Annotated in this window: 89 protein-coding genes, 2 tRNA genes and 1 pseudogene (2 of these 92 running past the window's edge); 45 read left to right on the top strand and 47 right to left on the bottom strand. The window is 56.5% G+C overall.

The genetic code is table 11. The features are described from left to right. From FEM03_RS01240 to FEM03_RS01265, 6 genes are all read right to left on the bottom strand, one after another. Nucleotides 1-238, bottom strand: the beginning of a protein-coding gene (locus FEM03_RS01240; RefSeq protein WP_138084351.1) for a ferritin-like domain-containing protein. Its footprint begins 476 nt before the window's first position; only the first 238 of its 714 coding nucleotides appear in the window; the start codon lies at nucleotides 236-238; its stop codon lies beyond the left edge, outside the window. Continuing rightward, nucleotides 235-489 carry a phosphopantetheine-binding protein gene (locus tag FEM03_RS01245; protein ID WP_138084352.1) on the bottom strand — a complete coding sequence of 85 codons (255 nt, stop codon included), beginning with the start codon at nucleotides 487-489 and terminating at the stop codon, nucleotides 235-237. Before FEM03_RS01245 ends, FEM03_RS01240 begins: the two co-directional genes overlap by 4 nt. After that, nucleotides 473-1,141, bottom strand: coding sequence for a class-II aminoacyl-tRNA synthetase family protein (locus FEM03_RS01250; protein ID WP_166442531.1), 669 nt, complete (start codon nucleotides 1,139-1,141; stop codon nucleotides 473-475). Before FEM03_RS01250 ends, FEM03_RS01245 begins: the two co-directional genes overlap by 17 nt. 70 nt (nucleotides 1,142-1,211) lie before the next feature. After that, entirely contained in the window at nucleotides 1,212-1,511 is a 300-nt protein-coding gene (locus tag FEM03_RS01255) for a phosphopantetheine-binding protein (RefSeq protein ID WP_138084354.1), read from the bottom strand. Next, on the bottom strand, nucleotides 1,483-2,502 hold the full coding sequence (locus FEM03_RS01260) for an SDR family oxidoreductase (RefSeq protein ID WP_138084355.1): 1,020 nt from the start codon (nucleotides 2,500-2,502) through the stop codon (nucleotides 1,483-1,485). Before FEM03_RS01260 ends, FEM03_RS01255 begins: the two co-directional genes overlap by 29 nt. Next, nucleotides 2,499-3,461 carry a 3-oxoacyl-ACP synthase III family protein gene (locus FEM03_RS01265; protein ID WP_138084356.1) on the bottom strand — a complete coding sequence of 321 codons (963 nt, stop codon included), beginning with the start codon at nucleotides 3,459-3,461 and terminating at the stop codon, nucleotides 2,499-2,501. The genes FEM03_RS01260 and FEM03_RS01265 overlap by 4 nt, the downstream gene beginning before the upstream one ends. 86 nt (nucleotides 3,462-3,547) lie before the next feature. Here FEM03_RS01265 and FEM03_RS01270 point away from each other — a divergent pair, with 86 nt between their 5' ends. The 4 genes from FEM03_RS01270 (at nucleotide 3,548) to FEM03_RS01285 (ending at nucleotide 9,636) form a co-directional block, all read left to right on the top strand. Next, entirely contained in the window at nucleotides 3,548-4,435 is an 888-nt protein-coding gene (locus tag FEM03_RS01270) for a LysR family transcriptional regulator (RefSeq protein ID WP_138084357.1), read from the top strand. A gap of 3 nt (nucleotides 4,436-4,438) precedes the next feature. Continuing rightward, nucleotides 4,439-5,125: an SDR family oxidoreductase gene (locus FEM03_RS01275; RefSeq protein WP_138084358.1), complete on the top strand. Its 687-nt coding sequence runs from the start codon at nucleotides 4,439-4,441 to the stop codon at nucleotides 5,123-5,125. A 103-nt stretch (nucleotides 5,126-5,228) separates the two neighbouring features. Beyond that, the gene (locus FEM03_RS01280; protein ID WP_138084359.1) at nucleotides 5,229-8,282 is read left to right on the top strand and encodes a tetratricopeptide repeat protein; all 3,054 of its coding nucleotides are present in this window, start codon (nucleotides 5,229-5,231) and stop codon (nucleotides 8,280-8,282) included. A gap of 112 nt (nucleotides 8,283-8,394) precedes the next feature. Next, nucleotides 8,395-9,636, top strand: a complete 1,242-nt coding sequence (locus FEM03_RS01285) for a hypothetical protein (RefSeq protein WP_343162099.1) — start codon at nucleotides 8,395-8,397, stop codon at nucleotides 9,634-9,636. 99 nt (nucleotides 9,637-9,735) lie between these two features. On the opposite strand, the gene FEM03_RS01290 is transcribed toward FEM03_RS01285, so the two are convergent. The 3 genes from FEM03_RS01290 to FEM03_RS01300 are packed head-to-tail and all read right to left on the bottom strand — an operon-like array spanning nucleotide 9,736 to nucleotide 11,609. Beyond that, nucleotides 9,736-10,338, bottom strand: a complete 603-nt coding sequence (locus tag FEM03_RS01290) for a hypothetical protein (RefSeq protein WP_138084360.1) — start codon at nucleotides 10,336-10,338, stop codon at nucleotides 9,736-9,738. Between the two features lie 40 nt (nucleotides 10,339-10,378). Then, nucleotides 10,379-11,014 (bottom strand): anti-sigma factor family protein, encoded by a 636-nt coding sequence (locus FEM03_RS01295; protein ID WP_138084361.1) that lies wholly within the window; start codon nucleotides 11,012-11,014, stop codon nucleotides 10,379-10,381. Further along, nucleotides 11,001-11,609, bottom strand: a complete 609-nt coding sequence (locus FEM03_RS01300; protein WP_138084362.1) for a sigma-70 family RNA polymerase sigma factor — start codon at nucleotides 11,607-11,609, stop codon at nucleotides 11,001-11,003. Before FEM03_RS01300 ends, FEM03_RS01295 begins: the two co-directional genes overlap by 14 nt. Before the next feature lie 368 nt (nucleotides 11,610-11,977). On the opposite strand from FEM03_RS01300, the gene tig reads away from it, so the two are divergent. Continuing rightward, nucleotides 11,978-13,318, top strand: coding sequence for a trigger factor (gene tig / locus FEM03_RS01305; RefSeq protein ID WP_138084363.1), 1,341 nt, complete (start codon nucleotides 11,978-11,980; stop codon nucleotides 13,316-13,318). Nucleotides 13,319-13,541: 223 nt separating this feature from the next. On the opposite strand, the gene FEM03_RS01310 is transcribed toward tig, so the two are convergent. The 3 genes from FEM03_RS01310 to FEM03_RS01320 all read right to left on the bottom strand — a co-directional run bounded on the left by FEM03_RS01310 (nucleotide 13,542) and on the right by FEM03_RS01320 (nucleotide 14,845). Continuing rightward, the gene (locus tag FEM03_RS01310) at nucleotides 13,542-13,721 is read right to left on the bottom strand and encodes a hypothetical protein (protein ID WP_138084364.1); all 180 of its coding nucleotides are present in this window, start codon (nucleotides 13,719-13,721) and stop codon (nucleotides 13,542-13,544) included. Nucleotides 13,722-13,823: 102 nt separating this feature from the next. Next, nucleotides 13,824-14,354, bottom strand: a complete 531-nt coding sequence (locus tag FEM03_RS01315; protein ID WP_166442532.1) for a L,D-transpeptidase — start codon at nucleotides 14,352-14,354, stop codon at nucleotides 13,824-13,826. Nucleotides 14,355-14,443: 89 nt separating this feature from the next. Beyond that, nucleotides 14,444-14,845, bottom strand: a complete 402-nt coding sequence (locus FEM03_RS01320) for a VOC family protein (protein WP_166442533.1) — start codon at nucleotides 14,843-14,845, stop codon at nucleotides 14,444-14,446. A 125-nt stretch (nucleotides 14,846-14,970) separates the two neighbouring features. Between FEM03_RS01320 and FEM03_RS01325 the strand changes: the two genes are divergently transcribed. The 4 genes from FEM03_RS01325 to FEM03_RS01340 all read left to right on the top strand — a co-directional run bounded on the left by FEM03_RS01325 (nucleotide 14,971) and on the right by FEM03_RS01340 (nucleotide 21,096). Then, nucleotides 14,971-17,154, top strand: coding sequence for an FAD-dependent oxidoreductase (locus FEM03_RS01325; RefSeq protein WP_240772633.1), 2,184 nt, complete (start codon nucleotides 14,971-14,973; stop codon nucleotides 17,152-17,154). A gap of 364 nt (nucleotides 17,155-17,518) precedes the next feature. After that, a complete protein-coding gene (gene metK / locus FEM03_RS01330) occupies nucleotides 17,519-18,736 on the top strand; it encodes a methionine adenosyltransferase (protein ID WP_138084368.1) in 1,218 nt (405 codons plus the stop codon). 46 nt (nucleotides 18,737-18,782) lie between these two features. After that, nucleotides 18,783-20,198 (top strand): adenosylhomocysteinase, encoded by a 1,416-nt coding sequence (gene ahcY, locus FEM03_RS01335; RefSeq protein ID WP_138084369.1) that lies wholly within the window; start codon nucleotides 18,783-18,785, stop codon nucleotides 20,196-20,198. 160 nt (nucleotides 20,199-20,358) lie between these two features. Then, nucleotides 20,359-21,096: a PEP-CTERM sorting domain-containing protein gene (locus FEM03_RS01340; protein ID WP_138084370.1), complete on the top strand. Its 738-nt coding sequence runs from the start codon at nucleotides 20,359-20,361 to the stop codon at nucleotides 21,094-21,096. Nucleotides 21,097-21,113: 17 nt separating this feature from the next. Here FEM03_RS01340 and FEM03_RS01345 read toward each other — a convergent pair whose 3' ends face one another. The 6 genes from FEM03_RS01345 to FEM03_RS01370 form a co-directional block, all read right to left on the bottom strand. Then, complete coding sequence (locus FEM03_RS01345) at nucleotides 21,114-21,578, bottom strand: NanQ anomerase/TabA/YiaL family protein (protein ID WP_138084371.1); 465 nt, start codon at nucleotides 21,576-21,578, stop codon at nucleotides 21,114-21,116. A gap of 21 nt (nucleotides 21,579-21,599) precedes the next feature. Continuing rightward, a complete protein-coding gene (locus FEM03_RS01350) occupies nucleotides 21,600-21,965 on the bottom strand; it encodes a DUF5329 family protein (protein WP_138084372.1) in 366 nt (121 codons plus the stop codon). A 404-nt stretch (nucleotides 21,966-22,369) separates the two neighbouring features. Beyond that, nucleotides 22,370-23,233, bottom strand: coding sequence for a hypothetical protein (locus tag FEM03_RS01355; protein ID WP_138084373.1), 864 nt, complete (start codon nucleotides 23,231-23,233; stop codon nucleotides 22,370-22,372). Between the two features lie 148 nt (nucleotides 23,234-23,381). Continuing rightward, nucleotides 23,382-23,651, bottom strand: coding sequence for a hypothetical protein (locus FEM03_RS01360; RefSeq protein ID WP_138084374.1), 270 nt, complete (start codon nucleotides 23,649-23,651; stop codon nucleotides 23,382-23,384). Between the two features lie 37 nt (nucleotides 23,652-23,688). Then, on the bottom strand, nucleotides 23,689-30,690 hold the full coding sequence (locus FEM03_RS01365; RefSeq protein WP_166442534.1) for an autotransporter-associated beta strand repeat-containing protein: 7,002 nt from the start codon (nucleotides 30,688-30,690) through the stop codon (nucleotides 23,689-23,691). Between the two features lie 59 nt (nucleotides 30,691-30,749). Further along, on the bottom strand, nucleotides 30,750-40,667 hold the full coding sequence (locus FEM03_RS01370) for an autotransporter-associated beta strand repeat-containing protein (protein WP_138084376.1): 9,918 nt from the start codon (nucleotides 40,665-40,667) through the stop codon (nucleotides 30,750-30,752). Between the two features lie 488 nt (nucleotides 40,668-41,155). On the opposite strand from FEM03_RS01370, the gene FEM03_RS01375 reads away from it, so the two are divergent. The 4 genes from FEM03_RS01375 to vccA are packed head-to-tail and all read left to right on the top strand — an operon-like array spanning nucleotide 41,156 to nucleotide 47,773. Then, a complete protein-coding gene (locus FEM03_RS01375; protein ID WP_138084377.1) occupies nucleotides 41,156-41,686 on the top strand; it encodes a hypothetical protein in 531 nt (176 codons plus the stop codon). Between the two features lie 37 nt (nucleotides 41,687-41,723). After that, a complete protein-coding gene (gene vccC, locus FEM03_RS01380; protein WP_166442535.1) occupies nucleotides 41,724-42,755 on the top strand; it encodes a Verru_Chthon cassette protein C in 1,032 nt (343 codons plus the stop codon). An 18-nt stretch (nucleotides 42,756-42,773) separates the two neighbouring features. Then, on the top strand, nucleotides 42,774-43,433 hold the full coding sequence (gene vccD, locus FEM03_RS01385) for a Verru_Chthon cassette protein D (RefSeq protein WP_138084379.1): 660 nt from the start codon (nucleotides 42,774-42,776) through the stop codon (nucleotides 43,431-43,433). 5 nt (nucleotides 43,434-43,438) lie between these two features. Next, the gene (gene vccA / locus FEM03_RS01390; RefSeq protein WP_138084380.1) at nucleotides 43,439-47,773 is read left to right on the top strand and encodes a Verru_Chthon cassette protein A; all 4,335 of its coding nucleotides are present in this window, start codon (nucleotides 43,439-43,441) and stop codon (nucleotides 47,771-47,773) included. 7 nt (nucleotides 47,774-47,780) lie between these two features. On the opposite strand, the gene FEM03_RS01395 is transcribed toward vccA, so the two are convergent. From FEM03_RS01395 to FEM03_RS01405, 4 genes and pseudogenes are all read right to left on the bottom strand, one after another. Beyond that, on the bottom strand, nucleotides 47,781-48,254 hold the full coding sequence (locus tag FEM03_RS01395; protein ID WP_138084381.1) for a hypothetical protein: 474 nt from the start codon (nucleotides 48,252-48,254) through the stop codon (nucleotides 47,781-47,783). Nucleotides 48,255-48,270: 16 nt separating this feature from the next. Then, nucleotides 48,271-48,660, bottom strand: a complete 390-nt coding sequence (locus tag FEM03_RS25795; RefSeq protein ID WP_343162100.1) for an acyl-CoA thioesterase — start codon at nucleotides 48,658-48,660, stop codon at nucleotides 48,271-48,273. Next, a pseudogene (rpiB, locus tag FEM03_RS25800) lies at nucleotides 48,661-49,086 on the bottom strand (ribose 5-phosphate isomerase B); the annotation flags it as partial. Between the two features lie 72 nt (nucleotides 49,087-49,158). Beyond that, on the bottom strand, nucleotides 49,159-49,407 hold the full coding sequence (locus tag FEM03_RS01405; protein WP_138084383.1) for a hypothetical protein: 249 nt from the start codon (nucleotides 49,405-49,407) through the stop codon (nucleotides 49,159-49,161). Between the two features lie 143 nt (nucleotides 49,408-49,550). On the opposite strand from FEM03_RS01405, the gene FEM03_RS01410 reads away from it, so the two are divergent. Beyond that, complete coding sequence (locus FEM03_RS01410; protein ID WP_138084384.1) at nucleotides 49,551-50,006, top strand: SufE family protein; 456 nt, start codon at nucleotides 49,551-49,553, stop codon at nucleotides 50,004-50,006. Between the two features lie 3 nt (nucleotides 50,007-50,009). Here FEM03_RS01410 and FEM03_RS01415 read toward each other — a convergent pair whose 3' ends face one another. From FEM03_RS01415 to mutM, 5 genes are all read right to left on the bottom strand, one after another. Beyond that, a complete protein-coding gene (locus tag FEM03_RS01415) occupies nucleotides 50,010-50,963 on the bottom strand; it encodes an EamA family transporter (protein WP_138084385.1) in 954 nt (317 codons plus the stop codon). Nucleotides 50,964-51,098: 135 nt separating this feature from the next. Then, on the bottom strand, nucleotides 51,099-54,077 hold the full coding sequence (locus FEM03_RS01420) for a c-type cytochrome (protein WP_240772634.1): 2,979 nt from the start codon (nucleotides 54,075-54,077) through the stop codon (nucleotides 51,099-51,101). Nucleotides 54,078-54,185: 108 nt separating this feature from the next. Further along, entirely contained in the window at nucleotides 54,186-54,860 is a 675-nt protein-coding gene (locus FEM03_RS01425; RefSeq protein WP_138084386.1) for a YoaK family protein, read from the bottom strand. Between the two features lie 53 nt (nucleotides 54,861-54,913). Beyond that, nucleotides 54,914-55,828: an ornithine carbamoyltransferase gene (gene argF / locus FEM03_RS01430; protein WP_138084387.1), complete on the bottom strand. Its 915-nt coding sequence runs from the start codon at nucleotides 55,826-55,828 to the stop codon at nucleotides 54,914-54,916. 334 nt (nucleotides 55,829-56,162) lie between these two features. Next, on the bottom strand, nucleotides 56,163-56,975 hold the full coding sequence (gene mutM, locus FEM03_RS01435) for a bifunctional DNA-formamidopyrimidine glycosylase/DNA-(apurinic or apyrimidinic site) lyase (protein ID WP_138084388.1): 813 nt from the start codon (nucleotides 56,973-56,975) through the stop codon (nucleotides 56,163-56,165). A 146-nt stretch (nucleotides 56,976-57,121) separates the two neighbouring features. On the opposite strand from mutM, the gene folP reads away from it, so the two are divergent. Continuing rightward, nucleotides 57,122-57,994 carry a dihydropteroate synthase gene (gene folP / locus FEM03_RS01440; RefSeq protein ID WP_240772635.1) on the top strand — a complete coding sequence of 291 codons (873 nt, stop codon included), beginning with the start codon at nucleotides 57,122-57,124 and terminating at the stop codon, nucleotides 57,992-57,994. A 58-nt stretch (nucleotides 57,995-58,052) separates the two neighbouring features. Here the strand turns inward: folP and FEM03_RS01445 are convergent, their stop codons facing one another. After that, the gene (locus tag FEM03_RS01445; RefSeq protein WP_138084389.1) at nucleotides 58,053-59,219 is read right to left on the bottom strand and encodes a M20 family metallopeptidase; all 1,167 of its coding nucleotides are present in this window, start codon (nucleotides 59,217-59,219) and stop codon (nucleotides 58,053-58,055) included. A gap of 121 nt (nucleotides 59,220-59,340) precedes the next feature. On the opposite strand from FEM03_RS01445, the gene FEM03_RS01450 reads away from it, so the two are divergent. Continuing rightward, on the top strand, nucleotides 59,341-59,829 hold the full coding sequence (locus tag FEM03_RS01450) for a Uma2 family endonuclease (RefSeq protein ID WP_138084390.1): 489 nt from the start codon (nucleotides 59,341-59,343) through the stop codon (nucleotides 59,827-59,829). Between the two features lie 48 nt (nucleotides 59,830-59,877). On the opposite strand, the gene FEM03_RS01455 is transcribed toward FEM03_RS01450, so the two are convergent. Further along, nucleotides 59,878-60,855, bottom strand: a complete 978-nt coding sequence (locus FEM03_RS01455) for an SDR family NAD(P)-dependent oxidoreductase (RefSeq protein ID WP_138084391.1) — start codon at nucleotides 60,853-60,855, stop codon at nucleotides 59,878-59,880. A gap of 216 nt (nucleotides 60,856-61,071) precedes the next feature. Between FEM03_RS01455 and FEM03_RS24650 the strand changes: the two genes are divergently transcribed. The 7 genes from FEM03_RS24650 to FEM03_RS01490 all read left to right on the top strand — a co-directional run bounded on the left by FEM03_RS24650 (nucleotide 61,072) and on the right by FEM03_RS01490 (nucleotide 67,289). Then, nucleotides 61,072-62,229 (top strand): hypothetical protein, encoded by a 1,158-nt coding sequence (locus tag FEM03_RS24650; protein WP_138084392.1) that lies wholly within the window; start codon nucleotides 61,072-61,074, stop codon nucleotides 62,227-62,229. Nucleotides 62,230-62,577: 348 nt separating this feature from the next. Then, the gene (locus tag FEM03_RS01465; protein ID WP_138084393.1) at nucleotides 62,578-63,864 is read left to right on the top strand and encodes a PQQ-binding-like beta-propeller repeat protein; all 1,287 of its coding nucleotides are present in this window, start codon (nucleotides 62,578-62,580) and stop codon (nucleotides 63,862-63,864) included. 86 nt (nucleotides 63,865-63,950) lie between these two features. Continuing rightward, nucleotides 63,951-64,706 (top strand): hypothetical protein, encoded by a 756-nt coding sequence (locus FEM03_RS01470; protein WP_138084394.1) that lies wholly within the window; start codon nucleotides 63,951-63,953, stop codon nucleotides 64,704-64,706. A gap of 73 nt (nucleotides 64,707-64,779) precedes the next feature. Then, a tRNA-Cys gene (locus FEM03_RS01475) sits at nucleotides 64,780-64,854 on the top strand. 433 nt (nucleotides 64,855-65,287) lie between these two features. Then, nucleotides 65,288-65,866, top strand: a complete 579-nt coding sequence (locus FEM03_RS01480; protein WP_206170790.1) for a hypothetical protein — start codon at nucleotides 65,288-65,290, stop codon at nucleotides 65,864-65,866. A gap of 45 nt (nucleotides 65,867-65,911) precedes the next feature. Beyond that, nucleotides 65,912-66,358, top strand: coding sequence for a hypothetical protein (locus FEM03_RS01485; RefSeq protein ID WP_138084396.1), 447 nt, complete (start codon nucleotides 65,912-65,914; stop codon nucleotides 66,356-66,358). A 193-nt stretch (nucleotides 66,359-66,551) separates the two neighbouring features. After that, nucleotides 66,552-67,289 (top strand): thioredoxin-like domain-containing protein, encoded by a 738-nt coding sequence (locus FEM03_RS01490; RefSeq protein WP_138084397.1) that lies wholly within the window; start codon nucleotides 66,552-66,554, stop codon nucleotides 67,287-67,289. A 145-nt stretch (nucleotides 67,290-67,434) separates the two neighbouring features. Here the strand turns inward: FEM03_RS01490 and FEM03_RS01495 are convergent, their stop codons facing one another. The 3 genes from FEM03_RS01495 to FEM03_RS01505 form a co-directional block, all read right to left on the bottom strand. Continuing rightward, complete coding sequence (locus FEM03_RS01495; protein ID WP_343162101.1) at nucleotides 67,435-67,746, bottom strand: DUF1330 domain-containing protein; 312 nt, start codon at nucleotides 67,744-67,746, stop codon at nucleotides 67,435-67,437. A gap of 179 nt (nucleotides 67,747-67,925) precedes the next feature. Further along, the gene (locus FEM03_RS01500) at nucleotides 67,926-68,312 is read right to left on the bottom strand and encodes a VOC family protein (protein ID WP_138084398.1); all 387 of its coding nucleotides are present in this window, start codon (nucleotides 68,310-68,312) and stop codon (nucleotides 67,926-67,928) included. 45 nt (nucleotides 68,313-68,357) lie between these two features. Further along, on the bottom strand, nucleotides 68,358-69,140 hold the full coding sequence (locus FEM03_RS01505) for an SDR family oxidoreductase (protein WP_138084495.1): 783 nt from the start codon (nucleotides 69,138-69,140) through the stop codon (nucleotides 68,358-68,360). On the opposite strand from FEM03_RS01505, the gene FEM03_RS01510 reads away from it, so the two are divergent. Further along, complete coding sequence (locus tag FEM03_RS01510) at nucleotides 69,123-70,244, top strand: AraC family transcriptional regulator (protein ID WP_240772637.1); 1,122 nt, start codon at nucleotides 69,123-69,125, stop codon at nucleotides 70,242-70,244. The two genes, FEM03_RS01505 and FEM03_RS01510, sit on opposite strands and share 18 nt — an antisense overlap. A gap of 91 nt (nucleotides 70,245-70,335) precedes the next feature. On the opposite strand, the gene FEM03_RS01515 is transcribed toward FEM03_RS01510, so the two are convergent. Further along, entirely contained in the window at nucleotides 70,336-71,229 is an 894-nt protein-coding gene (locus FEM03_RS01515; protein WP_138084399.1) for a LysR family transcriptional regulator, read from the bottom strand. A gap of 176 nt (nucleotides 71,230-71,405) precedes the next feature. On the opposite strand from FEM03_RS01515, the gene FEM03_RS01520 reads away from it, so the two are divergent. The 4 genes from FEM03_RS01520 (at nucleotide 71,406) to FEM03_RS01535 (ending at nucleotide 78,369) form a co-directional block, all read left to right on the top strand. After that, a complete protein-coding gene (locus tag FEM03_RS01520) occupies nucleotides 71,406-72,059 on the top strand; it encodes a hydrolase (protein ID WP_138084400.1) in 654 nt (217 codons plus the stop codon). A 641-nt stretch (nucleotides 72,060-72,700) separates the two neighbouring features. Beyond that, nucleotides 72,701-75,049 carry a penicillin-binding transpeptidase domain-containing protein gene (locus FEM03_RS01525; RefSeq protein WP_240772643.1) on the top strand — a complete coding sequence of 783 codons (2,349 nt, stop codon included), beginning with the start codon at nucleotides 72,701-72,703 and terminating at the stop codon, nucleotides 75,047-75,049. A gap of 48 nt (nucleotides 75,050-75,097) precedes the next feature. After that, nucleotides 75,098-77,182 (top strand): transglycosylase domain-containing protein, encoded by a 2,085-nt coding sequence (locus FEM03_RS01530; RefSeq protein WP_138084402.1) that lies wholly within the window; start codon nucleotides 75,098-75,100, stop codon nucleotides 77,180-77,182. A gap of 80 nt (nucleotides 77,183-77,262) precedes the next feature. Then, nucleotides 77,263-78,369 carry a YihY/virulence factor BrkB family protein gene (locus tag FEM03_RS01535; protein ID WP_138084403.1) on the top strand — a complete coding sequence of 369 codons (1,107 nt, stop codon included), beginning with the start codon at nucleotides 77,263-77,265 and terminating at the stop codon, nucleotides 78,367-78,369. A 122-nt stretch (nucleotides 78,370-78,491) separates the two neighbouring features. Here FEM03_RS01535 and FEM03_RS01540 read toward each other — a convergent pair whose 3' ends face one another. After that, nucleotides 78,492-79,544 (bottom strand): D-alanyl-D-alanine carboxypeptidase family protein, encoded by a 1,053-nt coding sequence (locus FEM03_RS01540; protein ID WP_138084404.1) that lies wholly within the window; start codon nucleotides 79,542-79,544, stop codon nucleotides 78,492-78,494. A 66-nt stretch (nucleotides 79,545-79,610) separates the two neighbouring features. Further along, nucleotides 79,611-80,315 (bottom strand): type I 3-dehydroquinate dehydratase, encoded by a 705-nt coding sequence (locus tag FEM03_RS01545; RefSeq protein WP_138084405.1) that lies wholly within the window; start codon nucleotides 80,313-80,315, stop codon nucleotides 79,611-79,613. Between the two features lie 126 nt (nucleotides 80,316-80,441). Between FEM03_RS01545 and FEM03_RS01550 the strand changes: the two genes are divergently transcribed. Then, nucleotides 80,442-81,872 (top strand): sugar transferase, encoded by a 1,431-nt coding sequence (locus tag FEM03_RS01550; RefSeq protein WP_240772638.1) that lies wholly within the window; start codon nucleotides 80,442-80,444, stop codon nucleotides 81,870-81,872. Nucleotides 81,873-82,047: 175 nt separating this feature from the next. Here the strand turns inward: FEM03_RS01550 and FEM03_RS01555 are convergent, their stop codons facing one another. Further along, nucleotides 82,048-82,470, bottom strand: coding sequence for an acyl-CoA thioesterase (locus FEM03_RS01555; RefSeq protein ID WP_138084407.1), 423 nt, complete (start codon nucleotides 82,468-82,470; stop codon nucleotides 82,048-82,050). 101 nt (nucleotides 82,471-82,571) lie between these two features. Between FEM03_RS01555 and FEM03_RS01560 the strand changes: the two genes are divergently transcribed. From FEM03_RS01560 to FEM03_RS01570, 3 genes are all read left to right on the top strand, one after another. Then, nucleotides 82,572-82,859, top strand: coding sequence for a DUF4404 family protein (locus tag FEM03_RS01560; protein WP_138084408.1), 288 nt, complete (start codon nucleotides 82,572-82,574; stop codon nucleotides 82,857-82,859). Nucleotides 82,860-83,064: 205 nt separating this feature from the next. Next, a complete protein-coding gene (locus tag FEM03_RS01565) occupies nucleotides 83,065-86,859 on the top strand; it encodes a translocation/assembly module TamB domain-containing protein (RefSeq protein WP_138084409.1) in 3,795 nt (1,264 codons plus the stop codon). Beyond that, nucleotides 86,856-88,907: a BamA/OMP85 family outer membrane protein gene (locus FEM03_RS01570; RefSeq protein WP_138084410.1), complete on the top strand. Its 2,052-nt coding sequence runs from the start codon at nucleotides 86,856-86,858 to the stop codon at nucleotides 88,905-88,907. Before FEM03_RS01565 ends, FEM03_RS01570 begins: the two co-directional genes overlap by 4 nt. Here FEM03_RS01570 and FEM03_RS01575 read toward each other — a convergent pair. Further along, nucleotides 88,904-89,497, bottom strand: a complete 594-nt coding sequence (locus tag FEM03_RS01575) for a DNA-3-methyladenine glycosylase I (protein WP_138084411.1) — start codon at nucleotides 89,495-89,497, stop codon at nucleotides 88,904-88,906. The two genes, FEM03_RS01570 and FEM03_RS01575, sit on opposite strands and share 4 nt — an antisense overlap. 610 nt (nucleotides 89,498-90,107) lie before the next feature. Here FEM03_RS01575 and FEM03_RS01580 point away from each other — a divergent pair. From FEM03_RS01580 to FEM03_RS01595, 4 genes are all read left to right on the top strand, one after another. Beyond that, nucleotides 90,108-90,515: a GntR family transcriptional regulator gene (locus FEM03_RS01580; RefSeq protein WP_138084412.1), complete on the top strand. Its 408-nt coding sequence runs from the start codon at nucleotides 90,108-90,110 to the stop codon at nucleotides 90,513-90,515. 10 nt (nucleotides 90,516-90,525) lie between these two features. Next, nucleotides 90,526-91,440 (top strand): ABC transporter ATP-binding protein, encoded by a 915-nt coding sequence (locus FEM03_RS01585; RefSeq protein WP_138084413.1) that lies wholly within the window; start codon nucleotides 90,526-90,528, stop codon nucleotides 91,438-91,440. 92 nt (nucleotides 91,441-91,532) lie between these two features. After that, nucleotides 91,533-94,127, top strand: a complete 2,595-nt coding sequence (locus FEM03_RS01590; RefSeq protein ID WP_138084414.1) for a hypothetical protein — start codon at nucleotides 91,533-91,535, stop codon at nucleotides 94,125-94,127. Then, a complete protein-coding gene (locus tag FEM03_RS01595) occupies nucleotides 94,124-95,848 on the top strand; it encodes an ABC-2 transporter permease (RefSeq protein ID WP_138084415.1) in 1,725 nt (574 codons plus the stop codon). Before FEM03_RS01590 ends, FEM03_RS01595 begins: the two co-directional genes overlap by 4 nt. On the opposite strand, the gene FEM03_RS01600 is transcribed toward FEM03_RS01595, so the two are convergent. Both FEM03_RS01600 and FEM03_RS01605 read right to left on the bottom strand, forming a co-directional pair. Continuing rightward, nucleotides 95,802-96,077 (bottom strand): hypothetical protein, encoded by a 276-nt coding sequence (locus FEM03_RS01600; RefSeq protein ID WP_138084416.1) that lies wholly within the window; start codon nucleotides 96,075-96,077, stop codon nucleotides 95,802-95,804. The genes FEM03_RS01595 and FEM03_RS01600 overlap by 47 nt on opposite strands. Continuing rightward, nucleotides 96,074-96,691, bottom strand: coding sequence for a hypothetical protein (locus FEM03_RS01605; RefSeq protein WP_138084417.1), 618 nt, complete (start codon nucleotides 96,689-96,691; stop codon nucleotides 96,074-96,076). The genes FEM03_RS01600 and FEM03_RS01605 overlap by 4 nt, the downstream gene beginning before the upstream one ends. A 119-nt stretch (nucleotides 96,692-96,810) precedes the next feature. Between FEM03_RS01605 and FEM03_RS01610 the strand changes: the two genes are divergently transcribed. After that, entirely contained in the window at nucleotides 96,811-97,599 is a 789-nt protein-coding gene (locus FEM03_RS01610; protein ID WP_166442538.1) for a PEP-CTERM sorting domain-containing protein, read from the top strand. Between the two features lie 132 nt (nucleotides 97,600-97,731). Here the strand turns inward: FEM03_RS01610 and FEM03_RS01615 are convergent, their stop codons facing one another. Beyond that, nucleotides 97,732-99,993 (bottom strand): TonB-dependent receptor family protein, encoded by a 2,262-nt coding sequence (locus tag FEM03_RS01615; protein ID WP_206170792.1) that lies wholly within the window; start codon nucleotides 99,991-99,993, stop codon nucleotides 97,732-97,734. 750 nt (nucleotides 99,994-100,743) lie between these two features. On the opposite strand from FEM03_RS01615, the gene FEM03_RS01620 reads away from it, so the two are divergent. Continuing rightward, nucleotides 100,744-101,730, top strand: coding sequence for a 2-hydroxyacid dehydrogenase (locus FEM03_RS01620; protein WP_138084420.1), 987 nt, complete (start codon nucleotides 100,744-100,746; stop codon nucleotides 101,728-101,730). Between the two features lie 159 nt (nucleotides 101,731-101,889). Here FEM03_RS01620 and FEM03_RS01625 read toward each other — a convergent pair whose 3' ends face one another. From FEM03_RS01625 to FEM03_RS01645, 5 genes are all read right to left on the bottom strand, one after another. Next, nucleotides 101,890-102,582, bottom strand: a complete 693-nt coding sequence (locus FEM03_RS01625) for a hypothetical protein (protein WP_138084421.1) — start codon at nucleotides 102,580-102,582, stop codon at nucleotides 101,890-101,892. An 83-nt stretch (nucleotides 102,583-102,665) separates the two neighbouring features. Further along, nucleotides 102,666-103,343, bottom strand: a complete 678-nt coding sequence (locus FEM03_RS01630; RefSeq protein WP_138084422.1) for an acyltransferase — start codon at nucleotides 103,341-103,343, stop codon at nucleotides 102,666-102,668. Between the two features lie 21 nt (nucleotides 103,344-103,364). Next, nucleotides 103,365-103,931 (bottom strand): ribosome recycling factor, encoded by a 567-nt coding sequence (frr, locus tag FEM03_RS01635; protein ID WP_138084423.1) that lies wholly within the window; start codon nucleotides 103,929-103,931, stop codon nucleotides 103,365-103,367. 48 nt (nucleotides 103,932-103,979) lie between these two features. Next, nucleotides 103,980-104,717, bottom strand: a complete 738-nt coding sequence (gene pyrH / locus FEM03_RS01640; RefSeq protein WP_138084424.1) for a UMP kinase — start codon at nucleotides 104,715-104,717, stop codon at nucleotides 103,980-103,982. A gap of 60 nt (nucleotides 104,718-104,777) precedes the next feature. Then, nucleotides 104,778-105,446: a YwaF family protein gene (locus FEM03_RS01645; RefSeq protein WP_166442539.1), complete on the bottom strand. Its 669-nt coding sequence runs from the start codon at nucleotides 105,444-105,446 to the stop codon at nucleotides 104,778-104,780. 133 nt (nucleotides 105,447-105,579) lie between these two features. Here FEM03_RS01645 and FEM03_RS01650 point away from each other — a divergent pair, with 133 nt between their 5' ends. After that, nucleotides 105,580-106,707 carry an aldo/keto reductase gene (locus FEM03_RS01650; protein WP_138084426.1) on the top strand — a complete coding sequence of 376 codons (1,128 nt, stop codon included), beginning with the start codon at nucleotides 105,580-105,582 and terminating at the stop codon, nucleotides 106,705-106,707. A gap of 10 nt (nucleotides 106,708-106,717) precedes the next feature. Here the strand turns inward: FEM03_RS01650 and FEM03_RS01655 are convergent, their stop codons facing one another. After that, nucleotides 106,718-107,563: a transglutaminase-like domain-containing protein gene (locus FEM03_RS01655; RefSeq protein ID WP_138084427.1), complete on the bottom strand. Its 846-nt coding sequence runs from the start codon at nucleotides 107,561-107,563 to the stop codon at nucleotides 106,718-106,720. A 349-nt stretch (nucleotides 107,564-107,912) separates the two neighbouring features. Between FEM03_RS01655 and FEM03_RS01660 the strand changes: the two genes are divergently transcribed. The 6 genes from FEM03_RS01660 to FEM03_RS01685 all read left to right on the top strand — a co-directional run bounded on the left by FEM03_RS01660 (nucleotide 107,913) and on the right by FEM03_RS01685 (nucleotide 114,018). Next, nucleotides 107,913-107,986, top strand: a tRNA-Gly gene (locus FEM03_RS01660). Between the two features lie 71 nt (nucleotides 107,987-108,057). Next, nucleotides 108,058-108,702, top strand: a complete 645-nt coding sequence (locus FEM03_RS01665) for a hypothetical protein (RefSeq protein WP_138084428.1) — start codon at nucleotides 108,058-108,060, stop codon at nucleotides 108,700-108,702. Between the two features lie 40 nt (nucleotides 108,703-108,742). Continuing rightward, a complete protein-coding gene (locus tag FEM03_RS01670; protein ID WP_138084429.1) occupies nucleotides 108,743-109,966 on the top strand; it encodes a DUF5777 family beta-barrel protein in 1,224 nt (407 codons plus the stop codon). Nucleotides 109,967-110,041: 75 nt separating this feature from the next. Beyond that, nucleotides 110,042-112,234 carry a GumC family protein gene (locus FEM03_RS01675; RefSeq protein ID WP_138084430.1) on the top strand — a complete coding sequence of 731 codons (2,193 nt, stop codon included), beginning with the start codon at nucleotides 110,042-110,044 and terminating at the stop codon, nucleotides 112,232-112,234. Between the two features lie 24 nt (nucleotides 112,235-112,258). Then, the gene (locus tag FEM03_RS01680) at nucleotides 112,259-112,855 is read left to right on the top strand and encodes a polysaccharide biosynthesis/export family protein (protein ID WP_138084431.1); all 597 of its coding nucleotides are present in this window, start codon (nucleotides 112,259-112,261) and stop codon (nucleotides 112,853-112,855) included. Nucleotides 112,856-112,977: 122 nt separating this feature from the next. After that, nucleotides 112,978-114,018, top strand: a complete 1,041-nt coding sequence (locus FEM03_RS01685; RefSeq protein WP_166442540.1) for a heparan-alpha-glucosaminide N-acetyltransferase domain-containing protein — start codon at nucleotides 112,978-112,980, stop codon at nucleotides 114,016-114,018. A 10-nt stretch (nucleotides 114,019-114,028) separates the two neighbouring features. On the opposite strand, the gene FEM03_RS01690 is transcribed toward FEM03_RS01685, so the two are convergent. Continuing rightward, a protein-coding gene (locus FEM03_RS01690) for a solute symporter family protein (protein WP_343162102.1) crosses the window boundary here: on the bottom strand, nucleotides 114,029-115,343 show its 3' portion. 266 nt of this gene lie beyond the right edge of the window; only the last 1,315 of its 1,581 coding nucleotides appear in the window; the start codon falls outside the window, past its right edge — the gene reads right to left on this strand; the stop codon is at nucleotides 114,029-114,031.

Consider the following 115,343-nt stretch of genomic DNA (forward strand, 5'->3'; position numbering starts at 1 on the left):
AACTCTCGTATAACTGAACGCTGTAAACGGCGGTGGCAGTCACATCGTCCCACATCAAATCCAGCACCCGGGGAGTGAAGATGGGAAAGAACGATTCAATCAATGCAGAGTCGCGCACCCGATCCAGCAGATCGGTTTGCGCCAGTGCAAGGTTCACATCAATGGCATCCCATGCGATGTCGGTATCGAGCACCCATCGCGTCATTTCTGAAGTGGTTAGATAGTCGCCGTAGTTCATATAAGTTGTGGTTGTAGCTGTAGCTGGGTTTGAATGTGGCGCGCGAGATCGCACAGCCGGGTTTGAGGCAAAAAATTCTCTTCGCGAATCGGCACGCCGAATTCCTCATGGATCACACAAAGCAGTTCGACGGTATCCATGCTGTCCAAGGCGAGTTGATAGATGGCCTTGTCTGGCTCCATCTGATGGGCAAGCCGCGGAAGGCATAACTTCAGTCGCTCGATGACTTCCTGTTCAGTGATGATGGTCATGGTGTTTCATGCTGATGGTTGACTGTGACGCCCAACGCTCCAGACCGAATGCGATGCAGGCCGAATGAGCGGGATTGCCGTCTGGCAGGCGGATGCTGAATCGCTTGCCGAAAAAGTCGCCGTGCCGGTTGATGCTGGCGATGGCGAGACCGTCGCGCAGGCAATACTCCCATTTGGTTTCCAGGAGCTTTTGCGCGCAGGCTTTGCCCTTTGCTTTGGGCAAGAAGAACGGATCACTGGCGGGCTGCCAGGTTCCGGATAGTCCGTAATCAATGGCGAGTTGATGAATCTCTTCGCGCACACCCGTTAGTTCGTGTTCAATCCAGTCTTTGGCACCAACAAGGATCAATTCGCGCATGGTGAATTCCACCTGCCGCCGACCAGCTTGTAACTCGGTGGGTTCTTCATGGCGAAAACAGCTGCCACTGGCACTTAGTTTAACGCCCTTAGCGAGGGTTTGTCCTTCCAAGCCTGCGTAGGCATGATAACAAACGGCCGGTGATAGACACCATCCCGAAGCGGCTACAATTTCTGGTGCATTCTCGGGATCGGGACAAAACGAAGCCGTCATCAACAACTGCGGGAACGAATCGAAATATCCCGCGCGTCGCAGAGTCTCCGACCGCATCAGCACCGGCCAGCGTTGCTCCAAGCCACCGCGATTGCGCGACCACAAGGACAGGCGTGAATCAATTTGCGGCAAAAACAACTGCCAAGAAATGTTAGGCGTTTGAATGGGTAGGTTCATGACCAAAGGTTTGGGTGATGGTTTCAATGCTCTGAAAGTATTTCATCGACACCAGCCAGTCGGGAACTGGTTGTCCGGTATGGTCTTCGATGGCACCGATGAGATGAAGGATGGAAAGGCTGTCCAGCCGTCCGGTTTCAAACAACTGCGTGTCGGAACTGACCGGCGGCCAGTCCTGCGGGGTGCGTCCATGAAGGCGGGGTAACTCCTCATTGACCAGAGTCAGCAAAGTCCGGCGCAACGTTTCAGGATCTCGATTTGGATTGGATGACATGATGGGTGACCAGTTCGGTTAAAGGTTTCCAGTCGGCTCTTGGTTGGAGGCAGCAACGGTCCGCGTTGTCCGTGGCATGCTGGCGTGGGTGCAACAGCCCGGGCAGGAAGGATTCGGCATCTTCCAGCACTCGACGAAACAGGACATCGCCGCTCTGCATGACCGATGTTTTGAACATGGCGAAGGTCTCGGCATCAACGATGGCAGGAGCGACGATGCTTCCTGACCGCCAGCCGTTCGAGGTGGGTTCAAAGACGCTCGCAAGATGCTGCAACAACTCGGACAATCGGGGAGCCGCATCTCCCGCACAGCCATGCATCACCCTACCTGATTCCAAAGGTGAATCCACACAGGCTGCCACCACGGCTGCGGCGTATTCGGTGGAGATCAGGTCGACTCTGGTTTGGTCCGAGCCGGGCATCATGGGAATCAGCCCTTTCCACAGCCAGAACAACAAATGATGCATGGCACCGAGTCGCAGAACCGATCCATCCGTTTCACTCCCGGCGACAATGGACAGCCGCACCACTTCCACCGGCAAATCGGAATCAAACACCAGCTCTTCCGCCTCCCATTTGCTTTGCTCATAAGCATTTACAAATCCGATCGGACGCACCAAACGGGCTTCTTCGACCAATCCGACATTCGTTCCACAGACACACGCGGTGCTGACCTGAACGAACTTTTTCAAGAGTGGACAGCGCCTGGCAAACTCGAGCATGCGGGCCGTCCCTTCCACATTCACTTCCCGCAGCGTCGCTAATGGGGCGCGAAATGCGGTGCTCGCTGCGGCGTGAATGATGACTTCAATGTCGGCCGCGAGCTTGTTGGGCAATTCATCGAAATCACCAGGATGAATCTGGACATGAGGCTGATGGAGAGCGTTCACCTTTTCAACATCGCGAACCAGCGCATGCACCTCATGCCCGGCGAGCTGATGCGCCATTTCCTTTCCGAGATTGCCGGTGTATCCGGTGAGCAGGATGTTCATGACTCAATCAGGTGGGTGGTTTCCAAAAGCAACGCTGACCAGCTTGAACCAAATCCGTAAGCGAACAGCAACAGCTTCATGCCCGGCCTCAAACGACCCTGTTGTTTCGCCTGTTCCAGCATCAGAAAACTGTCCGCAGCAACGGTGTGACCGAAACGTTTGACGGGTTCAAACAGGCGCGATTCCGGGATGCCGCACAGTCGCATGAGGATCGGCCAGCTGCTGCGGTTGACCCCGGTGGGGATGACCAGATCAATGTCGGTTGGCTGCAATCCCTGTTGCGCGAGCACTTTGCGGATGGCCAGAACGGCGGTGGGAAAATAGGCGGCGATGATCTCGCTTTGTTTCGCCGGAACATCCCAGTAGTAGCCCTTGCTGATCTGATAAAAACCCAGCCAGCGGTATTGTATATCTTCGCGCGAAAGCACGCAGGCGCAGGCAGCATCGCTGATGAGGTTGTATAAAACCTCCCGCTCCGCTTCTGGAGGAAACACATCCGAACCCACGCACAACACGTTCGAAATGTCGGGCTCTGCCAGAAGCAAGGCCCTCGCCTGTCGCAGCGCACTGAACATGCCTGCGCAACCCTGCTGGGCGATGCCGCAGACCGTGGCGCGATCCATGTTCAACTGCTCCTGCAACCAGCTTCCGCGATAGCAAAATTCATGGAGCACCGTGCTGCCTTCATCGGCGTTTGAAGATGGGCACTGGTGATTTCCCGACAAGGCACTGATCCAAAACAGCACATCCACCTCTTGCGCTTCGAGTGCCGCATTCAACAGCGCCCGCTCCGCAGCGATCCGACCCAACCAACCGGCGTCATCTCCGATCCAGGTGCCATCGAAACCAAACTCACGCAACGTTTTGAAATTCGACGTGGTGGACAGCGCTTCCAATGGCTGGAACTGCTCCGGCAAAGCCGTGGCGAAATGTCGAATGCCGATATCAGGTGCGTTCATCACGACGCCATCATGCGGCAGCGTCAAGCCCGTCCGTTAATCGAAAATCTTTGACCGACCATTGATCCAGGCGATAACCTGCGACCGTGAACGTGCACCACCTTGAGCTGTTTTATTACGTGGCCAAACACCACGGCATCAGTGCCGCTGCGCGTCACATTCCCTACGGCATTCAGCAACCCGCCATCAGCGCCCAGGTCATTAATCTTGAAGACAGCCTTGGGGTCACCTTGTTTCACCGACGTCCGTTTTCCCTCACCCAGGCCGGTCGGGAATTGTTTGCGTTTATCGAACCGTTCTTTGGAAAACTCAGCGACATCGATGCGCGCCTGCGCGGGGGTCGCGTGGTGCGCCTGCGCATTGGCGCACCCGAACCGATCCAGCACAATTACCTGCCTGCGATGTTGCAGACTTTGAAAAAGCGCGTGCCCGAATTGAGTTTCAGCCTCACCTCCGGATTGCAGGATGTGTTTGAGCAACAGCTGCTCGCGCAGGAAATCGACATCGCTTTCACCGGCATCCACGGCAAGCCCGCGCCCGGCATCCAGTGTCAGGAAATGATCCGCATCCCGCTCGCGTTGGTGGTGCGTGAACGCAGCGGATTCAAAAAAGCCCAGCAGCTTTGGGAGATGGATCGCATTGACGAACCCCTTCTCTGCGTGCCCGTTCCAGAGCCCGTCACCACCATCTTTCTGACCGAGTTGCAACGCCGTAAAATCGAATGGTATCCCAGTCTTGAACTGGCTTCGCTGGATCTTGTGGGCCGCTATGTGGCGGAGGGATTTGGCATCGGCCTCACCATCATGCAGCCCGATGTTCCAGCGCCTGCGGGAACGCGATTGATTCCCCTTACCGACTTCCCCGAAGTGCCGTATGCGGCGTTGTGGCTTGGCAAGATCAATCCCTTGCTCGAGACCGTCTTGCGCGAAGCTCGTTCCATCGCCGGCAAAGTATCCTCATTGTCACCCGCTTAAATCATGACTGCGAAAAAAACCGTATTGATCACAGGAGTCAGTCGTGGCTTGGGCCGCGCGATGGTTGATGAATTTATCGATCAAGGATGGACGGTGGCCGGTTGTTGTCGAAGTGCCGCTGCGGTGAAGGAACTGACCCAACAATATCCAGCGCCACATCTATTTGTGCAGGTCGATGTGGCTGATGACTCCGCAGTTGGAAGCTTCTGCGCGAACGTCGTGGAGCGACTTGGCGCACCTGATCTGGTGTTGAACAACGCCGCCGTGATCAACGGCAATGCCCCTCTCTGGGAAGTGCCGGTGCGCGAGTTTGGCGACGTGATCGATATCAACATCAAAGGCACTTATTCGGTGATCCGTCATGTAACTCCTGCGATGCTGAATCGTGGCACTGGAGTCATCGTCAATTTCTCTTCAGGCTGGGGTCGGAGCACCTCACCGGAGGTCGCGCCGTATTGTGCGAGCAAGTATGCCATTGAAGGTTTGTCGAAGGCCATGTCACAGGAAACCGGCGGTCGCGTTGCGGTGGTTGCTTTAAACCCCGGAATTATCGATACTGAAATGCTACGCCGTTGTTTTGGCGACGGGGCAGGAAGTTATGACGATGCCAAAGCCTGGGCGAAACGAGCGGTTCCGTATCTGATGAAGTTGGGTGTGCGCGACAATGGCAAGTCGCTGACGGCACCCTAAGTAATGGTTCACTTGCACAGGTCCACTTGGATTATTACTTATTCTTTGCTTGTATCAGTATCGCGAAAAAGGCTAGAAAGGATGGCAACCACCACGCTATCCCATGAAAAAAACACCTTGGATCATTTATGTTGGAGCAGCACTGACGCTGGCACCCTTGCATGCCCAGTCATATCAAGGAGCAGAAGCTCTCTTAAAACAACTCGAATCTCAGCAGGATGCCGGTGGGACAAAAGAGGGCAAACCGGATGCCGTGGCGGCATTGCTCGCCGAGATCAACAAGTTTCAGGCGGACGCGGCTCAACTTGCGCCCGAGGAAGCTGCGATCAAGTGGTTGGCACTATTCGATGTCTATGCGGCGATTCCCCAGGAGGCACTATATCGTCAAGGCAATCGGGCGGACCGGCTTTCCCTGCAACGATTGATTGAATCCCTCCCACCCAGCAGTGCATGGCCGGCGCTGGCCACGGAAGTAAACAAACGTGTCAAAGATGGCAAGAGTCTCCTTCCGAGCGGTTTGTCTTTACTAACCGCCGTGCTGAATGGAGAGGCAGCCTCGCGCCAAAAAGCCGTGGATGAATTGCTGGCCGCTGTGAAAAAGAAAGCAGGGATGGAGCAATACGTCCGCGATCATCTTGAAGACACCATCACGCAGGTTTCGGCTGCGCTGGTAGACCATAGCGGAACCCCCGAGGAAAAGCTCGCCCAGTTTGAAGACGCGCTGGATGCTTTTGAAAAGAATGACGAACGTCGCACCAATCGTCTTGGCGGGCTTCATGTCCCCAATCTTCTCAAAATCGTGGGCAAAGAGAAGGCGCAGGCCTATCTGTTGCGAAGTTTCAAGTCGAAAGCTGAGCTTGAGATCGATGACAAGGACATGATCAAGCTGGCGGCGGAAACTGCTTTGGCCAACATTGAGGCACTGCCCAAGCCAATCTGGAATTTGGTGCGGGGAGAAGATGACATCGCTTTGTTTGAGGCCTTCCAAAAGAAATTTCCCGAAGCTGAAAAAGACTGGCACCGTGACCACGCCGAAGCCGTCTACCTGCTGGCACTCATCATCAAAGATCGCAGCGATGACGCCGCCAAGTTCATGATGGAATTGCTGGCCAAATCAGAAGACGGAACCATCTCATTGAGCAGCGGAAATTTTGAGGAGTTGCAACGCAAAGGTTACGGCAAACAGGTGCTGACCTTTTTGAAGGACATGCTCGCACGCGATCCTTCGCTGCCATTGTGGTCGGATTTCATCAACCTTTCTGCACAGGAAAGTTCTGCGGCAGATGCTCTCGCTTTCATCAAGACAACGATGACAAAGCCGGACCTCAGTGAAGCCGCGCGAGAAGCTGTCCAACCTTATTATTATGCGGCGCTGCTCTCAGCGGATGAAGTGGACGAAGGCATAAAAATCCTGCGCGCATTGGTGGCGGTAGATCCGTTGATGAAGCCTGACGAAACTGGCGAGGAACTCAAAAAGCGGTTTGAGCGCCTGGGTCTGCCGATGCCTGAAGGAGGTGCCCCTGGCGGCAACACGTTGCGTGCGACCATCGATAAACATCAGCGCCTTTGCGTCCAACTTGCCCGTCTCGGTGTGCTGCTGAAGAAGCCTGAACTTATCAGCGAGGGATTCGATCAGGGGTCGGCCGTATTTGCCAAATTAAGCCCGGCTCAGCTAAGCCAGACCAGCATTCCCAACTTATTGCTGCAGTTGATGGTCGAGAATGGAAAGGGAGTTGAAGCGGAAAAGTTGGTGCTTGAATTTTTAACGGGACAAATCAAGTCCCAAAAGGAACATGGCGATCCCTATCTTAGCAATGGTCCCTATGCACTGAACGCGCTTGCGTATGTCTATCATCAAGCTGGCAGACATGAGGACGTATTGACACTCCTTGATGAAGCCCCTTGGTGGGGTGCACCGGATCTGGCTTACACATCCAGTTCTTCGATGGGTAAAACCTCCCTCCACGCCATGGCAGCGGAGGCGTTGTTGAAGGCGGGCAAAAAAGATCAAGCAAACAAGATCGTTTCCCACATGCTTAGGACATCACCCGGAGATGATGATGCCTACCAGTTGCTCATCGACATTGGTGGAGACGGCGTGATGCAGCAGCTTGATGAAGTCATGAAAGTGGATGCCTTTCAAGAACGTCCGTTAATCTGGAAAGCCAAACTTCAGCTCGAGGCCGGTCAGGTTGATGAAGCAGAAAAATCGGTGCGCGCGGCCATTGCTATTGATCCCAGCGATGGCGAACAGGGCAAGGGCGACCGCATGCGTGCCTACGCAGTGCTTGGTGACATCCTCGAGAAGAAGGGCGATGCCGAGCAGGCGGGGATCATGCGTGGTGCGGTGGCTGCGATCCGGCTTTCCGAAGATGCGGATGACTGGTGGAATGCCGGATTGCTCACTCGTGCGGTAAAAATGTATGAGTCTGCCCTGCACCTCTTTGCCGATGCCTATTGCATCCAGTCGCGGCTCGCTTTGCGATACAGCGAGCTGGGTGAATTCGACAAAGCGGAGCTTCATTATCGTCGTGCGTATGAGCTGATGCCGGACAGCTTTGGACGCATTGAAAGCCACTGCTTTGGTTGTGAAGGCGCGTTCCGCGGAGAACGTGCCCAGAACGTTGCCGACAAGGTATTCACCAAACTGGCCGCCGAGAAACCTGACAAGGCCCAGGTGTTCTATCTACTGGGGTATCTTCGCCAGGCCCAGGGTCGACACGAGGAAGCCGCCGATCAGTATCGCAAGGCCGTGGAGCTTGATCCAGACTATTTCAACGCCTACAAAAAACTGGCGGAGTTGACGGAAGAGATTCATCTGCCGGATGTTGAGCGTGACACGGTGGCGCTGGCGATGTTCCGTCTCGATCCCTACGGCAAGCACGGCGCGGCCGCCCTCTCCAAAATGTCGGATCTCAAGCGTCTTTGGGATACCATTCTGGCTTCGCGAGACAAGTTCCCTACAACCGCTACCAAGTCGGTTTATCGTCTCGAAGCCTCGCGTGAGGCATTGCAACAACGGCAACAAGGGATGGATGTGGATGAGCAATACGCGAGCCGTGGAAATCCAAGGGCGGCATTGTTGCAGCAGTTCTCGTCGCATCCGTTGATTTCCTATGTGGCCTCGCTGCTGGAAGGTTTGCAGCGTCAGAATTGATTGCAACACTTCGAATTTGCTGTTGCAGCATGCCTCCGGCTTGATTTGACTCTTGATGTTTTTGTTTATGATGAACCCCGTCGCCCTCCTCTGCACTGTTGGATTTGGACTTATGAATGTTTCGTTTGCACCGGTTGCCGAAGATCGTGATCACGCTGCGCGGGTCGCTTTCGTGATGAACACGCCGGGTTGTGTGGCGTTTTGGGACTTCGTAAAACGTGAACCGGATGGCAAACAACGCTTCACCGCCCATGTGCCCGCAGGTGCTTCCAACGACTACGCTCTTGATGCGGCGAACTACATCAAGGATTACTGGGGGGAAGGGCGTGAGGCTTCTTATGCGGATTTCCCTCTTCTTGGGCGCGGTCCTTTTGGCGAGGCGATCCAGATTCGCAAGGAAGACGATCCAACTTTCCGCCCTTTTCTCTATGTGCCCCGGGAACGTTTGCATGACTCCCCCATCGACATCAAGGGAGCCAATCAATCGGTGACCGTGGTGGTCTGGGCGATTCGGGAAAGCGGGAATCATGCGCTTGCGGGCATCTGGCATGAAGGCACCGATTTGAAACAGAACGAAACATCTTCGATTCAAAAGGTGGAGCGTGGCCAGCGTCAATACGCGCTTTTTGCCGGACTCAACAAGGCGGGTTCTGCTTGTGGTCATGTTTCAGAGAATGGCGCGAGTTCGTTTCTCAATCGGTATGCTTTGCACAAGTCCAACTCGGCGGACATTTCACCGGCGGTTCCTTCCGACTCCCCGGCTGAGGTGCTTGATGCTTCATGGCAGTGTTTTGCGATGACCTTTGATTATGAACGCGATGAGCTCACCAGTTGGCTGAATGGTCGCTCGGGTGATCGCTGGCTGGACAATCCTCAGAAAGATGGTCTGATCTCCTCCGCCTACAACGCCTGGAAGCAGGGACATCTCAATCGCGAGCCCGGCATGCAACCGGGAGAAGACGCGAACTTTCCAAAAGATCAGTTCTACAATCCGCCGGAAGAGAAAACGGTGTCCGTGAAAGTTCTGCAGGAAAGCGAGGCTGAACGGGTGGAGCTACGTGAGTATCCCTACACGCGTGTGAAGGTCACCCTGAAAAAATCAGCGGCGGGCGACTGGACGCTTGTAGATCGCGATCTGGTGGGGCTGCGGCTCAATCCTTGGTGGTATCCGCACGATCTCTATACTCCGGCCAGTGATGGCAGTGGCGGACCATTCACCATTGGACGGGTCATCCACAGCTCGCGCAGCGTTGGGTTCACTGGCTGGATCGGTGGCGTGGCGGTGTTCAACCGAGCCTTGAGCGGGGACGAATTGAAGGCGCTTCCTGCCGTGGCTTCAAAACCTAAACAGTGATTTGGAGTGCGGTGCTCGGCACCGTTTTGGTTGGGGAGGCCATGTTGCTTGTAGCGTCCGGCGAGCCAAAGCGCCGAGAATCGGCGCACTCCTCAACGACTACTTGCCCTTCTTGGCGTCGTCTTTCTGAAGTTCGAGCACAAAAATCAACTGCCCGACGCCCCATTTGGGTCCGCTGATAAAGAGGGGACTGTCGGGACGGAGGACAGTGTCGGTCTTGACCAGCACCTGCTGTCCGCGCCAGAACTGAATGTGGAGATTCAACCCATTGTTTTCAGTTGCTCCCTTGGAGTCCAGTTTCAGGAAGACTTCACGAGAAGGAACCACCCAAGACTCGTATTCGCGGAACACTACCTGGGTATGCTGACCAATCACTTCGAACCTTTCAAAAGGAAACGCCTTGGCCAGCCGTTTGCTCAAACCCGGAAATTCCGGGGGATCGACTGGTGCCGGTTTGTCCGGGTTGGCGGCACTGGCGTAGACCAATGCGCCCCAGACGCTTCCGTCTTTAGCCGCTTCCACACCAGGGGTGGGCGCAGGACTGGGTGACGGGTTGGATGCCGGGGCGGGGGTGGAGGCTGAGGCTGAGGAAGCAGGTGGATCTACCGTCTGTGCGTTCACGCGCACATCGACGCTCATGGTCGCGCCAGCAACGAGGACACTGATCGTTAATGACGCAAAAAATAACTGGGGATGTGGCATGAACATGAAGTGGAGGATCAATCGGCAAACAGGTCACGCATCAACGGCTGGCGAAGATGGGTTGATCGCGTCCGTTTTTGGACATGACCAGCAGCACCGAACCTTTTTCGTCGAACAACGTCGTGGCCGTGCGGTCAACGCCCATCTCACTGTGATGGACGTTGATTCCGGCGATGTCGTAGTCCGCAGGGATGCTTTCCAAACCTTCCAGCATCAACACGGTGGCATCGGCGGCATCGCTGCGATAGGCGCTGGCCTGGATGCTCGGGTTGGGGGCGTAGAAGCTAAGGATCTGCGTGGTCGGGCGGTCCTGACGCGCAACAAACAAGGCGATGGTGATGGCGGAAGCCAGTCCGGCAAGCGCCCAGGGCGAGCGCAACCAGCTGAACCAACCGGCGGCAGTGACACTGGTCGCGGCCGGAACGTGAGCGCGTTCTTCAGCACGCTGCAAGTCGGCGATGCGTTCCTGGATTTGCGTATTGAAGAAGTCGGCGTGCGGAACTTCGCGTTCCATGCTGACGTGATCTCGCAGGGCGGCGCTGATCTTGCGCATGGTGTCAGCCTCCTCGCGCAGGGCGGGGTCGGCAGCCATCATGGCCTCAAAGCGGGTGGTTTCCTGCTCACTGAGCTCACCGTCGAGCCAGCGGGCTAGCAATTGATCATCAGGCGTTTTCATAGGTGTCCTTTAACAGTTCTTGGAGTTTTTTTCGGGCGTAAAAGAGGCGGCTCATCACCGTGCCCACGGTGGATTGCATGATTTCGGCGATTTCTTCGTAGCTGTTGCCTTCCACCTCGCGGAGGAGGATGGCGGTGCGGTGGTCGGGAGAAAGTTGGGCGATGGCTTGGTGGATACGTTTGCCAATCTCCTGATTTTTCATGGCTTCATCAGGTGCCGGATCAGACTTTGGCACCGCCTCGGCCCCCACCGCGATGGCCGCGTTGATTTCGTCATTGAACTCGCCATCGCCCTGGATTTTGCGTTTGCGCATCCAGTCGTAGGCGACGTTGTGCGTGATGCGGTAAATCCAGGTGTAAAAGGCCGAGTCGCCCTTGAAGGAGCCAAGCGCCCGCCACGCCTTGATGAAGGCGTTCTGGGCGAGATCCCAGGCGTCTTGTTCGTTGTGGACGAGATGGTAGCACATACCGTAAACCTTTCCGCGATAGCGGGTGACCAGCAGATCAAACGCTTTCGCATTGCCCTGCTGGGCCTGCCGGACCAGGTCAGCATCCGACAGCTCAACATCGGGTGGGCTGCTTGCAGAAGATGACATGATGGTAGGCGAAGAGTAGGACGAGGGTTGGGCCATGGTTATTCAAACAGAAATTTACAAAGTAACAAGTCCGACGGTGGATGTTGGGAAGTTCACTGCCGTGACGGTGAAAGTGGCCCGGAGGACATCCGCGCATGGACTCGAGTCTGTCTGGATGAGCACCGCTCAATTCGAGCGACAGTGTAATTTCGAACAACGTGCATGCGAACCATTCTGAAACACGGGTCCACATTCTTAATTTGCCATCGGCAGCATTCTGTTTAACGTATTTACCCCCTGCGCCTATTGCCTTGCCTGAAAGCGCGGCGGATTCCCGTTCCGTTCCCCTGTCATTCGCATTCTGTTTTTTCTCCATTCCGACCGTTTCTATGAACATCACGCTCGAAACCCAGCCCAATTGCCGCGCCGTCATCCACGTTGAGATTCCCTCCAGCGATGTGCAACGCGAACGCGATTCCGTCACCACCAACTACGTGCGCTACGCCAAGCTGCCAGGCTTCCGCCCAGGCAAGGCTCCGAAAGCCGTGGTCGCGAAGAAATATCAGCCACAGATCCGCGAAGAGTTGGAGCAGGCTCTTGTCCGTCTCGGCTATCAGGAAGCGGCCAAGCGCAATGATGTGGATATCTTGAACGTGTTGAACGTCAAAGACCAGTCGCTGCATCAGGATGAGTCGTTCACCTTCTCCCTTGAAGTCAGCACGGTTCCAAAATTCGAACTGCCGGAATACAAAGGCATCGCGGTGAAACTTCCTCGCGTGGAAGTCGGCGATGACGATGTGGAGCACGAATTGCTTCACCTTCGCGAGCGTTACCAGACTTTTAAAGATGTCGAGCGCCCAGCCGCCATCGGTGACTTCGCGGTGGTCACCGCCGAAGGCACCGTCGACGGACAACTGGTTGCCGACGCGTTCCCTGAGGCACCAGCATTCCTCAAGAAGATGGACGGCAACTGGCTGGAACTCACCGAAGAGGAGAGCTTCCTCCCTGGCTTTTTCGCCGCGTTGGTCGGCATCAGCAAGGACGAGGAGCGCAGCGTGACCATCGAGGTGCCTGAAGATTTCCCGTTCGAAGCCGCCCGTGGCAAGAGCCTGGTTTTCAATGTCAAATGCAGCGGCGTGAAGGAGAAGGAACTGCCTCCCTTGGACGAAGATTTTGCCAAGAAGGTGAACCCGGAGTGGGACCTTGAGCGGCTGCGCACCGAAGTAAAAGCCGCCGTGACGCAACGGCGTGAGCGCTCCCGCGAAGAAGCCAAAACCAATCAGGTCTTGGAGTTTTTGACCGAACGTCTTGAGTTTGAACTTCCTCAGGAAGCCGTGAACCGCGAGGCCCAACGCCGCACCAACGAAATCGCCAGCAACGCGCTTCGTCAGGGCATGGACCAGCAGGCGATCATGGAAGCCCAGGAGCAGATCGTCAGCGCAGCGACCCAGCAGGCTCGCCAAAACGTCAAGGTGGACTTCATCCTTAGCGAGATCGCCAAACGCGAAAACATCTCGGTCACCGAAGAGCAACTCCGCCGCGCATTGGCCCAGATCGCCATGCAGGAACGCATTGCTCCGAAAAAGCTTCTCAACGACGCCCGCAAAAATGGGCTTATCGAACGCCTTCGTGCGGATTTGTTGATCCAGAACTCGATCCAATTCTTGAAAGAGCAAGCCGCCATCGAAGAAGTTGAACCGGAAAAAGAAGACTGCGGGCACAAGCATTAATCACCAGGCGTGAATCGCCAGGCGATAGAAATTAATTGAATGAAAATGGCGGCCACTAGACTGGCCGCCATTTTTTGTCGCGCTGGGGCATCCTGCAAGACATCGACAACCGTTTTCACCAATCAGGTTGAAAACCCATTCGTGGCGTCTCCGACTTTTCTTACTGCAAATGCCGTCTGAGACACCAACCCCGGACTCAGAATTCGGGTTCGGTCGCGAAGGATCAATGCGTGCGCTTGCGCAGCATCGGAACCACCAGCGTGCCGACGGTGATAGCGCCCCGCGCGAGCTTGCCAAGCGGTCCGGGGATGCGGGTGGAAAGCCGGGTGAGGAGAGTAAAAGCACCAGCGCTCAAAGCGAATTTGGCACCTTGGCGGAGAAGATCACGGGTGGCGGGTTTCATGGCAGAGAAAAGAATTTGGAAGGCGCTTCAATGCACCGTCCATCTCTCATTAAAACGTGCCGATCCTAAAATTAGGATGTCGCCATTTTCACTCGCTTTGATTCAAGGTGGCAACAGGTGCGGCGGAGGCAGCGGACCAGGAAGGATGTCCACCCGCGCGCCAGTGCCGACCTGATCATACAACCAGGCGATCTGCCGTGACCCCATGCGCACGCAGCCATAACTCGCTGCCGAGCCAAGCCGGGATTCTTCGGCCGTTCCATGGATGTAAATGTAGCGGTCGTAGGCCCGGGCATTCTGTGGCTCCAACCCTTTCAGCCAGAGAATACGCGTGACAATCGGATCACGCCCGGGGGCATTGACCGGAACAATTTCGCCCGTCGGTTTGCGATCTTTCAAGCGCATGCCCAGCGGAAGTCCGTCGCCCACTTTCTTGGCAATCTTCATGCGTCCCAGCGGGGTGTAATTGCTGCCGGGATAGTCTCCGAGACCAAATTTGGAAGTGCTTATCGGAAACGTGGCAATCGGCCGGCCTTCTTCAAGCAGGGCCATGCGTTGTTCCGCCACGCTGACCACCAGCCGATGTTTGGTGTCCGCGCAACTTGAGAGCAGCATCAGGATGAGTGAACTCATCAGCAAAGGACGAACAAGACAAAACAGCGGCGACATGGCGCTGATCATGCCACAAAACAGACGGAGTTCAAAAGAAGAAGGTCATCGGGTCATTCCATCCCGGGCGGCTTGCGGGTCTCCTGTCCGACAAAAATCAGGCAGTCATTTGGATCGTTGATGTGGAACTCGGTCATGCCATAGTCGCGCTCTGACAGTTCGGTGATCTTATACTGGCCCCGGTAAGCTTGAACGTGCTGCCAGAGAGGCCCGATGTCGTCGACTTCGATGTAGATCTCCGTGTGGCCACGCACGGCTTTCATCACGGATTCGTCATCCGCCTTCATGAAGTGAACGGTGGCGCCATCTTTTTCGATGATGGAATATTGGGCGGATCGCATGCAAACCGTGAAGCCCAATACCGAGGCGTAAAAGTCCAGCGTTTCATCCATGTCCGCCACCGCCAGCATGGGGCTGATGACCTTTACTTTGGAGTTCTTTCCGGAGTTGCTCATGGAGTGGTCGTTCGAATTCTTCGAGAACATGTTTCGCGATAGATTGCCTTGAATGCACGCTTTATGTTCCGATGAGGACAACGATTTTCTCTTTCCTGCTTATTCCGTTCCTGGCTTCAGCAGAAATGATCGAAGCCGACCTGTTGATCGTTGGAGGTGATGAATCGGGATGTGCTGCAGCCGTGCAGGCGGCCCGTCTTGGGGTGAAGAACATCGTGGTCGTCAATGACATCGACTGGCTCGGCGGACAGTTCTGCACGCAGGGCATCGGACCGATCGACGAATGGACCATGGTCGAAGGCAAACGCACCGAATTTCCGGCCAGTGGACCATTCCTCGAAATCCTCGAACGCATCCACGCGCACAACCGCAAGACCTATGGACTTGCCCGACCCGGCAACAGTTGGTGCGGCAGCAACACCATCGAACCCCGGGCCGCCGCGCAGATTTTTGAAGACTGGTTGGCTCCTTATGCATCGCAAATCCGGGTGATCAAAGGCTGGGAGCCTGTGAAGGTTCGTGTGGAGAACGGAACAGTGCAGGGTGTAAATTTTCGCCGGGTGGATGGAGGCTCTGATGACAGTCTCACCATTACCGCGAAACTTACCGTGGATTCCAGCGACTGGGGCGATGTCATCCGACTCAGCGGAGCGGGTTACATGGCGGGACCCGACCTCAAATCGCGCTTCAACGAGCCCAGCGCTCCCGATGTCCTTGAACCCGGTGGTCATCAGGAAATGAATCCCATTTCCTGGTGTCCGCTGCTGCGTGAGGCAGGCAAGGACAGCACCATTCCAAAACCGCTGCGTTATGATGAACGATCTTTCGCCGATTGGAAAAAAGCACCGCCATGGGTGGATTGGGACGGCAGCGGCGGGATTTATAACTCCAGTGGTTGGTGCATCTACACGCATCGTCGCATGGTCGATCGTTATCATCACGAGCTCGCACCTGGCACCGAAGCCGTCATCCTCAACTGGCCAGCCCATGATTATCCGCTCAGCACGCTTCCAAAACAGGTGGTGGATGCGTTGGAACAAAACGAAACCGGTGCTTCGGAGAAGAACATTGTCGACATGACGCCCGCCCAACGCCGGATCGTCTTCGCCGATGCAAAACAACGCGCATTGGAGTTTGTTTATTGGCTGCAAACGGCGGTTCATGATCGCGTTGGCGACTACCCCCAATCTTTTCGCTACATGAAACTCGCGGACGACTACGGCACCAGCGATCAGCTTCCCCCCAAACCTTACATTCGCGAAGGTCTGCGTCTCGAAGCGTTATACGTTATGCGCGAACAGGACGTGCGCACCGAATCCAAAGAACCTCGCTGGGCCAAAACCATGGTGCCCGATGGAGTTTTTGGATGGCAGTTCAACCTCGATTTCCATCCCACGCGTCGGAACTTTGTGGACAACGATCCGACTCAACCCTGGCAGGCAAAACACTATGGCACCCGCAACTGGTCGACGGACACCGATCGCGCCATGTTCCCTCTGCGGAGCCTGGTGCCCGTAAAGTTGGATGGTCTGCTCGGTTGTTCCAAAAACATCGGCGTCACCAGCATGGTTCAGTCCGCCGTGCGGCTTCACGGTCAAATGATGCATGTCGGCACCGCTGTTGGAACCGTCGCCGCATTGTCCCTTCGTGATGGAATCTCACCGCGTGAAATCGCGGCTTCACCCCAACGCATTCGCGAGGTTCAAACCCGGCTGGTGCGCGGAGCAGACGGTCATGGCACTCTGCTGTGGCCATGGCAGGATGTCCGGCCTGACGAACCCCATTTTGAAGCTGCCAATCTGCTGACCGTCGCTGGAATCTGGCGCGCCGACCCGGAGGATGTCCATTTCCGGCCACATCAAATCGTCACCCGCCGCGAACTCGCCTCCGCGCTCGCCCGCCTTTGCCGCGCTTTGCCCGATGCCAAAGATTGGCCGGAGCTGAAACCCACTTCGCCCTACACCGATGTTGCCGATACCGACAAGGACCGCCCATTGATTGAAGCCATGATCTCGTGGGGCAACTTCGGTCCGCAGCAGCCCACCTTCCATCCCGACGAACCCACCACCTGGGCGACCCTGCATCGCTGGCTGGCAGCATTGGACCTGCCGGTGTTTGCCTCCCTGGTTCACCGCAACAATGGTGCCCAACCGCTGAATCGGGCCGAATGTGTGGACTATCTCCACCGCGTCCTGCAAAAACGCGGCGAGTTTTTCCCACCGGACTTCAACGTCGGAGATCCCAACGATGCATTGCCATGGGATCGCGACAACAACAGCGTTCCTGATCGCCTGCAACCGCCATCGTGAGATTTGCGATCCCGTATCCTCCCTTCGTCCCAACGGGACGACTCATAAGAGCCCGGCACAAGGTGCCGGGTTCGCTTGCGCAGGGGTAGCGTCCTGTTGGGACGCCTCATGCACAACGGGGGTCGCCTTCTCACCTCGCATGAAGCGTCCCTGCAGGACGCCACCCATCTCTCGGCCAAAAACCTGGCACTGCGTGCCAGGCTTTTATGAGCCGTCCCCACGGGACAGAAAACTCACACAAACGATCGACCGCCCATCCCGCCACCCCCATCCCGCCACCCATTTCTCCATTGACCATCTTGTGAATCCGTGCAAAACATATCAACGTATCAGTATTCGTCTATATTAAATCTGCGAACCATCCATGTCCCGTTCCTACATCTTCTCCTCTGAATCCGTCGGCGAAGGCCACCCTGACAAAGTTGCCGATACCATCTCCGATGCCATCCTCGATGCCTGCCTGGCCATCGATCCGAAAAGCCGCGTTGCCTGCGAAACCTTCGTGAAAAGCAATGTCGTCGTTGTTGGTGGTGAAATCACCATCCCCAAACTTCAGAACAAGAAAAAAGGCACCACCAAGCCCATCGACGACGTCATCAACGTCGGCGCGGTCATCCGTGAAGCCGTCCGCGGCATCGGTTACACCAACAGCGACGACGTGTTCCACGCCGACCAGATTTTCATCAACAACTACCTCACCATCCAGAGCCCCGACATCGCCCAAGGCGTTGACGCCGCTGAAGCCGATGGCAAAAAACACGCCGAACAAGGTGCTGGCGACCAAGGCATCATGTTCGGTTACGCCTGCGATGAAACGCCTGAGCTCATGCCTGCGCCGATCATGTTCGCCCACCGTCTTGGCCGCGAACTGACCCGCATCCGCAAGGCCGGCAAACTCGCCAAATGGCTGCGTCCCGACGCCAAGTCCCAGGTCTCCGTGGAATACGTCGACGGCAAACCCACCCGCATCGTCAACGTCGTCATCTCCACCCAGCACGCCGCTGACGTGAGCCACGCAGAGATCGAAAAATTCTGCATCGAGCAGGTGATCAAAAAGGTCCTTCCGAAGGACATGCTCACCAAAGACACCGAATACCTCATCAACCCGACTGGCAAGTTCGTCATCGGCGGACCTCAAGGCGACAGCGGCCTCACCGGACGCAAAATCATCGTCGACACCTACGGCGGCATGGGCCGTCACGGCGGCGGTGCCTTCTCCGGCAAAGACCCCTCCAAAGTTGACCGCTCCGCCGCCTACATGGGCCGCTGGGTTGCCAAAAACATCGTCGCAGCCGGCCTCGCCACCAAGTGCGAAATCCAGTTCGCCTACGCCATCGGCCACCCACAACCTGTCAGCGTCCACGTCGACACCTTCGGCACCGGCACCGTCTCCGACGACGCCATCCTTGCCGCCGTGCTTGAAGTGTTCTCCTTCAAACCCGCCGATATTGTCAAACAACTCAACCTGCTGCGCCCCATCTACAGCAAATCCACCAACTACGGTCACTTCGGTAAAGACGACGCCGACCTGACCTGGGAAAGCACCAGCAAAGCTGACGCTCTCAAAAAAGCCGTCAAATAAGCAACCCTCAGAAATCCGACAACGGAATCCTAACCTACTAATCATCATGTCTGACCGCAAAATTGACTATCACGTAAAAGATATCGCCCTCGCCGAATTCGGCCGCAAGGAACTCGACATCGCCGAGCACGAAATGCCCGGCCTTATCGCCACCCGCGAAAAATACGGCCCGAAAAAGCCGCTCCAAGGCGTGCGCATCACCGGCTCCCTTCACATGACCATTCAAACCGGCGTGCTGATCGAGACCCTCACCGAACTCGGCGCCGACGTGCGCTGGGCTTCCTGCAACATCTTCTCCACCCAGGACCAAGCCGCCGCCGCCATCGCAGCCTCCGGTGTTCCTGTCTTCGCCTGGAAAGGTGAAACCCTTGAAGAATACTGGGATTGCACCTGGAAAGCCATCGTGTTCCCCGGCGACAAAGGCCCTCAGCTCATCGTCGATGACGGCGGCGACGTCACCCTCCTCATCCACAAAGGTTATGAGATGGAAAACGGCGACACCTGGATCGACACCCCTTCCGACAACCACGAAGTGAAGGTCATCAAGGACCTCCTCAAGAAGATCAAGGTCGAACAGCCCGGCATCTTCCACGAGATCGTCAAAGAACTCAAAGGCGTGTCCGAAGAGACCACCACCGGTGTGCATCGCCTCTATGAAATGGCCAATGCAGGCAAACTCCTGTTCCCCGCCATCAACGTCAATGACTCCGTCACCAAATCCAAGTTCGACAACCTCTATGGCTGCCGCGAATCCCTCCTCGATGGCATCAAGCGTGCCACCGACGTGATGATCGCCGGCAAAGTCGGCGTTGTCTGCGGATACGGCGATGTCGGTAAAGGCTGCGCTGCTGCTCTTCGCGGCATGGGCGCCCAAGTTATCGTCACCGAAATCGACCCTGTCTGCGCTCTTCAGGCCGCCATGGAAGGTTACCGCGTGATGCCGATTGAAGACACCCTTGGCACCGGCGACATCTATGTCACCACCACCGGCAACAAAGACATCATCACCGCCGATCACATGGTGAAGATGAAAGACCAGGCCATCGTTTGTAACATTGGTCACTTCGACAACGAGATCCAGGTCGACAAACTTGAGAAACTCGACGGCATCAAGAAGCTCAACATCAAACCTCAGGTCGACAAATACACCTTCCCTGCCGGCAACAGCATTTATATGTTGGCTGAAGGCCGTTTGGTAAACCTTGGTTGCGCCACCGGCCACCCAAGCTTCGTCATGAGCAACAGCTTCACCAACCAGACCCTCGCCCAAATCGAGCTCTGGGAAACCAAGGACAGCCGCCCGATTGGCGTCACCGTCCTTCCGAAGAAACTCGACGAAGAAGTCGCCCGTCTCCACCTTGAGAAGATCGGTGTCAAACTCACCGTGTTGAGCAAAGACCAGGCCGACTACATCGGCGTCCCCGTCGACGGCCCTTACAAGCCTGAGCACTACCGCTATTAAGCCTCACGGCTTCTCAGTTCGTTGTAGCATCAATTCCCAAAACGGATGGTCGAAAGGCCATCCGTTTTTTTGCGCTTGCTGGAAGAATCGTCCGAAGCGTCCAGTATGATATTCTTCTTCCATAATTAACTGCCGTCTGTCAATCTGTCCGCTGGCCGCCATGATCCGTCGATTCTCTATCATCATCCTGCTGCTGACGTTTCAGCTGCTTCTTTTGGGCGTGGTGAAGTCTGATGCCGCCACCACCTACCTGATCGACTTCGGAACGGTTGGCAACCAAACCACCACTGTCGATGCCAACGGCAACCGCTGGAACAACCTCACCGGGGCCAATGCGGATGCGACCACCAATCCACGCAGTGGGTCGATCACGCTTCAGGACATTGGCGGGACGGCAGGGATTGGAATGAATTATTCTTTCCCCACTACGGGAGGCGATCCCAACTTCTCCAACAAAAACTCCACCCTTCATGCCTCGCTTGGTTCGCTTTCAAATCTGGGTTTGATGAACATCGACAGCGCCACACGCGACGTCATCTGGTCCAGCGGTCCCATGGTGTTCACCTTCACCGGTCTCGATCCCCTGTTGGACTACTCCTTCAATCTGTTTGCCTACCGTCTTTTTGCTGGCAGGACCAGCAGTTATCAGCTGCAGGGACTCACCAGCTCCTCGCCAACCATCTTGAATGTGGACAGCACCAATACCGGCGACGGAACGATCCTGGAATTCCTCAATTATAAACCCAACGCCTCTGGCGAAATTGTCCTTCAAGTCAATTCTGGCACGGGTGGATATGCCTACCTCAGTTCGGTGCAGATTTTGGTGAGCCCCGAACCGCAGCGCGCCCTGCTGCTGCTTATTGGTTTGGGCACCATCGTGTTGCGCCGTCGGGCTTAAAACGTATCCGTGTAACTTCAATCCAACGCGACCTTCACGACCACTTTCAAAACCTCGCACGTCTCTCCCCAAACCACGCCGGGCGCATGGGCATCCTCGGGGAAAAGCACGGCAAATCGACCCGGCTCCATGGGGAGTTCGGCAAATTCACCCGGCGGCTGCCATTTGGCGACGTCTTTTACGGTATCAAACTCCCGGACAATGACTTCCATCATCGAAAGGGGTGCCCACAGAATCCTCTCCCGGCCACTCAACAAAAACTGCACATCGGCATACTTGCGATGCGCTTCGAAAAGGGCGTCTTCTAGCGGTTTGGTGGTATAGCTATCAACCCCTGCAAACACTCGGTCGCCATCGATTTCATAACGACCCGGAGCAGGAAGAGGTCCTTGATAAAGCGATTGCAGAAACTCGAAGGCCTTTGCCAACCCGGCATGCAAAGGGGCATATCTGCCCGCCTGATCAATCGTATCAAAAATCATTCCTCGTTCTTTTGCTTGTGGTTAGGATGGCGATACCTGCTTGAGCACCGTTTTCAAATATTCCCCATGCGGCATTTCTTTGCCATCCTTAAAACGGATCACATACGGTTTGCCCGTGGTGCCGGAATAGCTGGCCGCTTTTTCAATGAAATCGGTGGCGGTGCTGATCTCATCCGATTTCGATTTGCGTTTGGCCCGCAAAAACTTGGCAGCGTTCTTGGCAGTGTATTCCCTGCCATTTCGGATGAAAGTCGCCTCATCCAGCTTTTCCACATGCGTGATCAGGGCATCAATGGCGCGGGTCTGATCGGGGGTCTCGGCTGCGAGCAGCACTCCACTCAAAACAAACAATGGCAACAACAGGGCGATCAACAAGGAAGATTTCATGAGGAATGAGGGAAAGAATGAATCAAAGCTAAATTCGTATCGCTTGATACAAGGGGATCCCTTTTGCGCCAACTTTTTTAATGGGGCAATGAATGGGTTCGCTCTTCTCGTCAACGCAGACGTTACGCCACGGACGATTTGAATCATGGGCCCGAAGCTCATCCCAATCATCCATGTCCAGCACCCCAATACAAAGTGCTGCGCCGCCATCCCTGCGGAGCTCTGTGGTTAAGTTGTGTTTCCCCAAAAATCTCTTGAAAACTGAGCGATTTTTGAGGATTCCGAAACTCACGTCGCGAGCCAAGACCACTCCCTAGATCCCAACTTATAGAAATCCTATACCGCGACGAGTATCGAAAAGCCGCTTAGCTTAGCGCCATTCAGGACCGACTCCAGACGAACATTCATTTTTCATCTAAAATCCAGTATCCCGTGGCTCGCTGTAAAAAACGAACGAGATCAGTTCCCTCGACAGTGACCGGCCTGTCGCGTTCCAGTAGGGCGACGAGTTGTTGGTGCTGTTGACTTTCCAGCCAGCCCTTCCCATGTTTGAGGCACAACTCCTGATTCAGCGCGAGCCTAACTTCTGGCAACATTGCAGGTGCCAGCAACCAGTCTTTAAAGTGCTTCGCTGCTTCTGCGGGAAAGAACCTAGCCATCAGGTGAACGGCATGGATTCCCAGAATTGGGTTATTGCTACGCACGTAGTTCTCCAGCATTTTGAGCCGTAGATCCTCCGGAGTTTGATCATAGCGTCGCAGGGATTCCGCCCAGTCAAGATGTAAATTATAGAGTCCAGGGTGAACATCATTCTCGAAAATCACCGGCTTGAATAGGACATGGAAAATGGAAGCTTTGGGACAAAGGGTGAATTTTTCAATGGGATATTGGTCGTAAATGGGATGCTCTTTTGATGGGGGTTCCGGCCCAAATTCTTTAGCAGTTACGACAAAGCAGATCAGTTTTTTTCCTACTTGTGCTAGATCTTTTTGATAGAATCTATCTTCGAATCCCAGCGTCGTGATATTTGCGACATCGGCTCGTGGCTCCATGCCATGTGGCACTAGAGAAAATTCCCGGTTCTTGAAATTAATATCAGGCTTCGAATAAAACATGTCTGTTATCGTGGCCATTGGATTCTGAATCATATCAGCTCCACTTCCCCGAGTGATATTTGGATATTTGTTTTTATCAAACGGCTCAGCTCTGGTGATTTCACAGTATGCCAAGGTTGCGTTTAGGAGGGGCTTTTCGTCAGCGATCAGCATGTGCAACGGCATTATGCTGGATAAAAAGCTAAGAGATCCGATTAAATGTGTGTGCATGTTTTGTTTTCCTCCCCTTGAGGTGGTGTCGTTTTATGGAGCCCCCCAATCTTCGTGCGGCGCTGTGCCACTACTCAAATGGGGATATTCTTTAACAATCAAGGGGGTCCTCATCAATGTCAGCGAGGGGTCTCAATTTTCCATTGATTTGTCTCCTCGAAACAAACGCAGCACCTGCATAAGCCCCTTGGTTCTGACCGTTGCCATCGTGGAGGTATTTTCCGTCTGGTTGAATATTCCCGTAGGCCGACAATCTCCATTGAGACTGCTGCTCTGCAAGAATATAATAACGTTCGTCTGCCTCCTCAACCCCACAGCTGGTTGTTACAATGGCTTCGATGTCGAATTCGATTCCATTCATTTCTTTCCAAGATATAACTTGCCATCGCCAAGGATGATTAGCACTCAATCCTTCGCCGGCGGCGCATCAGCATCGCAACGGTGCCAAACAGCCACAGGATGGCGCGGGTTGGTTCGGGAATGACGGCAAGAGTAATGGTTCCGCCGACATACAAATCGGACAGGTCCCATGAGAGGCCCTCGCTCGCCACATTCGCACCGTCGATAAACAAAAAGTCATTTCCACGTCCGTCAGCCTGCCCGAGGTTTTCCCAGTTGATCAACTGCCAGGTATCCCCAATCTCCCAGCCACCGATGTCACTGGACGAAACAGAAAGTTGCACCATCTCTCCAACCGTCAGCGTGCCGGTAATATCCAGCTGGTCCGAATAACTGTCTTCAATGATGTCGCCCTGTCCTCCCGGACCGAACAGGTCGAACATCAGGAAGCTGTTGTTTTCAAAAACCAGCGCCCCGGCACCTGAAGTGTTGATGTCAAGATGCGCGGCTTCCAGAGCATTGTCTCCAATCGACAAAGCACCCCCTGTGGCGATGACGACCGAGTTGCCTGCCAAAGGAGAGATCGTTCCGCTTCCACCCAATACCGCGCCAGATTCCACCCGAAAATTTCCACCAAGGCTGTTGTTGCCGATGACCAGCAAAGTTCCTTCGTTGACCTGGGTGGCACCGCTGTAAGAATTGCTTCCCTCCAACCTGAGGATGCCTGCGCTGGTTTTGGTCAGCGTCATCTGGTTTGCGACGGACACTCCCGAACCATTGTAAATACCTCCAACGTTCGCCAACGCTCCGGATCTGGCAATCAACTGATCCACATTGATGTTGCCCAATCCCATATTGAGTGTGCCACCGTCGACCTCAACAATAGAAGTGGATCGCTCGTTGTTGGTGGTGGTGATATCACCAGCACCCGCCACAGTAAATGTCCCGCCGGCGATTTCCAGCCTTCCCTCGACGGTGCCTGAAGCTCCACCGAGTTGCCCTAGAAGAACATTGCCGGCAACGCTAACATTGCCGCCCTCCATACTCATCAAACCTTTGGTGTCGGTGGTCGCCGCTCCGTCCAGACGGCCAATCGTCACCGTAATGGCGGACACATTATTTCCCGCACTCGTTCCCAAATAGAGCGAGCCATTGGCGCTGCCTGTTCCACCGTTGATCTTGTATCCCACGGAAAGCTCTTCCAGCTCCGCGACCAAAGTCCCTCCCCGCATGTCCATGATGGCCGTCGGGTTCGATGCCGTGCCGGAGTTGTTGTAGCCCACCCGCAGATCGGTGAACCCCGTCGGGTTCGTGGCACCGCTTTCAAGAATCAAGGTGCCTCCCGCCTCAATGGTGGCGTTCGCACTGAGTTTGCGCCCACCAATCACCAACAGCGGAGTCGTCACGTTGTTGATGCCAGAGCCGAAAGCCAGGGAGGAGGTGCCTCCGTTTCCTGAATTCATGGAGTCGCCGACGATCACTTCGGTGGCCGCCGTGATGTTGTTGTTTTGCGCCAGCCTGACGACACCCGTGCTGGGACCCGCTGCCTCACCGTCGTTTTCCACACCAATCAAGAAGCGACCGACATTCGCGGTGAAATTCGAGCTGGCCGACAAGTCGACCTCGCCCACGCCGCCCGTGCCAGCAAGTTCCACATTCAGTCCACCACGACCCACTTCAAACAGACTTTCCGCCCCATTGCCCACACGTAGTTCAGCACCGGCGTCTACGACCAGCTTCGCCGGAGCAGCCGGTGTGCTGCCACTGACTACCCCCACTCTCAAATTACCAGCGGTGCTGCTCGCCACCCCGATGCTTCCCCCACTTGCCAGTCGAAGCTCTCCGCCGATCACCTCGGTGGTGCCCGAATAGCTCAACGCCTGGTTGAATGTTTGCGTGCCGCTGCCGACCTTGATCAACGAAAACAAACCGCCAACGCCTTCAGTAATCGTTCCATTAAAGACTGCCGTCGCATTGCCTGCACCCACGGTCAGCTCCGCGTCCCCGGTTCCGCTGCTGGTCACCACACCAGATCCGGTCAGTCCGGCGATGGTTTCCAACTGACCGTTCAAATCGAGAACACCCCCGCTGTTGATCAATACATCCGACGTGTCGGCAATCTGCTCACCATCAATCAGCCTTGCCGTCGCAGCCGAACCGCCCGCCGTGCCAATTTCTAGATCGCCACTCACCGAGTTGGCACCATAACCACGATTGAACAACGAGGTGCCCGCCTCCAGTTTCACCAAACCGGTATGGCTTGAGGAACCACCTTGAAGGAAACGCAACGTGCCATCTCCAGTCTTGGTAAATCCGTTGCTTCCACCTACGGCACCTATGCCCAGCTCTTCGCCCGCCGCCACGTTGATCACCCCCGCCGCATTGGCAAAAATCAAGTTGGTGTTCAGTGAGACCAATCCCGAACCCGTCTGCACCGTGATGGCACTGCTGCCGTTCAAAGTAAGCGTGTTTACGTAGTCCTCGACATTGACCGTGTTTGGCGTGCGGAAAGTCAGCGTTCCAATGTTCATGCTGGCACCAAGAACCATGGGGGCATCCTCAAAGTCGGAATTGGATGCCGAGAAAATGACGTTGGCATCCGCTCCAGGCACCAGGGCCGTGTTGACCAGTCCTTGCTCATCGGTGGTCCAGTTACTCATTCCACCCACTGTCATGCCGTTGCTTACCGCCCACTCATTCGGCGCGCCCGTGAATCCGCCCTTCCAGTAAAAATCATCGGGGATCACCGCCGCTTCGGTCACCGTCAAAAACACCCTGCCAGCCTCTTTGCCCACGGCACTGTTGAGGGTGAAGTTGGTAAAGTTATAGAAATTCCCCAAAGAATAATTGGCATTATCAAGGCTGCTGCCAGCGCCACCAGTGATCACGTTATATTCCGTGCCCGTGGTGTAGGACATGCCGGACACGCCATACACATCCAGAACAATGTTGCCTCCGACAATGGTGGAAGCGACGCCCGTCGAAGCAATCGCATTGCCCATCTCCACTCCGAGACGATGATTTCCCGCCAAGGACAGCGAAGCAACGGTTAGATCCTGATCCATTCCGCTCTGATAAATGAAATTTGCACCGGTGCTGACGTCCACGGCACTGGAGTTCTGCAACGCCAGCCCATTGGTCAGTCTCAACGTGCCTTCCTGCACCTGGGTGAGCCCCGTAAAAGTATTGGCAGCCGCCAAAGTCCATGTGCCGGTTCCCTTTTTGCGGAACGCATACGTAGCATTCGTTCCCGGACCATTGGCAATCACTCCGCTGACAATCCCATCACCCGCACCGAAGAACTGCAACTGACGTCCATTGGTCGTCTCGGAGCGTCCGGTCAGATTGCCGGTGATGTTGAACAACCCGGCCTGCGACTCAAAGTTGTAGCTGGAACCCCCGGTGGTGAACTCGATGTTGCCCGCCCAGGTGTTGTTGCCGCTCAAATTGCTCAAGGCAGCGGCATCGACTGAGCCGGTTCCCTGCCTCGCACCGATGAGCAATCGCTCACTGATGGTAATTCCCCCAGTCAGCTCCACACGGCCCGCATTGGAGCCTCCGTTGATCGTAGTGGTGCCGGTCAACGTTCCCAAAGCCGTGTCGCTTTCCAGTCTAAGGATGCCGCCACTGTGCGAAACACCGCCCCTGAAGCGGTTGTCGCCAGAGAGGACCACCGTGCCATCCGTGGTCTTGCTGATCCCACCATTGCCGGCGAGGGACACACTGACCGACCCGTCCCTAAACTGTCTGGTCGACCCGCTGATCATCACCGATCCATCCCCGATGATCTGGCCACCGTTGTCCAACGTCGTGGTCCCAACCGTGTCCCTAAATCCATTCAAATCGAAAATGCCGCCGTCCACCGTCACCCCGCCACCAGCGATGGCATTGTTGACCCCATATCTCAAGGTGCCGTCGAGAACGGTGGTTAATCCACCATAGGTGTTCACACTGTTCAGGGTAAAGGTTCCCGTTCCCGCCTTCGTCAGCGCCAGCAGAATGGGCGATGCCCCCCCATTCTCAATGATGCCATCAAAAGCACTGCTGCCATTTCCCGCACCCACCGTCAAAGTCGCCGTTCCCGTCACCCCATTCCTCACCCTTCCCGTGCCGCTCAATTCATCAATCGACTCATTGAAACCATTGAGCACCAGCAATGCGCCCGACTCGACAAACACGTCCGCCGTGTCGGCAATCTGTTCATTGGCCAGCAATCGAACTTGCGTTGGATTGTTCACATCCCCTCCCGCATTGATGTTGAGATCTCCGGTGATCGCATTCTGACCATCTGTCTTGCCCAACGCCAGAACGCCTTCATTCACATTCACCGGTCCAGAATAAGTGTTGGCAAGAGTCCCCGACAAGGTCAGCAACCCGGTGCCAATTTTCGTAAACCCATTGCCATCCACCACCGCGCGGATCTCCAGGTGATCCGTCGTTTCTGTCGTCAGGATCACCGAGTCGGGATCGGAAAATATTACCTGGTTGATGTCCAGCAAAACCTTGCCAGTGCTGTTGGCTTGCAGACTGTAGTTAAATGCTTCGATATCATCCTGATAAGTGGATTTGCCCAGGGTGAGACTAAAATTCTTGTCCACCAGACTGATCTCGGCTGGCGGCAATCCATCATTGATCTCATTGCCCCTGAACCAGACACTGTTCATTGCCATGTCGGCCCCAAGGCTCATTTCTAGATTCCCTAGCTCATCGGTAAAAAAGCGTGTCACCAACACATCGGAATCCATCCCAGGAACCAGTGGTGTCGAACCTGGCTCCGTGTCTTCCCCAAGATAAATTCCCCAGTTGCTGGTTTCTCCATCTGAAACCGCCCATACCTGCTCGTAACCATCCACTTTTTCTCCCTGCCAGACCATCAAGGGCGCCGTTGCCTCTTCAGTAATCGTCACCGTCACCGCCGTATCCGTTCTGTTGAAATCATCGACAGAGTAATTGGTGACGTTGAACAATAGCAATTCGTAATTGGTGGCCGAATTGAGCCCACTACCTGCTGCCAGCAGCGTTTTCGTGCCGCCGGCAAACGTCTGCCCGGCCAGTTGTTGCAGTTGCAGTTGAATGTTACCGCTCGCCGCCACGGCTGCCGAGGTGGAAACATGACCATCAAGCGTCATCCCCACGGCACTGCCATCTGCCAGCGTGATGCCCTGCGTCAACCCCAACGCACCGCTGCCGAGATAACGAAACGAGGCGCCGGACTCGACTTCAACCCCACTCGTGCCGCCCAAGGCCGCCGCATCCTCAACCGCCAAAATCCCGCTGCTGACGATTGTGCTCCCCGTATAAGTGTTGTTGCCATTCAGGATCGTCCGACCTCCACCAGATTGGGTAATGCCCCCGAGTCCGCTGATGTTTTGGGTCACGATGGAAGCCCCGTCTTGTTCAAAAACCAGGCGACTGGTCGCGAGCTGCAACTGCACATCGCCACTTCCCAAATTGCCAACCTCCCCAGCCCTACCCACCTGCAAAATGCCATTCTGAACGACGGTATTGCCGCTGTAAGTGTTGTTGCCCTCAAGGATCAGCGTGCCTGTCCCGCCTTTGGTTAAATTGGCAACCACCATCTCTCCATCGTAAATTTCCGCCACATTCTTCAGAGTGCCGCTGTTCGCGTTGAACGTGTCAACATTGATGTAGCCGCCTGTCATGTCGAGGGTCGCTGTCCCACCGAGAGTCAAGCTGCTCAGGTTGTTGCCGCCGACCCCTTCGGTGATGTTGCCGCCCACCGTCATCACGCCTCCGGTCACGGTCATTTTGGCATCGGAAAAACCTGCGCTCGGATTGATGGCGGAATGGGAGCCCATCACGATATCGCCAGCCACGGTCGCCGTTCCTGCCGTCATGTTAAATTCTGCCTTGCTGTTGGCATTCACCCCGACTGCCTGATCCTCGTTTTGAGCCAATGAGATGTTGTTGGCAAGCAAGGTCCCGCCGTTCATGTTGAACTGGGCGTGCAATGCATTGGCCTGACCGCCAGGACTGTTGAGAGGGCTTGTGTCGATGTTTAATACCCGGCCCAACACCACGTTCACCGCGTCGATTGTCCCCTGATCAAAAGTAAATGTGCCCTTGCCGTAGCCGATGCCGTTGTTTGGATCAGAAATGCCAGACAACCCCAGGACAAAATCCTGCAGCAGGAAATCAACACTGCCAGCAGAGAAATCCACCACTCCGTGAGGCGAGGATGAACCATCCTGAACCGCTGCATATTGAGAGGTGGGGGTGTTCGCGCCCAACACCAGATTGGCGCGCGTCACTCCACCCGCCAGTCCGCGAATGGTCACCGTCGGTGTGCCGGTCAATCCGCTCTGAAAAGCCGCATTGATGGATGTCCTCCCTGTGCCCAACATGATATGGGTGGCATTCAGATTCGTGGTCTGTCCAAAGTTCACCTGACTTCCCGTCAACGTGCCTGTGCCGGTCGATCCACCAAAACGCATGTTGGTCGCGGTGATGTTGGTCGTTTTTGCCAGGTTGAGGTGATAAACTGGCGCGCCGCTGCCCGTCCCGACGTTAAAATTGACCACATTGGCCGTAAAGTTGGCCAGTCCCGACATGTCCAGAATGGAAGCCGTCGCGTTTGAGCCTCCCGCGTTGGTGAGGGTGAAATTGTTCTTTGTCGCGACACCTGAATCCACCACCCAAGATCCGTCTCCCGTAATCGCCAGCCTCGCCACCCCGGCACTTGCTGTGGTCATCACCATTGCGCCGGTCGTCGTTAAAGTGGTCGATGGATCGATCTGCAGCGTGTGCCAGTTGGTTGGGCTGTTGTAATTAAAGGTCAGATTCGTCACCGAGAAATTTTGATCCACAATGGAGGTAACGGTCCCACTCGGGGCCAGGCCTGTCGCATCAAAGGTCACCGCTGTTCCCGCTGGACTCTCATCGGTGCTCCAGTTGAGAAAATTGCTCCAAAGGTGGTCGCCAGAGGAATCAACCCAAGTGGATTGCGCTACCGCAGGGTTGATGGCCAGCACGGCAGACATTGAAATCCCAGCCACCAGGCTGAGTTTGCGCCAGGGAAGGGAACGATCGGGTGTTTTCATTGGAGAAGAAAAATGGAGATTGGGTAATACAGGCATGGAGGCTGCGTGGATTTGGCTGCCTAACAGCATTGAGGATCGACAGACGCTTGAGTTGATGTTCGACGGCGTCTGCCCACCAACATGGCCGCAGCAGACAACAGCAGCAGCATGCGTGAAGGCTCGGGCACCACTGCCAGGCTCACCGTTCCGCCCACATACAAATCACTCAGATCCCAGATGAGGTTATTGGCCAAAAGCTCGTCCTCGAGTTCAAAATCAAAAACAAACGGCTGCCCCATGTAGTTCAATCCATTCCAGTCAATCAACCTCCAGGTGTCACCTGCCAGCCAGTTGTCGATGATGCTGTCCGTATCCACCGACACCCTGAGCGCCACATTGGATCCCACCTCCAGGGCACCCTGCAGATCAAGATAATCCGCGTGGTCGTCTGACACCGTGCTCCCGTGTCCGCCGCCTCCATAAATGTCCAAATCGAGAAAGCTGTTGTCCTCAAACGCCAATGCACCAATCCCGCTGGTGACCACCTCAAAGGATGAGCCAACCGTGTCGCTCACATTGCCCACCGACAACACCCCGGTAACACTCACGCTCTCCCCGGCGGCAAGCGACACCGATCCACTGCCCCCGAGCGCGGCTCCCGATGCCACGGAGTAGGCCCCACCTCCACCGTGCGATCCGTTCACCAACAACGTGCCGGCACTCACCGTCGTTGTTCCCGCGTAAGTGTTGTTTGCGGTCAGGTAAAGACGTTCATCTCCAGCTTTGTTGATCCCGCCATTGCGAATCACCGTCTCAATGGTCGCGTCCGTATCTTCCGCCGTCACCGGGGAATTCACCGTGATGGTCCGCTCCTCTCCGCCGAGATCCAGCACTCCGGTGCCTGGTGCTGCGGTGCCGGTGGTGCCCGTCCCAGTGATCAACAAAAATCTGGGGGTGTTGCCATCTGCGCCACGGTTCATGTCAAACTGGATGTCGCCGTTCAACGTCAACACTCCATCCGCCCCCGTTCTCACGGTGGCCCCCCCAAAGGTGGTGGTGCTCAAAGTCAGACCGCCGACCGACTGGGCCTGCCCGTTTAGATCAAAGAGGGCATTGTTGCCCCCATTGGCCTCCATGCGCACCACCACGTTGTCGCGCAACTGGTTGTCCGCCGCCAGTCGCAGAACCGAGGTTCCGGCACCCAGCGTCTGGATAAAGATCTCTGAAGATCCAAGCGCATCCGTGCCATCAGTTTTTGCGAGCTCCAACACTCCTTGGAGGACACTGGTGAGGCCGGTGTTGGTATTGGCTTCACTGCCGCTCAAAGTCAGCGTGCCACTGCCGGATTTCGTCAGCGCAATGGCCCCGGCGTCATCGTCTTCTGCGATGATCCCGGAAAAGACGCCCCCACCCTGCACTTCGATTTTCGAAGCTCCGACGCTGCCGTTGATCACCTGACCTGGACCATTCAAGGCACCAATCGTCTCGGTGTGTCCATTGAGATCAAACACCCCGTCGGCGGCAATGGCAACGGCACCGCTGTTGGCTATCTGTTCAGAACCCATCAGCACCACCGCCGCCGGACCGCTCCCATCGCCGATGTCCAGATCGCCGCTGATGGCATCGGTTCCCGCTGCCTTTGCCAGTTCCAAAACCCCTGCACTCACCACCACTTTGCCGGTGTAAGTATTGGCACCCGCCCCGCCCAATCGCAGAACTCCAGCACCCGTCTTGGTGAAGGCATTGCCACTGAGCGGGCCGGCAATGGCCAGCCGTTCATCCAGCGCCACCAGCAGTTGCGGAAGGGCGTTCGTCAAATTAACCCCCACATTCAACGTCACTTCTCCGGCCCCTTCATTGACGGTGACGGCATTTTCGCCATTGAGCGTCAGCACACGTCCATCCGCATCCAACACCACCTCAGTGGTATCGTTAAATGTCAGCGATCCCACCGACATGTTGGTGCTCATCGTCATCGCCCCCTGGTTGCTGGCTCCAGTCGCCGAGAAGATCACATTGGTGTTTTCCCCCGGCACCAGACCGGTGTTGTTGCCAGCTGGAGCGATGTCAGTCACCCAGTTGCTGTTACCGCTCAGGCCACCGCCATCAGACACCGACCAGTCCGCTGGAGACCCTGCAAAACCGCCAAACCAATATGCCTCCGCCAAACCGGCCACCGCCGTCGTTCCGATCAAAATTTGTGTATCCGTCACCGTCAAGTCCGTAGGATCGACCGAAAAATTGGTCGCGTTGTAAACATTGCCCAGACTGTAGGTCGCCCCGCCGCTGGTGAGAATTCCGCCTGCCTCTGCATTCACCAGCACATGCGTGCCCCCCGCTGCCACACCCGAGACGCCATACACATTGACCGAAATCGCACCGGTTGCACTCACCGCCGTTGCATCGTTCACGCGAATGGAACCCACTGTCGGACTGCCCACCTCCGCGCCGATGCTCGAACCGCCCGCCAGTGACAGTGAATCAAGATTCAGCGTTCCTCCGCCCGCCGCAAAATCAAACGTCGCGCCCGCTGCCACCGTCACCGCCGCATCGCCGTTCATCGCATTCACACTGGTCACCAGCAACGTGCCGCCGTTGACATTCGTGGCACCGCTGTAGGTGTTGGTGCCCGACAGCTTGAGCAGTCCTCCCGTTGTTTTGGTCAATCCCGCGCCGAGATTGATTTCGAAAACATTGCGCAGTTCGCCAGACTCCAGCTCCAGCGTATCGATCAGGCTCTCGGTCGTGGCTCCTCCGATGGACATGCCATCCATGTCCAGAACCGCCCCGTTCAGCGTCAGACGACTGTTGGTGATGCCATCTCCCGCGCCATCAATGATGTCCGCATGGGTGATGAAGGTGCCGCCCGTGAGATTCAGCACGGCATTCACCGTTTCTCCATTCGCGCTACCGAGACGGATCAGGTCGTTCACTTCAAAAATGCCGCCGCCAACATTCAATGTCCCCGTGACCGTTGCACCATTGCTGCGTGTGCCGATGAAAAGCCGATTGGCCACAAAAGTGCCCTGGTCGAAGTTCAAAGTGCCAACCGCCCCACCCGTGCCGGACGCATCTCGTTGTCCGATCACCACATCATTGGCGATCACCGCCACGTCGTGTCCCGTCAGATCAAGAATGCCCGTCACCGTTGAACTGGTGCCCACCTCGCTGTTGCGGCCAATGTTGATGTTCACCCCACTCCCCGGCGTTTTGCCGGTTAGAACCAGCGTCCCAGTGTCCGTGCCAAAATCCATCCGCGCCGGTGCTGATTGCTGCTTGCCGCGTCCCACATCCAGTTGCGTGGTGGCAATCACGTTTTCTCCGGCCCCAAGCCAAAGTTCTGCACGATTGCCGGAGTTGTTGGTGCGGCTGTTGCCCACCGAGACCACGTTCGCCGTGATGTGGTTGCTCGTATTCGACAGCCACAATGTCGCCGCATTGCGGGAATTGTCAGCCACCCGCAGCTGGTTCACATCCGCAGTGAAATTCCCCAGTTCACGCAAATCCAGCACGGCGTTGTTGGTGGCCAATCCCTGGTCCAGATTGGACCTGCCCACCTCAATGATCCCGGAACTGTTGATCACCTCCAGCCTGCCCCCTCCATCAAACAACGCATTGGTCGTCCTGCCCACCTCACCAGGCAAACCGACCTTCAAACTGTCGACCCCGGTGATGCTCAATGTCTGTCCTGCGCCGATATGCACCTCGTTGTAGGCCGATGTGGAAATGCTGGCGAAAGTCAGACTGCTCACCGTCTGGCTGGCATTGGTCAGATCCAGTTCCCCCACCGTCCCGCCGCTGCCAATCGTCACCGCTCCGCTCTGCGGCAGCGTCTGATTCACTCCAATCACCAACGTGCCCTGGTCAACCGCCGTTACCCCGGTGTAAACATTGCCTGTCGAAAGCATCGTGACGGTGCCCGATCCTGATTTCCGCACCCCGACATTGCCGCCCAGATTCGCGCCCACCGTGCCGTCGCGAAGATTGAAATCCGCTGTGCTGCTCAACAATCCGGTCGTGCCGGTGATGGTGCCGCCGCCGTCCAAAGTCACCAATCCCACCTCGTCATCATACTGCCCGATGTCGAGCACCGCCGTGCCGCCACTCACCGTGACATCCCCGGCCAGCACATCATCCGATCCATACGCCAGCGCGCCTTCAGACACCCTCGTCAATCCAGTAAATGTCTGCGACCCCGAAAGCGTCTGCACCCCGGAACCAACCTTCTCGACCGACCCCCCGCCCGCACCATCTTCGATCAAGCCGCTAAAACTGCCACTCCCACCACCCTGACCCATCTGCAACAACCCCGCACCGGCTGCAAGATTGCTCACCCGACCATTGCCGTTCAAGGCATCGATCATCGCCGTCAATCCGTTCAAATCAAACAAGCCGCTTCCATTCACCTCGAGATCTGCGCTTTCAGCAAACTGACCGGAATTTTCCAACCTTGCCGTTCCTCCATTTTCCACCACCAGCCCGCCCGATATCGCATCATTTCCCGCCTCCTTGGCCAATACCAAAAGCCCTTCCTCGACCACGATCTCGCCCGTGTTGGTGTTGTCCACCGCACCGCTCAAGGTCAAGGTGCCATTCCCGGTTTTGGTGAAGCCATTGTCCCCGCCGACAATCCAGCCAAATTCCAAATCACCCGAACCCGCCTGCACTTCCACCTGTGCATCGGCATTGGCAAAATTGAGGGTGGTGTTCAACTCCACCAAACCCGCCGTGTTAAGCACGGTGATGGCATCAGCCCCATGCAGCGTCAGTTGATAAGCAACGTCCTGCAACCTTGCCGGATCAGCATCCGCAAAGGTCAAGGTCCCCATGTTCATGTTCGCCCCCAGACTCATCGCCGCCTGTTGGGCAGGGTCGGCATTCGATGCAGAGAAAATGACATCGGTCAAAAACCCGGGAACCTGCGGTGTGTCGTTCAAACCAGCCGCGTCCTCCGTCCAGTTGCTGCTGGTGGAGCCATTGCTGACCGACCACACCCCTTCACTTTCCGCAAATCCGCCCTTCCAAAAAGCCTGTGCCAGTTGCGCCTGACCGGTGATGTTCACAAAAATCGAATCCGTATTGCCGCCAACCGAGTTCACCACAAAGTTGGTCTGGTTGTAATAGTTGCCCAGCGCATACCCGGTGTTTCCAAGGCTGCCTGCGGTTGCCTTGATGATGTCCACCACATAAACCTGCCCGTCGTTGTAATTCACCCCGGCGGAACCAAACACATTCACCGTCACCGTCCCGGCCACCGTGGTCGCATTTCCCACCACAATCGACCCATCAACCACCTCTGCGCCGATGGTCGAACCATTCGCCAGATCCAGCGTCGCAAGCGACAGGCTTTGTCCGCCTCCTGGCGAGTAGTCAAAGGTCGCACCAGAAGCCACGCTCACTCCGCTGGTGCCGTTCATTCCATCTTCGCTGGTGACCCAGAGACGGCCCTCATTCACTTGGGTCAGGCCGGTGTAAGTATTCACCCCATCAAGGATCAATTCACCAGATCCGGTCTTCACCAGACCCGCGCCGCCGTTGATCTGTGCGACGTTTCGCAGCGTTCCGCTTTGCAGCAATAAGGTGTCAATCACATTGGCGGCAGAACCAATCTCGCCACCTTTCATATCCAGAATCGCGCCATTCAGATTCAAGAGCGATGTGCCGCCGCCATCGTTGATGTTGCCATCCACGCTCACCAACCCACCGTTAAGAATCAAGTCGCCCCGTGCCGTTCCCAAGGTGCCTCCCAATACTCCGAGGTTGATTTCACCTGCACTGAGAGCGCCGCCATTCCAGGTGAAAGATCCGAGCCCCCGAGCCCCCGCACTGCCTCCGGCAATCAGCTGGCCCACACGAATTTCTTCCGCTCGCACGAGGTTGTCCGCGCTCGCTCCAGAAATAAAATCACCCTCGGCTCCGCCATTGCCAGCCGCCGTCTTTTCACCCACCGAAAACAAACCAAGGTCCGCCACGAAAGCACCCCCCGTTAGATCCAGTTCACCCGTAGCCACCGTCCCCGAATTGACGTCATTCCGCCCGACATAGAGGGTGGTTTGACCACCACTTCCATTGCTCAGATTCCACGTGCCGCCGGCGGCGATGTCCACCTCCGCATCACTTTTCCGACCACCAATCGTCATCAGCGGGGTTTCAAACACACTTAATCCAGAACCGAGGGTCAACCTCGATACTGGCCCGTTGTTTCCGTAACTGTTGCTGAATCCCATCAACACCTGGTTCGATGCCACGATGTAATTGTTTTCGGCCAGAATCACCACGCCCTCATCCGAGCCTGAGTTCGAGGAACCCACGTTAACCCCCAAGTAAAATTGTCCCACATTCGCCGTAAAATCCGTCAGCGCAGAGAGATCCATCAACCCCCTCGAAGCTCCCACGATCGCGGAGGATGAATGCACGCCCACGTGCAAGAAGGAGCTGGCTCCGGCACCCACCTGCAGCGCCGAGCCTGCTTCTGCAATCAAGCTGGCCGTTGCTCCGTTGGCAATGCGCAGACTTCCCGCTGAGGCCCCCTCCACACCGATGCTGCCCCCCGCTTGAAGATTCACCGTGCCCTGTTCAATCGCCGTCAGGCCGGTGTATTGATTCGCTCCGGACAATGTGACCACCCCCGCTGTCGTTTTGACCAACTGACCATCCCCACCGAGAATCGCGCTCACCGTTCCATCCCGGAGATCAAAGTTCAAACCACTGGTCAAGACGCCGGTCGTGCCGGCAATCGTGCCACCATTTTCAAGAGTAATCTGTCCTACCTGGTCTGAGAAAGCCGCCACATCAAACACCGCGGTCGGCCCGCTGACCAACACCGCCCCGCCATTCGCCATCGTATCATTGGCACCCAACTGCAGCGTTCCCTCCAACACTTGCGTGCCTCCCGTATACGTGTTCGCCCCGGAGAACACCTGCATTCCCGCGCCAGTCTTCACCACCGATACCAAACCGCTGCCGTTTTCAATCACCCCGGCAAACGTCCCCCCCCCCCCCCCCCCCCGCCGGGTCAGCAACGATGCACCCACATTGGAATTGGTCACCGTTCCAGCACCGGACAAGGCATCCACCGATTCAGAAAACCCATTGAGATCCAACACTCCGCCAGCGTTGACGGTCACTTCAGAAGTATCCGCGATCTGCTCGGATGATCCAATCAGCCGCACCGTGTCCGTGCCCGCACCATCGCCGATGACGAGATCGCCCGTGATCGCCACTCCCGAGCTCTTTGCCAATTCCAGCAAGCCTTCATTCACCGTAACCGTGCCGGTGTATTGATTGGAATTCACCCCGGCCAAAGTCATCGTGCCCGAGCCGGTTTTGGTGAATCCGCTGTCTCCGACCAAGCGTCTCGTGAAACTCAGCCCTCCTGCATTGTTCACTTCAATCACCGGTGCAACGCCCGAAAAGTTAACCACCACGTCCATGGTCACTGCCCCTGCACCCGACTCGACGGAAATCGTGCGGTTGCTGATGGAGTTCAGTCCCGTCAAGGTGAGCGCGTAAAGCTCATCGGTCAGCGTCACCGGTGTGGCATCGGTGATGGTCAAACTTTTGATGCTCATGTCCGAGCCCAATGTCATGTTCGACTGAAGCGTTGCTCCTGTGGCAGAAACAAACACATCGGTATTTTGTCCGGGAACCAGCGCAGTGGCGGCACCGGTAATATCCGTGGCCCAGTTGCTGGTGCTGCTTGAGGAAATCGCCCACTCATTCAGATGCCCCGCCACCTTGTTTCCGAACCAGTAGGCCGCCGCCAGTTCATCCTCACTATTTACTGTTACGGACAGCAGGTTGTTGCTCTGATTAAAGTTCTGCACCGAGAAATTGGTCGCGTTGTAGACCAGCAGTTCATAGCTGGCTCCGTTCAATCCACCCGCCGTGCCCGTGGTGAGAATGTTGAAAATCTCCCCGTCCGTCACCTCCATGCCGGAGTTGCCAAAAAGTTTCACCGTAACATCTCCATCAGTGAACGCCGTGTTGTTCTGAGTGGATATGGAACTGCCCAGTTGCACTCCAATCGTGCTGCCATCTTCGAGATAGAGATTCGTGAAGTCATCGTCGAACAACTCCAACACCTTCAACGCCCCTGTCGTGGCCCCCAGAACGACGTGAAGCGAACCTCCGCCAAAGACTTCCACAAACTCGCTGCCGCTGAGCGCATCCTCATGCTGGGCACTGAGAACCCCGGCACTTACGGTCGTGCCTCCGCCGTAAGTATTCGCCTGCGAAAGCACCGTGCGTCCCGTCCCCACCTGCTGAACCCGCGCCAGAAAGCCTCCCGAGATGGATTGATCGATCACCATCAAATTGCTGCGATTAAATACCAGCACGCCGGCACCGTTGAAAACCACGCCACCACTGCCCAAATTTCCTGTCTCGCCACCCGCTCCCACCTGGAGAATCCCATTGATCGTTGTTCCTCCCGTGTAGGTGTTCACTCCTTCGAGAATCGCCGGATTCGCAAAGCTTCCCCCTGGCGTCACCGTCAATCCGGTCAGGCCATTGTTGATCTCGCTGACATTCATCAGTGTCCCGGAACTGAAGGAAAACGTGTCGACATTAATGACTCCGCCTGTCATATCCAGCGTTGCGCCACTCAACGTCAGCGTGCTGCGGTTCAGGGCACTGTCTCCAGCACCTTCGGTAATGTTTCCCCCCACCGTGACCATGCCACCGGAGAGATTGACGAAGCCCTCGGCAACCCCCGTGCTGTTGCCCAGATGCGAGCCCACGACGATGTCGTTGGCGACCGTTGTCACGCCGCCGGAAATGTTAAGCCGCCCCCGGGAAAAAGAATTGATGTCAGCCACGTCAGCCACGTCATTGTCGCGGTTCTCACCAATCGAAATATTGGCGGCGTTGAAAATCCCTCCCTGCACATTCAGCGTGCCATGAGTCTCCGATCCATTGTCGGGGTCAGTCCCGAGGTTGTTCAGGTTGAGTGCCAGTCCCAAGATCACGTTGGTGGCATCCACCGTGCCCCCATCGAAACTCAAGGTCCCAATGCCATGACCGACGGTGTTGCTGGCAACCGATCCGCCGATGCCAAGCACCAGATCATTCAGCAAGAAATCCACCTCCGCACCCACACCCGACAGGTTCACCACCGCTGTTGAGTTCGTTGATCCCCCGGCACTGGCAGAGTATTGCGTGGAATTGTTCCCCAACGACAGATTCGCCCTGCTGGAACCGCCGGTGGCGCCACGGATCTTCAGGGTTGGATCTACGAGGCCGGCATGGAAATCCATCGTCGCACTGCTGCGTCCCGCCCCCACGACGATATTGGTCGCATTGAACTCATTGCTCTCACCCAACTTCAGAACGTTGGCACCGCCGCCGTTGCCGCTGGCATTGGCGAAGCGAATGACGTTGGCGGTGATTCTGTTCGACCCGGTGGAGAGCAACAGATTCGCACGGCTGCGTCCCGTTCCCACCCCCATGTTGAATTGATTCACGGTCGCCTCAAAGTTAGACAGTCCACTTAAATCCAAAACCATCGGCGGTGTCGCTGCGTCCTGGGTGTTCTGCATCAAGAAATTCTGACCGGGGGAATTGATCACCAGCGAACCTCCACCACTAAAAGTCGTGTAACCCAACTCCGCCGTCGAAGCTCCCTGGATGGTAAACACATTGCCCGACGTCGCCGCCGATCCGACGGTCAACGTCTCGCCGGACCCAATCTGCAAATGATGGAAGGTGGATGCACCAGCATGGGTAAAGGCGAGACTGTTGATCGAAAAATTCGCATCCACGATGCTCGTGACCGTTCCGACATTGGCCGAGGTTCCTGCCGCACCAAAAATCACCGCCTTCGCCGCTGGGGACAAGTTATCTGACCAATTGAGCGGCTCCGACCAGTTCAGATTGGGACTGGCTTCCGCATCCCATGTGGTCTGACCATGGATGGCTGGAGCCGTCAGGCCGCTCAAACATGCCGAGACGAGACACGCGGAGATTGTGTTGTGAGTGGAGAAAAAAGACGGGACCATGGTAGACAAGGGGTTGAGTTACCGACCTGCGAAAAGAGCCCTTGAGCTCGCTTTTTATCGTCCTGCGCTGCAGAACGAAAACAACCATTACAAGTTACCCGGAGGGGGGTTGCCAAGCCTGTTTTCGACTCAGCGGAATAAGTTCCGAAACGAAAATAAAACTACCTAGGTAAATTAAAGGTCTCGCGCAAAATATTTTTTTAAAATCGGAGTTTTTCGATGTCGAAGCAGTAATTCAGAGCGATGGAAAATATCAGTTGATGGCGTGAGTTGCTTTTTGCGCGGCTCGAGACCCAACCATTCAGCCAAGCACTCATTTCTGGCGACCTCCCTAGGTAAGATCAGCAAAGTCAGCAATTATTATCGAAGCCAAAGTTTATCTTTGATTATTATTCTTAAAAAGTATTTACAGCCTATAGACACAAATGTCTTCACTTTGTAGTTGCGGTTTGGGTATTTTTTTATGTCAAGAATTCCAAAACACCGCCATGAAGCTGCCACTACACACTCTAAAATCCCGCTCATCAGGGGCTACTTTGGTAGAGGTCGTCATCACCGTTGGGATGCTCGTTACCATGCTTCTTCCCTTGATTGGAATGCTGTCGATTGCCGTGAAAAAAAGCGGTGAAGCCATCAACACCTCCATCAGTTCGCGCATCTCCTCCCAACTGGTCAGCGAGGTGCAGCAGGCCAACTGGGCCACCTTGGACCGATGGAATGACAGGGAGGTCCATTTCAGCGACCAGGGCATTCAGTTGAAAAACCAGGACGTCGCCCAACAGTCCAGTTACATCGCCCGTGTGCTCCTCGACACTACCGGCGTCAGCGACTCCACCACGCCGGGAGTTCCTGTCAGTTCCCACGAAATTCGCATCATTGTTCTGATCACCTCCCTGGGTGGCAGCATCGGCGAAAAACGACTCGATGACGCTGCGCTCGCCATCCAAAACAACACCGCCCTTCCCAATCAGGTGCAGGTCAGCCGGGCTCTCCTGGTCAACATGGAAAAAGAAATCTAGACCCTTCTTCGCCCACCAACCCTTCAAAAATCAACGGATGAAAGCACGCGCCTTCACACTCATCGAACTCCTGCTCAGCATCACCATCATGTCCATCGTCTTGGCGACGGCCACCTCCATGCTCAGCACTTCCCTCAACCAGCTGCGGGCGTCGGAAGGCACGTTCGGCCAGTTCCAGGAGACCCTGGCGGCCTTCGAAAGCATGACCAACCGCATCGCCACCTGCCAGATCAAACCGTTTTACGACTACGAATATCCCGGTGGCAACACCGCCGGAGTTCCCACCAAATACGAGCTCCAGTCGGATCTGCATTTTGTCAGCGGTCTCGCCTCAGGAGGCACCACTTCACTACTTGCCGGGGCCAATTATCCCTCCCACGCCGTGTTTTTCCAGGGCACCTACGGCATCACCCAAAACACCGAATGGCAGGGTCTCGGCAACCTCCTCAACAGCTGGGGCTACTTCATCGAATTTGGCAGCGATGCCACCAATCGCGCCACCTTCCTTACCACCTCCGGCATCGCCCCCCGCTTCCGCTATCGACTCAAAGAACTTCAGGTTCCCGCCGAAGACCTCAAAATTTATGCCAACAACCTCTCCGGCATCAACACCAGCAGCGCCAGCAACCTCTACAGCTGGTTTCGCGTGCCTTCCGCCGATCCCGCGAAAGCGCGCACGCTCGCTGAAAACATCATCGCCATGATTATCACCCCCCTTACCACCAACAGCAGTGGGGCGCTGAGCAACGAACTTGCCCCCTCCTACCACTACGACTCCCGCTCCTACCAATACGCCAGTTCGAATCTGGCCAACCGCACCCGCCATCGCCTTCCTCCGATGTTGCGGATCACGCTCGTCGCCCTCGACGAAAATTCCGCCGCAAAACTCGAGGAGGAAAACGGCTCCAGCGTGCCCGAGCTCGGCATCGAAAGCCTGTTCACCACCGCCAGCAAGTATCAGGAAGACATCGCCGCAATGGAGGCAAGCCTCAATGCCCAACAGCTCCGCTACCGAATCTTCACCTCCACCATCCGCCTTCGCAACGCCCGCTGGACCAACACCTATTGAACGAACCCATTGACCCCCATGCCAATGAACCGCACGCGACTCTCCAAAGCCTTCACGCTCATCGAGCTGCTGATCGTGATCAGCATCATGGCCATTCTGCTCACCCTGGCAGCCCTGGCCGCAGGTGACATGATCAACTCCATCCGCATGCGTGATGCCATTGAAACCGTGCGGTCCCAATTTGAAAGCGCCCGCCAGACCGCCAGCACCCAAAACACCGCCGTCCTTATCCGCATCTACCGCGAGCCGGATGAATTCGGCAATCTTCAATGGAGCGCCATCGAATTTGGCACGGCGGATCTCGATCTCGACCCCGACAGTCCCGATTTCCAAAATCCCGAAGCGCCCAACTTTGAAATTCCCATCAAAAGCCTCGGCCCCATCCAACGCCTCCCCGAGAGCCACGTTTTCCATCCGTCGACCACCTATTCCACCCTGCTGAGCGGCACCGCCCCGCTCCAGTCCGGCACCTTCCGTGGCGTGGACAATGTTGACCGCCCTTACATCAGCTTCGTTTTCCTCCCCGACGGTCGCACCAATCTCCCGACCACCACCAACTGGACCCTCACCATCGTCAAAGCCCAGGATCTCCTCGTCTCGCCAACCGCCCTGCCCTCGAATTACACCACTCTGGAACTCGCCCCCACCACGTCCCGCCTCCGAACCTATCGTCCCTAGACATCATGAGACTCCACACCACCTCCCAACCCCACCTCTCAAATAGTGGCACCGCCCTCATCCCATCGTTGTTGATCATCGGCATGGTGGCCGCCGTCGTCGTGCTGTTCTTCAATCTCGTCACCACCCAAACTCAAAACGCCGCCAGCCAGGTCGCGGCCAACGACCTCACCACCCTGCGTGACACCGCCATCAACTCCGCCATTGGGCAGCTTCGCCAGGGGTCCACTGAAGATGGCGCACTATGGATTTCCCAACCCGGTGCTCTGCGCACCTTCGACGCCGACTCCGGGACCCCCAATTTTGTTTATAAACTCTACAGCGCCAAGGATATGACCGTCAGCGCAGCGATGCTTGGCAGCAATCTACAAAAAAACCTTGAAAATGATGTGCCCGGTGACTGGAACGACCAACCCGCCATTTACGGGGACCTCAACGAACCCACTTTCGACGTTGCCACCAAAAAGCTCGCCTTTCCCATCATTGACCCGCGGGTTCAGGACAGCTCCGCACCCACCTATCCCACCTCCACCACACCCGAAGGTTTTCGTTATTCCGCCACCACTGCGGCTGGCGGCGTTTCGGTCGCCGGCGTTGTCCTTCCTCCGAGTAGCGGCGGCAGTCCCAACCAACGTCTCCCTATGCCCGTGCGCTGGGTTTACCTTCTTCAAGATGGAAGCATGGGGGTGATGGATGGCGACGGAACTCCAACCTTCGTCCCCTTTGTTGGCAACACCGATGCCTCCGCGACCAATCCCATCGTCGGACGAATGGCCTGGTGGACCGACGACGAAACCAGCAAGATCAACGTCAACACGGCCTCGGAAGCCCTGTTCTGGGACACGCCGCGTTGCGTCACGGAGCAGGAAGTTGCCTTCGCCCAGGCACCTCCGGTTCGCAACGAAGTCCAACGCTTCGGCGGCCACCCCGCCACCACCTGTCTCAGCACTGTCTTCTTCCCTGGCCAGAGACTTATCCCCGGCGTCGCCGACAACGCCACCAAACTGATCCAAATCTACGATCTTGTCCCACGCGTTCACTACCGCGCCACCACCAGCAAAACCATCGGTGCCCCCGCCGGTCTGCTCGGCAACAACCAGACTGCCGTGGCTTTCGACACCGACCGGCTCTACGCTTCCATCGACGAACTCCTTCTTGACTCACCCGCAGGAGGTGGCGCTTCCTCCCAACGCCAGACCCAAGACATCTTCGACGGTGACATCGACCGGCTCAAGCGCCTGCGCTTTTTCCTCACTGCCGAAAGCCGCGCCCCGGAACCCACCGCCTCAGGCACCCCGCGAGTCTCCCTTTGGCCCGTCCACTACGACTTCTCCATCGCCGGTCGTCGCACTTCTTTTGACAACGTTTCTGCGTTCTGCAGCACCCTCGGCACTATCGTCGATGGCGAAACCATCCAGCCCTTTCACTTCCGTCGCAGCAGCTCGCTCACCAATGAAGGGGAGTTTAGCAACGAAAGCGTCGACTTCTCCGTCCAGACCTCCGAGGACCCGTGGAAAATTGGCTCCAAATCCAACGGCAACCTCGCCACCTACGTCCTCCAGCAAGCCATGGCAAAACGCAGCGGTTATTCGAAGTCCATCTCAGAAAAATATGACGACATCTACCCTGGCAAGCTTCACAACAGCGGCACCACCATCCAAGGGATCATGGAATACATCCGTCAGACCAACCTGATGGACACCACCATCGCCACCAACGGGAAACCCGTTGCGCGATATGCCACCAACAGCGCCTTCATTGGTTCCGACATTCAAGGTCAGGTCACCGCCATCCAGGTCGTGCGACTCCCCGAAACTTTTGACAGCCCCGACGTGTTGCGTCGCCCCGAAGTCACCACCACCGGCACCGCCCGTGAATTCACCCTGTCAGAATTCGGCCTGGTGTTCAGCGTGGCCGCCTCCTTCGAAAATGGAAACGTGCGACCCGATGGCACCATTGAAAATTTCGTGGGTCACAATAAAGAACTTTGTGAGGCCCTCAAGCTGCCACGCCGGTTCAAAGCCATTCAAATCACCCCGGTCTTCGAAGCCTTCTGCCCCGGACAGGGCTTTTCCATGATTGCCCCCAGCTCTGCCACTCAATGCACCAACTTGGAACGCCTTCGCCTCGATTCCTATCAGTCCATCGCCATCACGCCGGTGGCTCCCACCCTTGGTGCCGCCCTCAAACCTGGCGGGGAAATCATCGATGAAATCACCTATCAACAGGATCGCACCGAAGCTCGATTTAGACAATATGGAAGCATTGGCGTCAGTGTCGCCCACCTCGCCTATCTTGCCGGTGGCAACCCACCTTCCACCACCGCCGCCAAACAATCCAAAGGCACCTGGTGGACCGGTTGGGGCGGTTCCGGCGGACGCTGGATGTGGAACGACAACAACAGCACCAATGACGGCTCAATCCCCTCCATGCCTGACTTTGAAGGCAACAAAAACCGCTTTTCCAAAGACCTCCCGAATCAATACAGTCGCGGTTATTTCCTTGTCTCCACCCGGGATGTCGAAATGCGCCTGACCTACGACAACAGCGCCGACTCAAATACCGCTGATGATCCTTACACTGTGGGTGCCCGGCCCAGCAATGTCGAGAACACCCTGGAGATCCGCATCGGCAACCAACGCAATGGCGACTTTTCCGGGAGACGCTTTTACGTCAAAATCCCCGATGGAGGCATCCGCGTTCCCGTTCCCGGAGCCCCCGCCCGACTAGCAATGACCATGGGCAAGAGGCTCAAGGCAGCGGAGAACACCGCGAGCTCCGGCAATCGCTACCTGAATCCCACCACCACCGGAGGCTTCGGCGGGGGCACCGTCGTCAACCCCAACTCGGTCGAAACCATTGATGCCAATGATGTCGTGCGCACCTGGGTAACCCGTCATGGGGATTACCGCCTCAACTACATTCGACTCTCCGAGAACCCCACACTTCCTGAAAACGAGCGGCTTTTTGTTCCTCATCCCAGGTGGGATCCTGCGGAAAATGACTACACCGCCCTGGCCGATTCCGGCAACCCTCGATACCTCCGCAAAATTCATTCCTTCACCAAGCCAGGTGGCGAATGGGAGGCCGGCTCGACAGAGCCAGAGCGTCCTCTCGTCACCGACGAAGACTACACCGACAAGAACCGACCGGACTTTGTCATCTCACCGGCCTCCTCCACCTTCTCGGCCAACCTCAGAAGCGACTATCCCTATCCCGTCGACCCCAACCTTACCCGCGACTGGGACAACGGTGCTGGCATCATCCCCGACGGTGCCTATTGGAACAAACCCGATGACATCGCCAAACAATACGACGGCAGCACCCCTCCCTATTTCCAGAGCAAAAATTGGGACGGCATGCCCGACAACGCGGTCAACGAAACCACCGCTCCCAACCAGCTCATTCCATCCCCCGTCATGTTCGGATCCATTCCGTCAGCCGCCTCCACCGGACTGCAATGGACCACGCTGCTGTTCCGTCCGGATATCACCGACGGCGGTCATCTCGGCAGCAAAGGCAACAGCATTTCCGGCTCCATGGCCGGTGCCCCGCCTGACCATACCCTGCTCGACTGGTTCTGGATGCCCGTCGTTCAGCCTTATGCCATCAGCGAACCCTTTTCCACCGCCGGTAAAATCAACATGAACTACCGCATCGCCCCCTTCTCCTACATCCAACGCGCCACCGCCCTTCACGCCGTTCTCAAATCAGAACAAATCCTCGCCATCCCCAACGGTGTGTCCGACGTTTACAAAACCTACAGCCCCGCCAACGCCGGCAACAACGGTTCGACAACCACTGGCAACAAAAAAGGGTGGCGCCATTTCATTGACGCCGAAACCACGCTCCTTCAGTGGGAGGATCGATTCGACAACGGCCAATTTTTCATGAGTGCCGGTGAAGTCTGTGAACAATTTCTTGTCCCTCAAGGTGCCACCTCCCAATCGACCGGCAGCGCCGTGCGCGCCGACATGCGCAACTTCTGGAACAACCACAGACTTACTGGTGACAACACCCTCGAACGCCCCTACGCCAACATCTATCCCAGACTCACCACCCGCTCCAACACCTACCGAGTCCACTTCAAGGTCCAAACCGTCACCAAGGCACGCTCCACCGCCCCCAACACCTTCGATCCCGCACTGGACAACATCACCGGCGAAACCCAGGGCGATGCCGTCGTCGAACGTTCAGTGGATCCCAACGACCCGGCCTTCGACGAAAACCCCCAGTTCAACTACATCAAGCAGGCCATTGACGACAATTTCGAAACCGTCCAGTCCCTCGACAAACTCTACTCCTGGCGGATCCGCCACATACGGCGCTTCACCCGTTGAACCATCCCTACACGTGGTCTCGAAACTTGAAGGCCCTCTGCACCGCGATGGCCTCCTGTTCCAATGGTCCATTGGGATAACCAAATTCCAGGCATTCGCGCAAATACGACTCTAGAAACCCACGAATGCCTCCCAGCCGTTCGTATTGTCCGACATGGGCCAGTTCGTGCACCAGCACCTCGCGCGAGGTTCCCCAATAGGGATGCAAATGGATGCCGTAACCGATGGCCATGCCAGCCACATCATCGGGAACCCATCCCCATCGCCCCATCCTGGATCGAAAAATCGTCGGCACTGGTAGAGGCACCGGATTGACCACACGAACCCGCACTTTTTCCGGAAAGCGCACTCCGGCATCCGTCGCGTCCTGAAGCTGCTCGTCCGTCAGCGGCTCCCCCAATTGCTGAATCACTGCCAGCTGACGATTGGCCCACACGACGGCCACCGGCATGGCCAGTCGGAGAGTCAATGAAGTGAGCATGTTGATTGGTGAATCTTTATTGCGGCACCGGAGCCTTCTGGCCGTCAGGATCAAGATGAACCATGATGGCCGTGGTGCTGAAAACCAGCGTGTCCGTTCGGGCATTGACGCACACCACCTCCACCGCTGTGGACGTGTTGCCAAGCTTCGCCACCCTCGCCCGCAGCTTCACAATGTCGCCGTTCTGAACCGGGGAACTGAAATCAAAAGCCTCCACGCGACGGGTCACGAAGTTCGCTTTAGGGAATGTCAGCGAAGCGGCGGTAAAAGCCAGATCATCGGCCCATTGCATCATGTAACCGCCAAACAAGGTCCCCCGCTGATTGAGATGCTCGGGTCGGATCAACAGCGTTTTTTCATGCGCCGGATAAGCACCGAGCGACCCGGCCGCGACCCGTTGCTCCACCTCGGCAATGCCCTGCAATCGCGACTCATGCCGACCTCCTTCAAATGTCTCCCCCAGCCATGTTCGCACGATCTCCAGGGCAAGTTCCACCGGCACCGTGCGCTGACCGATCGAGATCACATTCGCATCATTGTGAAGTCGTGCCAGCCTGGCCGTTTCCAAAGTCCAGCAAACCGCACAGCGAATGCCCCGAATCTTGTTCGCCACAATTGCCTCGCCGTTGCCAGATCCGCCCAGCACAATGCCGCGTTCGCAAACTCCACGAGCAACCGCCTCGGCCGTGGGCGCGATGTAAGTCGGATAATCCACCGATTCCGCCGAATGCGTTCCGAAGTCGCTCACTTCATGCCCCGCCGCAGTGAGCATCTCGATGATCTTTCCTTTGTAATCGAATCCAGCGTGGTCTGAGCCAATGGCGATTTTCATGGGCGTTAGGTGGCCCAAGTTCGCCCTGATGCCGCCGCTTGCAACCGATCAGATCATCAGGCCCGGGACCACTTACTGAAGGGAAACGCTCGCCAGCATCAAACGGCGATCTCCCATGGACATGGCCAGCTGGGATGCTGGAAGTTCTCCGTCACTTTCAATCGGCAATGAGCGCAAACCCAATTCTCCGCGCCATTCGACCGACCGTTTCTCCGGCATCTGGCGTCCTTCTTTCTTCGCCTGTTCGCGATCCGAACTGATCACCAAAAAGGCAACCAGAATGGTGACAAGCAGTAAAAGTTTGGCCGGAATGTTTTTCATTTTAATACCTCCTGTTTGTCGCTGAGCGATGATTCTGTGACAACGCTGCCGGAATAGACGACACAGGGACGCAGAAAATTCGCAGGTTGTTTTTGCCAGCGCCACTAAACCGGGGAACCCTTCCCTTCATCGATCCACGCCGCATGTATCCCGAACCACTTTCCGACATCATTGACCTCTTTGAGCACCTGCCTGAGCAGGAGCGTCGTGAGAACCTCATCGTGATGGCCGACAACGCCGCCAAACAGGAACCTAAAGAGGGCGCTCATTACGACCTCGAAGACGTGCGCAAAGACGAAGAATGCACCGACACCGTCGGCATTTATCTGCGCGTTGAGGAAGGGGATCGTGCCTATTTCGCCGTCACCCTCGGACCCCTCGTCCAAACCCTGACCAAAGCCATGACCAGCATCCTTTGTCGCGGCCTCAACGGCAGCACCCTACAACAAGTGCTCGACATCCCGGCTGATTTTGTCCCGCGCATCGTTGGTGCAGACCTGGTCCGACTTCGCAGCCAGACGGTCTACTACGTGCTCGGTCGCATGAAAGGTGCCGCAAAAGCCTACATGACCCGGCGCGCCCTGGCGGCTGAAGATTGATCATCACTGGGAATCACCCCGTGGCAGCGGCGGTTTCACTGGATTGCGCGTGATCAGAATCACCGCCACCAAGATCAACCCACCCGCCAGCGCCAGCGAATGAGGCAATGCCTCTTTCAGCACCACATGCCCCAACACCACGGCGATCACCGGGTTCACATAAGCATAAGTGGAAACTTTCGCGGTTGAGCTCACGGTGAGCAACCACACATAAGCCGTGTAAGCCACCAGCGAGCCGACAAAGGTCAGATACACAAACGACCACGCCGACACCGCCGTAATTTGACCAGGATGAAAGTCCCGTCCCTCACCCAGAACGAGTCCGACCAACACATCCAGCACGCCGCCCGCGATCATTTGCATACCCACCCCCAGCAACGGCGATGGCGCTTTGATCTTGGTCTGCCGTGAATAGATGGAGCCCAACGCCCAGCACATGTTCCCCACCAGCAACACGCCCGCGCCGAGCGGATCCACCAGACGCGCGCCCTGATCGTCCTTGCTCATCACGATCATGCCCACTCCGACAAATCCAGCGATCAATCCCAGCACGGTCGTAAGCGCCGGCCGCAATCCGTTTGGCCTCCACCAGTCGGCCAGCATGATCCACAACGGAACTGAAGCGACAATCAAAGCCGCAATGCTGGTCGGCACCGTTTGCTGTGCCCAACACACCCCGCCATTTCCCGCCGTCACCAGCAACGCGCCGATGATCACCGCGTTGATCCATTGCCGACGATTCGGTGCCGCATCGCCGCGGAAACGCATCACCGTGTAAAGCAAGATTCCCGCGATGATGAACCGACCCCCTGCCATGAGAAACGGCGGGATCGAATCAATCGCCAGTCGCATGCCCAGGAAGGTTGATCCCCAAATCAGGTAGATCGCCAGATACGCTGCCAGCACCAAGGCCAGTGGGGCAGGGGACGTGATCGATTGGGAAGCTGGGCGATTCATGAAACGGAAGCGGCCCGCAACCTAAACAGAAATCCGCATGGATGCCAAAGAAAGTAGAAGGCTCGTCCCCGAGCCCTGCTCTACTTCCCCGAAAAAGGCCCGGGACGGACCTTCCACTTTCTCCTCTCTCCTCCGCTACTTGAACATCGGATCTTCCTTGTCGCCGCGGCTCAACAAATAAGCCAGCAAGTCAAGAATGTCCGTGTCCGAACAGGTGCCCAGCAATCCCGGAGGCATCATGCTGGTCTTGCTCTCCTCCATGCTCTTGATCATCTTCCGATCAATCGACTGGGTGGCGTTCGGGTCCATCATGTTGATGTTCAAGGTGATTTTGTCACCCGCGAGATTCATGATGCGGCCATACACCTTGTTGTCATCCAGCAAAGTCACCTCAAGCTGCCCATACTGGTCACTGATTTCCTTGCTTGGCTCAAGGATGTGCACCAGCAGATCGCGCGGACTGTATTTGCCGGCGACACTGCTCAGATCGGGACCGATCGCTCCACCTTCGTTGTTGAACCGATGGCAGGCGAAACAAGTCGTGACCCCGAACAGATTTCGACCGTTCGCATAGTCGCGATCGCCTTCCAGACCCACCGCCAGCAAGGGCTCCATGTCCGCCACCTTCCAGTCTTTGACAAAATTTCGGGCGGTGAATGAAAACTGCGGTGCCTGCACATCCGGCTTCGCTTCGAGGATCGGCTTCAGCGCCACCTTCTCCTCCTCCGTCAAAGTCGCCATGGCATCGCGTTTAATGTCCTCCATGAACAACTGAAAGCTCGCCCCACCCTTGTAAGTCGGCGCACGCAGGCACACCCACTTGAAGAAACGCTCACGCAAAGCCGGGGTCCAACCCGCCTTGGCCAGACGCAGACTTTTCGCATGTGCAATCTGCTCTTCCTGGGTCGGGGCCGTTTCCAAAATGGCGATCGCCTTGGCCAGACACTCGGCATCACCCAGATAGATCAGCACTTCCGCCAGATCCACATCAAGCCAGGGTTCTTTGGTCGGGAACGATGGTGAAAGCCGTGCGATCACCTGTTTGCCCATCGCCTCATCGGGCACTCCGAGACGACTGAGCGCCAGCTGATAGTTGCGCACCAGCGTTTCCGCATCCACTCCTTTGAGGCTTTTCAGATCCAGCTTGCCCAGTGCCGTCAAAATCGGATTCAACAAGGTGCGGTCATCTCCGGCGGAACGAATCAAGGCCATCAACGCGGTCAGCGATGCGCGTGGATTCGTTTCATTAAGCGCCTTGTCCTTCCATTCGGCCAGCGGTTGATGTTCCACCGCAATGCGTGCTGCGAAACGGATGTAACGATCTTCATGCCCGAGATGCGGCCAGGCCGTTTCCACTGCTTTTGCATCCTGTTTGCCATGAAAGGCTTCTAGCTTCGCACGAAGCTCGTGAAGTGGCGTTGCAGCGGGTTCGGTGGCAATCGGTGCCGTGTCTTCCTTGCCGGTGTAAGTGATCCGATACAATCCGCTCTGCACACGCCGACCACCAATCATGAAATACAACGCGCCATCTTTTGGGCTCACCTCAAGGTCCGTCAGCGGCAGGGGATTGGCACTGGCGAACTCTTCGAACTCCGCCTTGTAACCGCCACCGTCCGGCGTCATGTGAACCGCATACATCTTGCCATAACTCCAGTCGCAGATGAAAAACGCGTCCTGATATTTGGCCGGAAACTTCGCGCCGTAACCAAACACCACACCCGTGGGTGAACCCGGACCAATATCGGCCACCGGAGGCAGATTGTCCTCCCAGCGCACCGGCCATTTTTTCGACAACGATCTCCAACCAAACTCCCCGCCGCTAGCGACGTCATTCACGCGTGTCGGACGATACCAGGGCACCGAAAAATCCCATTCCATGTCCGCGTCATAAGTGAACAAATGACCGCGCAGGTTGAACGCCGCATCGTATTGGTTGCGGAATCCGGAAGCGATCAGCTCCCAGCTTTTGCCATCCTTGTCCGTCTTCGCAATCCATCCACCCGGAGCCATCACTTCGCGCATGAAACCGCGACCAATCAACGGCGGCTCAAGCAGGTTGTCCTCGGCCCAATGCTGGGGCACACGGCTGGTGTTCAATTCCGTCACCGCCGTCTGATTGCCCACCACGACATACAGCGACTCGCCATCCGGCCCCAAAAGCACTGCATGCGGACCATGTTCGCCACCCGTGTTGGGGAACAAACGCAGCGTCTCCACCTTGTCGAGCGTGTCATCGTTGTTCGTGTCCGTGACCCGATACAATCCGCGCGGATACTTGCTGGAGTTGGTCACCACATAAAGCGCATCGAACGCCCAGCAAAGCCCCTGCGCCTCGCCAAGTTCCACCGGAATCTCATCAATTTTGGTCTCCTCGGCCTTGCCATCCAACGCCGGCGGCGTGACACGGTAAAGCTTGCCATATTGATCGCTCACAATCATGCGGCCCTTGTCATCAAAACAGCACACCACCCACGAGCCTTTTTCCTGCATGTTCACACTGTGCAGCAACTCCACCTTAAAACCCTCTTTCAACTTGATGTCCGCCACCGCCGTCGCTTCGGGCGCTTTCAAATTCCCCAGCACTTCCAGCATTTTTGCATTCACCTTGTTCGCCCATGGACCGCCTCCCAGCGGAGCAATGGCCACCGGCTTGGCCCAATCCTTGTCATCAAAGGCCGCTGAAGTGTTCCAATCCTTGCCGCCCTTGGCTGAAACCTTCCAGCTCTCATCCGTCACCACATCCGCCTTGCCCTCTTCTGCAAAATCCACCTTCACCAGCAGACCCGCCGCACCGCTGTCCTCGTTCTCTGCTCGCACGGCGATCAGGTTTTCTCCTGGTATGAGGAAAGGTTTCAAATCCACCATGGCCGGACTTTCCCATGCCTTGCTCTCCGCCGCCTTTTTGCCATTCACAAACACCGCAACCTGATTGTCCGCTGTCGCGTAAAGTTTGGCGTCGCCCACCTTGTCCAAAGTGAACGTCTTGCGGAACAGGGCGACCTCCTTCTCTTTGCCAACCTTCTGTGGCCAGATCCATTGGGGGGTTGCATCAGCAGCCATGCCGGAAGACACGGACAGAAAGCCAACGAGGGCGGGTAAGATGAGACGGCGCATAAGGGTGAGAAAAAGTGAGCAAGCTAAACGTTCCTGCGACTCCATCCATTTCATCGGATGCAGGCAGAAACCCAACTCATCTACCCAAAGGCGGGTTCGATGTCACGCCTAATCCCCCGGCCGGGTCCCACGCCAATGCTGATAAACCGTGTAGACCAGCCCCGTCACCCCGGTCAAAACTGCGGGCAACAACAACGTCGCGTAAGAAAATCGCGCAAACAACACCGCCCCCAGCACCCCGCCTAGAAAGAACCCACCAAACAGCGTCAATCCCAACCACGCACGCTTGTGATCCTGCGGAAGTCCCCGCAACCAATGCCCGATCCAGATCCCCAAATCCGTGATGATCCCCGACATGTGCGTCGTGCGGATCACCGCCCCGCTGTAGGAAGTGGCCATCGCATTCTGCACCCCGCAGGCACAAGTCGCCAAATACTCGCCCCATCGCAAATCCTTCATCAACAACGGCGTCGCCAGCAGCAGCAACAGTGACTCAATCAGCAACGTCACCCCATAGCGGCGGCCGAGCCTCAGCGTGCTTTGTTGAATGATGAACCCGCTCAGCACACTGCCGGAAAAATAGGCCGTCAAAATCGCCCCCATGTGTCCCAGCAATCGCCAGTCGCCAGTCACCAGCGCAATCGCTCCCGAGGTCGTCGTCCCGGTCAGATGCGTCAACGCCTCATGCGTCAGCCCCAGAAAACCCACCGCATTCACCATGCCGCCGATGGTCGCGAGCAACGCCGCGCCCATCCATACCCAGCCCGGCAGTTTGGTGATCATCTCCGACCGAATGGTCGATCAAGACCCCACGAAAGCAAGCCCCAAGCCATGCCTCATCCGAGCAACGAGGTATGCCCGAGCATCCACAAGATGACCGCCTTTTGCGCGTGCAGCCGATTCTCCGCCTCCGAGAAAATCACCTCGGCATGCTCTTCCAGCACCTCTGCCGTGATCTCCTTGCCGCGATAAGCCGGCAAACAATGCATCACGATCGCGCCCGGCGCCGCGTGCTGCATCAGTCCCGGATTGATCTGATACGGCTGCATCGTTTGAATGCGTCCCGCGCTCTCCTCCTCCTTGCCCATGCTCACCCATACATCCGTGTAAACCACATCCGCCCCATCCACTGCCTGCGACGGATCATCAAACAACTTCACGTTGTCCACCCCCAGCTTGTCCATGAAAGTTTGCGGCGGCTGAAACTCTTTCGGTGCCCCAATCGTCAGTTCAAAACCCAACCGTGCCGCCGCCCACATCCAGGACTTTGCCACGTTGCAGTCGCCATCGCCGAGAAAACACACCTTTTTGCCCTTCCAACCACCCAGCCGCTCCTTCATCAACTGCAAATCCGCCAAAATCTGACAAGGATGCTCCTCATCCGTCAGCGCGTTGATCGTTGGAAGTTTGCTGAATTCCGCAAACTCCTCCACATCGCTCTGCGCATAAGTCCGGATCACCGCGCCATGCACCATCCGACCCAACACCCGCGCCGTGTCCTTCACCGGCTCACCCCGACCGATCTGTGAATCCGCCCCGCTCAGAAAAATCACATCGCCGCCCAACTCGCGAATCCCCACTTCAAAACTCACCCGAGTCCGCGTCGACGATTTATTAAAAATCAAAGCCCACACCTGACCATCCAGCACCTTGGGTGTCTGGTTGCGATGTTTCTTCAACTCCACACCGAGGTTCACCATGTCGGTAATGTCCTGCGCACTGAGCGCTTCAATGGAGAGGAGATGTTTCATGAACGGCGGCTTGGGGAAAAATGGGGAATTCGCAACTTGCCCGCAATCCCCCACAAAGCAACTCAGTTGACGAATTTGTCAGCCAACTGATCCAAAATCAGATCAACCACGAATGGACACGAATTTACACGAATAGGAGTTCCTCCGGAAACCACCCATCAAGGTTCATGATTTCATCATTTGAGCCCATCTGTGGAAATCTGTGTCCATCTGTGGTTTGAATTTCATCATCGGTATTCCATTCGTGTAAATTCGTGTCCATTCGTGGTTCAATTTTTCTTCAACCACAGGTGGACACAAATAGGCACAGATAAATCCCAATCCTCCGCTCCCCTCACCGCTGGCAAAACCGGCAATAAAACGTCGACCGCTGTCCCTGCACGATCCGCAGCACCGGCTTCGCACAAGCCAAACAAGGCTCCCCCTCGCGACCATACACCCGCAAGCTCTGTTTGAAATATCCCGGCTGACCATCCTCACGCACGAAATCCCGCAGCGTCGTGCCGCCCATCTCAATCGACTTCAACAACACCTCGCGCACCGACACCACCAGCCTTTCATAATCCGCCTTCTTCACCTTCCCCGCTGCTTTGGCCGGATTGATCCCCGCCATGAACAACGCCTCACACGCATAGATATTCCCGATCCCCACCGCCGTCTTGCCGTCCATGATGAACAGTTTCACCGCCACGTTTTTTCCTCGCGAAAGCTGCATCAATCGCCCCGCCGAAAAAGCCGCATCAAACGGTTCCGGCCCCAGATGCCTCAACAAATCATGTTCCTCCGGCACGCCCGTCAGCCACAACATCGCCCCAAACCGACGCGGGTCATGGTAACGCAGCTCCATCCCCGAATCCAAATGCAGCGACACGTGATCATGCTTTCGCAATACCACCCCCGGCTCCGTCAATCGTAAGCTCCCCGACATCCCCAGATGCACCAACAACGTCCCTGACTCCGCAGCAAACAGCAGATATTTCGCCCTTCGCTTGCCACCCGTGATCCGTTGACCGGCCAGCAACTGCACCTCCTCCGGCACCGGCCAGCGCAAACGTGGTTCCCGCACCTCCACCTTCGTCACCACGCGCCCCAACAAGTGCGGCAGCACCCCGCGCAACGTCGTTTCAACTTCAGGAAGCTCTGGCATAAAAAGGCAGCGTCATGGGGACCGCGAAGTTTCACTTCGCATCATCCATTGGCCATCACTCCAACACGATTCCATCAAAGTGCAACATCGCGTTCCCTTGCGTTCACCCCAACTCCAGCGCAAATGGTGATGCTTCGCGATCACCCATGCTCCTGCAAGCCCGTCATCACCAGCTTACCTTCCCCCGCCAGCCGTTGGTGATGGGCATCATCAACATCAACGACGACTCCTTTTGTAACGACGGCTCGCTTGATCCCACCACCGCCCTCGCCCAAGCGCGTCAGCAACTCATCGACGGTGCCGACATCATCGACATCGGTGCCGAAAGCGCCCGCACCAACCGCGGCCCCATTTCCATTGAAGAAGAGGTCCGCCGCCTGCGCAGTTTCATCGATCAATGGCCCGATCTCATCGCTGACTTACCGGCTTCGCCACCCCTGCTTTCCATCAACACCTGGCGCTCCGAAGTCGTCGAACAAATCCTTCCCCACGGCGGCGACATCCTCAACGACATCTCCGCCCTGCCCGATGCCCGCAATGCCGAACTCTGCGCCCAACACGGGGCCGCCCTGCTCATCATGCACAGCGTCGGGCAACCCAAAGTCGCCCACACCCATGTCGGCTGGCCCGACATCATGGCGGAACTCGACCGCTTCTTCGAAGAAAAAATTCAGCTCGCCATCGCCGCCGGACTCAACCCCAACCAGATCATCCTCGATCCTGGCATCGACTTCGCCAAACAGCGCGACGACAACCTCACTATTTACCGCGACCTCGAAAAACTCCATCGCTTCAATCGCCCCATCCTGCTGCCCGTTTCGCGCAAAACCGTCATCGGGAATGTCCTCAACCTCCCCGATCCGAACGAACGCGACGCCGGCACCCTCGCCTGCATTGCTACTGGCGTCCGACGAGGAGCCCACATCTTCCGCGTTCACAATGTCCCCGCCGTCGTGCAATCCCTGAAAATCCTCACTCCATTGATGGATCCCGTAGCAGCCGATGTAAGGAGGCTCTAATTCCTTCGCCCCGCGTTCGCCCCCCACCAAAAACCATAGAGCCTCCTCACGTCGGCTACTACTCCGCCAACGACCTCAGCCACGCTTTGAAAAATCGCACGCCATCCTCCAGATCCGCCACTGAAATGTGCTCATCAATCGTGTGAGCCTGGGCAATCGTCCCCGGTCCAATCGCCACGCTCGGCACTCCGCCCTGCGCCAAAAACGCCGCATCACAAACCCACGGCGCCCCCCCCAATGGCGCCCCCGCCGCCACGAGCTTCTGCACAAAAACATCTTCCTCCGGCGTGTCCAAACACGGCTGCGGTTTCATCCGCGGCGTCACCCTGGCCGTCTCATCATGCGCCGCCACAAACGCCTCCAACAACGCCAGCGGCCCGCCTTGACGATGCAAATCCGGCGTAAAGCGGATATCCACCGTCAACACACAATGATCCGCCGTGATGTTGGGCCTCGAACCGCCGCGAATCATCCCCAAACTCAGCGTTGTTTTCCCCAGCCACGCATCCTCACCGCCCGCCTCCGCCAGCTGACCACGAAACTCTCCATCCAGCGCCTTGATCAACCGCGCCATCCGCAAAATCGCGTTTTCCCCCAGCTCCGGACGCGATCCATGCACCGCCACTCCAAACGTCTCAATGTCCGCCCAAAGACACCCCTTGTGTTTAAAAACCGTCTCCAATCCGGTCGGCTCTCCAATGATCCCGAATGCATACTCCGCCCCATGCTTTTCCGCAAAATGACGCGACCCATGCTGTGCCGTCTCCTCCGACATGAACCCCGCAAAATGCACCTCCACCGGCAGCGCTGCCAGTTCACCTGTTGAATGCAACTCGTGCAAAGCCCACAACATTGCCGCCATCGGCCCTTTCGTGTCCGACGCCCCGCGCCCCCAAACCTTGCCATCGCGTAGTTCCCCGCCAAACGGCTCGACGATCATCCCCACCACGCCCACCGTGTCCGTGTGCGGCGCAAAAACGATCTTCTTTTTCGCCGCTCCATCGCTGGAAGCGTTGGTTGGATACCGTCCGATCACATTCGGCCGATCCGGCAAAATCTCCTCCAGCACCACCGCTGCCCCCGACGCCTTCAGAAACTCTCCAACATACTCTGCACAGGCCTTTTCCCCGATGAATTCCGTCCCGGGATCTCCATCCGGATTCACCGACGGAATGCGCACCAGCGCTTGCAACAGTTCGGTGACAGATTGGGGCAGCGAAAGCATGGCGCAGCACCTTCCCCATTTATAGTCTGGCAGCAACTGCGAGATTCGGTCGATTTGTCAGAATCGGGTGCTGTGCCCGGAACGACTTGCCTGCCGAAACAATGGACGCTATTCTGCCCGCATGGTGACTTGGGCTGAAATTTGCGCCGATCCGGTGTTGCAAAATCTTCCTTACAAAATCGAAACCAATCGTTTTGGCAAAATCATGATGAGTCCCGCGTCGTTCTGGCATGGTGGTTTTGAGATCGAGATTGGCCACCTTCTCAAACAGCTGATGCAAGGCGGCAGAGCGGTCGCCGAATGCGCCATCAAAACCACCGACGGCATCCGCGTCGCCGATGTCGCCTGGATTTCTCGCGAACGTTACGAGCCCCATCGCAAGGCCATCAGCCTGCCCATTGCACCAGAGATTTGTGTTGAGATCATTTCAAGTTCCAACACCAAAGAGGAGATGCTCAGCAAGATGCAGCTGTATTTCTCTGCGGGTGCCAAAGAAACCTGGTTGTGTGATGAAGATGGCAACATGGAGTTTTACCACTCCGCATCTGTCGCGCCCATTCCGCAATCCGTGCTTTGCCCGCTATTTCCCGTCAAGGTCGTGTTGGACTGATCCCCTGCCCGCGAAGATTTAGTTCGCCTCGAAGCTCAAGCGGACAGTCTACCGCAATCCCTTCGAGCGCATGTTCAGCCACCACTCCACAAACCGAGGAATGCCGCTATCGATGTGCGTCGTCGGCTTGAAGTTCAGCAACTTCGCCGCCTTGCTCACATCAGCACTGGTCAAAGGCACATCACCGGGCTGTTCCGGCATCTCATTGATCTCCGCCTTTTTGCCCAGTGAGTTCTCGATCACCTCAATCAACTCATTCAGCTTCACCGTCTGCGATCCACCCAAGTTAAAAATGCTGCACTTTGGCGCCGCTTCATCGGCTGAATAAGCCAGCGCACCCAATATCCCATCCACAATGTCGCTGATGAACGTGTAATCACGCGCGGTGTCGCCCTTGCCGTAACGGTCGATCGGCTGGTCCTCGTGGATCAACCGTGTGAACTTTGAAATCGCCAAATCAGGCCGCTGTCTCGGACCATACACCGTGAAAAATCGCAGGCACACCGTGTGAATGCCAACCAGCGCCGAGTAATTCGAACACATCTGCTCGCCCGCCATCTTGGTCATCGCATAGGGCGAGATCGTCTGCAAAATGGGATCCTCCTCCGCAAACGGCACCTTCTTGTTCACCCCGTAAACCGAACTGCTGCTCGCAAAAACAAACCGCTTCACCCCATGGCGCTTGCACGCCTCCAACAAATAAAACGTTCCCTTGATGTTGGTATCAATATACAGTTCTGGCTGCTCAATGCTCGGACGCACCCCTGCCCGAGCGGCCAGGTGAATCACCGCATCCAGTCCACCCTCCAGCGCCGTGAACGCCTGCTCCACCACGGAGGGATCACGCAAATCCCCCTCAATCACCGTCACCTGATCCCTCACCGCTCGCAAATTCTCGCGTTTGATTGCCGGATCGTAATAATCATTAAAATTGTCCAGCACCACCACGCGGGCGCCTTCAGACAGCAACCGTTCGACGGTGTGGGAACCAATGAATCCGGCGCCGCCGGTGACCAAAACATTCATATTATGAGGAGGAAAGGGCCACCCACCTAAAGTCGCCCGACCCCACTGGCAAGGGAAAGTCGTCGAGCGTCAGCCAAAAAACGCTTCAACCTGCGCCTTCACCCGCCACTCAGGAATTTAAGCGCCCTTACAGAATCCTATTGACGTTCTGAGCGCCAAACCGCTAATCTTTTAAAAAATTGCCGGTGCGCAGCCGAGCAAATCTTATTTTTTGTCATGAGCGATCCCAACCATACCCAGCCGGTCCAGCCACTCAGCACCAAAACCGGTTCTGTTCCCCTCAAAAAGGAAACCGTCCGCATCACCCTGCGTGCCCGTCCCGGTGCCGGCCTTACCCAGAAGCAACCGACAGTGCCGCAAACCGCGACCGCTCCAGTTTCGTTGCAACAGACCGCTCCCGTGCAGCTTCCGGCTCCCGCCAACAAGGCCACGGCATCGATCCAGCTCCCAAGTTCGCCGCTTCCTCCTCCTGCTGCCCGCCCTGCCACTGCCCCTGTGGCCGTGATGCAAACCGCGCCGGTCAGCCTTCCTCCTGCCTCGCGTGCAACGGCGGTCGTCAAGCTCTCCCCAGCTACTGCTCCGGTGATGCCCGTCGGCTCCCCCCGTCCTCCTGCTCCTGCTCCGGGCGGCGCTCCGCGTCCTCCTGGTGCCCCGCCCGCACCTTCCATGGGCGCGCCCCGCCCTCCCGGTGCACCTCCAGCCCCAATGGCTCCTCGTCCCGCTGGCGGGGCTCCACCACCTCCAGGTGCCCCGCGTCCTCCCGGTGCTCCTCCAGGGCCGCTCGCTCCAACGATTCCGATGGCCAAAGCTCCCGGCGCTCCCGTGGCTCCGACCGCCGCGCCACGTCCTCCCGGTGCACCTCCCGCCGCCATGCCACCTCCAGGTGCCAAAATGGAGGCCGGTGCCGCTACCGTGCCGCTCGCCAAAGGCCCCGTTGCCCGCCCCGGCGCACCGGGTGCTGCTCCCGTCGCCAAACCCGGTGGAGCCACCTCACAACTTCCCAAAGCCACTGTTCAGCTTAACAAGGGCCCCGGTGCCGCCGCTGCTGCGGGTGCACCCAAACCGATGGCGCAGGCCAACGTGCCCATCAAACGCCCATTGCCACCCTCAGAGGAAAATGCCCCTCTTTACGAAGAGAAAGATCCTGAAGCCGGCCTTATGCCTCTTGCCGTGGTCTGCACCGTTCTCGGTGTCGCCATCATGGTATTGAGCATGTTCGGCTCTGACAAATTCTTCTACGGCAACCCTGGCGAAGTCAGCGCCCTTAAAGTTCCGCCACCGATCCTCCCCAAATGGGAACAACCTGCTGGCGATGGCACCTATGTCTCCAGCTTCAACAAGGCTCTCGAAGACATCACCCGCAAATTCGAATAATCGAACAACGAATCATCGAAACACTCTCTCCCTCTCTCAAATATCATGCCTCTTGCCTGGATTCTCTTCCTCCTTTCGATCGCCGTTCTCGCCATTAACATCCTGACCAAAAATCAGGCCGGTTGATCCCGGGTTCATCGCGAATTCGCTGACTGATTCGATCAAATTTTTGTTAAAGGCGCTGCTTCAACAGCGCCTTTTTCATTGGTTTGGAAGGGGAGCGCACACGCCCTCGCGTGCTTGGAGATTGCGCCCTTGCACTCGACCCGCATTTCACCCTCTCCCGATCCACGAAACATCCGCCCACTCCATTGTGAAAATTCGCCTGCCATCTCCGTATTTGGAGTCATGCCGATGAGACACCTCGCCCCGCTCCTGCTTCTCTATTTGGTTCTGCTGCTCCCATGCCTCACGGTCTCCGGCCAGTCAGCCGATCCTGATTCCGAATGGCCACGTTTTCGCGGTCCCGCAGGCGACGGAACGTGGAACAGCCCCTCACTCCCAGACGATCTCACCCTGATCACCCCAAAGAAGCTGTGGTCCACCCCTCTTGGTGCCGGTTACGGCGGCATCACCATCAGTGACGAATGTGTTTACGTGATGGATCGCGTCAAGAACCCGACCGAAGTCGAACGCATCCACTGTTTTGATGTCCCCACCGGTCGCCTCCTCTGGCAACACACCTACCCCGTCACCTACGACAACCTTGAATACGGAAGCGGCCCCCGCGCCAGCGTCACCATTCACGACGGTAAAGCCTACACCCTCGGTGCCCTCGGCCACACCCATTGCCTCGACGCCACCACCGGCAAAATCGTCTGGAGCATCGACACCCGAAAAACCTTCAACGCCGAGCCCCCACGCTGGGGATTCGCCGCCTCTCCCTTCATCTGGAAAGACACCGTTATCCTCCACATCGCCGCCCAACCCGGCGGCACCCTTCTCGCCCTCGATTCGGCGACCGGCACCGAACGCTGGCGGTCCGGCAATGATCCCGCCGGATATTCGACCCCTCTCGTCATCCAACTCGAAGGCCATTCTGAACCCCAACTCATCCAGTGGAGCCCCCAACATGTCCTCAGCCTCCACCCCGACACCGGCAAAGAAAACTGGCGTTTCCCCTACGACATCCAATACGGCGTCTCCATCGCCCAACCACTTTTCCAAGACGGACTTCTTCTCGTCAGCGGATACTGGCACGGCACCCGCACCCTCCGGCTCGGCACCGATCCCACCACCACCCCCGTCCTCGAATGGAGCCAGGAGAAAACCCATCGCGGTCTCATGAGTCAGCCTCTCTACAAAGACGGCATTGTCTACCTCCTCGACCGCAGCGAAGGCCTCCTCGCTTTCGAACTCGCCACCGGCGAGATCCTCTGGAAAGACGACCACCACTTCACGCCCAAGGACCGCAACCCCCAAATCAGCCTTGTCTGGGCCAGCCAGCCCCGCAACATTGCCGCCGGACTCAATGCCAACGGCGAATTATTTTTCGCCAAGCTAAATTCGGATGAATATGTCGAATTCTCCCGCCATCAAATCATTGGCAAAACCTGGGCACACCCCGCCTTCACCAGCAACCGCATCTATGCCCGCAGCGATACCGAAATCTCCGCATGGCAGTTATGGGACTGACTGATTCGACCGGCGGGGCTTTCGTGCTTGGAACTTCAAACCAACCTTGGTAACCTCAATCCACCATCGACCACCGACTACCCGTCATGAAAAGCGCGCCCCTTCTCCTCCCGTCCCCCGCCATCGTGACCCTGCTGACGCTCACGCTGACGTTATCGATCTTCGCGCCTCTGGCCCAAGCCCAGTTCGAGCGTGAGCGCTCCCGACTCGGCTCCAACACCGAACCCGGAGCCATGTATGTCGAAGACATCCTGCCCAAGGCCGTCCGCCTCACCGTCAGCGCCGAATCCCCTATTTATTATCAGGTCGACATGCAACGCGTCCTCGGTGCCATGGCACCGGGCACGGTCGTTCAACTCGTGGCCATGAGCGACACTGGCTACCGGGTCCGCGGACGTGCCCGACACGGCGATGTGGCCGGATGGATGCGCATGGATCACGTCAAATCCGCCGATCCCAAACTCCCCGAAAAACTCAAAGCCTTCTATGAGCGCAAGAAGGAAGTCGATGCCCTCATTGCCGAAAATCAGGTCGCCATCGGCATGACGGTCGAAGAAGTGAAAGCCTCCCTCGGCAATCCCAGCCGCAAGAGCTCCAAAATCACCGCCAACGGTCGCGAAGAATCCCTTGAATACAGCATTTTTGAGAGGGTCCCCCAAATCACCACCGGCCGCGACCGACTCGGCAACCTTGTCCAGACCACCATTTATGTGAAAGTCGAAGTCGGTCGTCTCTCCGTCGCTTTCAAGGACAACGTCGTCACCGAGATCGCCGAAACCATGGGCAACCCCCTGGGCGAAGATGGTGTCAAACTCCTGCCAACACCCATCATTCTTTACTGAGCCAACTCGGACTCAACACAAACCCCATTTGACAGACCCTCAACCCCGGTTACCTTTCCCGCTCTCAAAAAATGGCGAGGTAGCAAAGTGGTAATGCGCTGGTCTGCAAAACCGGTATGCGCGGGTTCAATTCCCGCCCTCGCCTCCACACTGAAAATCAACGAGTTACGGCGATTTTTGAGCTGGGTGACAACAGGTTCAGCACTACCACCTTCATTCGACGAAGCTTCAGCACCCCACGCACACCGTGTTTGTGTCTATATGTTTAGATAGTAATCAAGTTCTGTAGCCGCTGCGATAGTTTTTGATGGCTTGCCCTTGAAATCGTGTTCTCGGGAAGTTGACTGGCGACGCGCTGATAGCCGCTGCCATCGTCTGTTGGGGCATACACTTTACGACACGAGCACGAAAACCACTGAGCTCACCAGTCGCTACAGACAACGATCTGCATTAACACGAATTTACTTCGAGCCACACCTTTCGAGCCACTGCAGAACGCGACGGACCTAAAATGATCGCCAAATATTTTGCTGTGTTGATATTCCCCAACCCCGGGTTGATTCTCGACTGATTCTGTGGACGTGAAAATGAAAGCGAACTCACAAAACTTGAAGGTCTTCCGTAACGATCGAGCATTGGTCTCGATTCGACGCGACGAATGCGATGATCGAAAGCTTCAGGGATTCATCGTTGATTTTTCTGAAAGTCTTATTCTCCTCCAATATGTCTATGACTTTCGCGTGGATGGAAGGTTGTTGCTCCGCATCGAAGACATCACTGACATGGAGAGCACAGAGACCGATCAATTTCAGAAGCAACTGCTCCTCGAAGAAGGCGATTTTGAGAAAATCGACTTTTCACGGAAACAGCCAATTTCTTCTTACGACGCCTATTTGCTTTCTCTACCAAGAAACGAAATAGTGATTCTGGAAGATGAACTAGCAGAAGATCCTGAATTCCTAATAGGGACGCTCATGTTTGCGGATGATCAGATTGCCACTGTTCGCTTCTTTAACGGCGCAGCGAAGTGGAAGGATCAGCCATCGGATATCGAGATCAAAAGAATCACGTGTTGCCAGACCAGAAACAATTATATCAATTACTACGCAAACCACTTTGCTCGGAAAGGAACTCTCCTTGCGACGAGGAAGGACGGCTAATCGCTTCCGTCAGCAGATCCTAACCTTGAAAACAGTTTACATTGAATGTCATTCCCTGATCAAAGTAAAGCAGACTGGCCTATTTCTTTGACCGAGTTGATCGCTCGTAGAGATGTTTATTCTAGAAGAATTGGGCGTGTGGGCGGGACTTCTATGGTCCTTCTTTTTTCCTTTTTATTTGGTAACTTCTTTTTAATCCGCTGGTTAGAACGTGATGAAAAAATGCCGAATTGGCTCGCTGCAGTTGGAGTAGTTGTTCTTTTTTCGTATCTTTTTGGGAATATGTTTTTTCTTCTGTGGAATCACAAGAAGGCGACGAAATCCTGCAATCTCCAATGTCCGCACTGCGCAAAACCCTTAACTGACAAAATTCTTATTCCTGTAGCAATTGCGACCGGTCGGTGCGGAAATTGTGGAGGTCTGTTAATCATCGATCATCCCAACTCGCAAGAGCCAGACAACTCAGGCAATCGCCTCGGACGTGCCGAGTGATTCTTTCGAGCATATCCGGGACTTTCACCTGAGTGCGGAATGATTCGCCATGTTGTCCCTAAGATCCACCATCATTAAAACCCATCGAACAAACGAGAAATAGGCGATAGATTTTCCCCTGCCTTCCCGTTGCAAGGTGAGGTATACTGCAATCAGCAATACCAACTAAACGACATTTCAGCCGCACCACTGCATGAAAACCACCTATCTTCTGCTACTTCTATTCGGTCTGGGATCTCTGTCGTTACAGGCCCGTGAATGGACCAATCAGGCCGGTGTCAAGATCCAGGCAGAATTGGTCACCGTCAAAGGTGCGGCGGGCAATGAAGTTGCTGTGCTCAAACTCGCCAATGGGCAGACCTACGATGTTGCCCTAAGCCAGCTCAGTGCTGAGGACCAGGAATTCGCTCGCACTGAAGCGGTTCGTCTTGCGGCCACCACACCAACCGCGGCGGTTCCGGGCACATCAAGCGAGGAATTCTCCGCGCTTGGAACTCAATTGAAGAGCAAGCTTGTCGCAGTCGATGGTCGGCGTGTGGGAAAATATGAAATGAGCGCCGAGCCGGAATATTACGCCTTCTATTTCACTGCTTCATGGTGCCCTCCCTGCCGCACTTTCACGCCCAAACTGGTCGAATTCTACAATCAACATGCCCAAAAAAAGAGCAAGTTTGAAGTCGTCATGGTCAGTCGCGATGACAGCGAAAAATCCATGGAGGAATACATGAAGGAGAGCACCATGCCATGGCCTGCCATCGCCTTCCGCCACGTCGAGCGCCTGAAGGAAGTTCAAGCTTACGCCGGGAAAGGCATCCCTTGCCTGGTGTTGGTGGATCGCGAAGGCAAGGTCCTCTCCCACAGCTACGAAGGCTCAAACTATGTAGGCCCCACCAAGGTCATGCGTGACCTCGCCGATAAAGTTGGGTCCTGATCGAAGTTTGAGACCAAATTCGGTTTCCCGTTTTTTGTTTCCCGTTTCCACACTCACCCCTTCCCCTGGCGAATCTGAGGGACGAAGATAGTGGCCGCTGCGCACCTCAGCAGGAGCCAACCATCTGTCTCTCGCCTCCAGAGACTCACTGAGGAGCTGGGGTGGCTTCAACAAGAATCCCGCGATAGACGGCGCCTTTGAACCGGTGCTCCCGGGCTGCCCGGTAGGCAGGGCTGTCATACCACGCCTTGGCGGCTTCCATGCTCGGAAATTCGGCAATCACGACGCCTTCCGTTTTGTCACCTTCGAGCACTTCATGAGGTCCATATCCCGAAAGAACTTTCATGGGGTGCCCCTCAAGCGAGGCACCCACCATTTTCCAGTAAGTTTCCAATTCGGCCTGGTCGAGGGTTTTCTCACGCGTGAAAATGACGTAGGCCGGTTTCTTGGCTTGCACCTTTTGCTCTGGTTGTTCTGCTGCTGATTCCGTTTTGAGAGCTTTTGTGGAGGCCTCCTTTTCGGAGGTATCTCCGGCGGTCAAGGACATGGCGGCGAGCACGCTGGCGATTACAAGGAGTGGATGTTTCATTGGAGTAAGGTTATTGGGTTAAAGAGATTCGTGAATTTTGGATGTTATTAAGCGGGCTCCCAGCAGACGACTTCAATGTTGTAGCCATCTGGATCAAAAACGTAAGCAGAGTAATAGTCGGGACCATGTTCGGGGGTCAGCTCAGGTTCACCGTTATCTTTTCCGCCTGTCGCGATGGCAGCCATATAAAAGCTTTCCACCTGCTCTCTGGTGGGAACGCGGAATGCAATATGATACGGGGCAATATTGGCCTGATCTTCTTGGATAAAAAAATCGTGTCCTTGTCCTTCCACCCCAAATCCGACGCCTTTCGCTTTAGTGCTTGAAGACGTGTATTCCGGTGTGGCCGAGTAACCCAACGGAGCGAGCGCTTTTTGGTAGAATTCCTTGCTCTTGCTGAGTTCGCTTACAGTGATGATGATATGGTCGATCATAAGTGATGCAGGTTTGTAGTTTGAATGAGATTTTTGCCTCTGCGACTAGACCGTCGGAATGGTGCCGCCGTCGATGACGAACTCCGTCCCGGTGATGGCGCCCGCGCGGGGCGACACCAAGAATGCAATAAGGTCGGCGACCTCCGCTGGCTTCGTCGGCCTTCCTAAAGGAATGCCGCCGAGTGCGTTCATCACGATCTGTTTGCCGCCTTGGTAATCGGTGCCCGCACTCTCGGCGAGACGTTCGGCCAGTGCGACGGCGGCTTCGGTTTCCACCCATCCTGGTGACACGCGAACCACACGGACGCCCTTCGGAGTGACCTCTTTCGAAAGGCTTTTGCTGTAAGTCGAAAGCGCCGCCTTGGCCGCTGCATAGGCGGTCGTGGATTCAGGCAACGGGAGCTCGCGCTGAATGGAAGTCACATGAACAGTGACGCCGGAACCTTGTTCAATCATGCTCGGAAGCAGTGCCCTGTCGATGCGAACCGCGCTCATCAGGTTCAAATCAAGTTCACGCTGCCAGACATCATCATCAAGCTTGGCAAAGCCGCCGCCCGGAGCGGTTGATCCGCCAACGACATTGATGACCATATCAACCCCCCCAAGGTGTTGAAACACCTCCTCAGCGACCGTGGTGCAGCCCTTAGCGGTGGCGACATCAGCCGCAATGTAATGAACGTCGGGAATCCGCTTCTGTGGGACTTCACGTGCCGTGGTAACGACGCGGACGCCCGCATCATGCAGTGCCTTCACCACTGCGGCACCGACGCCTTTGGTTCCCCCGGTCACCAGCGCTCTACGCCCGTTGAGTTGAAGATCGAAGTGGATGGGTGCGGAAGTGTCAGTGGCTTTCGTCATAAGATCATCGTTGTTTCTGAAATGATCATAAGGCGAAAAAACCGGACTTTCAATGGTTCCAAGTCCATACTTATGGTCCAAACGTCCAGATTGGGTTGGCTTTTGGAACTTTTTGGGCTAGGCTGTTTCTATATGGATGTTCTCGCGCACATGATGTCCCTCATGCGGACCAAGGGTTCTTTATACGGTCGCCTGGAATTCACTGCTCCCTTTGGATTCTGGTTTCCAGCGGACAACGGGGTCTGCATCATCGTGACGCGAGGGTCTTGTTTTCTCAGCGTCGATGATTCACCGCTGGTGTCTCTTGTAGGAGGCGATTTTGTGTTCCTGCCCACCCCCAAACAATACACCCTTCGCAGCAGCCCGGAGCTATCGGTGCGCTCCATGCTGGAGGTCGCCTCACAAGAAGAATTTCACCGCACACGATTGATCACCTTCGATGGAGGCCAGGGACCATCCACTTCCATCGTCGCGGGATGTTTTTCGTTGGCCTCACCCGAAAGCGACATCCTGGTCAAACACCTTCCTCCGATTGTTCATCTTCAAGGATCTGGAAACCACACCACCCCCTGGTTTCAATCGACGTTGCAATTCATTGCTTCAGAAGTGGCTCAGAATCTGCCGGGAGGAACCGCCATTGTGGATCGTCTTGCGGAGGTGCTTTTTGTGCAAGCGATGAGATCGCGCATCGGCTCTTCATCCCCCACGAATAAACCTAGCTGGTTGCATGCGCTCAACGATCCGCAGATTGGCGAAGCCATCCAACTGATGCACGCGGAACCCGGGCGACCATGGACATTGGACGAACTGGCGCGAAACGTTTCCATGTCCCGCTCTGCCTTTGCGGAGCGGTTCCGCAAGCTGGTCGGGGAAACTCCGCTGGACCATCTCACTCAATGGCGGATGGTGAAAGCTGGAAACATGATGAGGGCGAACCCGCCCATCAAGCTTGCGGAAATTGCCCTGGCGACGGGATATGAATCAGAGAGTTCCTTCGGCAAGGCCTTTCGCCGTATCATGGGAGTTTCCCCGGGAAAATATCGCGCTTCCAACCGGGACCTTGCTGAAGTGTAACCACGTTGATTTCAATTTAGGGAGCAGTCCCTCTCCGTTGCCGCGAAGTTGAACGCTTGTTATTCTGACTGCCATGGAGGTTCCCCATGTGCTAGCAACTTCGCGCCTCTTCAATCAGCAAACGGGCGAACATCTCGGCATGGGGCTTGGGGCGCAAGGCAGGAAGACCAATCACAACCGGGAAACTGGGCAGCTTCGGCGCAAATGGCTTAACGATCAGTGTCTGCGGCAGGATACCGATGATTCCCTCGACAAGAATGGCTGCGGCATTCTGAGCTTCCAGTTCCACGAAGAGAGTGGAAAAGCTGTCGTTCACCAGTGAAACGAATCGCGGCGAGATCCCAAACGGTTTAAGCAGCTCACGTGCGCTTGTTACATATTCCGGATAGTTGTCCTTCGCCAGGCCAACCAGCGGCAAACGATGCAGTCGCGCGACGGGAATTCGCTTTAGCTTCGCCAACGGGTGCCTCGCCGGCAGCACCAGCACAGGCTGCAAGCGCAGTAGCTCCGTCAATTGAAATCCCGGAATCCCCTTCGCGACGGAAATTCCAGGACTGATCACGAGGTCGAGCCGTCCCTCGCCAGCCATTTCATTGATCTCCCGCGATGAAAGATCAGACAGCTCGATCCGAACGCGCGGCACGGCTGCCTGGAATTTCGCCAGCACGGCGGAGATGATGCCAGTGGTGATGGAAGAGGGGTAGCCCACACGCAAAATCTCTTTTCCCGTTTCCCCACGCAGCCGGCGAACCGCATCGTCGGCCCGACCGAGCACTTCGCGTGCTTCTTCATAAAACAACTCACCCGCTTCCGTGAGCTTCACCGAGTTGGATCCACGCACCAGAAGGGTCACTCCCAGTTCTTCTTCGAGGTCCCTCACCTGCCTGCTGAGCGGTGGCTGGGTGAGATGCAGAATTTCCGCCGCACGATTGAATGATCCGTGAGCAGCGACAGCGACAAAATAGCGCAGGTGACGGAGTTCCATGAGCAAAAAGTAGCTCAACCTAAAAGGATGAGCGAGCCAAGAAACAAGGCATTGGGCGGATTCCCGCCGCAGCCCTATTCTCAACCTGTGCCTCCGGAACGTCCAACGAGTGCGAGTATTCCACACTCCGGCGGCATCCGAAATCACAACCAGTTCACCCGAAAGGAAACACGACTATGAATAACAACAAGACCGGCCTTAAAGCCCTTCTCCGACCCGAAGACAGCATCCTTGTGCTGATCGACCATCAGCCCTACCAGTTCACCAACCTGAACAGCCACGAGCCCACAATGATCATCAACAACGTCGTTGCCCTGGCTAAAGCTGCGAAGGTTTTCGAGGTCCCCACCATCCTAACCACCGTGATCGAAGAACGCGGCGGTTATCTCATCAAGGGTCTTCAGGATGTCTTCCCCGATCAAAAGCCGATCGACCGCACCTTCATCAACACATGGGAGGATCCGAAGGTCACCGATCTCGTGAAGAAGAGCGGTCGCAAGCAGCTCATTCTCGCCGCGCTCTGGACGGAGATCTGCCTCGCGATGCCGGCGATCCAGGCCCTCGGCGAAGGATACGACGTCTTCATTGTCACCGACGCTTCGGGGGGCGTCAGCGCGGAGTCCCACGACATGGCCGTGCGCCGCATGGTCCAGGCCGGTGCGGTGCCGGTCACGTGGATGGCCGTCGCGGCTGAATGGCAGCGTGATTGGGCGCGCGAGGAAACTGCCGCCGGGCTCTCCAATGTCCTCCTCGAGCATGGCGGTGGTAGTGGGGTCGCTTTTGCCTGGGAAATGCAGCTGCTCGCGAGCGCCCAAGCGGCAACGAAATAAATTAAAGGGCCCAAGTGACTGCCAACCGACCTCGGGAGAACCAGTCATCCTAAGTTGATGAAGGCGAGCCCTGCCCGCGTCGTGTTCAGCGAACAGGACGCGGGCAAACTTCATATGACAAATTCGCTCCCTTGTTCACCAGCGAGGGCGCATGCGAATCAATCCCACTAACATCGAGAGTAGACATGCCAGTTGAGTGCAATGGACTGGCATTAATCTAGTCGAAAATCACCCGACTTATTCGCTGGTGATCAGGTCCAAAAAACCTGCCGTCCAGACGCTCACGCTCCAGCTCTTTCGCCGCAAGGCATACCAGGCTTTGCCCACTCAATCCCAGGAGCCTTTCATCTGGCCGAATGCCTCATGCCCACCCTCCAAAAATCCTCCAACAAATGTTTCCGTAACGTTTCCGCCTCAACATCAAAGCGGTAGACCATAAGGCCAGGCTACTGGAAGACGTCCAGAATGTCGAGTAGTTGCGAATCCATGCCGAACTATGTGACGCCTTCACAAAAACCAAGATGTTTTTCCCTTTGATCATCCGCAAAATATCCGCTCAGACTTCCGGCGGCTTGCGGGTTTTTAGATGCAGCGATTCTGTAAGAAGAAAATGGAAATTTGCGGCAGTCCTCTGCATGGCGATGGGCGTGAGCTTTTGCCCTCTGGCCAGGGGCGAGACGGCTCTGCCGGCGTCGACAACTTCGAGTGATCAATCGACCCCTTTGTATTTCTCACTGCCAGCACCCCGTGGGCAGATTCTTGATGCTCGAGGGGTGGCGTTGGCGCGGAATACGACGGTTCGGAGGTTAATGCTTCAGGTGCCTCCGCTGAACAACGAAACTCCTGAGTTGTTCTGCGAATGGGTGAAGGCTCAGTGGCCTGAGGTTTTGAATCGCCATCCCGACGCAGTCCGGCCGACGGATGAATTTTTGACGGAGCACTTCCAACATCGCCGTTTGCTTCCCATCGCGATCAGCTCAACCAAAGCAATGGATGCGGCTGCGGGTTCGGAAGTTGCTCCGCTCAGCTGTCTCAGCTGGAGGGCGGAGTATCAGCGTGATTATCCGAATGCCGAAGCGGCAGCACATGTGGTTGGATACGTGGCTCCGGCAGGCCCCGTCGCGAACGGACCTTTGCATCATGGCGAGCCGCTTTGGCGTCCTGTGGAAGGCAGGGAGGGGCTTGAAAAGGAGTTGGACAAAGAACTGGCGGGGCAACCGGGATTGCTGATGATGAGTTTCGACCATAAGACGTTGCTTTGGGAGGAGAAGGTCATCCTTGCTCCTCAACCAGGCAACGATGTGGTCACCACGCTGGGTTTGCCGACGCAGAAGAGTGCAGAAAAGGCGCTGTTGGAATCAAAGCGCGCTGGTGCATTGGTCATCGTGAATGCCTCAAATGGAGATGTGCTGGCGATGGCATCGGCCCCCACGTTTAATCCGGCGATCTTTGCTTCAGGAATGATGCAGGATGAGTTCGACCAGTTCACTTCGCAACCATCGCAACCTCTTCATCATCGCGCCGTTGCTTCGCTTTATCCACCGGGTTCGGTTTTCAAGCCCTTTGTGGCATTGGGAATTTTGAGGGCTGGTGCAGTGCCAGCCGACACACGCATTCTCTGCGGGCCGGAACTGGAGATTGATGGCCGGAAGTTTGGCAACTGGTCAGACAGTGACTACGGGATGTTTGATCTGCGTGCGGCCATGGTCCGATCCTGCAATACCTATTTCTATCAGGCGGCGATTGCGAGCGGGGCGAAACCGATTGCGGATGTGGCACGCCAATTTGGATTTGGAAGTCGTCCGACGTTTCCTTTGCCGAATCTTGCGGGCGGCACGCTTCCCTCAAAAATCTCCAACCGGCAGGCACTCGCCAATTTTTCCATTGGGCAGGGCGACGTTCTGGTGTGTCCGCTTCAGGTGGCTGTCGCCATGGCGGCTTTGGCGAACGATGGCGGTCGGCCACATCCACGACTGGTGTCGCAGGTTCAAAGTCAGAATAGGGACATCGTTTCGATCACCACCGTCAAAGCGATGGGCGTATTAGATGCTTCTCCAGAAGACCTGGAATCCATCCGCAAGGGAATGTATGGCGTGGTGAATCATCAGCAGGGAACGGCGACCAAAGCCCGGCAGAAAGACCTGCCCATCTATGGGAAGACGGGAACCGCCCAATGGTCGAACCAGGGCAAAAAAGCCAACGTGGTGTGGTTCGGCGGATTTGTGATGCACAGCACCCCTCCCATCGCTTTTGTGGTGGCGCTTGAAGGCAAATCGGGAGAGACGATTTCCGGAGGTCAGACCGCTGCGCCGGTGATGGCGAAGGTCCTGGCTGACATCGCGGCGTCGCCTAGTGATCACGGCATAAAAATCGAAAAAATCGAAGCCCCGTTTCAAGACGATCCGCTCATCAACGACCCAGCGATGATTCCGGTTCTTGCTGGTCAGGTGGGAGTGCCGACGGTTCAACCTGCAAGTCTGAGCGCATCTCCTGATGCAAGCATCTTGTCCTCGTCACCGGTGATGGCAGCACCCGCACCTGCCCCCGTTTTAAAGTTGAGCGAGGTTTCGGCACCAAGTTCTGGAGAAATAGGGTCAAATCAATCACCAGTTGAGACGATCTCTGACAACAAGCCTGTGGTCAAAAAGGTAATGGTTTTCCCAGGCCAGAACCCTGAACCACCCCCGGATACGCGAAGTGTGGCTGCATTGCCAGTCGAAATTGAGGTGCGGCGCAAGACACCCGACCAAGCGGATGTGGTGGTGGTCCCCAAAGCGGAAGCCGTTGAGCCCCAGCCACCCATCGTTGAAGCCCCAGTCGCCATCGCGGTTGAATCCCCTCCGCCTTCTTCTGGAAGTAGGGAGCCACCCAAAGCGCTTCCAGTCATTGATACACCGCCAGCAATGGAACCACCGGAAGCTCCTGCTCCAGCCAAAACCAAGCGCAGAGGCTTTTTGTTTTTCGGAAATGGCGATGATGATGGCGAGTAAGTCGCCAAGTCTGGATTAGCCAGTTACCATACCAACTAACATCCGCTTATGTCCAAAACATTGAAAGCTTCATGGAAAATATTGAGGCGTCATTGGCTGAAAACGCTGTTGATCTCTGCGTTGACTCTTTTCGTAGCCGGATTGGTCGCGGGTTTGTGGATCTGGCGGACTTTTAGTCTCGCGGCGGCTGAAGTGGATCTCACGGAGCTCGACAAGGTCAAGGAAGGCACGCATGTCGAGGATCGGCATGGGGAGCCTGTGGGCATCTTGTTTGCCGACAATCGAAGATTCGTCACGCTGAACCAAGTGCCGAAAGATGTTATCGATGCACTTATCGCGACGGAAGATGCGAGATTCTATCAACACGGAGGATTTGACTACCAAGGGATCAGTCGTGCCATGGTAAGGAATGTCAGCCGAATGTCCATTCGGCAGGGAGGCAGCACCATTACCCAACAACTTGCCAGGCAGGCGTTCAACCTAAAGGGCCGGACCTTCCGCCGGAAGTTACTGGAGACTTTTGTCGCCTGTCGGATCGAACAGAACTACAGCAAGAGTGACATCCTTGAATATTATCTCAACCAGATTTATTTGGGCAATGGATTCTACGGCATCGGATCGGGAGCCAGAGGTTACTTTGGCAAAGAAATTGGCGACCTGACTCTTGAAGAGGGGGCGCTGCTGGTGGGCATTATCAAAGCTCCGGTGTCGTTCTCCCCGTTTAAGAACATGGAGGCGGCAAAACGTGCACGAAACCTCACCTTGCAACGCATGCTGGTTCTCCATCCGACGGAAAGTAAGCGGATTGAAAGGGCCATAAAACAGCCGGTGCGCGTGGTGCCGGAAGAATCAAGAGTGGAGCGTCCGGATTATCTCCTGGCGGCGGCGGAGCGTCATCTCGAAAACCTCAAGAAAGAGGGAGAGACGGGACCTTGGAAAAAAGTTTCGCTAAGTGTGGATGCGCGCCTTCAAAGTCAATTGGACAACAAGGTATCCACCTATGTTACTCGCATCGAAAAGGAACTCACCGATGCTGAACCCGGCAAGTCGGCTCTTCAAGCGGCTGTGGTGGTGATCGACAACAAAACCGGAGCCATTGTCGCCACTTGTGGAGGCAGGGATTTTAAGACCAGCCCTTTTGATCGCGCGTTGCTGGGGCATCGACCCGTGGGCACGGCATTTCTTCCGCTTAGTTACGCCGCCATGTTGACGGTGAAACCTGAGTTGGACTCCATGTTGGTGCTTGATGCTCCACTGGACAATCGGCGGGCGATGATCGGTGGTGAGCGTGGGGTCTTGGGTGAATGGGGTGGTGAGACGGACCAACCCGTGCATGAAGGATTTGTCCCGGTGTTACACAGTCTCGCCAAAGGGAAAACCGGGGCGGCGGTGAGAGTCGCGCAGGACATTGGACTTGAGCGCACAAGGGAGATCTTGTTGCGCTGTGGGTTTGAGACCCCTCTCTCCGAATATTCGTCCGTGGTGCTTGGCAGCGGTGCGTTGCGCCTCATTGATGTTGCCCGGGCTTTCGCCGCAGTGGCCAATGATGGCGTGCTTTCAACCAATCATTCGCTGGTCACCCAGACTCATTCCTATCATGGGGTCCGGGAGATGCGGGCGGAAGAGACTGGCCGGCACCGAGTATTCAATCCATCCGCTGCGGAGCAGGTGAGGAACGTGCTGGTTTCTGCCATGAAAGATCCTGAAAAACTGGAGGTTTTGCGAGCACACCGAATTGATAACGGGGGACTGGCAGGCTGGGGTGGCACCGCCTACGGATCATCCGATGCCTGGTTCATCGGCTTTGATAAAAACATCACCTGTGCGGTGTGGATTGGTTACGACGAGACCCGCAGCATGGGCAAGGGCGTTTGGGCCAAACGGGTGGCGCTGCCATTGTGGGCGGAGGTGATGGCTGCGGCAACTCAGGGACGACCTGAAGGATGGCTGTCGACTCCAGCCATTGCGAATCAGGGGCTGCCGTCTTTCGCCGATGGGTCAAGTGGACGAGAGGTGATTCCTATGATCAAAGCGACTTCACTGGCGGAGGCGGGAGCTGCAAAATTGGTCGCGCCGCAATCGCCGGTGTTGATGGGTGAAGATCCCTACCAGCCTCGTCCGACGGCACCGTGATAGGCACCGCCTATATTTGACCACCTCATTAAAGCCCGGACAACACAACCGACTGGAGGTAATCGACCGAACCTTTAGTTGTGAGTTTGAAAACCTCCATCACCGAGAATCGGGTCGTGCAACTGTTCACGGTCACGTTCACCAAGTGGAACGAAGCGAAGGCTTTGCGCTTGGCGGCGGCGTTGTCTTATTACTCCGTGTTTTCCATCGCACCTCTGTTAGTGATTGCCGTCGGTGTTGCGGGCCTGGTGTTGGGGGTGGAGGCAGTGCAGGGTCAACTTGAGGGACAACTGAAATCGGTGCTTGGCGAACGCGCTGCGGAGGCAGTGCAATCCCTGGTTCAGAATGCGTCAAAGCCGTCGCAAGGTTGGTTGGCGACCATCACCGGCACAGGCGCTCTCGTGCTGGGTTCGTCGGCGTTCTTCGTGCAATTGAAAGACGCACTGAACACAATCTGGGGGGTGCAAACCAAAGATGGAGCCGGGGTGGTCGGCCTGCTTAAGGATCGGGTGATCAATTTTGGGATGGTGCTGGTGATAGGGTTTTTTCTGCTCGTATCGTTGGTTCTCAGCACTGCCATTGCCGCTCTTAATAAATATTTGGGCAGCATTTTGGGACTGCCGGGTGAGATATGGGCGGTGGCGGCATTCATCATTTCCATGGCGATGGTGACGGCCCTGTTTGCGCTGATCTTCAAGATTTTACCCGATGCCAAAATCCAATGGCGCAATGTGTGGATCGGGGCGCTGCTGACGGCAGTTCTCTTTGAGATAGGGAAGTTTGGTTTGAGCTTTTATCTTGGCAGGGAAAGCACGGCTTCAAGTTATGGAGCCGCCGCATCGGTGGTGTTGCTGCTTCTCTGGCTTTATTATGCGTCATGCATCCTGTTGTTCGGAGCAGAGTTTACCCGGGTCTATTCCCTTTCAACGGAGGGGGCCGTGGAGCCCGGAAAGAATGCTGAACTGGCCACGCCTGAAACACTGGCTGCCGAAGGAAATGCCAAACGCATCGAATCGGGGGCGCATGAACTGCCGATTGCACCTCCCTCAAGTGAGCTTGTCCCTAGACCGGTTCCCAGCAGAAGGAGGGATGGCCCCGTGTGCTCGCCGGCATTCAAAGTCGCGGTAGGCGTGAGTTTTCTTGTGGGAGTGACGTTGGAACTTCGACAGCTAATCAATCGTCGTTAGCAGCGACGGCACCGCCAAATCCCGGTCGGTAGGCAAGCGATTGGTAAACTGGTCCCAGAACGGTGGCAGGGATGCCTACTGAAGGAGATTCGCATCCGATCCAGCGCTCTATTTTTATCCACTCAACCCTTGAGGCTCCATTCGAGCAGGGCCTGGGAGTCGGTCCAAACGCTGCGCGACTGGCCGTTGAGGACCACCACGATGCGGCGGCGGCCGTTGAGTTCGCCACTGGAAATGAGGCAAAACCCGGCGGCGTTGGTGTAGCCGGTTTTCATCCCGTCGCAGGGCGGGTAACTGCGCATCACGCGGTTGGTGTTGGTGAGGGTGGTGACGGTGCCGTCGCTTCTTTTGAAATCGAAGGTTTTGTTGCGCACCATTTCGCGAATGACGGGCCAGGTGTCGGCGGCTTTGGCGACGACGGCCATGTCGCGGGCGGTGGAATATTGGGATTCGTCGGGCAGGCCGTGGGGGTTGGCAAAGTGGCTGTTGTTCATGCCAAGTTCGGCGGCGCGTTGGTTCATTTTTTCACGAAATGCCGCGACACTACCGGCGTTGTCGCGGGCGAGGGCTTCGGCGATGTCGTTGAAGCTGCGCACGAGCAGGGCGGTGAGGAGCTGGCGGCGGGTGAACTGTTCGCCGACTTTGAGACCGAATTTGGTGGGGGCGGCGTCGGTGTCGCGTTTTTCGATGGTGACAATCTGGTCGAGATTGCCTTCCTCGACCAGGATGAGGGCGGTGAGGAGCTTTTGGGTGCTGGCCACCTGGCCGCGCAGGTCGGCGTTTTTCTCGTGCAGGATTTCGTCGGTGGCCGGGTCGATGATGAGCACGCGCTGGGCGGAAACGGTGGGGGCAGGGCCCCGTTTGGCCCGCAGGGCGAGGGTCTTCTGCAGTTCTTCGGTCTTGGCGATCTCCTCCTGAAGTTTGACGCGGAGCAGTTCGAGTTCGGCTTTTTGGGCGGCGAGGCTGGCGGTTTCTTCGGCCAGTTTGCGTTCGCGGGCGACGAGTTCGAGTTCGCGTTCCTGGGTGGAAGTCTCGCGGGCGACGGCTTGATTCTCGCGCTCTTTGAGGGCATCGACGGCGAGATTGACCTTGCCGGCATCTTCGCAACCCGGCAGCAGGGTGTTGAGAGCGAGGATTAGCGTGAGAGCGAGAGTCTTGTGGGTGGCAATGGGCATCGGAGGGAAAAGAAATGTGGCGGGCTTGTGGGGAGAGTTTCGACCTTTCAGGACGATGGCTCAACCCTAAATCTCGTTTAACCATTCTCTGAGGCGGGGCGCGGAGAGCTGTCCGGGGGCATTGGGTGCTCCGAGGAAGCCGTAATTGAGCAGGCTTCCGCAGCGTCCGAGGGTGAGCCTGGAGAGGGGGCCGAGGCCGCCCATGCCCATCAGGCAGAGGGGTCGACGGGTGGCGTTGGGGAGGAGCTGGATGAGGCGCGCGAGATCGGCCGGGGATTGCAGGGTGGTGGCAATTTTAACGGCGTCGAACTTGAATTGCAGGGCGAAGTCGATGGAGCCTTGCAGGACTTCATCGGCGGGGGGGGAGGGGAAATCGTGAAACGAACCGATGACGCCGACGCCACGGGTTTGGGCGTCGCGGATGAGGTCTTGCATGTCGATGGCGCTGCGCAGTTCGATGTCGATGAGGGTGGCGAGGTCGAGGCAGGAATGCAGCATTTCGCGACGTTGATCGGCGCTGAGGTGGTGGTCGCCGCCTTCCTCGGGATGGCGGGCGGTGAGCAGGAGGGGAAGCGGCAGCCGGGCGGCGAGCGGTCGAAGTTCTTCGGGGGCGAGGTTCAGCGTATCGAGGCGCAGTTCGAGCAGGTCGCAGCTTTTATGTGGATCGGCTGTTTTGGCAAATTCCTCCAGGAGCTGACGGGTGTTGATGACGCCGACAACGAGTGGCTGGTTGCTGAACAAGAGGTTCTTGGAGGAAACAAGTTGTGGCATGGATAATTTTGTTCAATTAGTGCTGCTGAACAGCCCCCGCTCGACGATGCCGAGAATTAATTCTAACAGGATGACCGTCATTGGGTTGTCGATGGCTCTGGACGCTCCGTCAAGGGCTCTCTGACCATGGCATCTCTATTTACAACCCCCCAGCAAACGATGCTTGGTCGCCGCCAGGAGTTTAACCTTCAGTTGCAGCAGATCAGCGATGCGATCCTGCTGTTTGTAGGACTGTTGGTGGGACATTGGTTGCGGGGTGATGTGGCGAGGTGGATCTGGCCGGAAATGGTGGAGATTCCGCCGTTCAGCGAGTCTTTCTGGTTGCTGGCGGTGGTGTGCCCTTTCCTGCCGTTGATGCTGGAGCAGCAGGGGTATTATCGGAATGTGCTGGGCAAGCGGTGGTGGGATTTTGTGAGGCAGATGGCCCAGGCTTGCACGCTGGTGGGATTGATGGTGGCGTTTTGCGAGGTGATTTTGCATTGGCGGGCGCAAAGCCGTGCGGCGATGTTGATTGGGCTGGCTCTTGGGGTGGTGTTTTTGCTGACCCGCATCCGGCTGGCGCAACTGGTGTTGCACTGGCGGATTGTGCATGGTTATGCGGACAAGGAGCGGGTGGTGGTGGCCGGGCACGTGGATGACATTGCTGAGATGCTGGAGACGATGCCTGCGGAGCAAAGGGCGGAGATGGAGGTGGTGGGCATGTTTGATGTGATGAACGAACCGGTGGAGGAGTTGGTGAAGTTGCTTCATGACAAAGCGGTTTCGCGGGTCGTGTTCACGGTGCGACATGCGCATTTTCACAAGATCGAGGCGGCAGTGCAGGCCTGTGAAGTGGAGGGGGTGGAGGCGTGGCTGGGAGCGGATTTCTTCCAGACCTCGCTGGCGAGACCAGGGTTCGACATGTTGGGTGGACGCTTGATGCTGGTGTTTCGGAGCACGCCGACGATTTCTTGGGAATTGTGGTTGAAGGATGTCATCGACCGGCTTGGAGCGCTGTCGCTTTTGGTGCTGAGTCTGCCTTTGTGGCTGGTGGCGATGATAGGGATCAAGGTGAGTTCGCCGGGTCCGGTGTTTTTTGTGCAGGAAAGGGCAGGGCGTCACGGGCGGTCGTTCAAGATGCTGAAGTTTCGCACCATGGAAGATGGAGCTCAGGCAAAACAAGAGGAGCTGGCCGCCAAAAATCAGATGTCCGGCCCGGTTTTCAAAGTGGAGAACGATCCGCGGATATTTAAATTTGGCCGCTGGTTGCGTCGACTGAGCATCGACGAACTGCCGCAATTGGTGAACGTGCTGAGGGGAGAGATGAGCCTGGTGGGTCCGCGACCACTTCCGACGTATGAAATCCAGCGCATTGAGAAGCACAGTCAGCGGCGGCGCCTGAGCATGAAGCCGGGATTGACCTGTTTGTGGCAGGTGTCGGGGAGGAACAAGATCAAAAATTTTGAAGATTGGGTGGCGCTGGACTTGAGGTATATCGACGATTGGTCGCTGTGGCTGGATGTGAAGATTTTGTTCCGGACGCTGCCGGCAGTGTTGCGTGGTGGAGGAGCACACTGAGTCGTCCTCGTCCTCCTACTCGAGCTCGAATTCGTCCTCGACACGCAGGGTGAAGAAATCACCAGCCGTTTCCAACCGACCCCAGCGCACCTTTTGCTCGTTATCGGGTGATGTTTAGTTCCTGCAATGGGTGGATTTCGAGGACGAGTAGGAGAACGAGGACGAGGACGAATTTTCAGACAGCAGAGAGATGCGCATATTTTTCGAACCAATCCGCTGGAAGACGCATGGGTTTGCCTTGGGGCATTTGGACAAGGGCGAGGGACTGTCGGCAGGTCACGAGAAGGACTTCATCTTCAGCGCGATGGATCTCAAAGGCACACCAGAAGCGCACGCGTTCAACGGATTGAAGACGACCGCGAATGATGAGGTGGTCCGCAAGTTTCGCGGGTTTGCGATAGTCAATTTCGGTGCGCAGCACGACGGGGAAGAGCTGCGTTTCGGACATTTCGCGAAGACTCATGCCGAGCTTGGCGGCCAATCGGGTGCGGGCGGTTTCGATCATTCGCAGATAGGCAATATTGTGCACGACGGCCCCGCAATCGGTGTCAAAAAACATCACTTCTTCTTGCGTTTCGATGGTTGGGGCGTCGGTCATGAAGTGAGAATGCGCGGGATGTGAGGGCGCGCAAGTCAACTGGGATGAAGGTCGTGGATTTTACTACCCGAGGCAGGGGGATGTGGTTATAGTTGACGAATATGATCGGCCAACATCTCGCCCAGCTTCGTCGTGTTCTTGATGAAACGGACAATCTCCCCGAATCCACCAAAGCGGAGTTGTTGCGTTTGGTGCAGGCTGCCGAGGCGGAAACGGGCGCAGCAACCAACGCGGAAGGCGGCGTGACCAACGCTGAAGAAGGGGCAGAGGAAGAAGTCTCGGTGCTGGATCAGTTGAAGCAGTCAATTGAGGAGCTGGAGGCGTCTCACCCGGATGCGGCGGCGGCGGTGAATCGCGTGGCGACGGTGCTGGCGAACATGGGAATTTAGAGGACGCGGGTGGGATCCTGACCGGTTTCGGATTTTTTGCCTCTATTTGATTGCAGATTGGCAATGTTGAGACGAGGCGAGGGGCGTTTGGATGTTTCGGTCCGCGACCGGGCGATTAGGCAAAGTTTTTTGCCGCAAATCCGGCTGAGGCGCGATTCATCTACAACAATTCAGGCCGGGTGCGGTCTGTGACCTGCTTGGTGTGATGAGTTCGGAACCCCCTCCCAAGAAAAAATCCAAAAAGTCCTGCCTGTGGCTTGGGCTGAAGTTTGGTGCCCTCTTCGTGTTGGCCCTATTGCTTTTGCTGGTGGCTTTCCATCAGCCGTTGCTGCGTTTGACGATCGACAAGGCGGGACGTTATTTCGCGGGCAAGGCGGGGCTGAATCTGGAATGGGCGGTGAAAGGTTCGGTGGTTTCCGGGCTGGGATTGGAAGGATTGAAGGTGAGTGGGGATAAGGGGCCGGTGCGCAGCATCGAGTGGCGGCATCTGGCGCTTTCGTATGATTTGCCTGCTTTTTGGCGTGAGGGCTTGGCGAGTGTGGTGCGTGAAATTTCGCTTCACGACGCGGACATCGTGATGGATTTGCGGGGCGGAAAAGCCAAGGAGCCGAAGATGAAGAAAGAGGGGGATGCGAAGAAGGGTGGGCTTCCGGACTTGTGGGTGGGCCGGCTCGATTTGCGTGCGGTGAATGCGCGGATTCAGACCGATGGCGGCGAGATTCTGGTGCGCGGACTGACCTTGTTGCTGGAGGAGGGAGTGGTCGGAGAACTGCTGATCGAGGAGTTGGTGGCGCCATCGGCGAGACTGCATTTGCATGATGTGGCGGGGACAACAGGAGTGGCGGGTCGGGCGATCATTTTGAAGGAATTGGCATTGAAGCCAGGGGTGAGGGTGGAGACGCTGGTGGCGGATCTGAAGGAGCTGGCATCGGGGCGTCTGCCTCTGGTGTTGGATATTCAGTCGGGTGAGGGAAGGTTGGCAGCTTCGGGAAGTTTGACGGGATTGGGCACGAAGTTTGGACTCGATATCGCGTTGGCGCTGCGGGGAATCAGTGAGCTGGATGTGGCGGCGTGGACGCCGATGCCGAAGAATCAGCACTGGCGGGTGGAGCATGGGGCGCTGGAGGTGCGCGGTTTTCCCGCAGAGCCTCAGTCTTTGGATTTCAAGCTGGCGTTGGAAGGACAAGCAATGCAGTTCGGGGGGCAGAAGATCGAGCAGGTGTTGCTGAAGGCGGATTCGCAGGAGGGGGCTTTGAAGATTGAAGATCTGCTGGTGTCGATGATGGGGAATCTGGCTGGGGTGGATGGATCGGCTGAGTTTCCGGCGAAATGGACGCAGATGAAACAGACCCTGGCGGATTTGAACTGGCGAATTTCTGCGCCGGATCTGGCGAGTTTCCGGCCGGGGTCGGGCATCGGTGGGAGCGCGGTGGGCGAGGGGACAGTGATATGGAAAGAAGGTCGGCTTGGGGGGGCGGATGGAGTTTTGCAGGTGAGTCCGTTGATGTTGCCGGGAGTGCCGGCGTCATCGTTGCGGGCGGAGGTGAGCACCAATGGTGAGCTCCTGACGTTGAGGAGCTTGCGACTGTGGTGGGATGCGCAGCATGAGATCGTGGCACAAGGGACCATGCAACTCGCGGGTGAGCAGAAGGTGGAGTTGAGTTGGAAAGCGGCACTGCCGGAGGCACAGCGATTTTTGCCGGAAGCGACCCGGGAGAAGTTGGGCGGACCGTTGACTGCCGGGGTGAATCTGGCAGGGAAGGCGGCATTTGCGCTGCCGCAGATCAAGGCGCGTGACTGGTCGGGATTGGTGGCGGAAGCGGATTTGAAGGTGGACGACGTGCAGTGGAAAGAGGGGATGGCGCAGGGATTGGTGTTGCAGGCGACTTGCGAGGAGGGACGCCTGAACGTGACGCAGTTGCGGCTCGATATGGACGGGAAGAATGCGCTGTCGATTCAGGGCGGGGCGGCGCTGGACATGAAGGGGCCTTTTGATGTGGTGGTGAAGGGCGAATTGCCGGAGTTGGCGTTGTTGGGTCCGTGGCTCGCGATGGGGAAAGTGCCGATGGTGAAGTCGGGTTCACTGATGGTGGACTGGAAGGCGAGCGGGACGTTGGATCGCAAAGAGCTGGCTGGTGGGGGTCGGGTGCAGTTGAGCGGGGTGCAGATGGAGGGTCGCGAAGAAGTGCTGGCGTTGGATCTGGAGGGGAGTCATGCGGGGATGAATGCGGAGTTGACCAAGCTGGAGGCGAGCGCGGGACCGTGGCGGGCGAGCGGATCGGCGAAGCTTTCGCCGGAGATGCTGAGCATTCCGGGGCTGAGTTTGTTTTCGGGGGAGTTGCGGTTGTTGCAGGTGACGGCGGAGGTGCCGCTGGTGCTCAATGCGCAGCCGCGTCCGGCATTGCCACTGGATTTTACGAAGGAAATTCAGGCGGAGGTGGAAATGGACAAGCTGAATGTAGGGGAGTTGATGGATGTGATTGGAATGGAAGCGCCGGTGCGGGGTCAGGTAGATGGGAATTTGAAAGTGACAGGCACGGCGGCGAAACCGGTGGCGAAGCTGGACATCGCGTTGACCGGGGTGGAGGCGGCGGCGTTGGGAGGCAAGCTTGAGCCGGCAGCGTTGACGTTGCAGGCGGCACTGGAGGAGGGCCGCCTGGCGGTGGTGACGGAGGTGGGTCAGCAGCCCTTGAAGAAGCTGCGGGTGGAGGCGAGGTTGCCGCTGGATGTAGAGACGGTGGCCAAAAATCCGACGTCGCTGATGGAGGCACCTCTGGAGGGAAGCGTGGTGTTGCCGAGCTCGGATCTGGCGATCGTGCGCAAGTTTGCCCCCATTTTGACGACCTTCGATGGGACGGTGATGGCCGATGTGAAGCTTGGGGGAGTGGTGCGTCAGCCGAAGTGGGCGGGGCAATTGCGAGTGGATGTGTCGGCGGCGGCAGTGGATGGACTGGCGATGAACATGAAGGACATCAAGGTTCATCTGGGGTTTGATCAGATGCTGGTGAAGTTGGAAGATGTGTCAGCGGCGGTTGCGGGAGGCGAGATGCGCATGAGCGGTCAGGTGGATCTGACCAAGCCGACGGACCCGGCGATGGATTTGCGGCTGGAGGCGAAGGAGGCGTTGTTGATGCGCGATCAGACGATGAGTTTACGCACCGATGGCAACCTGACGTGCATAGGAAGTTTGAGCAAAGCGACGCTGGCGGGCCGGCTGGAGTTGGTGCGCGGACGGGTGTTCAAGGAGATCGAATTTTTGCCACTGTCGTTGCCGAATCAGCTGCCGCCGCCGCCACCCGTGGTGACGAGAAGCACGAGGAAATTGGAATTGCCGCCAATGTTGAAGGACTGGATTTTTGATGTGGAGGTGCGCACGCGTGATCCGATCCGTCTTTTAGGAAACGTGCTGAATGGAGGCGTGGTGGTGCAAGTGACGGCGAAGGGAACGGGCGCGGCACCGGAGTTGGATGGCCGGGTTTCGCTGCAGGGGGCGCGGTTGCAGCTGCCGTTCAGCCGCCTGACCATCACCCGCGGCGAGGTGGTGTTCAACAAGGACAATCCGTTTGATCCGCAATTGGATTTGCAAGGCGATTCGTTCGTGAACAATTACCAGGTGACGTTGTTTGCGTATGGTTCGGCGCTGGCTCCGAAGGTGCGGTTCACGTCGAGTCCACCATTGTCCGAGGGGGCGATTGCCACGTTGCTGGCGACGGGGGCGACGGAAGGGGATCTGCGGTCTTCGGAAGGTGTGGCGGCCAATCGCGCGGCGTTCTTGCTGATCAGCCAGACGTATCGCAAGCTGTTTCGCAAAGGGGCACCGCGTCGTTATGACGAGGAACCGCCAAAACTGAGTTTCAATTTTTCACCGCTGAGCACGGGTGGTTCGCAGCGCAATGTGTCGGCGACTTATGAGTTGTCGCCAATGTTTCAGGCGGTCGGAACCATTTCCGAGAGCGGGAGTTTCCGCGGGCTGTTGTATTACTTGGTGCGTTTCCGATGAAGATAAGAGGACTGTTGTTGTTGGGTTTCTTGACGGGCTGGGCGCTGATGACAGGCGGTCGGGCAGAGGAGGCCTTGCGCATTGATCATCGGGGTCTGGTGGTGCAGCTTGATGGGGTGAGCAAGGCGCAGGTGGATGATGTGAAGGCGGTGGTGACGGAACAGATTGCGTTGACGGAGGACCGGGTCGTGACGCCACCACTGGCGGATGACATGGCGTTTTTTGTGTTGCAACGTTATTTGGAGTTGGGATTTCCTGAGGCGCAGGTGGATTGGTCCATTGAAGGTGCTGAGATGCGGCTGGCGGTGAGTGAGGGGAAAACTTTCGTGGTGGGCGAGGTCACTTATGACGGGGAATTGACAGTGCCCACGGAGGAGTTGACGCCCTATTTGTTGCGTCCGACGCATGAGAAGTTGGGCAGAAAAGATGATCATCCTCCCTTTGTTCAGGCGGATGTGGAGTCGGGGGTGGGCTTGGTAAAACGCTACTTGCAGGCTCAGGGATATCTGGAGGCGGTGATCGCGGAACCCAAGTTCAACACCGACAAGGAAACCGGCGAAGTGGCGGTGCATCTGACGGTGACTCAGGGACAGCGGTTCGTGGTGGGAGCGACGCGGATTCAAGGAGGCTTGCCGAAGCATGCCGAGCGGGAGCGGGAGATCATTGAGGGCCTGGCCGGGCAGCCGTTCAGCGAGGTGAAGGTGGAGTCGGCCCGGGCGTCCATCTCTGACGTGTATTCGCAGATCGGGCATTTTGGGGTGGTCGTCACGGCGGAGGCAGAGGTGGCGAAGGCATCGAAGGGGACGGTGCCGGTGAGTTTTCTGGTGGTTCCTGGACCCGTTTTCAGAGTGGCGGAAGTGCAGGTTTCCCCCGATTTTTCCAAAGGGGCGCAGCGCCTGATCAATGCGAGTTATCGTCGCGCTTTGGGCAGGGTGTATGCGCCGACGGACATGGAGTTGCTGCATCGGCGGCTGTTGGACACAGAAGTTTTTGGGCGTTTGGAGGTGACCCCGGAGCAGTTGGGACACGATTCGGTGCGGCTCGTTCTGACGGGAGATGAAGCGAAGCGGATCACTTTGTCTGCTTATGCGGGTTATGAGACGTTTTTGGGTCCGGTGGCGGGGGTGGAAGCGAGACACGTGAACATTTTTGACTGGGGTGACACCTTGCGGATCAAGGCGGAGGGAACGGGGCGTGGCTTTAACGGGGGTCTGCTCTGGCTGGACCCGGCAATTCTCAATTCGGCCAACACATTGGAAGCGGAACTGGAGGCGCAGACGTTCACGATTTTTGATTATGACCGGCGCACCTTGAGCTTGAGGACGGCGTTGGGACGGCAGTGGAACAAACAGTTGAGCTCAAGTCTTTTCGCGGAGTATTCGGTGAACAATGTGGAGTCAGATATCCCTGAAGATTTGCCGCTGCTGGGCGAACTGGACTACCGGGTGTTCAACGTGGGGACGACCTTGGTGGCGGATTTTCGCGACAGCGCGGTGCTGCCGACACGGGGCTGGATGAGCAGTTTTACGGTGGAGGCCGGACTGGATACCTTCGGTGGCGAAGTGAGCTATTTGCGCAGCGATCTGCTGTTTTCGGTTTACCAGCCGATCAGCAAAAAAATTCGCATGGCGGCTCATGCCCGAACAACGGCCATGCAGAGTGACAACGGGTTGGACGAACTGCCGATCGATCTGCGTTTGTTCAATGGGGGCGCGAACAGCGTGCGTAGTTTTCCGGAGAGGGAGATGGGTGCGAAGTCGGCGGCGGGCACGCCATTGGGGGGAACCTTGAGTCAGGTGTTCAACGTGGAGTTGTCTTATGCGGTGGCGGCCAACCTTGAGCTGGCGGTGTTTGCGGATGCCGGAAGTTTAAGCCGCGTGGAGGACAACATCTTCACCAGCGGCGGAGAGTTTAGTTATGCAGTGGGTGCGGGAGTTCGCTATAAACTGCCGATCGGTCCGCTGCGGGTGGACTATGGGTTCAATCCGGATCGCAAGGAGGGAGATCCGATGGGGGCCTTGCACATCACTTTCGGATTCCCTTTTTAGATGGGCTGGGACGGGTTGATGTGTTGGACGGCGCGGTGTCGGGGACAGGAGACGAGGTGATCATTGACCATGCCCACTGCTTGCATGAACGCGTAGCAAATGGTGGTGCCGACGAATTTGAAACCGCGTTTTTTGAGGTCGGCACTCATCGCATCGCTTTCCGCCGTGGAGGTGGGAACTTGGCTGAGTTCGGTCCATGCATTTTGAACGGTTTGGCCACCGACAAAGTGCCAGAGATAAGTGCTGAAGCTGCCAAGTTCACTTTGCAGATTTAGATAAGCCTGGGCATTGGTGACCGCAGCAGCAATTTTGAGCCGGTTGCGGACGATGCCGGGATCAGCGAGAAGGGCTTGTATTTTTTGGGGACCGTATCGGGCCATCTTGGAGGGGTCGAATTCATCAAAAGCCCTGCGATAACCTTCCCGCTTGTTGAGGATGGTCAGCCAGCTCAGCCCGGCCTGGGCACCATCAAGGATCAGTTTTTCGAACAGGTCGCGATCGTCATAGACAGGAACGCCCCATTCCTCGTCATGGTAGCGATGGTAGATCTCGGTGGATTGGGCCCACGGACAGCGGATCAGTTCTGGCATACGACCCTGCATCCTATCCGCAAACAGACACGCACGCCAGCGGATCTGGCGTGCGTGATCGGGTGTTGGGGATTTGGCGGGGATTTCGGGGGTTGGGTGGCTGCTTGGGTTATGGGTTATGGTTTTCGGGGGTCCTGAGGGGGAAATTGGATGATTCGCGAGTGGCAGTCAGCACGATCAAGTTCCTTGCACAAATCACAGGAACGACACGCTGGGCGGGGGTTCGTCCGCCGCTGGATGCAAGGAGAGAATGCCGATCTGGGGGAAATTCATAATCCCCATCTATTGCAAGACCCATGCCTATTAGCGAAAACTGCATAACCGATTGATACTGAACAACTGCGCTAATCGGAGTCGTGACTCCGCAGCATTGAATTCGTGCAGTTTGCAATGATTGGGCGCTATCGCATTGCACTTTGCACGAATGGCCATCTTGACGCACGCAATTTGCACGATTTTTGCGATTTGGCAGATCGAAAGCACTTATCGCTGTGGCCTTGGTGCAATTCTCCAGTTTGGACAAGGCGATTGGAGGGCCCATTCAAGATAATAAAAATAATGGTTGCTACTGTACCAGCCTTACTGTTACGGTAAACACACCAAGCGAACTATGCTGCCTTTCACCCTCCAGCTTCAAGAAGGAATTCCGGTCTCCGACCAGATCCTTCAAGCCGTGCGCAAGGCGATGCTCACCGGCCAACTCTGTGCCGGTGACGAGTTTCCCTCCGTCCGCGCCCTCAGTCAGGAACTGCGCATCAGCCCCACCACTGCCCACAAGGTCGTGCTCGCTCTGAAAGACAGCGGCCTGCTCGCCTCCCGACCTGGCATCGGCATGGTCGTCACCGCCCCGGTCGAACCATCGCTCTCCGACAAACTCGCGCAGCTTGCTCCGACCTGTGAGCGCCTTCTCTCTGAAGCGGCCGAGCTCGGCCTCAGCTTCGACGACGTCCTCGCCGCCCTGCGCGACACCCGCACCCCCGCCCGTGAACTTCTCGACGCCAAAAAATCTCAACCTTGAAATCTTCACCATGAGCTTCCTCATCGAACTCGCCGACCTCCACAAACGCTTCCGCAAAACCGAAGCCGTTTCCGGCCTCAGCCTGCAAGTCCCCGAAGGCCAGGTCACCGCCCTGCTCGGACCCAACGGTGCCGGCAAGACCACCACCTTGAAGTGCCTGCTCAATCTGCACCGACCCGACTCCGGTTCAGCCACCGTGCTCGGTTGCGACTCGAAAAAGCTCGGCCCCGCCCAGTTCACCCAACTCGGATACGTCTCCGAAAGCATGGAACTCCCTCTGTGGATGACCGTCGACCAATTCCTCGCCTACTGCCGCCCTCTCTACCCTCAATGGGACCGTGAGTTCGAAGCCAAACTCCTCACCCAGTTCGACCTTCCTCTAAGGACCAAACTTCGCGACCTGTCCCGCGGCATGCGCATGAAAGCCGCCCTGCTCAGCAGCCTTGCCTACCGACCCAAACTCGTCATCCTCGACGAACCCTTTAGCGGGCTTGATCCACTGGTCCGGGACGAATTTATCCGCGGCCTCCTCGAACTTACCGAGCAGGAAGGCTGGACCGTTCTCATCTCCTCCCACGACATCGAAGAAGTCCAGCGCCTCGCCGACCGCATCGCCATCATCAACCGCGGAAAACTCGCCCTCGATGAAACCAACGACAGCCTCCAATCGCGCTTTCGTGCCGTCGAAATCCACCTCACAGACACCACCAAACCTCCTGCACAACTTCCGACCACCTGGCTTCATCCCGAACAAGCCGCCCGCACCCTGCGCTTCGTCGAAAGCCAGTTCATCGACGAACCCACCCTCGCCCGTCAAATCCAATCCCACCTATCCACCGCCCTCACTCACCAAACTACCCCCATGACCCTGCGCGAAATTTTCATCGCTCTGGCGAGAGCTTATCGGCTTCAAGATACAAGATAAGAAGATTCAAGATACACGACACAAGATCAGACCCCTGACATCTTCTACCCTCTGACGCTGATCAACCATCAACTTTCAACCATCAACCTTTGATGTCCCTCACCCTCAACCACTTCCGCAAAGAAGCCCGCTATCATCTTCCTTTGTGGCTGTCATGGCTTGCACTTGTTTTACTCGATCTCATGCTCAATTTGGAATGGTTCGCCCCACTCCAAGAAAACACCAGAGAGGCCTGGTGGACCACTTCGCTACCAATTTTGACATGGGGCTTGGTCTTCTGGCTCGGAGCCGCCCATGCACCCGAAGACAGTCCAGCCAACCCCAATCGATTCTTGGCCACACGCCCTATACATCCTTATTGTTACTGGTTTGCCCGCTTCCTCGTCCTGCTCCTCTACATACTGCCCCTCACCATCGTTGAAGCTCTATATCTCGTTGGTTCAAATCGCCCTTCGCAAGAGACTCTCGGAAGCACAGTCGAACAAGCATTGGTTGCGCTGGCGCTTTTCACGTGGCTGCTGCCTTTCAGTGCGCTTTGGAAACAGCGAGAAGGCGTCTTGGCCCTCGGCGTCATCGCTTTCGTCTGTTGGGTGGGATTGATGATCGCAGATTCCGTCGTGCTCAGCACTTCAAGAGTGGTCAATGCCCGCTTACTCCTTCACAATGCCGGCATCCTTTCTACCATTGCGATATTTTGCGTGCTGTCCATCATGCTCAGCCAATGGAAAAAATGGCCATCTCTCCGACTCCCGTTCCGGTTGGGCCTTACGAGTCTGCTAACCCTGGGCCTGCTTGCGCTGGCCGTCGCATGGCCGCTGTCACCACGCGGCAGCCAACCCGTTGCGAATGATCTCCTACCCGTTTTGGCCGCATCAATCCAGCCGACCATCCCTGAGGAAAACGTTGTCTTCAAATTTGGACGACAAGAGGGACAAAGTGTCTTGTGGCCCAGACTGACGCCTGACTTCCAAAAGCTGCCTTCCAACGTTCAAATTTCCAGCGCCAACCTATCATTAAATGCGCAGCAATCTGGAAAACCTCTCGCCATCAATCTTCCCAGCTATCTGCGCGCCTCCTGGATCGATACCCTTATCCTGTTCCCTGAAAATGGGAAATCGGACCGTGCCTTGGCCTCCCTTTTCCCGCCCGGAACACTGCTTACCGAATCACAGAAACGCTTTGGCAATGATACCGGTGCGCTGATTGCTGGACAATTGAGCGAGCCCCTGCCCGATCTCAACCACCCACTGACCATCGTTGGCAAGTGGCAACTCGATTGGTATGAATGGCAGAAAATCCTCGATATCCCACTTGCTAACTCATCCGATGGCGGGACAAACGACCATCACTGGAAAATCCTCCGTGTTCACCTCAATCATGACGCACAGGGCAAACCCGAGACAGGATCAGTAAGCATTACCCTGCACCACGCATGGAACCCAGCAAATGTTCCTGCCCTCCCTGGTTTTGAAGGCCTTTCCCCACCGCAAAAAATCGTGCTCTATTCCCCTGATCGGCGCATTGCATGGACACAGCCGAGCGAAAGCGTTCCTCAGCCCACACGTGCTGCTCTCACTCATTGGCAGAAAAAAATCGTCACCTTTTCCTGGAAAAACATTCTCAACTACAAAGACGGATCGCCTGCCAGCGCCGACCCAGAGCGGCTTCGCCTTCAGGTTGTCCGCCGTGACTTCCTTGGCTCCACCTTGTGGCAATGGGAATCGCCGGAACTCATTCCGAAACAGCATATGGATTCGAACCAGAGACTCAGTAAGCAGGAGTTCGTTTTCCCATCTTCCAGGCTTTATGCAGATCGGGAGCTCGAATCCTTCAAACAGCAAACCGCCGCACTTAGGATACCCTCCGCGCACTCATCTAGAGAAGAAGTCAGCACCTATCTGGCGGAACTGCTCATTCGCGCTTCGACAGTCAACGCGATCAGCCGAAAGAACAGCAGACCAGCTTACCTTCAAGCACTTGGACCCATCGCACAAAACCATCTTGAAGTGCTCCTTGATCTCCCAAAAAGCGCGCTGGAAAAGGCTCGTATCTCCGGCCTCATTGGCAAGCATCTCGACCAAAAGCGTGCGGAATGGCTGATCAACAGAATCCCAGACCAGCCCGAGTGGATTGAAACGATCAAATCCACCCCTTGGCTGGACAACACAAGTCGACTCGCTCCAGAACTGGTAAAGACCAAACGCCGACTCGACCCAAGCCTAACCGACCTCATGCTCTCTTGGAATGACCCGGCGGTGGATCGACGGCTTGTTGAAGAAATTCGACAGCACCCCAACATCAAACTATTCGATGGACTTGCGCAAAGATCTACCCTCCTGCCCCAACTTAACACCGTGGCCAACGAATTGTTCGCCACCAGTAAACCGGTTTTACAAGACTACAGCACCCCCACACGACTTTCCATTGCCGCCCGACAAGGCAACGCAGACGCACTCGACCTCGCCCTACTTTTTGCCTCCATGAGTGCGGAGATCGGTTCCTATATAGAGTCCTACCAAGTCGATCAATTCCTTCCCGAACTAGCCAGTCTCATCAACCTTCCCTTCGATAAGTCCATGCGCTCATACGAAAGCCTTGTGCCCCAGTTCCGGAACTTGCGGGCCTCCGAATTCCAATATCTCCCCTCAGAACGCCGATGGGAACGGCTCAACCAAGCTAAGCCATGAAGACCTCTTCCCTATCACTCCCTTCATCTTTGCCAGATGCATCCCATAAAGGCCTGCCTTCAGGACATGGCATGCCCCGCCAAAGCAAGTTCATCCACCTACTCTTTCACCAGTGTCGCAAAGATTTCCTCCATCTGCGATTTCCTGCCACCATTTTCCTGTTTGTGCTGCTACTCCGGTTGCTCACCCACCTTGAACCACACCAGCAACATCTCACACTGTTCAGCTTCTTCAACGCTAATTGGGTGATGGAATTGCTTACCCATGGAATCGCCGCCACCACGGTATGCATGAGCATTTTCTCCGACTGTGCCTCGAACTCCCATGCTACGGTTCGCACACGCCCAATCGGCCCCGGTGTCGTCTTTCTGGCTAAGATACTTTTACTGGCAGTGATCGTCCTGTTCCCTTGGTTGCTGGTTGACTTTTACGCCGCTAAAAATTTCGGCTACACCCCATCTCTATGGACCGGGCGAATTGCCGCCATCGTGTTAAGCGTCTCCCTGGTTATCAGCTTCACGGCTGCAATAACCAGCCTCGCATCCAATCCCCGACAACTGCTAATCTTCATGACTCTTGCCATCTTAGGCTCACTGGTGTGGATCGAGGGGACACAATATATCCAACGCTCCGCCAACCTGCCTCCCATGCGCCTCTGGTGCGGCGGTATCGTCAGCGCGATTGTTGGTCTCGTCGCGCTGCTCATGTCCTGGGCAATCTCATCCATCACCCACCGCCGAACCCCTGCATTTTGGCTCTTCATCTTTGCCATCGGCCAACAACCCTTCACCAAAACCTTCTGGCCCCATGACTGGTTCTCACCGCCATCATTGAATTACCCATCCACCAATCTCTCGACACTTCCTCAACCTTCGTCAACCGTCGCCACCCAAAACTTGTTTCAAACTTTGTCCCTGTCAGGATTAAGACAAAACGAAGTCGCTTCTATTGTCGCGTTCGCTCCAATGATTCCCGGGGATCATTGGCCGCCGGACTCTCACTATCGCGATTATGAACCCGATCGTCATCGCCAGGAAAATTGGAGCACGATTCAATGGCTTCACCTGGATCACCTTCGTGCCATTGCACGTCAATCTGACCCGGACCTCTTGTGGTCAGAATTCAACCCAAACCATCGTGTTCGACGTGATCTTGTGGAGAAAACACCCCATCTGGAAACGGCTCTTCAATATCCTTGGAAACTTAGACTGGCCATTCACAACCTGCGCCAGGTCGCTGACCTGTCCCTGGAAACTTTTCAGCACCACCGTCAAATCGTGCCCCTTCTTCCGGGATCAAGGTTGGAGTTGAATGTGGTTAGTCGACCACACTTCGAATATGAGGTTTCTGCACGCATCCATTCCCGGTTCGATGCCCTCACCTCCCATCAAAGCTTTGCCCCGCTTGAAGTGATGGACTACCGCATTCCTACCAGTTTTATGGTGGTAGTTCACGATCCTGTCACCCGTGAAAACTCCGCGACACCTGTGGTCGCAACCTCTGACCAGTCCTTCATCTTCAATTGGATCTGGCAGGTCACCGAACGTTGTGATGTATTCTTGCCCGTCCCCCAGGCTCGCTTTGCTCTAACTCCCCTGAACTTTGAAAGCTGGATGAAACGTGCTCGCCTCCAAATCTGGCTCCCCGAATACCGCGGCACTGTCGATCTCGAAATCACCGCTGATCAAATGCGTCAGCTGGTCGAAACCTCAGCGAAGTAGCAGCCGACATGAGGAGGCTCCATTCATTTACATTCCCCTCGCTGCGTTCCCTCAACAAATCCGGTCCCCGCTCGCCATCAAACGCCTCCCTCAGCCGTTTGTCCGAACTGCTCTCCTGCCGTCGGGCGCCCAACGGGGCGACCTTGCGGCTAATCGCGCGACGCCTCTCGCGTCCCGCCAGCCAATCCTCCCATTTGATGACCCGCTCCGGCTCGATCTCGATGTTCATGGCTGCTTCTCCAATTCTCTCATCACGTCATCCATCATCTCCCTCACCTGCTCAAGACAGTCGTAGTCCGACAACATTGCCAAATTTTCCACCAACTTCCAATCGCCCTGCAATTCTCCAGACAGCAAGGCCGCCATCAATGTTCGGGGACACCTTTCATCTGTTTCATTTGGTGGGGTCCACATGCGGGCCGAAAACACCCGTTCAACCAGCAACTCTTCCACGGGGGGCAACAGGATTGATCCCTGCGGCGTCTCGAGCATTGTCATTTTCTCTTCCGCCTGGGATTCCAATTCTCCCAGCAAATCCACGAACATTTTCCCCACCTTCCAGCTCCGGCTTCCTCCCGTGGCACCCAGCTGTCGTGACATCACATCCGCCCGTTCCACCGGAGTCGGCTTCTTCCCGCCAGCCCAGCAAATATCGATATCCCCCGACATGTAGGCACCGTCCGTGTAGAACTCAATCGCCGAGCCGCCGACCACCACCGGTTCATATCCCTTCAACCTGAATCTTTCCGAAACCAAAGCCGCCAGCAATAAAGCCCGGGCCAATGGATCTCCCTTCTCCAACAGTGGCGGTTGGGGCAGGTCTCGGGGAGACGAATCGTCCATGCCGAACCATAGTAGGAAATCGACCCGCTGCCAAGCAGATCACTTTGCCCCCGCCCCCGCGCCCGCTCCCAACCTCAAATAGGTTTGCCAAGTGAACGGCTTTCATGTTCACTTGGTTCATGAAGTCTCCTCTGGCTCATTCTGCGGTGATGTTGGTCACCTTGCTTCTTTCGTTGAGCGCAGGTCTGCTGCCGCGCGAAGTTGATGCTGCCTATGTGTTGAACCAAGTCGGCAGCGGCACCGCCACCCTCACCATTGCCCCACCGCCAGCCAGCCAAACTCAGGCGAGCGGCACCGTCAACTTTGCCGCCATCACCGTCAACCGTTCCGCTCCCGGTTTCGGCGACACCACCATGAACAATCCCAATGTGATCGAAGGAGCTTACTATACCTATACTTTCACCGCCCCCGGCACCGCCAACTTCGATGTGCAAAACCAAATGGGCGGTCTGTGGAGCGGATGGGGCAGCCCCAACAACGGCATCTTTCAAAACGGACCTACCACCTCCAGTTGGGCGCGAGGCCTCCGTTATCAGCATCGCTACCCGGACGACACCACCAGCAGCTTCCCTGTTGGCTCAACGGTTCCCAACAATACCACGCTTGCCGTCCCCACAGCCGGCGACATCCTCAGCGTTGGCATTTACCTCAATGCCATCAGCAACGAGATCGATTACGTTTATTCCAATCTCACTACCGGCGAGAGCTTCTCCTACACTTTCACCAACGCTGGTGTGCCTGCTGATAACATTCTTAGCTTCAACAACATCGCTTTTCGGTCTGACTCCGGCATCACAACGTTCGCCTACACCTACGGCACCCTTGCCGTGGTTCCCGAACCGGGACGCATCTCTCTGCTCGCCCTCGCTTTGGGGATCTGCGTCCTGCGCCGTTCGCGCCGGCGTTAATGGCTTTCATACCAACCGGGGAGGCGGGCGCACTCCTGATTGGCTGACATAAAAATCCCCGAATCAGGATGGCCCTGATCCGGGGAAACTTTCAGCGCCATGTGGTGGCGCCGTTGTTAATGACTCCTTGAATTAGAAGCGGAACTCAACGCCGCCATACCACATGCGCGGAGCGCCGGCACGTGGACCATACGGAATGCGGCTGACGATGTATTCTTCGCCAAACACGTTCGATACGCCGCCGAACAGGCGAACGTTTTCGGTCACCTGATACTTGACGTTGATGTCCACCAGGAAGGCTTCGTCGATTTCGCCAAAGCGTGCATCGGCATTGCCATCAGTGTTCAACGGGCGGCTGGTGTTGCTCGCAGTGGCAAACGTTTCAGGCGTGTAAGTGCCGTTCACATAAAAACCAAAGTTGCGGTATTCCACACCCACACCCACGGCAATGTTGTATTCAGGAATGTAGGGAACTTTGTTGCCGTCACGTCCGCCGCTGAAGATGCTTTCCGCATCAGCCGATGGAGTGTCGGAGGTCAGTTCGGCATTGGTCAAGGTGACCGCTGCTCGCAGTGGCAAACGCCAGTCGGTGCCGGAGTTGGCAAGCGGATCATAGCGCAGCGCCGCTTCCAGACCCAAGGCTTCCACATCGCCCGCATTGACGGAATCCGAAGAACCGGAAGCACCGATGAAATCAGGCACTACCAAGTCCTTGTGTTTGGTGTAGAAACCGATCAATTCCGCCTGAAGTTCCGGGGTGTAGTAGCGGAGACCCACTTCATAACCATCGGAGATTTCCACGTCCTGACCATCGTTGATCAAGCCGCCAGCGCCCGGGGTGGAGAACCCGCGATAATACCCGGCAAATGCCGAAACGCTTTCGGTGAAGTCATAGACCAGACCAATGCCAGGGGCGACCACGTCGAGTTCACCGCTGCCGGAGGTGCCGGCATTGTAGTTTTCCGCGTTCATCCACAAGTGTTCCCAGCGGATGCCAGGTTTGATCGTCAATGCTCCGACTTTCATTTCGTCTTCGAGGTAAAGCGCCAGGGCAAGCACGTCATCCTGACGGTTGTCAGAAGCGCCTTGTTTGCCGCGGCTGATGCCGGTGATGTTGCCGCTGGCGTTCAGGGCCACGCGGTCATCGCGATGGAATCGACGTTCTTCGTCATAATGGAGGCGTGCCCCAAAGGTGAGGGTGTGCTCAATCGGACCCGTCACGAAATCCCAGTCCAGCCGGCTTTGGATGCCGAAGGCCTGGTATTCGCGATTGTTGTCGCGAATGCGCCATGAACCTGCGCCACGTCCGGTGATCAGATCATAAGCCGCACCGCTGCCGGAACCGACCGCGACCGAGGGGTTGATGTTGCCATCGCCGAGGCTCACGTCCTGCAGCTTATACCAGGAACGGGCGAAGTAATTGTAATACACCGACGTTTCCCAACGCAGCGCATCGGTAGGTTCGATGATGTAACTCAGCGAACTGCGGAACTGGTCGGATTCGATCTTGTCGAACACCGTGGCGGCGTAGCGGCGGAACGGATTGCGGTTAAAGTCACGATTGCTCAAACCCAGGTAGGTTTCGTCGGCTTCGAAATTGGTGTAGCCCAAACGCAATTCAAAACGCTGGGGCGTCGCCGAATCCGGCTCGAAGAACAATTTCACGATGGGCTCAAACACCTGGTAACCGGTATCACCGCCGTATTGGTCGATGTCGCGGAATCCTTCGGATTGTTCGTGATTGAACTCCAAAAGATAACCCCAGGTGCCGATGCTGGTTTCAAAGGTATGTCCCCACCAGGCGTGGTTTTTCCAGGTTTCGTAAGAGCCGAAGCTGGACTTCAAATAGCCCTCGGAAGCCGAGCGCGGTTCGTTGGAAACCGTTGCCACGGGGGCCTTCGGATTCTTCACGCCCTTGCCGCTGGCCACCGGCTCAATCATCTCACGGGGAGGAAGAGCGATGAATGGGGTGGAGATGTAGTTGATGACGCCGCCCGTGTTGTGGGGGCCGTAACGCACCTGGCTGGAACCTTTGAGAATTTCCACACCGCTCATGCGGCCCACCCGAGGGGAGTAGTAGGCGGCGGGAGCCGAGTAGGGAGCCGGTGCCATCATAATCCCGTCTTCCATCAACGTGAGTTTCGTGCTGCGACCTGGATCAGAACCGCGCAGGCTGATGTTGGGGAAGTTGCCGAAGCCATCTTCCTCACGAACATAAACCCCGGGCACCTGTTGGAGAACGCGGGCAGGGTTGCTGTAATCTTGAGTTTGAATCGCATCCGCATCCAATCGTGCTGCCGAACCGGCGATGCGTGGAATGTCTTCCACTTGGCCGACCACCGTGATCGGGGCAAGCACTTCGGGTTCGGAGGAGGTTGGTGCTTCTTGTGCCATCGTGGCTCCAACAAGCATCAGGCTTGCGGAACCCGTCATCAGGCACACCAATGAACGGGCGGTTTTGACCTTCGTTCGTCGTGTTTTGGGTTGAGTTGAGGTTGTCATGCGTTCGCAGACTATGCGAATGAGTCGCAGTAGTAAAATCTTTTTTTCCTTCTGTGTATAGGGCTCACAGCCTTCGCCAGCCTACCCGCACTACTCATCAAGCCCCTGCACTGGGTGCCGGGTTTGGAGCCGCAGGAGTGAGCGTTCAGTTGGGATGAGTCATGCGGATTGAGGTCGCCTGAAAATGCACGCGCATGAGGCGTCCCATCAGGACGCATTTGCTGACCGGGAATGCCACCCGGGACCTTGTCCCGGGCTGCTATGAGTTGTCCCGCCGGGACAAAGTTTCGGCGCGACAATTCAGTATCGCGTTGGATCAAACCTTGGCTGGTTTCCGACCGTTACGGATGCCCCCATGGTTCCAGTCACCACCGGTTCTGGTCGATCCGTTGTATAGGAAGCCCGTCCATCGACATTCTCCGAAGCTGGCTGGCTCGTTCCACAAGCCGCCAAAAACAGTATCGATGTGAATGCCAGGATCGCTTTCATGAATCATCTGATGCCCAATATTTTGAGCTTCTCAATCTCTTTTGTAGTTGGCAGCTATCCTGTCATTGCCAAACCAGGTTAGCCCACAATCCACGAAGCATCCGACACAATTGACCGTTGGAAGTCTATCGGTCCATCGCCTATGGTCCCACCATGAAAATCCTCGTGTTCAGCAGCAAGAGCTATGATGAGCAGTTCCTCAATGCCTCCAACCAGAACTCCCAACATCAGCTCACTTTCGTTCCAGCGCAGCTTGACGAAACCACGGCCGCCCTTGCCAAGGATCACGATGCGGTGTGCATTTTTGTGAATGACCGCATGAACCGTGAGGTCATCGACATCCTGGTCGCCAACGGGGTAAAATATGTGGCGCTCCGTTGCGCGGGGTTCAATCAGGTGGACGTCGCTTATGCAAAAGAATGCAGACTGCAACTGGCCCGTGTTCCCGCTTATTCGCCCCACGCAGTGGCCGAACATGCGGTGGGCTTGCTGCTCGCGCTCAACCGCCATCTGCACAAGGCTTACAATCGCGTCCGTGAAGGCAACTTTGAACTCAGCGGCTTGATGGGGTTCGATCTGGTGGGAAAAACCGTGACCATCGTCGGCACGGGTCGGATTGGAGCGGTGTTTGCAAAAATCATGCACGGCTTTGGCTGCAGGCTGCTTGCGGTGGATGACTACCAGCATCCGGATGTGCGCGCGCTCGGTGCCACTTATGTGTCGCTCAACGACGCGCTTCCGCAGAGTGATGTAATCAGCCTGCATTGCCCGCTGACGGATGCGACGCGACATTTAATCAACTCAGAAACGCTCGCCGTTTTGAAGAAAGGCGTGCTCATCGTCAACACTGGTCGCGGTGCCCTTGTTGATACCCGTGCCTTGATCGAAGGACTCAAAAGCAGCGTGATCGGTGGACTCGCGCTGGATGTGTATGAGGAGGAGGAAAAGCTGTTCTTCAGTGATCACTCGCATGAGATCATCGGTGACGATGTGTTCATGCGTTTGACGACGTTCCCCAATGTGCTGATCACAGGCCATCAGGCATTTTTCACAAATGAAGCGCTCACCCAAATCGCCGAAGTAACCATGGGCAATCTCGCTTCGATGGAAAGCGATGGCGAGTGTGCGAATGCGCTCTGAGCAAGGATTTGGAAGGGGAGCATACGGATCGCTTCGCGGCTTCGCATCTTGCGAAAAACTCTGGGTGATCGGCTGAGGCGCTTCGCGTCCGGGTTCTCGGCAAGATGCCGAGAACGCCATCCACAAGATGCGTGTGCTCCCAAATTTCGATGCGCAGATTCAACAAAACTCCGCTGCTTCCAAAGCTGCGCGCAGCTTCGATTTGCCATCGGTCTCGATTACATCGCCGTGACCCATGATGATGCGGTCAAAGTCCCACAACAAAATCGTCTCTAGGGAATTCTTGAACGCAGCCTCGTCTTTGACCCCATGCTTCACTGGACGCGGCACGCCTGGAGCATGCTCGCCACCGACTGCCACCTTGAGCAGCAGCTCGGTCCAAAGCGGTTCGTCATCATGGAAATTAAAAATCAGTTCGGTCAAAATCAGCGTTCTGCTTGGCACGTGCAGCAATGCGGTGTCCCGGGCATCGGGTGCGCCTGCGATCTCCAAAGCAACCAGCTCCTCATTCCATTCCATTGGAGCCGGAATGATCGGGAGAGTGGGAAAGCCCACCACCTCCGAAAAACCCTCGGGGGCCAGATATGGAATATCGGGGAACGCCGTGCGCCCCTCTTCAGCAAAAGTGTCGTGCCGAAGGATGCCATCCAGCAACCAGCCCGGTTCTCCAAGTTCTTTGATGGCGGCCGTGACATCGGCGGAAAATGGAGCGGTGGAATGGATCAGCAACTTGCCCGAACTCAACCGGACGATGGTCACGTTGCGACGCAGATCAGCACCCAGCATTTTCAGCGGATAGGCGATCAGCCACAGATTTTCGGCAATGGGTTGAATCGATGGTTCTTCGGTCATGGTAGATTCAAATCGTCCCATGAGCCCAGTTTGCGCGTGACGCTACCCCAAGGTCAGGCAGCACCCTGATCTGATTGATTGTCTCAAGCCGAGCGCCGTGGCACAATCACGTGCTCCTGACGCAACTTCAAGATGCTGCTGGCTGGCAAGACGCCACTGAAGCTGACACAAGGATAGACGATGCAGTGGGGGCCGATCAACGAACCGGGGCTGATGACGCTGTTGCAGCCGATCTCGGCATGATCACCGATCACCGCGCTGAATTTTTTTAACCCCGTGCCGACGCGTTCACCATCGATTTGCAGCACGACTTCTCCGCGATCGAGTCGCACGTTGGAGAGGATCACCCCCGCCCCGAGATGGGCTTTGTAGCCAAGGATTGCGTCGCCGACATAGTTAAAATGCGGCACTTCGGCGTTATCGAACAACACACAATTTTTGAACTCACAGGAGTTGCCCAGCGTGCAGCCATCGCCGGTGATGACGTTTTCGCGGACGTAAGCACCGCTCCGAACAACACAGTTTTTGCCGATCCATGCAGGACCCTTGATCACTGCACCGGGCTCAACGACGGTGCCTTCACCAATAAAGACGTCAGGGCCAACCGTCGCCTTCTCTGAGACCTCGCCGAGGATGGCAGGTTGCAGATTTTCCTTCAAGTAGTCGCCAATTTTGGCAAGCACGCTCCAAACCGGCTCTCCCTCAACAAACAACGCCGCGTGCCGCGTGTGGCTGAAGTCGAGGTAGTCTGAAGGTTTCACGTCAGGGTTCCGTCACCTAAATCAAACCGTCGTGATTTCCTTTTCCTTGGAAGCCACGTGCTGGTCAATCTCAGCAATCTTTTTGTCGGTCATCGTCTGCACTTCTTTTTCAGAGCGATGCAAATCGTCTTCCGTGATGGTGCCGGCTTTTTGCAATTTTTTCAGTTCTTCAATCGTGTCGCGTCGCACGGATCGGACACGCACCCGAGCTTCTTCGGCCATGCCCTTGATGGTTTTCACCATTTGCTGACGACGCTCAGTGGAGAGCTCCGGCACCGGAAGTCGGATGACTTTTCCTTCCACCGAAGGATTCAATCCGATGTTGGACGAATTGATGCCCCGTTCGATGTCCTTCAAGGTGGCTCCGTCAAAGGGTTCAATGCGAATCAGGCGCGGTTCCGGCGTGGAGATCATAGCCAGTTGCTTGAGTTTCATGGTGCTGCCGTAGCTGTGCACGTGGATGTCGACGTTCTCCACCAGTGCCGGCGAGGCTTTGCCGGTGCGCACGGCGGAAAATTCGTGAATGGCGTATTCGACGGCCTTGGTCATGGCGTCGTCAGCAGTAAGAAGAGCGGTTTCGAGAGGCATGGGAAATAGGAGTGGATGGTCGGATAGGACGTGCGTCAGCAGAGGGGATCAATTGGTGACAATCGTGCCGATGGGTTCGCCCGTGAGCGCACGGTAAATGTTGCCAGGCTCGTTCATGGAGAACACCACGATGGGGGTATTGTTTTCCTGACAGAGGCTGAACGCCGTGGAGTCCATCACCTGAAGCCGACGGGTAATCGCCTCCATGTAAGTGATCTTGTCGTAGCGCACCGCGTCGGGATTTTTGTTGGGATCGCTGTCGTAGATGCCATCGACCTTGGTGGCCTTCAGCACGACGTCTGCACTCACTTCGCTGGCGCGCAGCGCGGCGGTCGTATCGGTGGAGAAAAATGGGTTGCCGGTTCCTGCGGCGAAAATGACCACACGACCAAGTTCGAGATGTCGGGTGGCTTTGCGGCGGATGAACGGCTCGGCGACGTTGTCCATTTTGATGGCGCTTTGCACGCGCGTCGGCACGTCCATCGCCTCCAGCATCGATTGCACTGCCAAAGAATTCATCACCGTGGCGAGCATGCCCATATAATCGGCCGTGGCACGTTCCATGCCGCGATTGCTGGCACTTACTCCACGCCAAAAGTTGCCGCCTCCGACCACCAAAGCGATTTCCAAACCTTCTTGATGCGCCGCTTTGATCTGCTCTGCGATGCTCTCCACAATGGGTGGGCTGATGTTGTCGTGGCTGCCCGGCTCACGCAGCGCCTCGCCGCTGAGCTTCAATAGAACACGCTTGAATTGTCGTTTCCCGTCGTTTTCGTCGTCTGGCATTGTGGCTGTAGTTAGCCCATCAAACATGAGTGTGCAAAACTTGCAAAGATAAATCCTCGTTCAGCGCAGGCTGCGGCGGCTTTTCACAAATGGAAGATCGAGCAGCAAAAAGATCACCATCGACAGCAGCGAGGCCACCACCACATACCAGGGCCACGGTCCGAGTGCATCGAAAAGGCTCGCGGTAGGCGGTTTACGACACAGGAATCCGTAGTTCGATCCCACCAGCGCATTAAATCCGCCGACGACCACCGCATAGATGTTGATGCCCAGCCACGCTTTCCACTTCGCCGATGCTCTCGGCACCTGCCTCAATCCCAGCACCACATACAAGGCCGCAATCACCACGCCCAGATGGATGATGAAAAACATAAAGTAGCGCGGACTGGGAAAATCCAGCGTCAACGCCGGGGTGATCACCCCCTGCAAGGTGCCTGCCAGACCCCAAAAATACAGAAACTCGCCGATGCCTCGGTGATGGGTGAACAGAGCCAGTGCGCCCAGCAAGGCGGCAATGTCGCAAAGATGCAGCGGATAAAGATTGTCTACATTTCCTGTCCCTGTCGAAAGATAAAACCACTGATGCAGCGGCCACATGGAGAGCAACAGCACCCCCAGCGTCAACTCCATCGCCCGTGCCAGCTGGGCCGGTCCACGCCTCGCCACTCCGATCATCAGCACCGCCACCACCAACCCCACCGCCAGGGCGGCGAGATGGGACGTGCCCATAAAAAGGAAGGGATCTACACTGGAGGTCACCGCTGGCATCGGCGCATTCAGGCATCAGCCGCACAAAATACAAGCGGCCTTTGTCAAACCTTGCGCTTTGACCACGCGCCCTTCCTCCGTATTTTATCCCAACATGAACCTCACACGCACCGCTTTTGGCACCTGGAACGGGGGCCGCTTTATGCACTTCGGCGAACAACTCGACGAAACGCAATTCCTCGACCTCATCCGCCACTCCTACGAACAAGGCATCCGCACCTTCGTCAGCTCCGACGTCTACGGCGCTGGCCGTGCCGACTCCATGCTCGGCGAAGCCCTCAAAGATGCACCGCGAGACAGCTATTGCCTGGTTGGCCTGCTTGGTCACGATTTCTACGGCGGTGTTCGCGCCGGAGCCAAAGGGTATCCTCGTTTCACCGAACCCGGCCTGCGCGAACCCTCTGACTACTCTTCCTATCTGAAAATGGCCTGCGAGAAATCCCTCGAACGCTGCCAGGCCAGCCATTTTGATCTGGTCATGCTACACAATCCTGACGTCACCGGCTACACCAGCGAAACCGTCTGGGATGGTCTTCGCGAACTCAAACAACTCGGTCTCACCCAGCGACTCGGCCTCGCGCCGGGCCCCGCCAACGGCTTCACCCTCGACATCATCGACTGTTTTGAAAAATTCGGAGCCGATATCGACTGGGCGATGCTCATCCTCAACCCTTTCGAACCCTGGCCCGGCACCCTCGCCCTGCCCGCCGCAAAAAAACACGACATCGACGTCATCGCCCGCGTGGTCGACTACGGAGGCATCTTCCATGACGACGTCAAACCCGGTCACCACTTCCGTGACGGCGATCACCGCACCTACCGGGGTCCCGACTGGATCGAACACGGCTGCGAAAAACTAGAAAAACTTCGTCCGATTGCCGAAAAGCATGGTCTCACCATGTTGCAGCTCGCCAGTTTTTGGGATCTCGCTCAAGACAGTGTCAAAAGCGTTGTCCCCACCCTCGTTCAGGAAGCCTACGAAGGCGCAAAACCGATCAATGACAAGGTCGCCGAACTTGCCGGGCTCCCGGAAACCAATCCGCTTACTCCCGAGGACATCGCTTTTATCAATTCCATCGGAGACAACACCGGTTGCATGAAGCTTAAAGGTGCCAGCGAGCGTCACATCGGCACTGATCCACGTCCCGACGAATGGGCGATCCGCGACGAACTGCTGGCCGTCGCCGGTCGCTGGAATCTTGGCAATTCCTGGGCCTGGTGAAATAAAACGGTCAGCTGTCCATCAGCTTCATCAGCAGGCGGCGCACCACGTGCCGCTGGGTCATATTTCCCTCGCGTTCGCACGCTTCATCCAGATTGCGCAAGACCCGCCCGATCATGGTATTGACGGTTGCCGATTCATGGATCAGCTCCTCCATCGCCGGATTGGCTGCCGGATGGTGCCTTGCCACGTCTTCCGCCAGCATGAACCGACCGCGATTGAAACAATCCACCAGCCAGGTCTGCCCCTCATGAGTGACACGGGCGAGGAAATGGCCGGGGAAATTGCAACCTTGAATCGGCACCCCGAGGCGTTTGCCCACGAGGATGTAGACCGCGCACATCGACAGCGGATTTCCTAGTCCATTCTCCAGCACCCACAACAAGTTGCTGTTGTGGGCCGCATAATATTCCTTCGTGTTGCCGCGCAACCGCGCGTCTTGACCACGCCCCGCAAACAGATATTCTGCCAGCAATCGTGGGTCGCTTCCGACTCCAGAGCGCAGTGCAGATGCCGCCAGCGAGTCCAGTTTCCGTCCCATCTCCTCAGCCTGCGTGGCCCATCCGCTCAAAAAGGTGGAAATCTGACCCAGTGCATCTTCCAATTGTGCCTCGGGAGAGGAAAGCCAGCGCCACGACAACCAGGTCTCCTCCAACTCCTCCCAGCAACCGGGGGCCAGCAACTCACTAAGCAGGCGTTGCTGTTCGTCATCCAAAGGTTCTCCCAAGGCCAGCAATTCCTCGGGCAATTCCCTGCGCATGGAAGTCAATCGGCTGCGAACGGCGGAGCGAACCACCGGATTGTCGTCATCCAGCAATTTCAGCAAATGGCGGAGTTGAGGTGTGGTGCTTTGCACAAGTAAATAAATAGCAAACGCAACGCCCTGCGGCAAGTCACTTCACCATGTAGAAATATTTGCTCCATGGGTCAGGCGAACCCGCTTTTTTCAGGAAGCGGTCTTCGCATGAGACAAATTTTCAAAAAAACTGCATTCAGTTCATTCAAAGTGATGACATTCCGCGATTCGTCGCTTGCATGTCATGGCCTTAATGCTAGCTTTTCCCCCAGCGGAGGCCTCAGAGTTTCTTGGGAATTCGCTAAACTGACACTCAGCGATGGCCAATGAGATTGACTAGTTGATCAAAATTTGTTCGTTGATGATTGCCGGAGAATATTTTTTTAGTGTTTATTGTAAATCGAAAAGCGCGGGCATAGCATAGTGGTAATGCTCCAGCCTTCCAAGCTGATTAGACGGGTTCGATTCCCGTTGCCCGCTCCATCGATTCAAAATAACCCCCCCCGGCTATGAATTTTTCACCCTCATGCATATTGGGTTTGCTTTCCGTTGCGATGGCCATCGCGACGCCGTTGGAGGCGGATCAGAGTCAACCCACTGGGGCTGAGATCAAATCCACCGTCACCAAGTGTGATCCAATCTTCAAAGAGGTGCAAACCGCAGTGACTGCGGAACCGGACAAGGTGCTCCTCATCGTCGAAGAAAATATTCTCGCCAGTCAGGACTGCGTTTGTGAAATCATCAAGGCGGCAATCCTTGCCACACAGGCCGATGCGGATCTGACGCGTCAGATCATGCTTACCGCCCTGGATGCGGCACCTGGCAAAGCGAAAATGATTGAAATATGCATCGCCGCCATCGCCGCTGAGCGCGCAGGTGATGTCAAAGTGAGTGGCAAAGACGTTCAGGAGGTCGTGCGAAGTGGCAAAGACGGCAAGGATGTTACGCCAATTTTCAGTGAAAAAGGGGTGATGGAAGCCGCCCCTCTCTTGGCCACTGGCGACGACTACCGTTTCATTCCTCCCGACATTCGCGGTGTTTATCTCATTCAACCCGGTTCCGGCGGCGTCTATTTCGGCGATCCCGAAGTGATCGAGACCATCATCGTCAAAGAGGAACCACCCCGTGTCATTATCCGGGAACATCCCCCGAAGGACAGTGATCCGCAATCCCCCTCCTGCGTCTGCATCCGCCCTTAACCCACCGAAGATCGCCCTTTAACCGCCCCCTCGATCTTTCATGCAAAAATCTTTCCCCCGCGCGCTCCTGGCCATGACCGTCTTGACGGTCTCGGGCACCGCATTTGCTCAGGGGTTGCTCGGCCTGACCCAAAGCGTGGATTACGAGGCCAATATCCCTTTCTCCGTCAGCACGTCGGTGCGCGCTGGTTACGACAATATCAAATACTCCAGCGCCGGTCAGGAAGACGTGGAAAGCTATTTCCTCCAATCCGGCATCGGCCTTCGTTATGGCAACAATCATCGGGTGACCCCATGGAACGTTGGCGTTGACCTCGGCGTCACGCATTACCTTGATTCCGTCGAGCGCGGTGAGGACACTTTCTACAACACGCGCGTTTCTTTCAACATCAGCCATCAAATCTCGCGCCGCCTGACGGTCGGCAACAACTTTTACGCCACCTACGAGATTGAGCCTGATTACGGTGCCGGCGTCACCACCGGTCGTCGGGCCGGCCAATACATCTACGGTTACAACAACACCACGCTCGCCTACGCCTGGACCCGCCGCGTCTCCACCACCACGGGTTACACCGTCGATGGCATCAAGTATGTCGATGATAACGACGTGGCCGGTTTGGAGGACCGGTTCAGCCACACCTTTAGCCAGCAAGTCAGTTACGCCTTGTCGCGCCGCACTTCCCTGACGGCGGAATATCGTTTCCGCCTCACCGATTACGACAGCTCGCCACGAGGCATCGCCGGGGAAAATTACGTGAATCCCGACTCCACCAGCCATTTTGTCCTCATCGGTGTGGACCAGGCATGGAGTGACCGGCTTACCGCCAGCGTCCGCGCCGGTGCAGAACTTTACCAAAGCGATCGCACCAGCGAAACTGCCCCTTATGTGGAAGGCTCCCTCAACTACGCCATCTCCCGCAAGACCAGCCTCCGCTGGCACGTTCAGGCTGGTTACGATGGTTCCGAGCTTGGCCTGTTTAATTCCCGCTACTCCTACCGCACCGGGGTGGTGGTTTCCCACCAGTTCACGCGTCGCCTCAGCGGCAACAGTGGCATTCATTACGTGCACAGTGACTTCGAAGGGAGCGAGGATGTTCCTTCAGCCAGCGAAGATGAACTCAACGCCTCCATTGGTCTGACCTACAATTTCTGGCAAAATCTCAGCCTCGATGCCAACTACAGCTTCACCACACTTGCAGCCGATCAAGAATTCCGCGATTATGATCGTCACCGCCTGAGTGTTGGCCTCAACGCCACGTTCTAGCGGGAAAAGCCTAAAAGCCAAGCAAGTTTCATCGCCACAACTGAAAACCTCCCCCCCGGCGTTGCAGCGCCAGCCATGAACCCATCTCCTCCCCAAGAACATCGGCAGCACGCTCTCGATTACTGGCAAATCATCCGGAATCGACTGGGCCTCATCTTTTTATGCTTCCTGCTGGTGTTTGCCGCCGCCGCCGTCATCACGCATGTCATGCCGAGAAAATACCGGGCGGTGGTGGAAATCGAACTCAAGAGGCAACTCAAAGACACCAACGTCTTTGGCCAGCTCAACCAGAACAACAATCTCGCCGGCGACGGCTTCTTAAAGACCCAGCTCGAAATCATTCAAAAGCCCAAAACCCTCGAACGGGTGGTCGAAAAACTCAAGCTGCTTGAACTGTGGAGCCTCCCTGCCAATGGCCGCCAGTTCGCCATCGGTCGGCTTCAGGGTCACCTTGAGGTCAACAGCAGTGCCAGAAGCGAGATCATCAACATCACTTATTACGACGAAGATCCACAGCTTGCGGCGGACATCGCCAACGCCGTCGCTGAAAGCTACCGCGAGACCCGCATCCAGGTCGACCGCGACCTTGCCGATAACTCTATCAAGGAATTCAACATCCAGGTTGCTGCCAAAGAGCAGCTCGCGCAGCAGGCCCGGAACAAGATGTTTGCCGTCAAAAAGGACCTTGGTATCATCGAGCTGCCGGGAGACAACCGGGCTACTGGTCAGGATGTCATCGACACTGTTGAAAGCGCCACGCTGATCGACCGGGAACGCGACATTTACAAACTGACCAATGAAATCCAGTCCCTCCGCGCCCAGATCAGCCAGTTACAAACCCTCGACGGTGACGCCCTCATCCGCCAAGCTGGTGAACTTCGCGTCGAGAACGAAACCATCCGCACCATCGGACCCGCTTACCAGGGATTGCTGATGAGACAGGAAAGCGTCGCTGGCTCTGGACTCGGACCCAAACACCCTACCATGATCAGCCTCGGGAAGGAGATTGAAACCGCCCGAACGCTCCTCCTTGATGCCGCCAACGACTACCGCAACAACCTCGCCTTTCGCATCACCACGGGGGAGAGACAACTCGCTGAAGCTCAAAAAACCTATCAGGAACAGCGCTCCAAATCTCTTGAGGCCGACACCAACAACCAGGAATACCTTCATGCCAAGGAAGAGTGGGAAGGTCTCAACCGGGATCTCTGGAAGCTCCGCGACACCCTTGCCCAGCAGCAGATCGAACGCGACATTCCGGCCACCCCGTTCACCATCCACAAATCCGCCGACGAACCGGAAACTGCTCCCGCCAAACCCAACGTCAAAGTCAATCTTGCCCTCGGTGCCGTGGTTGGACTCATGTTCGGCTTTGGCTTGGCTTTCTTCCTGGAATACCTCGATACCACCGTCAAAAGCATCGACGAAGTCGAACGCCTTCTCGGGGTTCCCGTGCTCGCCGTGATTCCAAAAAATGTCGGTGCCCTTCATCGCACCACCGGTCTCAATCCCGATGCCGAAGCCTACCGCATCTTACGAACGAACATCGAATTCAACCGCAAAAGACCCGATGCCAATGTCATCAGCGTGGTCAGCGGTGGCTCCAGCGAAGGGAAAAGCACCACCATGGTCAACCTCGCCACGGTTTGTGCCCAGGGCGGATACAACACGCTGATCATCGACGGTGACCTTCGCCGCCCGCGCATGCACACGTTTTTTGATGTGACCAATGATGTTGGCCTCACCACCTACCTCAGCAGTCCGATGGAGCTGGAAGAGGTGGTGCTCGAAACCCCCATCGAAAATCTCTTCCTCATGCCCAGCGGCCTCATGCCGGCCGACAGCTCAGGGATGCTCAACTCCCCACGCTTCCGCCAGTTGCTCGATGACGTCAAAAGCCGTTTCGACATCGTGCTTATCGACTCCCCGCCGATTCTTGGCGTCAGCGACGCCAGTGTGCTTGCCGCAGAGGCCGACCTCACCCTCCTCGTCGTCCAGCATCGCAAACTGCCGCGGCACATGCTGCAGCGGGTCAAACATTCCGTCGATGCTGTTGGCGGAGACGTCGTCGGGGTCGTGCTGAACAACGTCGACATTCACAGCGACAACACCTACGGCTACTACACCAGCTACTACACCTACTACAACTCGGACCAGCGAGGGAAAAAAGACCGTCAGCCAGTGGCGAATGCTCCCCAAAAAACTCTGGCCAGCTTGCAATCTCCCAAGTCCGAGAAAAACCGCACTTCCTACCAGGACGCCTTTTGATCGAACTCAATCTTCTCGCCTGTCATGATGAACCCACGTTTCAAAAATCTCTTCGGAATGGCCCAACGGATCTTCCTTCTCGCCCTCCTCGGCTTGAGCCTCCAGAATTTCGCCTCTGCCCAAGGCACTGAGCCTACCTTGCGCTCAGGCGACAGCATCGTTCTCAAGCTCTCTGGTGTGCCGTCGGAAGAATCCGCGTTGATCTCCTATACCTACGACATTTCCGATCAGGGCACCATCAACCTTACCCATTTGGGTGAAGTCCGTGCCGCTGGCATGCGTCCATCCGCCTTGCAGAAGAGCATCGAGAACGCTTACAAATCAGCCGAAATTTACACCAACCCGACCATCCTCATCAGCACCAGTCGTGATGGCGGTTCAGGCACCCAGGTCGTTTACGTCAGCGGCGAAGTCAAAACGCCAGGTGCCATCCCCATGCGCGCCGGCATGAGCGTTCACGACGCCATCACCTCCGCGTCAGGGCCCACTGACTTCGCCAAAATGAAAGCCGTCAAACTCTCCCGCGGCAACAACACCCGTGAACTGGATCTGCGTCGGGCCGACAATCCAGACGCTTCGCTTCCCGTGCAGTCTGGCGACAAGATCCATGTGTCGCAGTAGCACCTGGCACCTCCCCGCCACTACACGCACGCAATCAGAAGGGGGCCACTCCAAGTGGAAAGCAGATGGACATTGGCCATTGGCAGTGCAAAAGGCTGACGCTTTGTCTTCCGCATCCCCTCATGTCCGCTCCAGCGCTCCCGTCTCCACCCGTCACCAAAAGGGAAATTTGGATCGACTTGCTGCGTGGCTTTGCCGTCTTGATCATGCTCGAGACGCATTGTGTGAATGTGTTCTTGGATCCCTCAACCGTCGCAAACCCGGCATGGATGGGCTGGCTCAATTTCTTCAACGGCCTGGCCGCTCCCACCTTCCTGTGGATCGCCGGTTACCTACAAGGCCTGGGTATCCGTCGGGCCATCGCCACCAACCGGCCGTTGCTCACTCGCCAGCGCTTGCTACGTCTGCTCTTGATCTGCCTGTTGGGCATCGCCCTTCAAATCCCCTGGAGTCCATGGCTGGCTGGGGACTATGGCATTGCCAGCTGGACCAGTCTGACTGCCGTCAACATCCTTCAGTGCCTCGCCATGAGCCTGTTTGTCCTGCTTCTGCTCGGCGCGTGGATGCGAACCCGTTATGACCTCGCTACGGCATTGCTGGCCATCGCCGTCATCCTCGCCGCCACTGCCGCCAACGGCTGGAGCACCGGGTTGATGCCCCTCGATTCATGGTTAAACCGCAACAACGGATCCATCTTTCCTTTCTTCCCCTGGTTTGCCTTCTGTGCCGTCGGGAGTCTGATGGGGCGATGGGAGCTCTCCTGGAAAACCTGGATGCCACTCGCGCTACTGATGATTTTCGGCGGAACCGGAATTCAGCATGGCCCATTCGATCAAACACACCCCGGATTTTTCTTCGAACGCCTCGGTTATGTGTTGGTGTTCGCCATTTTCATCCATGCGACCAGCAAAATTTGCCGGATCTCCTGGCTGCAGCTCATTGGCCGCCAATCCCTTTTCATTTACGTTCTGCATCTGCAGATTCTGCATTCCCTGCCCCTGCCCGGAGGTTCACCAGACAAGTTGTGGGCCAATCAGCTCAGCCTGAAGCACACCTCCCTGGCGTTGGTAATGCTGCTGCTCATTTGCCTGGCCTTTGCCTGGCTCAATGAGCAGCGCCAAAATCGGTGTCGTCCCGCCAATCCAATGCCTGCCTCAACCTAGTTCGCTGCCATCAGTGGGAAGAGGCCTTTTCGGCACCCAATCCGGTCTCAGCACGCACGCTCAGTTCAGCGAATTTCGACTCCGCCACCAAGTCGCGTTTGCTCAGCAAGGTTCCCAGAATCGCTCCCAGGAAACCGAGCGGGATACTTACGATTCCCGGATTTTTCAGCGGGAAGATCGGGTCGCCTGTGATCAGTGCCTTGCCCGCCACCGGGTCCATCACACTCGGGCTGATTACAATCAAGATGATCGAACTCGCCAGACCAACCACCAAGCCCATCACGGCACCGGTGGTGTTAAACCGCTTCCAGAACACGCTGAACAAAATCACCGGCAGGTTCGCCGAAGCCGCCACGGCAAACGCCAGGCCCACCAAAAACGCCACGTTCAAGGATCTCAGTTTGATCGCCAAAAAGATCGAAACCGCTCCCACCACAAAGGCGGTAATGCGTGCGACGCGAACCTCTTCACCCTGCGTTTTCTCTTTGCCGGAATGAATCACGTTGGTGTAAAAATCATGCGCGAAGGAGGTCGATGCACTCATCGTCAGCCCTGCAACGACGGCCAGAATGGTCGCAAATGCCACTGCGCTGATGAACGCAAAAAACATTTCGCCACCCAATACCTCCGCAAGAATCGGAGCCACCATGTTACCGTCCGGCTTGCCTGAAGCGGCCAGTGGCAGTTGATCCAGACTGAGGATCGTCGCCGCTCCAAAGCCAAAGAAAGTGGTGAGAATATAAAACACCCCAATGATCGCGGTCGCCCAAACCACTGAAACCCGTGCCGTTTTCGCATCCGGCACCGTGTAGAAGCGCACCAAGATGTGCGGCAAACCTGCCGTGCCCAGAACGAGGCCGAGCGCCAGGGAGATGAAGTCCCAGTTGCCCCACTGATTCGCCGCCGTGACGCCGTATTGCAGGCCGGGGGTCAGAAGGTTGATCGCTTCCCGGCTGCCCGCATAATCCGCCTGCGACACGCTGGTGAAGAACTGAGTCAAGCTGTAGTCGCTCCGCGCCAGCACCATCCAGCTCAAGGCAAAAGCACCGGCCATCAACAGGATCGCCTTGATGATCTGCACCCAGGTCGTCGCCAGCATGCCGCCAAACACCACATAAACCAGCATCAACACCCCCACCCCAATCACCGCCGGAACGAACTCAATGCCGATCAACACCTTGATAATGCCACCTGCGCCAATCATCTGGGCGATCATGTAAAAGGTCGACACCGTCAGCGTGGAAAGAGACGCCATCGCGCGCACCGGACGCTGGTTCAGCCGGTAGGCCAGCAAATCTGCCATCGTGTATTTGCCAGCGTTGCGC

The organism is Phragmitibacter flavus, from assembly GCF_005780165.1.
Classification (GTDB): Bacteria; Verrucomicrobiota; Verrucomicrobiia; order Verrucomicrobiales; family Verrucomicrobiaceae; genus Phragmitibacter; species Phragmitibacter flavus.

Excerpts from the sequence above, each read along its gene's own strand:
- FEM03_RS01245 (WP_138084352.1), bottom strand. The coding sequence starts at position 489 with ATGACCATCATCACTGAACAGGAAGTCATCGAGCGACTGAAGTTATGC.
- FEM03_RS01255 (WP_138084354.1), bottom strand. The coding sequence starts at position 1,511 with ATGTCATCCAATCCAAATCGAGATCCTGAAACGTTGCGCCGGACTTTG.
- FEM03_RS01260 (WP_138084355.1), bottom strand. The coding sequence starts at position 2,502 with ATGAACATCCTGCTCACCGGATACACCGGCAATCTCGGAAAGGAAATG.
- FEM03_RS01265 (WP_138084356.1), bottom strand. The coding sequence starts at position 3,461 with ATGAACGCACCTGATATCGGCATTCGACATTTCGCCACGGCTTTGCCG.
- FEM03_RS01275 (WP_138084358.1), top strand. The coding sequence starts at position 4,439 with ATGACTGCGAAAAAAACCGTATTGATCACAGGAGTCAGTCGTGGCTTG.
- FEM03_RS01280 (WP_138084359.1), top strand. The coding sequence starts at position 5,229 with ATGAAAAAAACACCTTGGATCATTTATGTTGGAGCAGCACTGACGCTG.
- FEM03_RS01285 (WP_343162099.1), top strand. The coding sequence starts at position 8,395 with ATGAATGTTTCGTTTGCACCGGTTGCCGAAGATCGTGATCACGCTGCG.
- FEM03_RS01290 (WP_138084360.1), bottom strand. The coding sequence starts at position 10,338 with ATGCCACATCCCCAGTTATTTTTTGCGTCATTAACGATCAGTGTCCTC.
- FEM03_RS01295 (WP_138084361.1), bottom strand. The coding sequence starts at position 11,014 with ATGAAAACGCCTGATGATCAATTGCTAGCCCGCTGGCTCGACGGTGAG.
- FEM03_RS01300 (WP_138084362.1), bottom strand. The coding sequence starts at position 11,609 with ATGTCATCTTCTGCAAGCAGCCCACCCGATGTTGAGCTGTCGGATGCT.
- tig (WP_138084363.1), top strand. The coding sequence starts at position 11,978 with ATGAACATCACGCTCGAAACCCAGCCCAATTGCCGCGCCGTCATCCAC.
- FEM03_RS01310 (WP_138084364.1), bottom strand. The coding sequence starts at position 13,721 with ATGAAACCCGCCACCCGTGATCTTCTCCGCCAAGGTGCCAAATTCGCT.
- FEM03_RS01315 (WP_166442532.1), bottom strand. The coding sequence starts at position 14,354 with ATGAGTTCACTCATCCTGATGCTGCTCTCAAGTTGCGCGGACACCAAA.
- FEM03_RS01320 (WP_166442533.1), bottom strand. The coding sequence starts at position 14,845 with ATGAGCAACTCCGGAAAGAACTCCAAAGTAAAGGTCATCAGCCCCATG.
- FEM03_RS01325 (WP_240772633.1), top strand. The coding sequence starts at position 14,971 with ATGATCGAAGCCGACCTGTTGATCGTTGGAGGTGATGAATCGGGATGT.
- metK (WP_138084368.1), top strand. The coding sequence starts at position 17,519 with ATGTCCCGTTCCTACATCTTCTCCTCTGAATCCGTCGGCGAAGGCCAC.
- ahcY (WP_138084369.1), top strand. The coding sequence starts at position 18,783 with ATGTCTGACCGCAAAATTGACTATCACGTAAAAGATATCGCCCTCGCC.
- FEM03_RS01340 (WP_138084370.1), top strand. The coding sequence starts at position 20,359 with ATGATCCGTCGATTCTCTATCATCATCCTGCTGCTGACGTTTCAGCTG.
- FEM03_RS01345 (WP_138084371.1), bottom strand. The coding sequence starts at position 21,578 with ATGATTTTTGATACGATTGATCAGGCGGGCAGATATGCCCCTTTGCAT.
- FEM03_RS01350 (WP_138084372.1), bottom strand. The coding sequence starts at position 21,965 with ATGAAATCTTCCTTGTTGATCGCCCTGTTGTTGCCATTGTTTGTTTTG.
- FEM03_RS01355 (WP_138084373.1), bottom strand. The coding sequence starts at position 23,233 with ATGCTGATCGCTGACGAAAAGCCCCTCCTAAACGCAACCTTGGCATAC.
- FEM03_RS01360 (WP_138084374.1), bottom strand. The coding sequence starts at position 23,651 with ATGAATGGAATCGAATTCGACATCGAAGCCATTGTAACAACCAGCTGT.
- FEM03_RS01365 (WP_166442534.1), bottom strand. The coding sequence starts at position 30,690 with ATGAAAACACCCGATCGTTCCCTTCCCTGGCGCAAACTCAGCCTGGTG.
- FEM03_RS01370 (WP_138084376.1), bottom strand. The coding sequence starts at position 40,667 with ATGGTCCCGTCTTTTTTCTCCACTCACAACACAATCTCCGCGTGTCTC.
- FEM03_RS01375 (WP_138084377.1), top strand. The coding sequence starts at position 41,156 with ATGAAGCTGCCACTACACACTCTAAAATCCCGCTCATCAGGGGCTACT.
- vccC (WP_166442535.1), top strand. The coding sequence starts at position 41,724 with ATGAAAGCACGCGCCTTCACACTCATCGAACTCCTGCTCAGCATCACC.
- vccD (WP_138084379.1), top strand. The coding sequence starts at position 42,774 with ATGCCAATGAACCGCACGCGACTCTCCAAAGCCTTCACGCTCATCGAG.
- vccA (WP_138084380.1), top strand. The coding sequence starts at position 43,439 with ATGAGACTCCACACCACCTCCCAACCCCACCTCTCAAATAGTGGCACC.
- FEM03_RS01395 (WP_138084381.1), bottom strand. The coding sequence starts at position 48,254 with ATGCTCACTTCATTGACTCTCCGACTGGCCATGCCGGTGGCCGTCGTG.
- FEM03_RS01405 (WP_138084383.1), bottom strand. The coding sequence starts at position 49,407 with ATGAAAAACATTCCGGCCAAACTTTTACTGCTTGTCACCATTCTGGTT.
- FEM03_RS01410 (WP_138084384.1), top strand. The coding sequence starts at position 49,551 with ATGTATCCCGAACCACTTTCCGACATCATTGACCTCTTTGAGCACCTG.
- FEM03_RS01415 (WP_138084385.1), bottom strand. The coding sequence starts at position 50,963 with ATGAATCGCCCAGCTTCCCAATCGATCACGTCCCCTGCCCCACTGGCC.
- FEM03_RS01420 (WP_240772634.1), bottom strand. The coding sequence starts at position 54,077 with ATGCGCCGTCTCATCTTACCCGCCCTCGTTGGCTTTCTGTCCGTGTCT.
- FEM03_RS01425 (WP_138084386.1), bottom strand. The coding sequence starts at position 54,860 with ATGATCACCAAACTGCCGGGCTGGGTATGGATGGGCGCGGCGTTGCTC.
- argF (WP_138084387.1), bottom strand. The coding sequence starts at position 55,828 with ATGAAACATCTCCTCTCCATTGAAGCGCTCAGTGCGCAGGACATTACC.
- mutM (WP_138084388.1), bottom strand. The coding sequence starts at position 56,975 with ATGCCAGAGCTTCCTGAAGTTGAAACGACGTTGCGCGGGGTGCTGCCG.
- folP (WP_240772635.1), top strand. The coding sequence starts at position 57,122 with ATGCTCCTGCAAGCCCGTCATCACCAGCTTACCTTCCCCCGCCAGCCG.
- FEM03_RS01445 (WP_138084389.1), bottom strand. The coding sequence starts at position 59,219 with ATGCTTTCGCTGCCCCAATCTGTCACCGAACTGTTGCAAGCGCTGGTG.
- FEM03_RS01450 (WP_138084390.1), top strand. The coding sequence starts at position 59,341 with ATGGTGACTTGGGCTGAAATTTGCGCCGATCCGGTGTTGCAAAATCTT.
- FEM03_RS01455 (WP_138084391.1), bottom strand. The coding sequence starts at position 60,855 with ATGAATGTTTTGGTCACCGGCGGCGCCGGATTCATTGGTTCCCACACC.
- FEM03_RS24650 (WP_138084392.1), top strand. The coding sequence starts at position 61,072 with ATGAGCGATCCCAACCATACCCAGCCGGTCCAGCCACTCAGCACCAAA.
- FEM03_RS01465 (WP_138084393.1), top strand. The coding sequence starts at position 62,578 with ATGCCGATGAGACACCTCGCCCCGCTCCTGCTTCTCTATTTGGTTCTG.
- FEM03_RS01470 (WP_138084394.1), top strand. The coding sequence starts at position 63,951 with ATGAAAAGCGCGCCCCTTCTCCTCCCGTCCCCCGCCATCGTGACCCTG.
- FEM03_RS01485 (WP_138084396.1), top strand. The coding sequence starts at position 65,912 with ATGTCATTCCCTGATCAAAGTAAAGCAGACTGGCCTATTTCTTTGACC.
- FEM03_RS01490 (WP_138084397.1), top strand. The coding sequence starts at position 66,552 with ATGAAAACCACCTATCTTCTGCTACTTCTATTCGGTCTGGGATCTCTG.
- FEM03_RS01500 (WP_138084398.1), bottom strand. The coding sequence starts at position 68,312 with ATGATCGACCATATCATCATCACTGTAAGCGAACTCAGCAAGAGCAAG.
- FEM03_RS01515 (WP_138084399.1), bottom strand. The coding sequence starts at position 71,229 with ATGGAACTCCGTCACCTGCGCTATTTTGTCGCTGTCGCTGCTCACGGA.
- FEM03_RS01520 (WP_138084400.1), top strand. The coding sequence starts at position 71,406 with ATGAATAACAACAAGACCGGCCTTAAAGCCCTTCTCCGACCCGAAGAC.
- FEM03_RS01525 (WP_240772643.1), top strand. The coding sequence starts at position 72,701 with ATGGGCGTGAGCTTTTGCCCTCTGGCCAGGGGCGAGACGGCTCTGCCG.
- FEM03_RS01530 (WP_138084402.1), top strand. The coding sequence starts at position 75,098 with ATGTCCAAAACATTGAAAGCTTCATGGAAAATATTGAGGCGTCATTGG.
- FEM03_RS01540 (WP_138084404.1), bottom strand. The coding sequence starts at position 79,544 with ATGCCCATTGCCACCCACAAGACTCTCGCTCTCACGCTAATCCTCGCT.
- FEM03_RS01545 (WP_138084405.1), bottom strand. The coding sequence starts at position 80,315 with ATGCCACAACTTGTTTCCTCCAAGAACCTCTTGTTCAGCAACCAGCCA.
- FEM03_RS01550 (WP_240772638.1), top strand. The coding sequence starts at position 80,442 with ATGGCATCTCTATTTACAACCCCCCAGCAAACGATGCTTGGTCGCCGC.
- FEM03_RS01555 (WP_138084407.1), bottom strand. The coding sequence starts at position 82,470 with ATGACCGACGCCCCAACCATCGAAACGCAAGAAGAAGTGATGTTTTTT.
- FEM03_RS01560 (WP_138084408.1), top strand. The coding sequence starts at position 82,572 with ATGATCGGCCAACATCTCGCCCAGCTTCGTCGTGTTCTTGATGAAACG.
- FEM03_RS01565 (WP_138084409.1), top strand. The coding sequence starts at position 83,065 with ATGAGTTCGGAACCCCCTCCCAAGAAAAAATCCAAAAAGTCCTGCCTG.
- FEM03_RS01570 (WP_138084410.1), top strand. The coding sequence starts at position 86,856 with ATGAAGATAAGAGGACTGTTGTTGTTGGGTTTCTTGACGGGCTGGGCG.
- FEM03_RS01575 (WP_138084411.1), bottom strand. The coding sequence starts at position 89,497 with ATGCCAGAACTGATCCGCTGTCCGTGGGCCCAATCCACCGAGATCTAC.
- FEM03_RS01580 (WP_138084412.1), top strand. The coding sequence starts at position 90,108 with ATGCTGCCTTTCACCCTCCAGCTTCAAGAAGGAATTCCGGTCTCCGAC.
- FEM03_RS01585 (WP_138084413.1), top strand. The coding sequence starts at position 90,526 with ATGAGCTTCCTCATCGAACTCGCCGACCTCCACAAACGCTTCCGCAAA.
- FEM03_RS01590 (WP_138084414.1), top strand. The coding sequence starts at position 91,533 with ATGTCCCTCACCCTCAACCACTTCCGCAAAGAAGCCCGCTATCATCTT.
- FEM03_RS01595 (WP_138084415.1), top strand. The coding sequence starts at position 94,124 with ATGAAGACCTCTTCCCTATCACTCCCTTCATCTTTGCCAGATGCATCC.
- FEM03_RS01600 (WP_138084416.1), bottom strand. The coding sequence starts at position 96,077 with ATGAACATCGAGATCGAGCCGGAGCGGGTCATCAAATGGGAGGATTGG.
- FEM03_RS01605 (WP_138084417.1), bottom strand. The coding sequence starts at position 96,691 with ATGGACGATTCGTCTCCCCGAGACCTGCCCCAACCGCCACTGTTGGAG.
- FEM03_RS01610 (WP_166442538.1), top strand. The coding sequence starts at position 96,811 with ATGAAGTCTCCTCTGGCTCATTCTGCGGTGATGTTGGTCACCTTGCTT.
- FEM03_RS01615 (WP_206170792.1), bottom strand. The coding sequence starts at position 99,993 with ATGGCACAAGAAGCACCAACCTCCTCCGAACCCGAAGTGCTTGCCCCG.
- FEM03_RS01620 (WP_138084420.1), top strand. The coding sequence starts at position 100,744 with ATGAAAATCCTCGTGTTCAGCAGCAAGAGCTATGATGAGCAGTTCCTC.
- FEM03_RS01625 (WP_138084421.1), bottom strand. The coding sequence starts at position 102,582 with ATGACCGAAGAACCATCGATTCAACCCATTGCCGAAAATCTGTGGCTG.
- frr (WP_138084423.1), bottom strand. The coding sequence starts at position 103,931 with ATGCCTCTCGAAACCGCTCTTCTTACTGCTGACGACGCCATGACCAAG.
- pyrH (WP_138084424.1), bottom strand. The coding sequence starts at position 104,717 with ATGCCAGACGACGAAAACGACGGGAAACGACAATTCAAGCGTGTTCTA.
- FEM03_RS01645 (WP_166442539.1), bottom strand. The coding sequence starts at position 105,446 with ATGGGCACGTCCCATCTCGCCGCCCTGGCGGTGGGGTTGGTGGTGGCG.
- FEM03_RS01650 (WP_138084426.1), top strand. The coding sequence starts at position 105,580 with ATGAACCTCACACGCACCGCTTTTGGCACCTGGAACGGGGGCCGCTTT.
- FEM03_RS01665 (WP_138084428.1), top strand. The coding sequence starts at position 108,058 with ATGGCCATCGCGACGCCGTTGGAGGCGGATCAGAGTCAACCCACTGGG.
- FEM03_RS01670 (WP_138084429.1), top strand. The coding sequence starts at position 108,743 with ATGCAAAAATCTTTCCCCCGCGCGCTCCTGGCCATGACCGTCTTGACG.
- FEM03_RS01675 (WP_138084430.1), top strand. The coding sequence starts at position 110,042 with ATGAACCCATCTCCTCCCCAAGAACATCGGCAGCACGCTCTCGATTAC.
- FEM03_RS01680 (WP_138084431.1), top strand. The coding sequence starts at position 112,259 with ATGATGAACCCACGTTTCAAAAATCTCTTCGGAATGGCCCAACGGATC.
- FEM03_RS01685 (WP_166442540.1), top strand. The coding sequence starts at position 112,978 with ATGTCCGCTCCAGCGCTCCCGTCTCCACCCGTCACCAAAAGGGAAATT.